This is a genomic window from Methanofollis liminatans DSM 4140 (genome assembly GCF_000275865.1).
Classification (GTDB): Archaea; Halobacteriota; Methanomicrobia; order Methanomicrobiales; family Methanofollaceae; genus Methanofollis; species Methanofollis liminatans.
In genome coordinates, this window is record NZ_CM001555.1 from 618,827 (window position 1) to 725,770 (window position 106,944).

A 106,944-nucleotide genomic window follows, 5' to 3' on the forward strand; every position below is an offset into this window, starting at 1 on the left:
TCATCTCGATTTTCAGGAACCCTCACGCTCTCAGCGCGAAGATTTGGAACTCGTTCTGTGAGTGGAGCGGACACTGCCTGGGGGTTGCACCCCGGACCCCTGCATGCGATTGCCCTGGATATGCAGGGAACGGGCAGGGCGGTGTGGTTCTCGATGAAAATTCTTGATGGACGTGCCGGAGTGTTTTGTGGGTTCCTACCCCAATCGCAGTTTCGAGGGGCAGCAGGCCCTCGGCAGAGGCACACAGGCCCCCATCTGCTTTCGGAAACTGCTGGGCGAATGGCCTCGCCCAGACCATCCCGGAGCCTGGTTCCACGATAAAGGGAAGATCTATCATACCCTCACCAGGGCACCTTCAAGCGATCTCGATCGTTGTTGGAGAGGAGCTTTTTAACAAAGCCGGATAATCCTATTTTTTGACGCGTCGATCTTCTTCTGACCCCGCTCAGGTGAATTGGCTCCTTCTCTATTGATTGCGGAGAGATGTGTGCAGCCCTATCTCGATCCCGCCTCCGCCTTCCCGTTCCAATCGGCACCGTGGGGTGAACCCCTATTGTCCGAATGGTTGCTGTGTTCGATCAAGGGCCGGGTTGCCCCTCTTTTTTTCACCTGAGAGCGGGCTTACGGGAAAAAAAGGTAGTTATCGCCGCCGCAGCAGCAGGACCGCTGCAGCAATGGCCGCCGCCCCGAGGGCTGCAAAGGGCGTGGCCGCGGCCTCTGTCGGTGTCGTCTCTGTCGGTGCTGTCGGGTTCAGCGTGGCGTTCACCGTCACCGTCGCCCCGGCAGAGACCGAAACGTTGCCCGTCCATGGCTCAAAACCCTGGCGTTGCAGGAAAACGGCATAGTTCCCTGGCACAAGATCCTGGAGGGTGAGCGGGGTGATCCCCATATACCTGTTGTCCAGGTAGATCTCCGCCCCTGAAGGTGAGGAGGCGATGGAAAGGGCCCCGGTCTCGATCCCTGTTGTCGTCGGCACCGTCGTGGACACCGTCGTGGTCTGGACTGGCGACTCGACGGTGAAGGTCCGCACCAGATTGTCGTCCCCGCCGAAGGCGAGATGCTTCCCGTCTGCAGAGATCGCCGCACCTCTGACTGAAGTCCCGATCGCCTGGTTCCATATAACCAGTCCGTTCCGGTCGAAGAGATAGGCGTTCTGGTCGAGCGAACCGGCAGCAATCCATTCGCCACCCTCGCTCACCGAAACCGCACTCACCGATCCCCGCGTCGGGGTGCTCCAGAGGAGGGTGCCGTCCCGGTCATAGAGGTAGACCTTTGTGTCGGCCGATCCTGCGGCGACATACTTTCCGTCAGGAGAGAGGGCGACGGCGAGGACGTTGGCGAATAAGACACGAGACCAGAGGAGTTTTCCTGTCTGATCGAAGAGATAGACCCGGTCGTCGTTGGACCCGGCGGCGATCAGACCGGCGTCGGGTGTGATGGCGGCGGCGAGGACGTCGTCCCCGGTCATATAGGACCACGCAGATGCCCCGGTGCCATCGAAGAGATGGACCCGGTCGTCCGAACCTCCGACGGCGACATAGGCCCCACCGTCCGCAACCCCCACGCCGTATATCCGGGTGGGCAGGACCGTGCTCCAGCGCAGATCTCCATTGACGTCATAGAGATAGACCCTGTTGTCGCTCCCTCCCGCACCCACGGCGCTCCCGTCAGGTGCGATGGAGACGGCGCCTAATGCTGCCGCTGCTCCTTTCTGCCACTGGACCGCACCTCCGGCGCCTATCAGGGTCGTCTTTGCATCGTCGCCGCCCGCGACGACCAGCCCCCCGTCTCCGGAGATAGAGACCGACCGCACGGTTGCCTGGCTCGTATAGGTCCAGTCAGGGGAGACCGTGACCGCCATTGCCGTGCAGCACAGAATGCCGAGCGCGGCAGCGATCAGGAGGGCCCTGACGATAGTTTGCTGTGTCATGGAAGGGAGTATCTGGATCCTTCTATTTATCTTGCGGGGGTTGAAAGCGGTGGGGGGGAAGTCCTTCGAAAGAAGTGCAGGGCAGTTCACATGCGGCGCACCAGAAACGCCCCGACGCCGATGCCGAAGACGGCGACAACCAGGCTGCAGGGCATCTGCGCCGGTGCGGTCTCAGGCGTCGTCGCCGTGGCTGTTGTTTCCGCAGTCGTCACGGGTGTCGTGATCTCGCTCACCGTCTCTTCGGTGATGGTGAACCCTCCGCTCGTCTCTGTCCCGCTCTCCATGTGGGTGACCGTCACCAGATAGGTATCAGGCGGGAGGGGGGTTTTGACGGTGAATGTCCATACGTTATACGGGCTCCCCTCCTCCACGATCACGGTGCCCGATGCCCCGGAAAACTTTTCTGGCTCGCTCTTATCTGTCGGGGTGAAGGAGGCGGAGACGACCTCCACCAGCAAAATATTCTCCGCTGCCAGGTTCGTCGTTCCACCGACGATCACTGTACCGTTCTCCCCGCCGGCAACCGTCGAGATCTCCACCCATCCAGCCGCCGCCACCGATACGGGCAGGCAGGCGAGGATGAGGATCATGAGTGCCATCGTGCGCATGGGGGGTGATGGCGCTTCATGGGTATTAATGATCTGGTCATTCCTGCCAGCGAGCCCAATGAAGATCGCTGTGGATGAGATCGCAGAAAAAAGAACGGAGTATTTCCTTCACCGGTGGGTGAAGTAGCAGAGCACGCCTGCCTCGTCGGCGCGATCGACCCTGACAAATCCGAACCGCTCGAACTGGACGGTCCTGCCCTCATACCCGGCGACCTGGGGCTCGCACACCCCGCTCACCTCGCCCTCGGGCGTCAGCACCCGGCAGGGGATGCCGTAGCCTTCGGGGAGCCACTGTATGATCGGGGCCTTTGCCGCTCTCGCCGCCGCGAGATCGTCGCCGGCGTATTCGGCCTGACCGACGCCGGTCATCCTGATGTTGAAGAGATCTTTCATCCGGACGAGGGCCGCGCCCTCGGTCTCGGCCTGCGGCAGCACCGCTGCGCCCGCAAAGGCGATCTCTCTGACACCCCGTGCGGCATCCCCGGGATAGAGCGGGATCTGTGCGACCTGCTCCGGGGCCCCCTCGATCCTGACCGAGACCGGATCAGGGACGAAGAAGAAGCGGTCAGAGACATGATCGATGACCGCCTTGTTCTTGGCGTAGAGGTTCTCCCAGGAGAAGGAGATATCGGTCTCCCCGATTCCGATCTCCACGACCGCCTCCCGCACCGCCTCGGGCTTGATGCCGCGGCGTGCGATCGCCCGCAGGGTGCCGAGGTGAATGTCGTCCCACCCGGTATAGGTTCCGGCGTTGATCCCCTCGCGCATCGACGATGTGGAGAGCACGACCCCCTCGATACCCATGCGCCCGTAATGGCGGTACACCGGTGGCCTCCAGCCGAAATAATCGTAGATATACCGCTGGCGCCGGGTGTTGGCGATATGGTCCTTCCCCCGGATCACATGGGTGATCCCGAGGAGGTGATCGTCTATAACGACCGAGAAGTTCATCAACGGATAGACCCTCGCCTCGATCCGCGGGTGGTGGGGCGTGTCCACGATCCTGAAGATGGAGAAGTCCCGCATCGCCGGGTCAGGATGGGCCAGATCGGTCTTCACCCGCACTGTCACCTGCCCCTCGGCGAAATCGCCGCCGAGCATCCGGTCCCAGAGGGCGAGGTTCTCCTCGATCGAATGAGAGCGGCATGGACAGGCCTTCTGTTTGATCTTCAGGTCGCGGAAATATTCGGCGTCGCAGGTGCAGACATACGCGCCGCCGATCTCGATGAGTTTCCTGCCCAGATCGTAGTAGACCTCCATCCGGTCGCTCTGATAGACAATATCGGTGATGCCGAGCCCCATCCACTCGATGTCCTCCTGCACCATCTGGTAGGCATCAGGGTCGACCCGCCTGGGGTCGGTGTCCTCGATCCGCAGCACGTAGCGGCCGCCATAGCGTTTCACATAGGCGTCGTTCAGGAAGGCGGCCCTCGCATGGCCGAGGTGAAGAGGCCCTGACGGGTTGGGGGCAAAGCGCATCACCACGCCGCCCTCGGCCTCCTCAAGGGGGGGGAGCTCCTTTGACCGGTCCTTCTTCCCGCTGTTCGTTTCGCCGGCGAGTTCAGGAGCGAGTTCCTCCAGCCGCGCCTTCCATGCCTCGGGCGGCATCCCTGCCACCTCGTCGAGCACCTCTGTGAGCACGCCCGGGATCTCTTTTGCATGCGGGCGGAGCTCAGGGTGGGCGCCGAGCACCTTGCCCATGACCGCCTTTGGATTCGGCACATTGCCGTACTTCACGGCATTCTGGAGCGCGTAGACATACAGGACCCTTCTGACCCCTGCATCCATCCTAAAAACTCCGTGTCACGAAAAACTCTACGAGTTCGTCAAGGTACCTGCGCTGTTTCGAGTCGGGCAGCACTTTCAGAGACTGTCGGGCGTTCGCCACCTTCTCCGCGGCAATCTTGCGCACCTCTGCGATCACGCCGGCCTCCTCCAGCTCGGCGATGGCGGCGTCGACTTCGGCGGGCGAGAGCGGGCGGCGGTACTTCGCAAGGTCGAGCCCCTGCTCGCGGGCGATGATGGCGACGAGCGTCTGCTTCCCCTCGCGGAGATCCGAGCCCCGGTCCTTCCCGCTCTTCTCCGGAGGCGCCAGCAGATCGATGAGGTCGTCCTGGATCTGGAAGGCGATCCCGGCATTCATGCCGTACTGGTAGAGGGCGCTCACCTGCATGGCGTTTCCGCCGGCAAGAATCGCACCGATACCTGCCGAGGCAGCGTAGAGTGCCCCGGTCTTCTTTGCCGCCATCTCGATGTAATCTGCGGCCTCCACAGCATCTCCGGCCTTCTCGAAGGTCATGTCCAGGTGCTGCCCCTCGCAGATCTCCGCGCAGGTCCGTGCAAGCATGGCGACCGCCTTCACCCTTGCCCGGTCCTCGGCAAGAGCATGGGTGAGGTACTCAAAGGCCTTTGCGTAGAGGACGTCGCCTGCCAGGATCGCCGTCGGCATGTCCCATTTTGTATGGACCGTCGGCACGCCGCGGCGGGTGGCATCCCCGTCCATGATATCGTCGTGGACAAGGGTGAAGGTGTGCGTCATCTCAAGGGCGAGGGCGGCGCTCATCAGGTCGTCCGAGCTCCCCGGTCTCACCGTCTCGGCCGCGAGGAGCAGCACCGCAGGACGCAGGCGTTTCCCGCCTGCAAGGAGCAGGTGAGCTCCGGCCTTATAAAGTTCGCCAAACACGTCTCCAAAATACCGGTCAAGGGCCATATCGACCGTGCCGGCGGTCGCCTCAAGATAGGTCTCCAGATCGTTCATGTCAATCCTCCATTATTTGAGCAGAAGCCGCTGCCCGTTCCTCAGCAGGTGGATATCGTTGTTCAGGGTATATCCGCACCCCTCGGCGAACTTCAGGTAGCCGCCGGTCATATCGATGTCCCCATGGGACGGGATGATGTGCTGGGGGTTTAAGAGATGGATCAATTCGTAGTGGTCCTCCCGGTAGGCATGGCCGCTCACGTGGAGCTCGTCGTGGATGCGTGCGCCCTTCATCCGCAGGAGCGTCTCGACGAGGTGGCGCTGGCCATAGTTCATCGGGTTTGGGATCACCTTTGCCGAGAAGAGGATCTTGTCGCCCTTCTCGACCTTGTATGGCGTGTCTCCCTGTGCAATCCTGGTCAGGATCGCCCCGGGCTCGCCCTGGTGGCCGGTGACGATCGGGACGAACTTGTCCTTGCCGGTCTTTAAGATGTGACGAAGCGTCCGGTCCACCGTCCGCCTGTTCCCGAAGACCGAGAGCGTCGGCGGGAAAGAGACGAGTTTTAACTGCTCGGCGGTCGTGGAGTAGCGCTCCATCGAGCGGCCGAGGAGTACGGGCTTTCTCCCCATCTCATGGGCGCACTCGGCGATCGTCTTGATCCGCGAGATATGGGACGAGAAGGTCGAAACGATCATGGCGCCTTTGTCGTCCTCATAACTGGTCATCGTATCGCGCACCAGATCGCGGGCGATCCGCTCGCTCGGGCATCTCCCTTTCTTATCGATGTTCGTCGACTCGACGACGAGGGCGATCACGCCCTCCTTGCCGATCTGGCGGAGGCGGGCGAGGTCGGGCGGGTCGCCGAGCACCGGCGTCCGGTCGAGTTTGAAATCGTTTGCATAGACGATCGCCCCGTCCTTTGTGTGGAGGACAGCCATCACCGTATCGATGATCGAGTGCTGCATCTTGACAAATTCCAGGGTGATGTTCTGGGAGATGCGGAAGCGCTGGCCGGGCCGCAGGACCTGCACCTTGTTGTTCACCCCGAACTTCTGCTCGCCCTGGATCTGCTGTTTGATCAGCTCGACCGTGTAGGGCGTCCCGATGATCGGAGCGTTGTACCGGTGCGCGAGCTTCGGGATCGCCCCGATATGGTCGAGGTGGCCGTGCGTGCAGACGATCGCCTTCACGCTCCCCTCGACGGTGTTCATCATCGTGTCGTCGGGGATCGCCTTCATCTCGATCAGGTCGAGGGAGTGCATGTTCTCGAGTTCGGCATCCTCGTGGATCATGATCTGGTCGAGCCTGATGCCCATATCGAAGATGACGATCTCCTTTCCGCAGCGGACGGCGGTCATGTTTCGACCGACTTCGTTGTAGCCGCCCACTGCAACAATTTCAATATCCATTTTTTATCTCCTATTTATCTAAATTTCAAGCATCTGGCGTGTTTTTCCCGTAATATAGGTCCGTGCCTTTGCAAGATCCGTAATGCTGCCGGATCCTGTCAGGAACATCGCCGCGCGCACCTCTCGCAGGATTGTGCCGACCGCGGCTTCGAGAGCCTCATCGCTCTGCATCGCAGGGCGCAGGAAAGGAAGCGCCATCCCGCCAAGGCTGGCACCGAGTGCAATCGCCTTCGCGACATCGATCCCGCTCCGCACGCCGCCGGTGGCGATCACCGGGCCGGTGCCGCCCACCTCGCCGAGGCTGACCACTGTCGGGATGCCCCAGTCGAGGAAGCGCTCACCGAGTGACCGCAGGCCTTCGTCTTCGGTCCGCTCCACCTCGACTGCCGCCCATGAGGTGCCGCCTGCGCCGCCGAGATCGATCGCTGCGGCGCCCGCACCCCAGATGAGACGCGCAGTCTCCCTGGATATGCCTGCCCCGGTTTCTTTGACGATCACCGGCGTTTTAAAGTCTTCGCAGAGCTCGGCGATGGCCGCAAGGCAGCCGCGTGCATCGTGATCGCCTTCAGGCTGGATCGCCTCCTGCAGGAAATTGAGGTGGATACAGAGGGCATCGGCATCGATCATCTCGACCGCCAGCTCAGCCCATCCGGCACCATGATCGCGCACCTGCACCGCGCCGAGATTGGCGCAGAGAAAGGCGTTGGGCGCTTCGTCCCGGACGACCGAGAAACTCTCGGCCACGTCAGGGTGTTCGAGCGCTGCGCGCTGGGATCCTACACCCAGGCCGAGACCGAACATTCCGGCGACCCGTGCGAGTCTCCGGTTTACTTCGGTCGTTGCGGGGTGACCGCCGGTCATTGCGGCGATAAAAATAGGCGCGCCGAGAGAGGCGCCGAGGAATTCTGTCTCCAGTCTGATGTCTTCGAGATCCTGCTCCGGCAGGGCCTCATGCACCAGCCTGACGTCCTCGAAGCCTGCGCTGCCCGCCTCAACCTCGTGCTCGCAGCAGATCCGGAGGTGGTCCAGCTTCCGCGAGGACGTCTGCGTATTCTTTCTGATAGAGATTCCTCCGTTGTTGTTTGCTGGTGTGCCTGGTCGTCATGCTGTTATCTTCTGACGATCGTTCCGCTGTGGTCTTTCCCATCAAGGAAATCAGCGGTGCGGGAGATGTGAAATATATGCGACTCGATCCCCTCGTCCGCAAGTGCAAGGAGTTCGTTGATCTTTCCCTTCATCCCGCCGGTGACGTCGGTGTTCTCTGAACACCCGATAGACAGATGTCTGACTGTATCCCTTGTGATCGCCGGTACCACCGCGCCGCCGTCGAGGACGCCCGCGACATCGGTTGCAAGCCCGACCCGCCCTGCCCTCAGGGCAACGGCAAGGTACCGGATGATCTGATCGCCTGAAATGATGCAGGCACCGCGGCTCATGTCCGTCACCACGTCCCCGTGAAGGACCGGGGTGATGCCGAGCCGTACCAGTTGAGTAATAGATATGCACTCACAGGATATGAGCTGTCCGTTGTCTGCATGACACCCCGCGAGGGGGTGGATACCCACGGCATCGACGCCGTTCGCTCTCAGCGCCGCAACAACGGCCCGGTTCAGGGCGGCGACCGCCTCATGGGTGACGGCGACGCCTGCTCGGTTCTCCGGGCCGACCCCATCCTGGATACGGTAGTGTTTTGCCTCGGGGTGGCCGCAGGAGCCAGCCCCATGGACGATGATGAGGCGCTGCTCGGGGCGCTGTGCGATCACGCCGGCAATCTCTGCGAGGCGCGCATGGTCGATCGCTCCGCTGCCTCCCTTGTCGGTGACGACGCTTCCCCCGAGCTTCAGCAGTGTAATCTCTCTATTCATTTTTCTCTCTGCGTATTCCTTCGGTGTCGATGGTGGTGATGATCGAGCGTGCCCCGGTGGCGTCCATTGCGCCTGCCACCCTGCTCTTTGCGTGTTTGGGGCAGAGTGCAACCATGCACCCGCCGCCGCCGGCGCCGGTTATCTTTGCTCCGAACGCCCCTGTAGCCCTGGCGGTGAGCACGAGCTTTGAAAGGGCCGGGTGTCCAACGCCGATGGCGTCGAGCAGGGCGTGGTTAACGTCCATGCACTGGCCGAGCTGCTGGGGTTTGTTCATGCTTTTTATTGCCTTCATGGTCACCGCGCCGATGGCGTCGAGGATCGGGTTGATGATCTCAGGATTGCGCTGCCGCTCCTGCGCCACATGCTCAACCATCTTTGAGGTGGAGTGGGAGACCAGGCTGTTGCCGATGATCAGATGAAAGTTCTGGGGGGGAAGGCGCCGTTTCGAATCGCCGGTGATCAGCACGATCCCCCCGAAGGTCGTTACATAGGTGTCGGTGGGGCTTGCCCGTCCCTTCTGGACCTTCTTCTCGATCGCGTAGGCGCGCTCGGCGATCTCTTCTCTGGTGAACCCGAGATTGAACTCCTCTGATATCGCTGCAAGGGTGGCCGCCGTCACCGCCGCCGATGAACCGAGGCCAGAAGAACTCGGGAGCTGGGACCTGATATAAACGCTTCCCTGCACGCCGGTCGAACGGAAACACTCTTCGATATAGGGCGAGCGCGCATGCGGGGGGTTCCGGCTTTTTCTGACCGTCACGGCGACCCTGGGTTTGATCGCCATGGCAACGCCTGGTTTACCATATACAACGGCGTGTTCGCCGAAAAGAAAAACTTTGCCGGGAGCGCTCCAGGTAGCCACGCTACACCACCATGATGGCGGCGTAGCCGACTACCTCGGGATCCCCGGTCACGTCGCCACTTGTGGCATAGGTGAGCAGGCGGCCCTCGGTCGCCCCGAGTGCTTTGCATACGGCGATCATTGCAGCAATCGGGCCGTATCCGCATGCTGAAATATCGTACTCCACGATGCTCCGGTAGAGCCCGTCGACATCGAGGCGTTCGATCGCCTCGATTGCCATGGCGTCACGTTTGCGTGCCTGACTTTCAGGAATATAATGCGAAAAATCGCTGGATGCAACGATCCTGACCTCGCGCCCGGTTGCCCTTATGGCGCGGACGATCTTACCGGCAACCAGTTCGGCACTTGCCGGGCTCTGGTCGCCCATCATAATCGGCGCTATCTGTGCGCGCGGGAAAAAATGTTTGATAAAGGGGGTCTGGACCTCCAGGGAGTGTTCGTCCTCCATGGAAACCTCGTCCACCCTGATATCAAGCGCTCTCACGAAATCGACGTCTACATCGACGATCCCGAGGGGCGTCTCCCAGGGTATTGCCGAGGTGCAGGTCAGAAATCCCCGGTGGCTCGGGCCGATCACCACGAATGTCCCGTCAAAATCCGGCCTGATCGCGGAGAACGCCCGGGCTCCGACCGCACCTGAGTACGGGTAGCCTGCATGGGGGGAGACAATACCGAGTGCATCTGGAGCAGGTCTCTCGACGGGGGTGACCGTTTCGAGGAACTGCTCGAGATGGCCCGGTTCGCCGGGATAGAACATGCCTGCGAAGGTGCATGGCCTGGTCTCCATCCTCTCCTGCCTCCTGGTTGTCCGATTACAGCTCGGTCTCGAAGTCCTCGGGAGTGAGCGAGGTCGAAACACCGCGCAGACGGAACATCTCCCTGGTCAGCAGGTAGTAGATGAGCGAAAGAGCCTTTCTACCCTTGTTGTTTGTCGGAATGACAAGATCGAGATAACTTGTCATGTTGTTGGTGTCACAGAGGCCGATGACGGGGATACCGTTCTGAACCGCTTCACGGACGGCCTGAGCGTCTCCCATCGGGTCGGTGACGATGACGACTTCGGGTTCGATATAGTGCTCGAAGTTCGGGTTGGTCATGAGGCCCGGGATGTATCTCCCGATCGCCGAGGTGCCGCCGATGGCGTCGGCAAACTTCTTTGCCGGGTACTGGGCGTACTGTCTGGAGGCCACCACCAGGATCTTCGGGGCGTCGTATCCGGAGAGGAACTTTGCCACCATCTTGATCCGCTCGTCGGTTGCCTTGATGTCAAGGATATACAGTCCGTCCCCGCGCACGCGGTAGATGAACTTTTTCATGTCCTGGCTCTTCTGCTGGGTACCAATGTGGACGCCTGCTGCGAGGTATTCTTCCACAGGAACGAGCGGCTCGTTCAACACAATTTCCATCTCACTCTCTTCTGCCATTGTTAGATCATCTCCTCAATGCGTATGAGTTCATTCAGTTTTGCGATTCTTTCGCCGCCCACGACTCCGGTCTTCAGGAGTCTGCACTCGAATGCGGTGGCAAGGTGGGCGATGGTCTCGTCGGTCGTCTCACCTGAGCGGTGGCTCATCACCGTGTCCATCCCCTGGGACTTGGCAAGGTGCACCGACTCGAAGGTGTCGGTCAGCGTTCCGATCTGGTTGGGTTTGATGAGCACGCAGTTCGATGCTCCAGCCTCGATGCCCTGCGTGATCCGCTCGACGTTTGTCACATAGAGGTCGTCGCCGCAGATCATGCAGCGGTCTCCGACCTGCGCGGTGATCTCGGCGAAGCCTTCGAAGTCCTCCTCCTGGAGGGGGTCTTCGACATAGACGAGGCCGTAACGGTCGACCAGTTCGGCAATATATGCGATCTGATCCTCGGTCGATCTCTTGATGCCGGTGTACGTGTAGGCACTCCCGTCCCACATCTCTGTGGCGGCCACGTCGATCCCCATGCTGATGGAGATCTTCAACTCGTCGGAGACGGCGTCGACCGCTCGGGAGAGCAGGTCGAATGCTTCGGCGTCAGCGATTCTGGGGGCCCATGCCCCTTCGTCGCCCTTTCCGCAGCCTTTGCCCTCCGCGATCAGGAGTTCCTTTACTTTTTTGTGTACGGCCGCGTTTGCAAAGACCGCTTCCTCAGCACAGGAGGCGCCGGTCGGAATGACCAGGAACTCCTGGATGTCTGTGGCGTTTGTTGCATGAGCCCCGCCCCCGATGACATTTCCAAGGGGCAGGGGGGTCCGCTGCGTGAATGCGCCGCCAAGATATCTGAAGAGTTCTGTTCCTGTTGCGTTCGCGGCCGCCTTTGCACAGGCGAGGGAGAGTGCCACCGCCACGTTCGCTCCGATGGCGGAGAAATCGGCGGTGCCGTCCGCATCGTGGAGTGCATAGTCGAAACCCACCTGATCGGCGGCGTCAAGCCCGACGAGCTCGGGGACAAGGTTCTCGCGTGCAGCGGCGATCGCCTCCCGCGGCGGTCGAACCTTTGCCTCCCAGGTGCCGGTAGAGGCGCCGCTCGGCGCTGCAGCCCGGCCGAAACCGCAACAGGTGTACACCTCGGCCTCAACGGTCGGGTTGCCCCTGCTGTCCAGGATCGTTCTCAGTACGATTCTCTCAATCTCAGTCATCTGATCACGCCCTCTTTTTTACGGTGATGGGGATCTGATCCAGTCCGAATTCCTCAAGTGCAATGTTAAGAGGATCAACATTGCCTGTAGGAATGAGAACCGGAGCACCCATGGAGATCTGAAGTGCGCGTGCTCCGACAATCCGTGCCTTTTCATAGCGAGTATATGGGTCCGTCATATATCATCAAAACACATAATAGTAGATAATGGGGTCGCTGAGATTCGAACTCAGGTCAGAGCATCCCGAACGCCCTAGGATACCAGGCTACCCCACGACCCCTTACTGGTACGGATTGACGTCGTCTACAGTCTCCCTGTGTGTGAGTAGCATCCGCCTGCAACAGTAGCGTTTTAAACCGAGATCGTCGAGGATCTCTTTTGGATCCTCGCCGGCTTCCCGACGCCGTTTGAACGCCTCCCATGCAGGGGAGATCACTTTGCCGCATGTAACGCATCGAACCGGGATCATATCTCGATTTACCTCTCTTTAATCTCTCGGTCTTAACGGTACGATTTCTGGAACTTCTTGCGTGCACCGCGGCCGTGCGGCTTTTTCGCTTCCTTCTGACGTGAATCGTTCACCAGGAGGGTGCGGTCATAGGTGATGAAGACATCCTTGACCTTTGGATCGTTGTGCCACTTCAGGATGCCGCGGGCGAGTGCGGTCCTGACGGCCTCGGCCTGTCCCATATAACCGCCGCCATTCACCTCGATTGCAATGTCCACGCCGTCAACTGAACCCGGGACAAGGAGCAGGGGCTCGGAGACCTTCATGCGGGCGAGTTCGGTGCCGTAGACCTCAAGGGGGACGGAGTTGATGCGGATCCGTCCTTTCCCTTCCTTCAGGGTCGCCCGTGCGATTGCGGTCTTTCTTTTTCCACTAGTATTTACGACCTTTACCATCTCTCTTCACCTCTAGAACCTGGATCCGAGTTTTGTGCTGATCTCACCGAGGGTTACGAACCTGGGGTTGTTCAGCCTATCGATCCCTGCCTTCTCGATGGTCTCGAACTCTTTGCCCTGGAACTCAAAGGGCACGCCGACGTAGACCTTCACATTTCTGAACGCATCCGCGCCGCGCTGGCGTTTGTACGGGAGCATGCCGCGAATGGTCCGCTTCAGAATGTGGTCGGGTCTTCTCGGGAAGAAGGGGCCGCCCTCAACAGAGCCGCGTGCCCGCTTCGTCTGGTAGTGCTCGATCACCATGGCCCGGCGCCCTGAGACGATTGCCTTCTCGGCGTTTAAGATTGCGAACTCTTCGCCCTGAAGTGAGCGCTTTGCGACGTTGCTTGCAAGCCGACCGAGCAGCAATCCCTCAGCATCAATTATCGTCACCATGATCTCACCTCAGTATCCTCACACCCGAGCCCTTCGGGTTTGCTGCCACCAGTTCTTCAATGGTCATGCAGTTGCCCTCAAGACCGGTGATCTTGATGATCGCAGACTCCGAGAAGTTCAGTGCGGCGACCGATACTTTCTGGTCGAGCACGCCACTTCCGAGCACCTTGCCGGGCACGAGGACGGTCTCTCCATCCTGTGCGTAGCGGTTGATCTTTCCGATGTTCACCTCAGCATAATTGGTGCTGGGTGCTTCCAGACTTTGTGCGATGACCCGCCATATCTTTGCATCGTTCTCGCGAGCGGTATCTTTCAGCATCGCGATGAGGTTGGAGAGACGGGGGTTCGTCTTCTGGTTTGTCCTCTTTGCCATCTAATTCACTCCGGCTATCTCGCTCAACGTATCAGCCAGATCCGTTGATTGATTCCTGATGTATTCCAGTCCTTTCTCTATGATCGTCGGAACAGGCAGCGAACCGTCGCTTTCCACGACAAATATGAACCGTGAGGTGTCGGAGCCGATCGATATTGCGGGCTCCAGGCCTATGCCGGTGGTCAGGCATGCCTTCTCACAGAGCTTGCAGAGCGAGCACTCCTCAAGTTTCCCGTCGACTACCCGGGCTTTGCGGCCTTTGAGTTCGAGCACGCCGCGCGGGCACTCGTCGATACACATGCCGCAGGCGTCGCAGTTCTCTGTGATGGTGATGACCGGGTAGGTCTTGTAACCGCAGGCAGTGACGGCCTGCCACTTTGCGTGTTCTGTGCCTGTGTTCAGGACGGCGCGCGCTTCGAGAACGACTTTCTGACCCTCGAAGAGTTTGACGATAGGAATGTCGTCGTGGACCGGTCTGGTTTCGGGGTCGTCTGATATGAGGTCGCCTGAATAGACGATCCCCGGCCCCTCGACGCTCATGGTGAATGTCACCGAGCAGAGGGGGCAGCCCGCGCCTTCGCACGAGCATCTGTCCTGTTTTACGAAACGGGTCAGGTCGGTCTTTATTGGGATGAGTCCGAGCCTGTGTGCCAGAATCTCATCGAAGAGTACGCTGGAGTTGTCATAGATCCTCAGGTCTTCGATGGCAAGCGTCGGCACCTCGCCGATCATGGCGCGGCGCAGGGTGTTGGCGAACGCTGGCGTGGCTCCGGAAAGCACGAAACGTGCGGAGTCGCTGTCAATTCTGGCGAATTCGATCTGCATCAGACTCTCCTTCCACGTCTCCCGCCCTTCTGGCGAATTGAGTCATGGGGGACCGGGGTGACATCCTCGATCTTACCGATGCGCATGCCTGCGCGGGAAAGGGCGCGGATTGCTGCCTGGGCGCCGGGGCCGGGGCTGCGCTGTTTGCCCTGTCCGGGAGCGCGGACCTTGACATGGAGCCCTGAGATCCCCTTTTCTCTGGCCGCGTTGGCGACGTTGATCGCCATCTGCATGGCTGCATAGGGTGAGCTCTCGTTGCGGTCCTGCTTGACGACCATACCGCCGCTGCTCTTGGTGATTGTCTCAGCCCCGGAGAGGTCGGTGACGGTGATGATGGTGTTGTTGAACGAGGCAAAGATGTGTGCCACGCCCCATTTCTCCTTCTCTGCTGCCATGATTATCTCCCGGTGATCCTGGTGCGCTCAGCGTGCGATACGGTGGCGAGCGGCGAGTGGCCGTAGTAGCCGATGCTGCCCTCTTCGCTCTTTGGAACGAGATAGCCGGGGATGTTGACGCGGCGGCCGTTCAGGGCGATGTGCCCGTGGGTAATGAGCTGACGGGCCTGCTTTGGCGAGCGGGCGAGGCCCTTGCGGTAGACAAGGGTCTGAAGCCGGCGCTCGAGTTCCTGCTGGACCTTCAGGGCGAGGATGTCGTCGATATCGACATCGCCGCTTTCTGAAACGAGGCCGTAGCGGGCGAGGTGGTTGATCAACTGCTCCCTCTTTGCTTCGGCACGCTTCGGGTCGGTGCCCGCGGACTCAAGGGCGAGGATCTCACGGGTGGCCTTGCGGTACTTGCGGAGCACACTCTCGGCTTTCCAGAGCTCGCGCTTGTTCCGGAGACCGTACTCGATAACGATCTTTACCTCGTCCTCCATGCGCGTTTTTTCGAACCGGCGCTTGGGGGTTGAGTATTGCTTATGGTTTTTTCCTGGATATCCCATGGTCTCACCGCTGCAATCAGTTCTTCTTCCTCTTCACGCCGACGGTCGTTCCCGTTCTGCCGGTGGACTTGGTGCGCTGACCGCGAACCTTCTGGCCGGTCTCATGACGAATGCCGCTGTAGGAGCGGACCTTACGCATGATGTTGATATCCTCGTCGAGGGTCATCGGGACCTCACTTGCAAGGAGGTGCCTGGACTTGCCCGAGTAGATGTCAATTGGCCGGTTCAGCATCCAGGTGGGGACGCTTTCAGCATAGTTTTCGACCGCTGCGCGGATCCGCTCGATCTCCTCGTCTGACATTTTGCCGAGGATTGCGTGGGAATTTACGCTGGCCTGCTCTGCGATTATCTTCGCAGCGTGCCGTCCTACTCCCGTGATGCCGGTGAGGGCGATCTGCACCTGCTTGGTGCCGTCCAGATCGGTTTCTCTAACCCGGACGAAATACTTGATCTCTTCTTCCTGATCCATCCAATCTCCTCATCAGATGTGGTCAAAGCGCTGAGGGAGGGATTTGAACCCTCGAGTCCCAGGGGGACACAGGTTTAGCAAACCTGCGCCATACCAGGCTTGGCTACCTCAACCGTTAATGTTCGCATCCATTGACACTCGCAACGCACAGCGCTGCTCCATGAATGATGTTCTACTATATACGTGGGAATCTCTAATAAGGGTTGTGGTCAGCCCTTGAAGGGCCTCGCCCGTTCCAGTCCGCTCCCGATCAGCGCCGACGTGACGATGGGCAGGGCGATGGTGGCGTCGCAGAAACACTGTACCTGTCTTGTCCGGGGTGATTCTTTGCCCCATGAGATCGCCTCTTCAAAGGTGCACCCGGAGAGTCCGCCCCAGTGTGGGGCGTCGGTGGTGTACTGAACGGCATAGGCGTGCCCGCCGAGTTCGAGGTCGTGCATCGAGGCGATCACCTGGGTCTGCTGGATGAAGTTTTTCGGCACTCCTCCGCCGACATAGATGACGCCGGTCTTTTTCGAGTTCTCAACGATCTGCGTCAACTCGTCGGCGTCGGCGATCTGGTCGATGCCGATATCGACGCCCCTGCGACGGGCCACAGTCAGGGCGATGCCGATGGATGAGTCGCAGAGGGCGGGAACGAAGATCGGCACGCCCATGGCGGCGGCTGTGGCGGTGATGGATCGTCCTTCCGGGGCTTTCTCTGTGATAAAGCCTGCGAGCCTGTGTATAAATTCGGCCGAAGAGGCGTGGAAGGGTGCGATCGTCCCGGCAAAATCTGCGACCCGCCAGTCCACGCTCCTGAATTCTTCTTCGTACGCAAAAACATCGTAAATGCGGTCTATCCCTTTTGTATACAGGGCAGCGTCATCGACGACATGGTGGCCGGCATAATGGCGGATGCCCAGGTGTTCGACGATGTCGTGAAAGATGTTTGCGCCGGTGGAGACGATCGCATCCACGTAGCGCCGGCGTACGATCTCGATGATGCACTCCTGCATGCCGGCCGGGATCATGGCGCCTGAGAGGCCGAGCAGGATGGTGCACTCAGGGTCCCGGACCATCTCAGACCATATTTTTACGGATTCCCCGAGTTTTCTTCCCTGAAATCCGCTCTCGCTCATTTCGCCAAGGAGGGACGATACGTCGTTTGTCGGCATGACCGATCGGCGTGGGTTCATATGCATGGCTCTCCTCCCGATAGTTATCTGGGGTGAGATGTGATTAATTGACTGGTCTGATGTATTGTGGGGGTGGGCATGTTTTTTCGGCCATGGCGGGGCCGCGTCTGGTCTGTTCTTTCGGTTTTGCCGGACATTCCCTGCAGGGTAATACTGGAATGAGAATAGCCATCGGAGCACTTTGCATTACGTTAAAAAAAAGTGAAATTAGTCTGTTTTTTCACATCGCTTTGATCAGCGACGACCTGGTGATGATGCCGGCGATCTGTCCGTTGCCGCCGGCGACCGGGAGGGAGCTGATCTTCTTTGCGATCATCAGGTCGATGATCTCGGCGAGCGGTCTCTCTGCATCGACCGAGATCAGCGGGGTCGACATGATGTCGCGGACGATGAGGTTTCTGATCCGGTGGTCCTGGTGCTTCCCTTCGACCACCTCGCGGAAGGCCCGCATGGACCTGGCAACATCGGTCTCGGTGACGATCCCGATCGCACCGTTATCGGCAGCGACGATGAAGCGGGCGATCCCCTCGTCGACCATCCTGCGGCGGAGGTGAACCACTCTCTCCTCGGCGTTGATGGTGTATGCCGGCTCCATAACATCTTTTACCGCCGCTGACGGCTGCATGATCTTGAGAAGATCCCCGTAGGTGACCTGGCCGATCAAATTGTGCTCCTGATCGAAGACAACAACGATCTTTGCGTGCTGGAGGAGGTCGGGAAGGATCTCGACGCCCTGATCCGGGTAGGCCGCCGTAAAGTCTTCTGAGACCGTGTTTGAAACATGGATCTGTGTCGGCGGCATGTCGGCGTTCCTCTTCTTGCCGAGCGTCTCCGCTATCGCCTGTCTGGAGATGGTGCCGACGACCGCTCCGTTGTCGGTGACGATCAGGGGGTCGATGTTCTCGGAGAGCATTTTGTCGAGGGCATCGGTGATTGGTGCAGACTTTGAGATGGTGAGGGGTTTTGCCATCACGTCTCTGATATAGATGTACATCTCTTCGCTCATTTTGCCACTTCCTGTAAGATGTTGTCTCTCTTTACGATCCCGAGGATCTCAGATCCTCGCGCGATGACCACGCTGTTGATGTGGTGGTCGACCATCATCTTCACCGCTGCTGCGGCGGTGGTCTCCGGGTCGGCCGTCACGACAGGATGGGTCATTACGTCTTCGGCGACTGCCGAGGCTTCCTGAACATATCTGAATGACTTCCTACCGCCAGATGTTTCTTTTCTCAGCATTTTAATATCTTTTTCGGGTATCCCGCCAGCTTCGTTTGCATACTCGTAAAATGCGAGGTTCGTTTCGGTGATGATTCCGGCGAGCGTTCCGTCGTTGTTGACGACGATCAGTTTTCCTCCGCTCTCGGAGAAGAGATCGACGACGTGGTCAAGTGAATGATACCGACTGACCGTGACCGCCTCCTCCATGAGGGTGGTGACGGGAACGTCGAGTTTCTGAACCGATGCTGACCTCAGAATGTCGGATTTTGTGACGATGCCGACCACTTCGCCACTGTTGACGACGGGGATGCCGCTGATCATCCGGTCAAGCATGAGGGCGGCGAGATCCCTGATGCTCGTCTCGGGGTCCACGACAAGGGGGGCCGGCGTCATCAGTAAGGAAACAGGGATGCGGTCGATTGGTCGTCTCCGCCAGATTGGATCGGTGTTTCTGAGGCGGTAGGCAAGATCCTTCTTGGTAATGATGCCGGCAAGGCGGTCTCCCTCCATCACCAGAACGCGCGAGATCTTGTGCTTGATCATCTGGTTTCTCGCGTGCGCGACGGTGTCTTCAGGCGCTACCACTCTGACCGGTGATGACATCACATCCTCTGCTTTCATCTGTATCACTTCCCGGAAAATGCTTTCACAAGGTCAAATTCGGTTACCAGGCCGATCAGTCTCCCGTCTTCGATGACCGGAAGCGCACCGACCTTCCTCTGCAGCATCTTCAGTGCTGCATCGTTGATATTTGCGTCAGGGACGGTGGTGATGAGTTCTCCTGACGTGAGGCTCCTCACCGGGAGGGCCATTATCTCGGCAACGTCGCCGGTCGAGAGGCGCTTGAACACTTCGCCGGTGCCGAGATATTTCATGATATCCGATGCCGAGACGATCCCGTAGAGTACGTCGTCCATGACCAGAGGGAGACGCCTGAACCCGTGTGCGATCATCTCCCGCGTCACTGTTCCGATCGGTGTCTCCGGGCCGGTGACCCGCAGCCCCGTGCTCATGATCTCTTCGACCATGATATCGGTCTCCTCGGTTGCAAGCGCCTTCATCACGTCCCGCTCGGTGACGATGCCGGTGAGGACCTCCTCCTCATCGACGATGGGCAGGCCGCCAATCTTTTTTGTGACGATGATCTCGGTGACGTCGGCGATCGATGCGGTGTGCGGGATGGTCGTCACCTGCTGGGTCATGATCTCTCTGACACTTTCGTTGATGGCTGCAAGCAGGTTGCCGTTGTGCTTGACCCTGACCAGATTGAAATGATCGCCGCCGCCCAGGAAGTCGATGCTGTCCCGTGCCGTGACGATGCCGCGGAGCCGTTTCGTCCCTGCGTCGGTGATCGGAAGTCGGCGGAAGCCGTACTCGGTCATCGTCTCGATGGCGCTGATGATGCTCATCGTCGGCGGTACCGATATGACCTCACGCGTGGCGATCGCCATTACCCCGCCTTCGGACTCGACGATTCTGGACTTGAACTCGATCGGGCCGCGGTCAAGTTTACCGGGCATTTTCAGGAGTTTGTCTCCCTGTTTCATATTCTGGTTGTTCCTGTGCATACCATCATTCCTTTGCATGAAGCCCGTTCAGCACGCCATGTCTGTCGATCATCCCGACAAGGAGATCGCCGTCGACTACAGGCAGCTGGGAAAGGTCGTGGCCGACCATCAGCTCCGCAGCGGCGCTGATGCTCTCGTCTTTTTCGATGGTGATGACCGGTGTCGTCATGACGCTTTCGACCGGCACTTTCCCCCCGCTCTCAAGGCTCTTTCTTACCCTTCCGTTATTTAAGATATCCCTCCGGGACAGCATTCCGATCAGGCTCTTTTCTTTTATGACTGCAAAGGCCGAAATGCCGCTTTCTATCATTTTCGAATATACCTTGCCCAGATTATCCTCTGCATGGCATACCGGCGGCCGGTTCTCCATGCAGTCCCTGACCGTTCCCCGCAGGTCCTCACGCGTGCAGAGGATCGGGAAGATCTCGGAGAGCAGGACGCCGCCGAGCACATGGTTTTCATCGTCTACGACGACAGCGATGTCGGTATTTTTCTCCCTGATCACCTGCGATACGGCGATCAGCGATGCGCCGGGCGGCACGGTTGCGCCGTCTCTGACAAAGCCTTTGATGAGGATGTCGGACTTCGTGTCCGTGACCCGCAGGGCATCGGTTATGTCGATGTAGCCGACATACCGCCCTTTTGGATCGGTGACCGCGATTTCGCGAAATATGTCGTCCCGGAGCACCTGGCGTGCCCGGGTCATGGGTTCGTCTGTGGTGAGGACGGGGATCCTCACCATTACATCTTCGGCCCTTTTCATCTCAAACGCTCCTCCTCCCTGCATTCTTTACACAGCATGACCGCGTCCATAGGAGTAAGGTCATCGCTCATCTTTCCACACCGGTCGCAGATGCCCATGGCATAGTTTTCCTCCCGGTTGATGACGATGAGATCCGACATGATTTCGTTGAGTTCGTTTGCAACGCCGAGAAGATCTCTGACCGTGACCATGCCCAGGACTTTCCCGCTCTCAACCACCGGAAGTCTGCGCACCCGGTGTTTGATCATCATCTGTGCCGCCTCCCCCACGGTTTTGTCCAACTCGATGGTGATGAGGGGAGTGCTCATGATGTCTCTGACATAGACCGAACTCGGCTTGAGATCCCGTGCAACGACCTTGCAGTTCATATCCTGTTCGGAAACGATTCCAATGGGTACGTTCCCCGAAAGGACGATGCAGCTCCCGACCTCATCTCGGCACATGTGAGCCGCGGCTTTTGCGACCGTTGCTTCAGCCTCGATGGTGGTAGGGTTGACCCTCATCACTTCCTTCAGCGGAACCCTGGTTTCTACGTACATTGTTTCTCGTGTGCCGGACATGAGTTCACCCCAGAGGGTCGCTTTACTCCGGATTTAATCCAGATACCTCTACCTATGAGATTCCCCTATAAAAGAATACTGTAGGAAATTCATGAATCCATGCCCGTATGCGCCGGGGTTATATCCGGGACAATATGGGGGAGTATTTATACCGGGTGGGGCAATCTTCTACTGAGTAGCTGTATACTCTGGAATAGGGGATGAACGATGAATTTTCTGGTTCGGGCAAGACAACGGGTATCTAAATTTCTCAATGCGTTTTTTAGAAGAAAGCGGTCAAGAATTGGTATTTATGGTCCTCCCAATGCTGGTAAGACCACACTTGCCAATAGGATCGTGAGGGACTGGACCGGCGACGCCGTCGGCCCGGTCTCCGAGATTCCGCATGAGACGCGGCGGGCCCGAAGGAAGGAAGACATCACGATCACGGGCACGAACGGCAATTCGGTGATCATCGATATCGTCGATACCCCCGGCGTGACGACGAAGATCGATTACAACGAGTTCCTCGAGTACGGCCTTGAGAAGGAGGAGGCGATCAAGCGGGCCAGGGAGGCGACTGAGGGTGTCGCCGAGGCGATGCACTGGCTCCGCGATGATATCGACGGCGTCATCTACATGCTCGACTCCACCCAGGACCCCTTCATGCAGGTCAATATTATGATGATCGGGATCATCGAGAGCCGGAAACTCCCGGTGATCATTGTTGCCAACAAGATTGACCTCCCTGACGCCACCCCCCAGCGCATCAGGAGCGCCTTCCCGCAGCACCCCGTGATCCCCATATCAGGGATGGAGGGGAGCAATGTTGAGCAGCTCTACGAGAAGATGACCGAGATGTTTGGGTGAGCAGGATGATCCAGGGAGTTCAGATCGATTTCCTCTCGGCAGAACGGCTTGATCGGCTGACCATGATGGAGAAGATCAGGCTGATCCTCGACGATGTGCGTTCAGGCACCATTGTCGTGCTTGAGAAGGGGCTGTTGCCCGAGGAGCAGAGCAAACTCATCGAGCTGACGATGATGGAGATCAAGCCTGACGGCTTTTCCGGGATCGAGCTGGAGACCTATCCTGCAAAGGGCGGAAAAGAAGGGTTTGGCGGCTTACTTTCACGTCTGATCGGGAAAAAGTCCGAGTCGCGGCTGACGGTGATCGGGCCTGCAAACCAGCTCAAGACCCTCAAGAAGGACCAGGACCTGATCAGTGCCTGGGTTTCGTCACGGTGAGAGGCAATGCCGCACAAGTGCACCAGATGTGGAAGAGAGTTCGAGGACGGTTCGACCGGGATCCTGAAGGGCTGCCCGAGCTGCGGGGGGAAGAAGTTCCTCTACATCAGGGAATCGACGCGGCACGAGGATGTGCTCGAGGAGAAGACGATCGAGGAGATCGCCGAGGAAACCGGTGAGGAGGAACTCGAGGTCAGGGAGGAGGAGGCCCCGAAGCGTGTCGAGTGCTATGACCGCGTCGAGTCGATCCGTATCGTCGGGCCGGGCTCGTATGAACTGAACATCGAGAAGCTCGCACAGAGCGAGGAGATGGTCGTCAGCCTGGGCAGAGAGGGGAAATATATGGTGGATATCCTCTCGATGCATAAAAAGGACCGCAAAAAGTCTTCGAAGAAGCAGTGATCCCCTTTTTCCTGCAGTCCTAATTTTTTTATGTTGTTACCGCTATAGTGTAACCTGTTACCCTCTGGCAGTGCCCTTCCCCGTACTGGGGCGCTGTTGGCATGCCCGGTCATATGTCTTACCCCCCTTCTGGAATTTGAGAGACCCGGGTTTAAGAGGAGGTGAAATTAGGATGAAACTGCGATACCTGACAGGCGTCGACCAGATCGATGCATTGAGCCCTGAAGAGAAGATCCTGCTGCAGAAGGTGGAGGAGAAATTCGCTTTCCGCTCGAACGATTATTATCTTTCCCTCATCGACTGGGACGATCCGGCCGACCCGATCAGGCGGATCGCCGTCCCTGACCCGATGGAGCTGGAGGAGTCTGGTGTCCTCGATCCCTCCAGGGAGTCGAACTATACGGTTGCTCCGGGTCTCCAGCACAAGTACCGCGAGACGGCCCTGCTGCTGGTCTCGGACATGTGCGGGACGTTCTGCCGCTTCTGCTTCAGGAAGCGCCTCTTCATGGACCGGGGCGCCGAGGTGACGAGGGACGTCACCGAAGAGATCGAGTATATCAGGCATCACCCCGAGATCACGAACGTCCTCCTGACCGGCGGGGATCCCCTGATCATGGCGACCTCGAAGCTCGAACCGATCGTGGCGGCGATCAGGGGGATCGAGCATGTGGGGATCATCAGGATCGGGTCGAAGATGCCGGCCTTCAGCCCGTACCGGATCCTGGACGATCCGGCCCTGCCCGAGATGATCAGGAAATACTCGACGCCCGAGAAGCGGATCTACATCATGGCGCAGTTCAACCACCCGCGGGAACTCACGCCGCAGGCGGTGGAGGCGCTCGGCATCCTCCTCTCGGCCGGTGCGATCGTGGTGAACCAGACGCCCATCCTGCGCGGGGTGAACGACGATCCGGCGGTGCTCGCCGATCTCTTCAGGAAACTCTCGTTCATCGGGGTGCCGCCGTATTATGTCTTCCAGTGCCGCCCGACCCTGGGGAACCGGATGTTTCAGGTGCCGGTGGAGGAGAGCTATGCGATCATCGAGGCGGCGAAGGCGCAGGTCTCGGGCCTCGCAAAGAGGGCGCGGTTTGTGATCTCCCATGCGACCGGGAAGATCGAGGTCGCCGGCCTCACCGACGAGTATGTCTTCTTCAAGTACCATCAGGCGGCCGACCCGGAGAAGATCGGGGCGGTGATGGTCTTCAGGCGGAACCCTGAGGCGCTGTGGTTCGATGATTATGCCGAGCCGGCGGTCGATGTGCCGGTGCCGGTGGAGATCGGGGAGGCGTCGGGGTAAATAATGCGTATTCTCACTTTTTTTTGCGAAAAATCAGATGAATGAATATTCTTTAACTCCTCCATCGTAATGGATTTCTGATGATGATGGTTTATCACTGATATCGAGGTTTAAGGTCCCGTCACTGCCGGGAACAAGGCCCGTTAGGACGATGCCTCTTTTATCTTTTCCATAGAGGATTTGATCACCATCGATTTCGAAGCGAGTCCATGCGTTTTTTTGAGGCACTATAAGAGTAAGTGTTGAAACCATCCCTGAAGAAGTATTGATCCAGATATCCCCGTCTCCTATGCTCCCGGAACCTTTGGTAAGACCATTGATGGACACGGTTATATCATCGAGTATGAAAGCGTTGATATCCTGTTCTGCAATGTGGATCTTCCCTGCCTGATCTTTGTTGAGAAGGATGTGAACGATATCTCCCTGATTCAGCTCATAGGATGTCTCTCCTACCTTGATTCTGGACCAGAGGCCGCTCACGGTGAACTCCATGTACCCTCCATTTCTGAGATATCCTCCTTTTGGATGCTCGGTGATCAGCAGGATGTCATATCCTGATGAAGGTGATGTAACCGTAATATAACCCGTTTTTGTCTCAGTTCCTGGCCCGAAAAGGTTCGAGGCCGTGAGGCTGACCGTGTAGGTGCCGGGGTCTGCGTAGATATGGAACGGGTTCTGCACCCTTGAGGACGTGCCGTCCCCGAAGTCCCAGAGCCATGCGGTCGGGTGGCGGGTCGAGAGGTCGGTGAACTGGACGGTCAGGGGTGCGGTCCCGCTCACTACGTCGGCGCTGAATGCCGCATCTGCAGGGCACCCTGCAGGGGTGAAGGCGGCATAGTGTGCGCCGATCTCCTGCGGGCTGAGGGCGGTGCTGTAGATCGCGGCGTTTGCGATCGAGCCGTTGAACAATTTCTGTGTGTTCGCGTCAGAACCGATGTACACCGGGCTTGTGCTCGTCTTCAGGGTGCCGGTGAGCGGTGTTGACGCCTTCTCCTCGCCGTCCACGTACAGGCGCAGGGTGCTGCCGTCATAGGTGAGGGCGAGGAGGTACCAGCGGTTCAGGGTCGGGCGCCCCTCTCCCCATTCGATGGTGGTCTTGCTCGACGATGTTGTTGTGACGCCCCCCTGCCACCCATTCCATTTGTCGAGGTCGAGGCCGTGACCGTCCCAGTCTCGCTTCTGGATCACCTTATCCGTGTCATACTCGGTAGGGTAGGCCCATGCCTCGTAGGTGACGGCATTTGTGGGGTTGAGTCCGGCGCTGTTTGGTATGGAAACGCTGTCGCTGCTCCCGTCGAAGACCAGGTAGCCGCGGTCCGCGCAGGAGATCCAGCCGGCGCCGGTGATCGTCCCGTTGTACCCGTTCCCGCTCTTGTCATAGACGATAGAGCCGGATCCCTCGTCCATCGGCCAGAAACCCTCGGTGATGGTCGGTGTTTCTGCAGTGATCAGGTCGGTGCGTGTGGCCGTATCGCTGAAGGCGGCATTCGCAGCGGTGAGGCTGACCGTGTAGGTGCCCGGGGCAGTGTAGATGTGGACCGGGTGCTGTTCGGTGGAGGTGGTGCCGTCGCCGAAGTCCCAGAGCCATGCGGTCGGTGCGCCGGTAGAGAGATCGGTGAACTGCACCTGGAGGGGGGCGGTGCCGCTTTGCGGTGCTGCGGTGAAGGACGCGGCCACCGCTATGGGATCATGACAGAAGTCTTCCACCGGTGTTCTCGCAAATGCGGGAGATGACCATTCGAGGTGGAAGACTGCCTTTCCAAGGTTCTCAAACATCTTCGCCCTGATCTGATGGGAACCGGCGGTGAGGTGGATATTCGCTGTTTTTGTCGTGCTGCTGTGGTACCCGCCGTTATCGATGAGTACGGTATCCATGTCGTCGATCCAGAGCCATGAGCCATCGTCAGAGGTGAGATAGAAGGTATAGGTGGCGTCTTCTGGCACGATCAGGTAGCCCTCATAGATGACGCTGAACTGGTCATCTTTTCCGAGGGTGGCGATGGGCCAGTTGTACTCATCGGTTCCAGATTTTTGCCACGACGTGTTTGCCTCATTGTCGGCGAACCAGATCCTGGGATCGATCCTGGTCACCCCTTCCCCTATCCACTCCCGGTTCGGGTAGTAGGTGCCGGCAAGCCCCAATCCTGCGCAGGCTGAGACCCTGATGGTTGAGGTGGCCGTGTCGGTTCCTGCGGCGTTTGAGACGGTGAGGATCACCGTATAGGTGCCTGCGGTAGTGTAGGTGTGGGAGGGGTTCTGTGCGGTGGCGTTGGTGCCGTCGCCAAAGTCCCATGACCACGATGCCGGTGTGCCGGTGGAGTGGTCGGTGAACTGCACCTCCAGTGGAATGATTCCTGAGGTCGTGCTTGCCGAGAAGTTGGCGGTCGGCGGGCCGACCACAGTGATCGTCCGTGTGGTGGTGTCAGAATCGTCTGTGGTTGATGCCGTGAGCCGTACCGTATAGAATCCAGGGGTTGTGAAGGTGTGCGTCGGATTCTGTACGCCTGATGTGGTGTTGTCCCCGAAGTTCCAGTACCACTCGTTCGGGTTCCCGGTTGAGGTGTCGGTGAACTGCACTATGAGCGGGGCCGATCCCGCAGTAGAGTTTGCCGAGAACGCGGCCACTACCGTTCCAGGTGTTGGTGATGGCGTCGGCACTACCGTTACGATCGCGCCTTCCCCGACGAGATGGAGCATCCACGCGGTTCCGCTGCCAGCGATTCCGTCGCTGGTGATCAGCACGCCGTCAGGTTCGGGGTCGCTGCCCAACCCGAGGGTGAGGGTCTGTCCGTTCTCCCAGTCTGTCCAGTCCGTCGATTCACTCTCTCCTGAAAATTCGTCGGTCCGTTCTTCGCCGTTGACAAAGATCTGAAATTCCCCCTTCCTGAGGGGATCTCCTCCCTCATGGCGGAGAATCAGGCGGTGATCGTCTGCGGTGCTGTTGTCGTACATCACGCTCGCAAGCATCGCCGGGGCCTCGTCACCCTGGGGGTTCGAGAGCATGACGACGCCGACGATCCCCGCCGCCACTGCAAACACGGCGATGAGGATCACGACGGCGATCACTTCGCTGGCGGCGGCGTCATTGTCCTTCATTGTAACCCCTATTTTAGATTCAGCGTGCCTAGCACAGATTCGTGGGCGATCACCGTGTCATTTATACCATATACGATTGCTGTCACAGAGATCCGATCTCCATCACTCCCGAGTTTGTTGGTGGTCTTTAAGGTATGATTGTAATAGAAGGCCTCCACCTCGCTCTGGGTCAGGTTCATAGCGACAATCTGGTTTGGGATTTCGTTATTGTTGCTGTCGAGGAGAACGTTGTAATTGTAGATGACCATATGGACGTATTTTGCGGCGATTGTCGAGACATTCACGGAGAAAGTGAAGTCCTTTTTCATATCTATGACATACTCCTGCTCCACATCAGGTCCGACGATCATAATCGGCGATGTCTCATTCCCGCCTCCCGGCACCGGCGTCACCGTCACCACCGGCAGCGTCCCCGATCCCCCGGCATCCGCATATGCCCCTGCCGTCGCCGCCCCGAACCCAGAGGGTTCGGCGATCACCGTCTCGCCGCCGCCCGAATCGACGACCGAGACGACGACCCGTTCGGGGGTGCCTCCGCCTGTGTAAGTGAGGTTCTCGCCGATCGACCAGATATCGTCGCCTGCGAGGGCGAACTCATCGGTCCGGTCCACAAGCCCGCTCCCATTGTCCACGTAGATCCGGTAGTTCCCCGCGGCGAGGGTGTCGCCGCCCTCGTGGAGGAGGACAAACGTGGTGTTGTCTACTGTCGTTCCCGCCACCACGCTCACGTGCGGGACCTCTGAGGGCGGGGGCTGGGAGAAGAGCGCCACCGCCACGATCGCCACGCCGAGCACTGCCAGCGATACAAGAAGTATCGCTCCGATCACCTCGGAAACACCCTGTTCGTCTGTCACTATCATCGTCTTCACCTCACTCGATCAATGATGCTGCCGTTGCGATGCTCACCCGATAGTCTGCCTGCACGGTCCTGAGGGTGACGTCCTCCCTGGCGCCTGTATCCGGGCCTGTGATATTGATATATGCCGTTTCCGCCCCTCTCCCGACCGCATACCATGCAGGCTTGATCCTCTCGCGGAGTGCCGCCTCCTTAAACACCCGCTCCCATGCCCGCGCCATGCCCTCGTCGCCCGCCTCGATCGAGATCTTCACCCAGGGGAAGGTGCCGGTGAGGTTTGCATAGGGCGGCATGTCACGCAGCCTTGTTTCGATCCGCACCGGCCCTGACCCGGCGAGGAGGGCCGATCCGGTGATGTTCACCGGCGCGATGCACACTGAGGCGTTGCCGCTGACATTGTAGAACGAGAAGGAGGGGGAGACCCGCACCGTCGTCCCACCGCTCTGGGTGAGGAAGACCCCGCCCATCTGGTAGGTCCAGGTCTGGTCCACCCAGTAGTTGTTCCCGGAAACATACTGGAGACTGCCGAGCGGGATCGCCGTTGTGTTGGTCGGCGTCGTGATCGTCAGGGCCGCCCCGCCCGACCTGACGCTCACCGCCCCGGACGACCCGGCCGGGCTGAGGATCGGGAGGGAGAGTCCTCCTCCCTGCGTCGCCGCCGACCCGGTGCCGAGGTCGAAGGCCGTCGAGAGGGTGACGCCGGTCACGTTATTTTTGTTCACCCAGAGCGAATCGAGGGCGATCTTGTAGTCGGTGAAACGGTCCTTCACCATGTTCATATGCTCGATCTCGTTCGCCCGCCCCTCTGCCGGCACGGCATAGATCTGGTAGACGGAGAGCGCCATGACGAGCACTCCCAGAAGGAGCACGAATCCGACGACCTCGGAGAGACCTTCTTCGTTCAGGGCGGCAGGCATTGTACCGGTGTTTTTTTCCCGGGCTCTATATATTCCTTTCAGAATGTACGCTCCTGCAGACGTGCATAATGTTAAGAAATCGCCGGTTCATAATTATAAGAAGATAAAATAGCGGGGAATTCCGACGTGTCCGAAATCACAGGCAGCACATCCCGTCTGGCGCGGGGCTGCGTCCTCTGTTACGAGGGCGCCAAGATGGTCCTTTTTGTGACCGGCAGGTGCGGGCGGGACTGCTGGTACTGCCCCATCTCTGAGAAGCGGCGGAACGGCGATCTGGTCTATGCCAACGATCGCGTGGTGACGTCGCCGGACGACATCATCGAGGAGGCCGAGATGATGAGCGCTCTCGGGAGCAGCATCACCGGGGGCGAACCCTTCCTGGTGCTCGACGTGGTCGTCAACGCCTGCCGTCTCCTCAAGGAGCACTTCGGGCCCGACCACCACATCCACCTCTACACCGGGATCGCACCGACAGAAAAGCAACTGCTCCCGCTCCGCGGGCTCGTCGACGAGATCCGTCTCCACCCGCCGCAGGAGGTCTGGGGTCGCATCCTCGACTCGCCCTATGCCCGCTCGGTCGAGACCGCCCGCCGCCTCGGGTTCTCGATCGGGATCGAGGTGCCATCCCTGCCCGGGATCGAGGCCCTTCGGGCGATCCTTCCAGACCTCGACTTCCTCAACATCAACGAACTCGAGTGGAGCGAGACGAACGCCGAAGCGATGCGTCTGCGTGGCCTTGACCTGGAGGACGGCCTTCACAACGCCGTCGGCGGCGCCGCAGCGCTCGCAGAACCCCTTCTTGACGATCCGAAAGTGCACTTCTGTTCGTCCGGCTTCAAGGACTCGGTCCAGCTGCGCGAGCGTCTTCGGCGCATCGCCGGGAACACCGCCCGCCCCTTCGACGAGATCACCGAGGACGGCACCATCGTCTACGGCCTCCTCGAACTGGAAGACGACGTCCTGCCGCCGGTCCTCCGCGAACATATTTATGATATCGAGGTCTCTGGTGATAAGGTTGAGATGGCCTGGTGGGTGCTTGCCGAATTGAAAGATGAACTCCCCGGTAAAAAGTCCGTGATCGAGCGCTACCCCAATGGGGGGATCATCCTGGAGGTGACGCCGCTCTGAGGATCAGAGACCGGATCGATCCGCTCTACGAGCGCTACCTGCAGTGGCAGTGCAAACATATCCCCGGCCACATCGCCATCATACAGGACGGCAACCGCAGGTATGCCCGCCTCCTCGGGGTCGGAACGATCGAGGGCCATCGTGCAGGCGCCGAGACGACCCAGCAGGTGCTTGAATGGGCAAAGGAGATCGGGATCAGGACGATCACGCTCTACTCCTTCTCCACCGAGAACTTCAACCGTGACGAGGGTGAGGTCAACTACCTCTTCGATATCTTCAAGGAGAAGTTCATCGGCGTTCTCAGCGACGAGCGGGTCCATGCAAATCAGATCAGGGTCCAGATGATCGGCGACCGATCGATGCTCCCTCCAGACCTTCTTGAGACGATCGAAGCCGCCGAAGAAGCCACCCGCCACTACAGCCGCTTCTTCCTCAACATCGCCCTTGCCTACGGGGGCAGGAACGAGCTGGTCCATGCCGCCCGGCGGGTGGTCGCCGGCGTCCGCGAGGGCTCAATCGCCTCTGACGAGATCACGCCGCGTACGGTCGAGAACTACCTGTACGAGGGCCTCCACCTCCCCCCGGTCGACCTGATCATCAGGACCGGAAACGAGCGGCGCACCTCGAACTTTCTGCCATGGATGGCAAACGGAAACGAGTGTGCCGTCTATTTCTGTGCGCCGTACTGGCCGCTCTTCAGGAAGATCGATCTCCTGCGGGCGATACGCCTCTATGACCAGCGGATCCGTGCCAGAGAATAGGGGGCCTCAGGCCCCAAAACGTCTTTTTCTTGCTCCGAAGTCCCTTAGTGCCCTGAGAAAATCGATCTTTCTGAACAACGTCCAGTTCACATCCAGGAAGAAAAACTCCGAGTATACCGACTGCCAGATGAGAAAATCGGTGAGATAATTGCCGCCGGTCTTGATCACCAGGTCAGGGGCGCACCTGAAGGTGAGGTGCCGTTCGATCACCGCTTCGTCGATCTCTTCGGCACACGTCTCTTCTGCGGCGATATTTTTGATGCATGCGGCAATCTCTTCCCTTCCGCTCTTGCCGACGGCGACGATGACGTTCATCCCCTCTCCTGTCGTCTCGATCCGGTCACCGATATGGAGGTTGAGCCTGCCGATAGCGGCGATCTTTCTGATCTCAGGCAGGCAGGGTGCGATCCGGCCGGGGTCGTCGGTGGAGATGTGAAAGGTGGCGGCCTCAAGCCCGGCGTCCCTGCACCACCCGGCCACCTCGACGATCTTCTGCGGGGCCTCGATCATATCCTCCTCGGTGATCATGAAACAGATCTCTCGGGGAAGGACGGTGAGGCTGCGCTGCAGCCTCCGTTCATAAAACCAGCGGATCATCTCCGCATCTCCAGAAGGGCCTCGGCAGTGCGGGTGTTGAGGACGTCATGGGGCCCGCACCATCCCCGGCGGGCCAGGGCGACGCCATATCTCATATGGGCAAATTCAGGCTTTCGGTGCGTGTCGGTCCCGATCGCAAGTATCACGCCCCTTTCTTTTGCCTGCCTGATATAAATATCATCCAGATCCATCCGCGCCGGCGATGCGTTGATCTCAAGGGCCGTCCCGGTCGCGGCAGCCGCCTCGATGACCCTTCCGATGTCGAGCGCTGTCCCGGGGCGGTGGCCGATGAGGCGGGCGGTCGGGTGCCCAAGGATATCTACGTGCTCGTTTTCGAGGGCGGCGATCACCCTCCGCGTCATCGTATCCCCGTCCTGCCTGAAGGCCGAGTGCACCGAGGCGACCACCAGGTCGCAGGCTTCAAGTGTTGCATCAGGGAGAGAGAGCCTCCCGTCCGGGAGGATGTCGGCCTCGACCCCGGCGAGAAGGGTGCAGGACGAGGTTCTGTTCTCCGCCCTGATCGCCTGCCGCTGTTTTTCCAGCCGCCTGGCATCGAGGCCGTGGGTGATCCCGATGCCGGCCGAGTGATCGGTGATCAGGATGTACTCGTAGCCCATCCGCTCTCCCTCTGCGGCGATCTCTTCCAGGGAGAGCACGCCGTCGCTCCAGTCCGAGTGGACGTGGAGGTCGCCCCTGATCCCGGCCTCGTCCAGGAGAGGGGGGAGCGCCCCGCTCAGGGCGGCCTCCACCTCCCCGCGGTCCTCCCTGAGTTCAGGCGGGACCTGGCTCATGCCGAGGGCGGAAAATACGCCCTCCTCTGTCGGGAAGATCTGGAGGTTTCCCGATCCCCGGTCGGTCAGGCCGTACTCGTTCAGGCGCATCTCCTTTCTCCCGGCGATCTCCCTGAGCCTGATGTTGAAGGCCTTCGATCCGGTGAGGTAGATCAGCATGGCGCCGATCGATCCCGGGTCGGCAAACCTGATGTCGGCCCGTCGCCCGCCGACCGTCACCGAGATCTTTCGCTCCCCCTCGTCGATGACGGCGTCTGCAATCCGCCTGAGGGCCAGACTCGTCTCCCGTGGCGGTGCCGTCGTGACGATGTCGATGTCCCCGATGGTGGAGCGGCCGCGCCTCAGGCTCCCGGCCACCCATGAATCCCCCGGAATTGCGGCGGTAAGCGCCGCGGCCAGTCGTTCGGCCTCGGCCCGGTTCATCCGTCCTGCCCCTTCTCTCGCCTCTGCGATCGCCTTCAAGATATCGTCTTCCTTCTTTGCCCCGAACCCTTTCAGGGCCCTGATCCGTCGGCTTCGTGCTGCAGCCTCAAGGGCTTCGATCCCATCCACCCCGAGGCCGGTCCAGAGTTTCCTGACCGTCTTCGGGCCGACCCCGTTGAGATCGAGGAGGCGGATGAGGCCCGGGGGGGTGGCGGCACGAAGCCTCTCCAGCTCGGCACAGGTGCCGGCATTCAGGATATCCTGTATTTTTCCGGCGATCGCCTCTCCTACGCCGGGTATCGCCTCGAGATCTTCTGTGCTCAGAGAGGAGATCGGCTCTGCGAGATGATCGATCTGTTCGGCCGCCCTCGTATATGCCCTGATTTTGAAGGGGTTCTCTCCCTGGATCTCCAGCAGCGCTCCGATCTCACCGAGGAGCCGTGCCACCTCCCGGTTGCTCGTCGCCATGCATGAAGGTGGGTTTGTTCCTATATAGCGCTTGAGTGACCGCCCTCTCTTCTGTCTCCCTTTCTGCAGGGAAGCAAATCCATATGAGCAAAAAGCTCAAATGGAATGTATGAATTCCTCCGTCCGTGAAGACTGCCTTGAGGCAATTCTCACCCTGACGCAGGCGAACGGTGGCTCTGTGGCCGCAGAGGGGATCCTGGCGGCGGTGGACGCGGACAGGGCCGAGGTTGAGGCATGTCTCGCAGGACTTGTTGCCGATGGAGCGGTCCGGAAGGACGATAGGGGATATCTCCTCTCCACCGAGGGAAAGCGCATTGCCGAAGCGGTCCTCAGAAAACATCGCGTCCTTGAGTGTTTCCTCTGCGAAATGCTTGGTATGGACACCGGGGCCGCTTCAAAAGAGGCCTGTGTCCTCGAGCACGAGATCTCTGACGAGGCCATCGACCGCCTTTCCAGATATATCGAGCGGCCCGGCCACGGCCCGAGGCGGCACTGTGCCGGGCGCTGCCGCGAACACAGCCTGCTGGAGTTTGCCGAGGGCGATCTCCTCGAGATCACCATGATCCGCTGCCTCAGCCGGAACCGCCGTCTGATCGACCTCGGCCTCATCCCGGGCGAGCAGATCACGATCAGGCGCAAACTCTATAACGACGCCATTGTGGTCAGGGTGAAGGGTGCGGATATCGCACTCTCCCCTGAGATCGCATCGACCATCTTTGCGGAGCCGGTCAGATGAGGTGCGCGCTCATCGGCAATCCGAGCGTCGGCAAATCCCTGATCTTCAACCAGCTCACCGGCCTTGGCGTCGAGGTGAGCAACTACCCGGGGACGACGGTCGAACTGATGCAGGGAAAACTCTGTCACCAGGGTTCGACCCTGCAGGTCGTCGATCTTCCCGGGATCTATTCGATGGACGGCGACTCGGCCGAGGAAGAACTCGTCCGGACCTACCTTCTTGCAGAAACTCCCGATGCGGTGATCGCTGTCCTTGACGCCACCAGGATGGAGCGGAACCTCTACCTCCTCCTCCAGCTCGCCGAATACGGGATCCCGATGGTCGTCGTCATCAACATGATCGACGAGGCGGCGCAGCAGGGGATCATCATCGACAGCAGGCGCCTCTCCTCGGTCCTGGGGGCGCCGGTGATCGAGACCGCTGCATCCCTGGGAAAAAACATCGGCGAGATCGTGCCGGCGGTCCTCTCCTCGGCACGGCCGGCCGCGATCGCCGTCCCCTATACCCCGCAGATCGAGGCCGCCATCAGGAGCCTTGGCAAACTCTACGGTGCCACCCGCCTCCAGGCACTCCATGCCCTTCAGGGTATCGGCACCTCCAGTGATCTCATCGAAGGGGCGCGAACGATCGCCGGGGAGATCGAGTCCCTCAACCACATGTCGGCCCACCAGATCATCGGCGCAAACCGGCACCTCTGTGCCCACCGGATCGCTGCCGATGTCGTCGGGGCGCAGGAACCTGACCGACGCTTCTCGGCCGACCGTCTGCTCACAAAGGCGTTCCCCGGCATCCCGATCCTTGCCGTGGTCCTCCTCTCGATGCTGCTCACCGTCTTTATCGCCGGCTCGTTCCTGGAAGAGCTGATCGTCGATATTTTTACCGTCCTTGCGATCGAGCCCTTTCAGACCCTTTCCCTCCCCCCCCTTGCCACCGCCCTCGGGATGGCGGCCCTCCTTGCCATCGTTGCCGGCCTCGGCATCGCCTTTCCATTCGTCCTCATCTTCTACCTCCTCCTCTCTATCGTTGAGGATACCGGCTACCTGACGCGGGCGGCGTTCCTTGCCGACCGGTTGATGCACGGCCTCGGCCTCCACGGCGGCGCCATCATCCCGATGGTGATGGCCTTCGGCTGCAATGTGCCGGCGGTGATGGCGGCAAGCCAGCTCCGGACGGTGCGTGAACGGACGATCGCCGCCTTTCTGGTCACGATGGTCCCCTGCTCGGCCAGGACGGTGATCATCACCGGCATCGTGGCGGCGTTTGTCGGGTTGTGGGCGGCCCTTTCCATTTATCTGATCGTCCTCGTCCTGATCGTACTCACCGGCGTGTTTCTGGCACGGAATATCCCGGGCGGGCAATATGGTATGATCCTGGAGATGGCGCCGCTCCGAATGCCCGATCCCGTGCTGGTCATGAAAAAATCGTGGGGGCGGATCCAGGAGTTTCTCTTTATCGCCATGCCCCTGCTGCTCGCGGGCAGCGTCGTCCTCGGCGCCCTCGATTACTACGGTGTGGTGGATGCATTCTCCCTCATCGTCGCTCCGGTCTCCGAGGGGTTCCTCGGACTCCCTGCCTATGTCACGACCGCCCTCCTCTTCGGGATCCTGCGCAAGGAGATGGCGTTTGAAACCCTGGCCGTGCTCTCGGGCACTGCCGATCTCGGTTCGGTGCTGACCGGCGTCCAGCTCTATACGTTTGCGGTGATCAGCGTGCTGTTTGTCCCCTGTATCTCGACAATCGCCGTGATACTCCGTCAGATGGGGATGAGGGTGACGCTGGCCGTCTCGGCCTACACGATTACGCTTGGCTTTTTAATAGGGGGACTCATACACTTTATCGCAGGATAAAGATGGACCCGTTCAGGACCGGCATCAGGAAGATCGATGAGAAGACGGGCGGTATTCTGCCCGGATCTAATCTCCTCCTTCTTGCACCTCCGTTTGCCGATGCCGAACGGCTTGCCATGTACCTGGGGCAACCCGGCGACTCCGATTATACGGTCGTCATTTCCACCGATCAGGACGCGCAGGAGCTTGTGATGGCCTTTGGCCTTCCCGAGTCTGAGCGCCATCGCCTCTGGATCATCGACTGCATCACAAAGACCCTGGTCCCGGTCATCGCTGACGAAGATCAGGTGAAATATGTCGGGAGCCCGGTCGACCTGACCGGGATGGGGATCAAGTTCACGAAGATCCTCGACGGCATCCAGAGGGCGGAAGCGGCACGAAACGACCTCTCAGGCACGCCGAGAGTGCGCGTATGCATCATTTCTCTCTCAAGTTTTCTGATCTATACTAAACTTGAGGTGATCTACCGCTTTTTCCATATCCTCTCTGCCAGGATCAGGCGGATGAACGGGATCGGCATTTATCTTCTCAATCCTGAGGGCGTCGACGAGAAGACGATCTCGACCCTGAAACAACTGATGAACGGCATGATCGAGGTGAAGGAGGATGCGACCGATCCGACGGTGCGGATCCTCCGCTGCCAGATGATGAGCGGGGAGTGCGTGCCTTCTGTCCGGTACCGCTTCTCAGGCAGCGACCTTGTGGAGGAGCCATGATCTATACCGGCATCACTGCTCTGGACGAGATGATCGGCGGGGGCGTACCGCGAGGAAAGCGGGTGCTCTTCTCCCTTGCACCGGGTGTCGAGGGGCAGCAGTTCATGTTCAGCGCCCTGAAATGCGCGCACCGCATGGGGAAGCGCTGTCTTGTGATCGTCCCGCACACCTCGGCTGAGGCCTTCCTCGCCGACCTCTCGGCAACACCTTATGGCATGGAGGCCGATGAGCGGTTGATCTTCCTGGACTCGTTGGCGTTCGAGGAGATCGAAGCGAATTCCCGTACGCCCGAGGCCGAGTGTGCGGCCTGGAAAGAACAGATCGATACGATCTGCAGGAGCGGCCCCATCAATGCGATCTTTCTCTACTGCAATCGCCTCTGTGATGAAATCGGGACAGAACATGCCCTCGCCCTCTTCTTCGGACGGTCTTTGAAGGAGGGGGCGACGCTCTTTGTGGAATACCTCAATCTCTATGACGAGGGGCATCTGGATGATCTGACGGCGTCCTGTCTCTTCGATCTTGTCCTCTCCATCGGCGAGGGCTATGGAAACATCCTTTTTTTCAATCATTTTATGGTCAGGCATGTGACCTGGACATCCCTCCCGCCCCGCCAGATCCCCTATATGATCCGCGAAGACAGTTCTGTCGCGCCGCAGATCCCCAAGATCGTCGTCACCGGTCCGACTGATGCCGGGAAGACCACGTTTATCCAGACAGTCTCGGAAAACTGGGTATCTTCGGACAGGATAGGAATATCCGGGTCTGCGACAACGGTGGCGATGGATTTCGGTCATCCTCTTGTTTCCTGCCGGGGTTTTGATATCACGCTCGTCGGAACCCCGGGGCAGGAGCACTTCGGTCCGATCATCACCCATCTGCTCACCAATGCGACCGGCGTGATCTTCGTCGTCGACGGCACGCGTACCGAATCCCTGAGCCGGGGCCTGGACATTCTGGGAACAGTCAGGCGTATGGGGATCCCCTTTGTCGTTGCGGTGAACAAGAGAGAGATGCCTGGCCAGATCTCAGATGCGACGCTGCGCACCCTGCTGCGCCTTTCGGAGCGCACCCCTCTCTACCATCTCTCCGCCCTCAACAGGGAGGAGGCGATGGGCGTGATCGACGCTCTCATCATGCTTATTACACGTGAAACCTTTCTGGAGTAGGAGACGATGCTGACATTTATCGGGCTTGGCCTCTATGACGAGACAGATATTTCGATCAAGGGGCTCGACCGCATCAGGCGGTCTGACTATGTGTTTCTCGAATGCTACACCTCGGTGCTGACCGGGACGACGCCTGAACAGATGACCGAACTCTTCGGGAAGGAGGTCGGCATGCTCTACCGGGAGGATGTCGAAGGGCACCCTGAGACCTTTCTTGAACTGGCAAAGGAGTCCGACGTGGCGTTTCTCACGGCGGGCGACCCGATGGTATCGACCACGCATATCGACCTTCGTATCAGGGCCGCCGCGATGGGGATCAGGACAGAGATCATCCATGGCGCCTCGATCGTGAGCGCGGTCTGCGGGTTGACCGGGCTGCAGAACTACCGGTTCGGCAAGTCCTGCTCCCTTCCGTTTCCCTATGGCAAATGGGCCCCCACGACACCGATCGAGGTGATCGAGCAGAATATCGCCGACAAACTCCACACCCTCGTCTATCTCGACATCCAGCCTGACCGCTATATGCGCATCCCCGAAGCGGTCAGGATGCTCGAAGAGATGGCCGCGGCGCGGGGGATCTCGATCCCGGTCTATGTCGGCGTGGCCAGAGCCGGTTCGGGCTCGCCCGTGGTGGCGGCCGGCACCGCCGCCGCTCTTGCCGGGGTGGACTTCGGCGGCCCCCTGCATATCCTGGTCGTGCCCGGCGACCTCCATCTGATGGAGCGCGAGTACCTCGAAACCTTCGCCGGGCTATGACGCCGCTTCTCGCCGCCCTTGCCGCCGCTCTCGACTCGATCGAGCCGCTCCCGCCTGAAGAGACTCCTCTCGGGGCGGTCTCGGCCGTAATTATGCGGATGGCCCGTTCTTATCTCTCTGATGGGATGGTTTTTTGTGAGCGGGGCGACGATGTCAACGCCCACGCGAGTGCCGCCTATGCATTCGGCTGGCTGGACGCCGGGTCGTATATCGGCTTTTTTGCAGGTCTGAATCCTGAAGAAAATCGCTCCTTTGACGGTGCGATCCCTGAGGCGCAGCAGCATCGGCTCCTGGAGAAGACCGGCCGGTATGAACGCCTGCTCTGCGAGGCGACCTGTTCACTCTCGCCGGCGCCTGATCCCGATACCCCGATGTATGCGGCGGCCGGGCATCTCCTCTTTGAGGGGCAGGGAGCCCTTGAACGCGGGAGAAGGCTCTCTGATGAGGGCAGGACCACTGCTGCCCTCGGGTGGTATTCCTATGGTTTTGGCTGGCTCGATGCAGGCGTGCAGGCCGGTCTTTTCTCTGTTGTCGGATCGCGGGAGATCTTTACGGTCTGATTGCCCGGCAACGCCCCTTTTTCCCGCTCTCAATCCTCAAAGGGTTTATAGTATGCTCTATAACCTTATGGAACAGAAAGTGCGTGCCGTCTGGATCAGGCATGCTCGAGGACTGCATGAAGAGGTCTCAATGGAAATGGCTCGGGGTCTCCCTCGGGTTCAGCAGTATTGTGCTCGCACTCGTCCTGTACTTTACCTTCGACGAGTCGACCATTGAGTACATCCTGAGGCTCAACCCCTGGTACCTCGCCCTTGCCCTTGCCGGGCATGTTGTCGCCCTCGGCTTCTGGGCGCTGCGCCTGAAGACGATGTCCCGCTCCCTCGGGTATACCGTCGGCTTCTTCCACTGTCTCAATGCGGTCTTTGCAAACCTGCTCATCGCCGCCATCACCCCCTCGCAGGCCGGGGGGGAACCGATCCGGATCCATGAACTCTACCGTGCCGGCGTCAGACTCGGCGACGCCACCGGGGTGGTGATCATGGAGCGGATCCTGGACGGCGCCGTGCTCGTCGGGATCAGCATGATCACCATGCTCCTCCTCGGCCAGCAGTGGCAGAGCATCGCCCCTGGCATGGCGGCGTTCATATACATCTCCTGGGGTCTGATCGCCGTTCTGGTCCTGTTCTTCATATACTCGGTGAAGAAACCCGAGGTGCTCAAGGGTCTCCTTCACCGGATCTCGCTCTGGCTCGACCGCAGAAAACGCCGCCGCAACGTCGAGAAACTGAACGCCCTTCTCGACCGCATCGACGCCGAGGTGGACAATTTTCATGGGAGCCTCGCCCGTTTTGTGAGCCACGGCATTGCCGGACTGATCTGGGGGACGCTCTGCACCGTGATGTTCTGGTGCATCGAGTTTGCGATCGCCTCGGTGATCCTGATGGGTCTGGGTTCGCAGCCGTTCTTTGTCGAGTCGTTCATCGCCCAGATCATCATCGCCCTTTTGATGATGGTCCCCCTGACCCCGGGCGGTTCGGGGATCGCCGAGGTCCTGGCCACCTCGCTCTACGGCATTTTTGTGACCTCCTCGGTTCTCGGTGTGTTTGTGCTGCTGTGGCGGATGGTCTTCTATTATTTCAATATCGTTCTCGGGCTTGCGGCGAGCGTCGGTATCCTCAGGCGCGAGGTGGTGAGGACCGACCGTCGCCGCAACCCTTAACTCCCATGAGGATATCTCCTACCTATGGCTGCCGTGGATGCGGTTGTTCGGGGAGTCTTTTTCACCGCTGCGTCGGGAGGAGCAGTCCCTGCTGTTCTGCTTGATCTTTCCAACGGCAGGTCGCTTCCGATTTATATCGGCCTATGGGAAGCGATCTCAATAAACAACGCATTGAACCACGATCTTCTCCCGAGGCCGGGTACGCATGACCTTTTTGTGGCCATGCTCGATTCCTTCGGGATCAGGGTGACCGCCCTCCAGATCGACGACCTGAGGGACGGCGTTTTTTACGGCCGACTCATCTCGGTCAGAAGCGATACCGAGGAAAGCCTGGACTGCCGGCCGAGCGACGGGATAGCCATCGCTCTTCGCTCAGGCGCCCCGATCAGCGTGGACCTTGAGGTGGCCGAACAGGCAGGGGTGGATGAGGGCTCCCTCCCTGACTGCGTCGATCTCGCCACCTATCTCTCCTGAAGAAAAGGCGTTATTTTCGCCGCGCTGCCAGCTCGGTGAGGATCTCCTCGAACTCGATGCCGGCCGCCCTGAGGGCGATCATGAAGTGAAAGAGGACGTCCGCCCCCTCTTCGATGGTGCGCTGGTCCACGCCGTTCTTGACGGCAAGGATAAACTCGGTCGCCTCCTCTCCGAATTTTTCGAGGGACTTATCGATCCCTTTCCGGTGGGTGAGCACCGAACTCACGTAGGAATCGGGAGAGGGGTGATCGGCCCGATCATTGATGGTCGTCCAGAGTTCTTCGATCATTTCGATGTCTTTCATGTTTCGCTTGCCTCCTCGTGTGCAAGTACGACGTCGCCGATTTCATGGCCGAAGAATCGTTTTACCAGTAACCTGGCCTTCTCTATGGTGCTCCCCCCTTTGCCGATCGCGATCCCGAGGTCAGTTCTTTTTCCGACGACGACGTTGATCTTTCCTCCGGGTTCCGCCTCCAGCGACGTCAGCACCTCGGCAGGCCTGAAGATGTTTGCAATGAATGTTTTCTCGTCCTCGGCGTACTCGACCATCTCGATCCTTCTTCCCAGGACTTTCTGCATCTTTCTGATATTTTCGCCCTTTTTGCCGATGGCAAGGCCCATGTCCCCGGGCTTAATCACATAGATCACGCGGTCGAACCGCTCGTCGATGAGGCAGTCCACGGCTACCGATTTGGTGAGGATCCTCAACTCCTCGATATATCTCCTCTCTTTAAAGCCTATATTTCTGTACATTTCAATATCCCTTTTTATTACGTTTAAGACGCCTTTTTTTCAGGTTTCATGTATGCGCTCGAAACGCTGTTTCATGAGCGATGTGAATATCTATGCGTTAATCTGTGGTTACTCTGTCAGGTATTCTATATAGTATGTGCAGGTTCGGAAAAAAAGGTTGGCAGGATTCCTCTGCCGGTATCTCTGCACTGGCAGGACATTATGCATGAGGGTTGAATGGATTCGAAATGGCATGGAGTCGGTGATATCCCGACGAAGGGTGAGGTTCGGCCGCCCGCCGGATACCACAGGGCCGACATATATTTTTATATTATATATGTCTGTCGGTATTTTTCAGGGGAGGATATGGTGTATGCCTGCGCCTCCACGGTGGATCCTCCCGCTGTTCTCCTTCACGATGACCTCCAGGTCCTCGGTGCAGTGAGAGGGGGCAAGATAGGCGAGAGTTTTCAGCGCTGCACGGTCGGCCTCCGATATGGCGTGGAACCCTCCTATCGCCCCGAAGACCGGTCCGTGCCCTTTGACTGCCTCGATGATCCTGCTGATGTGGGGGTGTGCGCAGCCCGCGACGATCAGGAGGCCCTCAGGTGTCCTGATGGCGAGGGACTGTTCGGGTATGGCGCCGCCGCACGGACCTGTCGATGCGATGCCGTCTTCTATCTCCCGCCACTCTCCAATGACCGTTGCTCTGGCCTGTTCCCTGATGGCGGCCAGTTTCTCCTCTGAAAACCCGGCCGGGACGAAGACCTCGAGGTCGGGATTCTTTCCGAGGACGGCGGAGATTCCGCCGACGTGGTCCCAGTGGTCATGGGAGAGGACGAGCGTTCTGATCTCTGCCGGATCGATGCCGAGTGCCCTGAGGTTTGCGGCGAGCACCCCAGCGTCCCCGCCGGTGTCGAAGAGCAGCGAAGCTCCGGGGATATAGCAGGAAAACCCTTTTGCAGGGGTTAGGGCCGGATCGAAGGGGATGTTGTTGTAGGTCTCGATGATCGTATACATCGAGAAAAGAGGTTTCTGGCCTTGAATAATGGTATCGTTTGAGGAAAAAAAAGGGTTCACCGGCAGAGGTAGGTGATGCTCACCGATGCCGTGACTTTCACCTCGCCGGACTCGATCGGGGTACGCGCCGCCCCGCCCATCTCCATGGCGTCGGCCTTGAGGTAACTGGTGTACATCGGGACATAGGTGCTCCCGATGGAAATGTCTTTGACGCCGGTGATGGTCACGCCTGCTGCTGCGGCGACGACGTCGGCATCGGTGCGCGCCTGTCCGACGGCTCTGGTGAGGGCTTCACTCCTGAACTGCTGCTCTTTTTCCGGGCTGAGCGTGAAATAGAGGCTGTTTACCCTGTTTGCACCGTTTGAAACGGCAATGTCGATAATTTCACCGGCCCTGGTGACGTCGACGAGGGTCACCTGCAGGGTGTTGGTGACATGGTAGATCGTCTTCTGGCCGCCGAAGGGTCTGTCGCCCTCTGACGTCTCTGCCCAGATGTTGTATCCGGTGGTCTTCATGTCTTCGGCAGCGATGCCGGCCGCCTTGAGGGCGCTGTTCACGGTATCCATGATCTGTGCGTTTACTGCCTGGGCGACCTTCGGATCGGCGTCCTGTGTCTCGACGGCGAAGGAGATTACGGCGCGGTCAGGGGTGGTGGTGATCTCGCCGGTCCCTGATGCGTGGATCAACCGCTCGTCGGTGGTGTCTGTGGCGGCGCTGGCGCTCCAGACGCCTGCGGCCAGCAGCACCATCAGAGCGGCGCAGAGAATGAGTGTTCTGGTTCTCATGGTTATCATGCTGTATTCTGCTTGCCCTCTAGAAATATCTTCTCTTGACTTCAAAATAATTCGCAGTTATAATCGCTTTGATTTCGTATCTGGGCGATTATTTCAGTTTTTATCTCCCGTATCCTCCTGGTGGGAAGCAAGGGCTCCGATCAGTCTGGCGATGAAGACTGCCATGAAGAGCGTGCCTGATACCGCCTCGAGGTAGGCAAGTGAACGGGCCGCTGCGGTGAGGGGCGTGATGTCGCCGTAGCCCACGGTGGTGAGGGTGATGAAGCTGAAATACAGGAAATCCGAGAATGCAGGCAGATTTTCGGGTCCGTTGCCGTGATTTATGACGAATGCAGAGATCTCTGATCCTTCTATGGCCATATATGCCGTCGCCCAGGTGATGCCCATCAGAAGATAGACCGAAATGGCGCCGAAGATCATATCGTCGGTCAGACGTCCCCTGATGATGGATCTGATAATCATAACTGTGGTGAACGCATAGAGGAGCATGGAAGAGACGCTCTGTGCGAGCACAAACCCGGCGCTCGTATAGACAAGGATGGCCCAGCCTGTTCCGATCGCCGGTACGGCGAGGATCAGGGCGATGCAGAGGGGGCGTCGCCGGTCGCTTACTGCATAGACGGCGGTGATGAGTGTCGCCGTGGAGAGGAGTTTTAAAAATATCGTGCCGGCAAAACTGCCCTCAAAAAGGGGGTACAGGATGAGGAGGAGGACAAGAGGGAGGGTAAGGATCAGGTATTTTCTTTTCTGGATACGGCTGTGAAGCCGTTCTCCCTTCCTCAACAGTTCGCTCCCTGACATCTTCTTTTTCACCCTGGCCTGGCGCTTTCCTTTGTATCGGAGATCCCCCTTATGTTATGAGGCTTTTTCTGTTTTTCTCCGCGTGAAACTCCTGCATTTGTATCGGCGCCAGAGGATCTGATGGGATTTCTCTCTGATTTCATGGGCTTTTACGGAATATTCCTGTACCCATACAAAAACCTTAATGATGCGGAAAATTCGAGATGTACAGGGGAAATATGGCGAGAAAATCACGCTCGATGGCCGGTGCCGGTGTCTCCTCCTGCGGAACGACGGCCGGGGATGACGGCCGCATTCGGGGAGGGGAGTCTGTCCGGCGTGAGGTGTGCGAGCTCTGCGGTGACCTTTATGCAGTGACCGCCGGGGATGAGGAGATCGGCGGACTCTGTCCGGCATGCCGCCGGAAGGCAGTTCGGATCTGCCCGTACTGCGAACGGCCCTATCGGACCGATGCATGGCCGCACGACCTCTGCCCTGAGTGCTATGAGGAGCAGGAGTGGCGGCAGGGCGCTGAGGGCGACGAATTCGAAGATAATTTCGACCGTCTGGACGACTACTGATCGGGCGCCTTCTTTTTTTCCTGAGGCGTGAAGACCACCCTCAGGTTTGGAAGGATGATATAAACGGTGAATGCGCCGCCCAGGCGGTGACGTTCGGGCTGGTACATACTCAGCCGCATGAACTGCCGTTTGAGTTCGTCCAGCTCCTCACATACGTCCGCTCCTTCCTTTGCCGTTCTCTTTTCAAGGGCTTGTGCGGCCGGGAGAATCTGGTTTTTGAGGATGTTCTGGCGCTCCCTGATGACGCCGGTCAGAAGGATCTGCGAATATTTCCCCTGCAGGTAGCGCACGGTGAAGATCTGAGCCAGCAGAAGCGGGACCACCGGCAGGAAGATCTGGAGCAGGCTGATCCCTTCGAGGTCCATGAGTCGGTTGAAGGTCATCCCGGGCAGGAGCATGGCGGCGATGACCAGGGTACCGGCGATGGCGGTGCCGACACCGATGACGAGGAGGATCGTCACCGCCGATCTGATCCCGCCCCTGATCCCGGCGCTCACGTCATGGCGCAGGTCGATGACGCTCCTGAAAAAACCCGGTGAGTAGGGTTTCATCCGCCAGATTGCCGCATAAAATGCGATGATCGCAATGGACTGGACCGCCACCAGCAGGGCGACCCTGAGCCCGAACAGGCCGGTCGCCGCGCCTGCAAGGGCGATGACGATGTCGACCGAGTAGATCAGCCAGAACGCCGGGGCGAGGGGCTGGCTGTTGATGAAGAAGAGGTTCCAGAATACTTCGGCGATACCGCTGGTGTTGGAGGTGACGGTCCCCTTTAGAGCTCCGATCTCCTTCAACTTCCGGGTGTAGGCCAGAATCTCCTCCCTATTCGGGAGCGGCGATCCGCCTCCACCGGACGGGATGAACATCACGAACGGGTTGACCATGTAGAGGAGGAAACTCGCGACGATCCAGAAGAGGAAAAAATCCGGGAGGATGAGGGCGGGGATGACGATCGCCATAGCCGCACCTGTGAGGACGACGCGCTCGACCATCCCTGTTTTCAGGCTTTCTCTGAGTGTATTTTCATATGTTTCAGTCTGCCCGAGCGCCTCTGTGATCATGGTGCAGAACGATCGCACCTCGCCGGTGCAGCCTGCTTGCATGCCTGAAAAGAGGCGCATGTTTCCGGATAAGTGTTTCTATCCGCCTTTTCACTCATCTGGAGAGAAAGAGAGTGCCGCCGAGTTCATGCAGTAGCGCATCCCGGTCGGCGGGGGGCCGTCGTTGAAGACATGGCCGAGATGGGCATCGCACCGGGCGCAGAGCACCTCGGTTCTGATCATGCCAGATCCCCTGTCGGTCCGCGTCCTGATATTGAGGCCTGAGACCGGCGACGTGAAACTGGGCCAGCCGGTGCCTGAGTCGAATTTGTCCCGCGATGAGAAGAGGTCGGTCCCGCAGCAGACGCAGCGGTAGATCCCTGCCTCGTGACAATCGTGGTATTTTCCGGTGAACGGCGGCTCGGTCCCGGCCTGCCGTGCCACCCTGAATGCTTCGGGCGAGAGGCGCTTTCTCCACTCTTCGTCGCTTTTGCGGCAGGGCTCGACCTCGATCGTCTCGCCGGTGCCGGCGACGAAGATCCTGATCTGCTCACCATGGTTCATGCGTCCCCCTCCGCGTTTTCGGGTATAAGCGTTTGCTTCACTCCCCGCCGTCCCTGCATATATCCACGAGGGTGATCGCAAAGGTCAGGTCTTTTCCTGCGAGGGGGTGGTTTGCGTCCACGGTGACCGTCTTCCTATCGGCCTTCAGCACGGTGACAAGGGTGGACGTCCCGCCCTTCAGGCTGATGCGTGCGGTCCCGCCGGGCACCGGCTCTTCCGGGAGTTTGAGATCCTTGCGCTTCAGCCTGAAGACGAGGTTCTTCCTGTGGGGGCCGTAGGCCTTCTCCGCGGGGAGGAAGACCGTCTTTGTCTCGCCCGGGGCCATGCCGACAAGCGCCTCTTCGAAGGCCGGGTTGATCTCCCCGGCTCCGAGGGTGATCTGCCGCGGCTCTTCTGGCCGGTCGAATATGGTGCCGTCCTCGAGGGTGCCGGTGTAGATGACCGCAACGGTGTCGCCTGTTCCTGCCCGATCCATGCAGACAGGATGCGGCGGGGAGGAACATAAAAGGTTGGGAGAATGGGGTTTCAGGTGGAGAGCGCGGCCTTTTCTGCTGTCGGTGCCGCATCCCTCTCTTTTCCGGTGAGGGCCAGGATCGCCGGCATGATGACGATCGCGCCCGCTCCCTCGGGATGAGCACGCCCCAGGCGATCACCAGCATCGTCCTGCCGCAGGCGATGCGGATCGCCCTGCCCGGATGGTCGAACGAGTACCCGATCCTGCTGACCGACTCGGCCGTCTGTTATGCGATCGGGGTGATGGAGATCCTGACGCGCGCCGACCAGATCGTGGCGCTCACTGCCGAACCGATGACGATCTATCTTGTGGCGGCGGCGATCTTCATCCTCCTCAACTACGGCGGCGTGTGGATCTTTGCATGGATTGAAAAAAAGGTGAATATTCCGGGATTCGGAAAAGGAGCTCTGTAGGTATATGGAATCAGATGAATACATAGTGCGGGTCGAAGATATCCACAAGGCGTATGGCGACCGCGAGGTGCTCCGCGGCGTCTCTTTTTCTGTGCGCAAGGGCGAGACGAAGGTGTTCATCGGCCCCTCCGGAACCGGGAAGAGCACCCTCCTGCGGTGCATCAACCAGTTGACGGTCCCCGACCGGGGCCGCGTCTTCCTGCACGGTGAGGAGGTGACGAACTCCGGTTCCCGGATCAATTATTTCCGGCAGCGCATGGGTATGGTCTTCCAGAACTTCTATCTCTTCGACCACCTGACGGCGGTGCGGAACGTTGAGGTCGCCCTGCTGAAGGTGAAGCGGATGGAGCCGAAGGCCGCCCGTGAAAAGGCGCTCTACGAGCTGCGGCAGGTCGGGATGGAGGACTGGGCCGACCATTACCCGGCCGAACTCTCCGGCGGTCAGGCGCAGCGGGTCTCGATAGCCCGTGCGCTTGCGATGGACCCTGACGTGATCCTCTTCGACGAACCGACCTCTGCACTCGACCCCGAACTGACGCGCGAGGTGCTCGAGGTGATGAAGAAACTCTCGAACGAGGGGATGACAATGCTGGTGGTGACGCACGAGATGGGGTTCGCCCTTTCGGCGGCGAGCGAGGTCCTGTTCATGGAGCACGGGCTGATCGTGGAGAGGGGGCCCCCCTCGGAGATCCCGACGAGCCCGACCTTCGAGAGGACACGGAAATTCGTGGGAAGATTCACCGAATATAGCGGAGATTCCGGAACAAAGAATGATTGAGGCATCTTTTTTTACCGAAGTCCTCTTCCCGCCCCTGATCAAAGGCGGGGTCATCTCCCTGGAACTGATCGCTCTTGCCGCACCCTTTGGTCTGCTCATGGGTATTGCCATCGCCGTCGGGCGCACCTACGGCGGCAGACTGGTCTCCCAGGCCTGCAGGCTCTATGTCATATTCATAAAGGGCTGTCCGCTGCTTCTCCTCCTCTTTATCATCTACTTCGGTCTCCCCTCGCTTGGCATCGTCTTCACCCCTTTTGTCGCCGCCCTTATCGGTTTCATCCTCTGCAACGGGGCGTATAACTCCGAATATATCCGGGGGGCCCTCCTCTCGATCAAGGAGGGGCAGATGATCGCCGCCTCGGCACTCGGCATGACCCGTGCCCAGGCGATCCGGCACATTATCCTCCCGCAAGCGCTCCGCCGGGCGATTCCCGGCATTTCAAACGAGTTCATCTACCTGATCAAGTACTCCTCCCTCGCCTACATGATCACGGTGATCGAGATCACCGGGGCGGGCAAGCTCGTTGCCGCGAAGTACTTCGCCTTCTTTGAGACCTTCACGGTCATCGGCCTCTTCTACCTTGGCCTGGTTAGCATCGCCACCATCGCCCTCGGCTTCCTGGAGCGCAAACTCGCCATACCCGGACTCGTCTCGAAGTGAGTCGCCCTGCACCCGCGGCGGCGGTGCCCCTCCTGCCGCAGGGCCGTATGCCCCTCGTTTCCGTAACCTGAATGGGGGCTCTGCTCGCCTCGGACACCATTTATCCGGGGCGGTTGAAGGTTTCATGCATGCCTGCACATGATCGTGAATAGACAATTTTTCCGATATCTGTGCCTTATTTTTGATGAAACCAGGCATTCTCTCTCAATTTCATCGAATCTCATATTGAAACACGAGTATGATGAAGTAAGATAATTTGAAAAAAATATATCCTTATGTCGCTCTACGCTGGCATCAGCGCCCTCATGGTTTCAAGTCATAAAAATTAAATTAACCTGATGCTTACTTACAGACGAATGAATGCGAAAAGTGTTGGTGTTCTCCTTGGATGCATGATCGTGCTGGCCGTCGGCATCGCCGGCTGTACAGGCAACGATCAGGCCGATGTGACCGGAACGAAGGTCTACATCGTTGGTGTCGACGGCAACTACGCGCCCTATTCCTATATTGAGACCGATGGAAGCGTCACCGGTTTCGATGTCGAGTCGGTGAAATGGATCGCGGAGAAGATGGGTTTTGAGGTGAAGATCCAGCCGATGGACTGGGACGCGATGATCCCGTCGCTCAACGCGAACAAGATCGATATGGTCTACTCGGGCATGACCATCACCCCTGAGCGGGCCGAGCAGGTCACCTTCTCGATTCCGTACCTGCGGATCAACCAGAGCGTGGCCGTCCACAATGACTCTGCGATCACGATGGCAGACATCATGGCCGGAACCGTCGTCATCGGCGCCCAGAGAGGGACGACCGGCCAGATCTGGGTCGAAGAGAACCTGATCGCGAACGGGACCATGCCGAAGGACAACTTAAAACTCTACGACAACTTCCCGCTGGTCATCACCGACCTCCAGAACAAGCGGATCGAGGCCTCCATCTATGACCGCCCGTCGCACCTTGCAGCGATCGAAGGAAAGCCCATCCACATCATCGGCGAGATCAATACCGGTGAGGAGTACGGTGTTGCGATGCGCAAGGACGATGCCGAACTGCAGGAGAAGATAAACACCGGTCTTGACGAACTCATGAAGGACCCGTACTGGCAGGAGCTTCTCGAAAAGTACAACCTTGCATGAGCGCCCTGCCGTTCTGCCGGGCAAAAACCCAAACTATTTTTAAAATGTGTGAGCATTAAGATTATTTGCACCATCCCTGTCAGAGGGGAGGGCTGCATGGGCGTATTTGCATAGGATCTGAAACATGGAGATTACATCAATCCTGGTCGAATGGTTCCCTTACCTCTTCTCAGGTATCGTCGCCACCCTCGGTCTTGTCGCCGCCTCTCTCGGCCTTGGGCTTCTCTTCGGCCTTCCGATGGCCCTGGGTCAGATATACGGTTCAAAACCGGTCAGAAGTCTGATCGGTGTGTATGTCTGGTTTTTCCGCGGCCTTCCCGTGCTTGTCCTCCTGTTTCTCTTCTTCTTCGGCATCTTCCCCCAGCTCGGCATGGGCGACCTCCCTCCCTTTTTCGTCGCTGTCGTCGTGCTCGGCCTGAGGGGCGCCGCCTACCAGTCGCAGATCTTCAGGGGGGCGATCCTCTCGATCAGCGAGGGGCAGATGACGGCGGCGCGCTCCCTGGGCATGACCCGGTTTCAGGCGATCAGGCATATCATCCTGCCCCAGGCGGTCAGGATCGCCCTGCCCGGCTGGTCGAACGAGTACCCGACGGTGCTGACCGACACGGCGATCTGCTATGCGATCGGGGTGGCCGAGATCCTGACCAGGACGACCCAGATCGTGGCGCAGACCTATGTGACCATGCCGCTCTATCTGGCTGCAGCCTGTCTCTATATCGTCCTCAATTACGCAGGGATGAGGGCCCTGCACTATCTCGAACAGCGGATCAGCATCCCCGGGTTCGGGCAGGGAGGGCTGTAATACGATGGAAATCCTGCGGGTCGAAGATATCCACAAGGCGTATGGCGACCGTGAGGTGCTCCGCGGCGTCTCTTTTTCTGTGCGCAAAGGTGAGACGAAGGTGTTCATCGGCCCCTCTGGGACCGGGAAGAGCACGCTTCTGCGGTGCATCAACCAGCTGACGGTGCCCGACCAGGGCCGCGTCTTCCTGCACGGTGAGGAGGTGACGAACTCCGGTTCCCGGATCAATTATTTCCGGCAGCGCATGGGTATGGTCTTCCAGAACTTCTATCTCTTCGACCACCTGACGGCGGTGCGGAACATTGAGGTCGCCCTGCTGAAGGTGAAGCGGATGGAGCCGAAGGCCGCCCGTGAAAAGGCGCTGTATGAACTGCGTCAGGTCGGGATGGAGGACTGGGCCGATCATTACCCTGCCGAACTCTCCGGCGGTCAGGCGCAGCGGGTCTCGATCGCCCGTGCGCTTGCGATGGACCCTGACGTGATCCTCTTCGACGAACCGACGTCTGCGCTCGACCCCGAACTGACGCGCGAGGTGCTCGAGGTGATGAAGAAACTCTCGAACGAGGGGATGACGATGCTGGTGGTGACGCACGAGATGGGGTTCGCCCTCTCGGCGGCGAGCGAGGTGCTGTTCATGGAGCACGGCCTGATCGTGGAGAGAGGACCCCCCTCGGAGATCCCGACGAGCCCGGCCTTCGAGCGGACGAGGAAATTCGTGGGGAAATTCAGGGATATATAACCGGTGATGGTGGACAATGGATCAGGTCGCATTTATCATACAGGTTCTTCTTCCGGCCCTTGCCGATGGGCTCGTGCTGACGCTGGCCCTGATCGCGGTCTCGGCCCCGTTCGGTTTTCTTCTCGGGGCTGGACTGGCGGTGGGGCGCACCTACGGCAGCCGCCCGCTCTCCTTTACGGCCCGGGCATTTGTCACCTTTGTCAAAGGCTGCCCCCTGCTTCTCCTGCTTTTCATCCTCTACTTCGGTCTTCCAGCCGTCGGGGTCAGGTTCTCTCCCTTTGAGGCGGCGGCGATCGGTTTTATCTTCTGCAACGGGGCGTATAACTCCGAATATATCCGGGGCGCCCTCCTCTCTATCAAGGAGGGGCAGATGACCGCCGCCTTTGCCCTCGGCATGACCCGCAACCAGGGTATCAGGTACATCCTCCTGCCGCAGGCCCTCCGCCGTGCGATCCCCGGGATGACAAACGAGTTCATCTACCTGATCAAGTACTCCTCCCTCGCCTACATGATCACGGTCGTGGAGCTCACCGGGGCCGGAAAACTCGTAGCCACCAAATACTTCACCTTCACCGAGACCTTCATGGTGGTCGGTGCGGTCTATCTGGTGCTCGTCACCTTCACCACCGTCGCCGCAAACTACCTGGAGAAGCGCTACGCCGTCCCGGTCTGAACGCCGTCAGGTTTATCCCCGCGGCCCCCGCAGGTGAGGGCGTGAGAACGAGCCAGGCACTCCTTCTGCGCTACCGCCACGACCCGTCCTTCGAGTTCTCCCGGGTGCTGGTCACCTACGTGGACCGCGGCGCGCCGGGCGATCTCTCCTCGGTCGGCGGCGGGGAGATCGTGCGGCTCGGACCGGGCTTTTTTGACGTCCTCAGGGAGGAGCGGGCGGTGACGGTGCCGTACCACCGGATAAGAAGGATCTCCTATGATGGTGTGGTGGTCTGGGAGAAGGAGTGAGATTCCTCCCTTCTCTGTCCCTCGCGTCGAAGGGTTGATCGATGCACCGTTGCCGGGGGTTACCTCTGTGAAAGGGCGAAGGATCTTCTGATGCCCCTGAACGGGGGACCGTCGATCTCGTTGCCAGGACATAGCGCAACGATTATTCCGAAAAACTGACGATCAATTCTTCATGAAACCGACGTCGCTTATTGCTCTCCTGGTTCTCGTGGCATGCTGCATCCTCGGTGCCGGGTGTGTGCAGTCTCCTGCCTCCGACAACGCCCACGTCGAGATGCTCTTACTCCTCAACACCATGCAGGGTGAGATCAACGGCGCCCTGACGGCGATCGATCGGTCTGCCGAAATGACCGCCGCAAACCTGAGTCTGACCGGTCTTGCCGGCCCTGATGTCGATGCCCTCCTCTCAGAGGCCCTCGAAGCCGACCCTTCGGTGATCACCGCCACGGTGATCGCCAGGAACGGGACGGTCACCGCGGTGCAGCCTTATATCGATGAACTCGCCGGCGCAGACCTCAGCGGCCAGGCGGTGGTGCAGGAGGTCTTCACCCGGGAGGCCCCGGTGATGTCGGATCTTTTCGCCCTCAGGCAGGGCGGGCATGCGGCGACGATCGAGCACCCGGTCTTCTCCTCAGACGGCGAGGTCATAGGGGCGGTGAGCCTTGCTTTCCAGCCAGATGTGCTCGTCAGGAGATATGCGGAGCCCGCGGTTGCCGGGACGCCGTACACGGTGATGGCCCTTCAGCCCGGCGGTCTGGTGCTGTATGACGCAGACCCCGGGGAGATCGGGAAAGAGACGCTCAACGATACCCTGTATGCCGACTTCCCTGAGGTGCTCGATGCCGCCCGCCAGTATGCAGAGAACCGTTCGGGCCATACGACGTACTCGTTCTATGCCGCAGGTTCCGGGACGGTCGTGCGAAAAGAGGCGTACTGGACGACCGTCGGATTGCACCGCACAGAATGGCGTTTGTCCGTCATCAGGGAGATCGGCGCCTGATCGACCGGCACCCTGATGAACCAGAGCGTTCAACCGATCGTGCGATGCAGCAACCAGCCTGTTACAGCATTGTCGACCTCATGGAAATGATGGCCGAGCGGATCGGTGAGGCCGCCCGCTCCCTGAACGGAGACGACGCCGCGGCATTCGTCGACGAACTCCTTGCAGCGCGGCGGGTCTATGTCGCCGGGGCCGGGAGGTCGGGGCTTGTTGCACGGGCGTTTGCCATGCGCCTGCGGCATCTCGGGGTGGAGGCGTTTGTGGTCGGCGAGACGATCACCCCGGCGCTGCAAAAGGGCGATACTCTGGTCGCCTTCTCAGGCTCGGGCGAGACGAACTCGATCGTCGATTACTGCGAGATGGTGCGGGAGATCGGCGGGCGGATCTGCCTCATCACCGCCACGCCCACCTCGAGGATCGGGCAGATCGCGGATTGCACCGTGAACCTCGGTGATCACGCCCCACGGATCGGCGGGATGCCGGGCAGGTATGAGGTCCGTCAGCTCACCGGGCAGTACCGCTCTGTCTCCCCGGCCTTCGCCCCCTTCGGCACTCTCTTTGAGATGACCGCCCTCGTCTTCTCCGATGCCGTGCTCTCGGCCATGATGGAGTTGAAGCACTGCAGCCTGGAGGATATCAAGGGGAGGCTTCCTAATATCCAGTGACGGTTTCCCCTTCCCTGGAGCCAGGCCCTCTCTCGATCCACGCCATCTCCGGCAACAAAAGGATATTTATCCTCCCGGGGTGGAAAATCTCTGATTGCTATGACCGAAGAGAAGGGACATTTCGAGAAAGGGCGCTGGGTACTTGAGCCAGAGCCGGTGGAAGAGGAGAGCGCACCCGGGGCAGAGGACCAGGCGCCTGAAGAGGAGCAGAGTGCGCCCCAGGTCGAGGACCTCGCCAGAGAAGCCTCGAAGTCCGTGAAAAAGGCGATCGACGACGTGGTCGTGCTCGGCAGGAACCTGTTCGGGACAAAGGAGGGCCGGGAGCATATCGAGAAGAAGGCTCGCGCCGCAGGTGCTGAACTGGAGCGGGCGATCAACGAGGTCGCCGAGGCAGCAAAAAAGACGATCAAAAACCGATAACTCTTTTTTTCGGCCGTTTGACCGGTTGCCCGGGCAGCGGCTGAGGCGATCCCGGGACTGCCGGGGGGAGATATGAGGGGACAGGCACACCGCTCCAGCACGCCCCCCCATCATGTTCCATTCAACAGATGCTCCGCCCACCCCGTCCCTGCACATCCAGGGGCAATTCGCTCCCATGGGGTGCAACTCCCGTAGCGGTGTTATCTCCACCCCGAGAAAGTATCACATCTTCGCATCGAGAGCGTGAGGGTTCTGGAAAATCGAGCAGCCCCTACCGGGGGGCTGCCGCCCCCCGGTCCCCCTGCACATACGATAGGGACAGGGACGGGAAAGTCACGCCAATCGGACCATCAGGATTTTTTCCGGCAGATTCGCCGCTCGCCCCGCCCCCGTATATCCAGGGGAAATCGCACGCGGGGGTCCGGGGGTAAGAGCCCCCGGGCAGAGGCGCGTGTTGTGTGAGCGTACGGGAAATCTGGCTCTGCCTCTCCCGGGGGGCTGCCGCCCCCGGTCCCCCCGCGAATGCGATAGGGGCAGGGACAGGCAAACCACGCCAGCCTGACCATCAGGATCTTTTCCGGCAGATTCGCCGCTCGCCCCTCCCCTCACATCCAGGGCAATCCTCGCGCGGGGGGTCCGGGGGTAAGAGCCCCCGGGCAGAGGCAAACGTCGACATTCGTTCTATCGTCTCTTCGCACCTGGAGGGTGAGGATTCCAGAAGATCGAGCTACCTCCCGACCCTCCCGGCCAAAAAAATCCAGAGGGAGCCTGGAGCCTCACTCCTCCGCCATTGACGCCTCGAGCATCTCGCGGGCGGCGTCGATCATCGCCCGTGCCGCCCTGAGTTTCGTCCGTACGGCGGTATATTTCCCCTCGTCACAGGCGTCTTCGGCCTCGTGATAGAGCTTGTCAGCCCGTTCGGCGCGGTTCTTTGCCCGGCTCACATCCTGCCCCTCGCTCTCCAGGAGGTCGATCTCCTCCTGTACGGCGAGCAGGTCGCCGAGGACGTCTTCGAGTTCGCCGCGGACCTCCTCCTCTTTCTCGTCGTCTTCGGCTTTTTTCTGCCGTCCCCGCTCCCTCAGCGCCTCTCTCGCCTCCTCCTGCGCACGCATGATCTCCTGGAGTTCGTCCTCGACGTCTTTGACGCAGGAAGCAAGAAGGGCTGCAAACGCCGTCCGGTCCTCCCTCGACTCTTCCCATCCGCCGTATGCGCCGTAGGCCCCTCCGGCCGCCGCACCGCCGAGGGCGTCTCCGATCCGATCCCCGATCTCGCCGCCGTCCCGTCTCAGGATCCCGCCGAGGATGCTCCCGACGCCTGCCCCGGCAACAGCGCCCATCACGCCCCTGCCAACCTCTTTTTTCTCCCGGGCGACGGCATAGGCGACCTTTACGTTCTTCCCCGACACCGTCACTTCCAATTTTCCCTGCTCTCCGGTGTGGCGCACGTCCATCGTCGCCTTCCCGTCCACGTTCTCCTCCCCGGTGATCTCGGTCCCTTCCAGTGCGAGGCGCGACATCAGGCGCTCAAGGAAATCGTCATAATAATCGGCCACGCCCTGGCCATAATATACAAACGGCATCAGTATCGTATGAGGCTCTCAGGAGGAAAATATAATTCTGCCGGTCCTCATTTCAGGTACCCCAGGAGCAGATTCACCGACCCAAAACCTCACCTTTAGATATTAGTCGTTCCAAGCGATCTGGACAATGACGTCCTCCTCAGAACACCCCTTTGCAAACCCCGGCCCGGCCGGCCTCATGGTGCTCGCCTTTTATCTCGGCTGTCTCTGGCCGATCGCCACCGGCAGCGCACCCCATAGTCTCTCTGTCGTGCTCGTCCCCCTCGGCCTTGCCGGCGGGATCATCCAGCTCGTCGCCGGGATCATCGAGCTTCGGAACGGCGCAACGATGACCGGCAACATCCTGCTCGCCTTCTCCACCTTCATGTTCCTCGGCATGGGGGAGAACCTGCTCAAGGCCCTGGACCTCATGCCGGCCGGCACGGCGGCAGTGGACGGATGGATCTTCCTGATCATGGGGATCTTGATGTGCGGGTTTACGATCGGGCACCTTCCCGGCCCCCTCATGCCCCTGATCTTCATGGTTGCTACCGATCTCTTCTTCGTACCGGCCGGGCTCTATTTCCTCACCGGGATCGAGTTCTTCTGGTTCGTGGCCGGGTGGGACCTGCCCTTCGTCGTCGTCTCGATCATCTGGGTGGTCCTCGCGACGGTGCTCAACCCGATCTTCGGGCGACCGATCCTCCCCCTCGGCCCTCCCCTGATCCGGTTAAAGGACGGGAAGAACTGACGCCGGCGGTGCTGGTGCAGGGACTCCCTGCTTCCTTTTTCGCCAGGGCCCTTCATAATAGGGGGACTGTACCTGGGCTGTTTTTTCTCTCCCTCTGATCGCTCACAGCGCTACGCCGAGGAGGTGGAGGAGCACCACAATGGCAATGCCGAAGATTCCGCCTATTGCGCTGATGAGCACGGTGATCAGGTTGATCGGGATCTCGGGCCTGCCGAAGAGGGCCATGATGTTGAGGAGATTGATCAGGAAGAGGATGACGATGCCGACGATGGCGTTGATGACCAGGTAGATCGCTTTTTTCAGGAGATGGTAGATCAGCACCGCGATAATAACCGCTATGACGATGCCGAGGAGTGATTCGAGCATGTCTTCAGTCTTGCCCTCATCCTATATATGCCGTCGCCAGGGCCAGATCACCTCCTGGCGTCCAGGGGGTCACCCCGCCGTGCGGGGCCGGCAGAACTCGAAAATGGGGGGTGCTGCTGCTCTCCTATGCAGGAAGGACCGTCGAGAGGACGATCAGCCCGCCGAGCAGGAAATACTGGCCGTCGGCAACGAGGTCGTAGACGACCTTCTCGCGATCGCTCCTGTCGAAGAGCAGGATATAGCCCTGGACATATGCGATGATGCAGGCGATGGCGGCGACGGCGGCCAGGGGGAGGTGGCCTGCACAGATGAGGAGCACCGCTCCGCCACCGCCGAGGTTCGCCACCGAAAGAAAGAGCCTGGTCCGCCCGACACCAAGGATCGCCGGCAGGGTCTTCACACCCGAGGCGATGTCGCCGTCCACATCGCGCATGTCGCAGACGATCGTGTTGATCACGGTGAGGAGGAAGAAAAAGAACCAGACGACCGCGGTCATCATCCCGATGGGTGCTCCGATACAGAGCGGGGAGAGGAGTGCGATCGGCGTCGCCCAGGCAACTCCCACCAGGAGATTTTTCACGCAGGGTATGTCCTTGAGCCGCCTGTATCCAAAGCCGGGAGGGAGGACGGCCACGCTGTAAAAGATGCCGCTGACCAGCGGGATCGAGGCGACGGCCACGGTGGAGAGCCCTGAAAATCCTGCGATCACGAACGAGAAGAGGTAGGCGACGACTGCAGCGGCCATCAGGTGGTTCGCATACTTCTGGGTGAATGCGAAGCGCTCGGCATGGTTGATCGCATCCTCGCTCTCATCGGTTTTCCGGTTCATGTTGTACACCGAGAACGTGGTCAGGAACATGATCAGGCATGCCGCAGCAGAGACCGGGAGATCCTGCATCGCCGAGGAGACGTAGGCCATAAATACGGCGGCAAAAGAAAGGTACAACGAGCTGTACATGACGACATTCAACACCGCCCGACCATTCAGGCCGGTGTTGCCGGGGGTATGCTCACATACGAACATACCCTACGGTGGATGGATATTGGTGACATTAGTACGCTCGGCGAATATTCAGCGGACTGGTGAATAAAAAGGGTTTCTGACGAATGTGTCGGGTTTCAGGGCGGATCGAGAGAAAATTCCTCTGAAATATCTTTGTAATACGAAAACAGCCGCTCACCCCAGGCCAGGGCCTTTCTGTCGGTGCTGAAAAGGTCGCTTGAGATATCGTATTTCAGGCTCCCTCTCAGGCACATCCCGAAGGAGAGGAAAGAATCGGTCACCGTCAGCCCGATGAGGAGGGGGGCCGGGGCCACATATATTCTGAAGTGCCGGTGCTCCAGAAGCGCCTCTATTTTTTTCCTGAACGGATCGTTCCTGAGTTCTTCTGCAATTTTGGCGGTGACCACCATCTCCACGGGCACGCCCGCCTGTATCTTTGTCCCGAGGGCATCGGCATGGGGATGGCTCATAAACGAGGAGATGATATGGATCCACGATGCGTCTTTCATCATCTCAAAAAAATACTGGATGACCGAGAAGATGTCTGCATCCGAACTCTCCACGATCTCTGAATCGGCGAGGTCGCCGATGTCGCGGAGAAACGGTTCTGGAATGGCTTCAAGATAATGCGAAGACCAGAATTTTGGGTTTTTGTCAAAAAGAATCGTTGATCTCAGGTAATCCTGGATCTGGGACGACAGCACCTTTCCCTGAGGAGTCAGGGCGTAGCCGTCGTTGCGGCTCTCGATATAGTGTCTTTCCTCCAGGAACCGGATCCTGGGGAGAATCGACTGCGACGTGCTTCCGGTAACGCTTCGGAGATCTGCAAGGGTTTTGTTCCCTTTCCCCAGTGAGAGCAGAATCTGCAAAAGAAGCCGGGATCTGAAGATCTTCTGGACGGTGTCGTGGTGGCGGGCGAATATCTCCAGGGTGTCCATCGTATCGTTCGCGGATCATCTGTTTTTGAGATTTAATCATTTTTGGATTTTGTTTTCTGACCGAATCCCTTCGTACCCGGGGCAGTATCTCCCCCTCTCACGCCCATGTCCCGATCCCTTCCTGTCGCAGGACGGTCTCAGAACGCCTGCCCGGTCCACCCTTTTTGAATTTGCTCCCGCAGCTCTGGCGTCTTTCGCCGGGCCGATCCCTTCCCCCTCTCGAAACCTATATCATGCCGGTGCGTGAGTATCACCTGTTTTCGGGGGGAAACACAGATGGCTAAAGTCACGCGAAAGATGGTCGAGGATGCAGGGGTCGATGTCGATCACCTCATCGAACTGCTGGTGAAGAACGCCGCGGCCGAGCTGACCACCTATTATTATTACACGATCCTCCGGGCGAACCTGATCGGGCTCGACGGCGAGACGGTCAAGGAGATCGCAGAGACCGCACGGATCGAGGACCGGAACCACTTCGAGGCGCTCGTGCCCAGGATCTATGAACTCGGCGGCAAGCTTCCGGAGAATATGGTGGATTTCCACAATGTCTCGGGCTGCCCGCCGGCGAGCCTGCCGCCCGACCCGACCGACACGATGGCGATGCTGAAGGTGCTGGTCGAGGCCGAGCGGTGTGCGGTCAGGCAGTACACGCATATCTGCAACCTTACGGCCGGCAAGGACCACCGGACCTATGACCTCGCCCTTTCCATTCTCAACGAGGAGATCGAGCACGAGTCCTGGTTCTCTGAGTTCATGGGCGAGGGGCCGTCAGGGCATTTCCTGCGGAGAGGAGAGACTTCGCCCTTCGTCTCGAAGTTTCTGCGGTGAACGGGGGGGTCGTGAGGGTGCACCCCACCCTGTCCCCTGCACCTTTTAATCGATCAGAGGGTGACCGGGCGGTCGCCCGCCGGGGACATCATCCATGATAGAATCGTTTCAGGCCCTCAACCCTGCATTGCAGGCGCTTCTCGCCGGCATCTTCACCTGGGGGATGACGGCGCTCGGAGCGGCGGCCGTCTTTCTCAGGCAGGAGATCGACCGGAAGGTGCTCGACTGGATGCTCGGTTTTGCCGGCGGGGTGATGATCGCCGCTTCGTTCTGGTCCCTTCTCCTCCCGTCGATCGAGATGTCCTCGGGGAGCGGGCTCCCCGAGTGGATCCCGGCCGCGGCCGGCTTTCTCGCCGGCGGCCTGTTTCTCAGGGGGATCGGCATGACCCTGCCCCATCTCCATCCTGGTCGGCCCTCAGGGGAGACCGAAGGGCCGACGACATCCTGGCACCGGCTCACCCTTCTGATCCTTGCCGTCACGATCCACAACATCCCTGAAGGGCTTGCGGTCGGGGTCGCCTTCGGGGCGCTGGCGGCCGGTCACGAGACGGCAAGCCTTGCCGCCGCCTTCGCCCTCGCCCTCGGGATCGGGATCCAGAACTTCCCTGAAGGGATGGCGGTCTCCATCCCGCTGCGGCGGGAAGGGTTCACACAGATGAAGAGCTTCTGGTACGGGCAATTATCCGGTGTTGTCGAACCTGTCGCCGCCCTGATCGGGGCGGTCGCCGTCATCTTCGCCGCCCCGATCCTCCCGTACGCCCTCGCCTTCGCGGCAGGAGCGATGATCTTTGTCGTCGTCGAAGACGTCGTGCCCGAGTCCCAGATGCACGGGAACGCCGATCTTGCCACCATGGGCGCCCTGGTGGGGTTTGTGGTGATGATGGTGCTGGACGTCGGGCTGGGGTGAGAGGAAAAAAGGTTATGGGGTGTGCGGACTTTTCGCGGTGGCGATGAGCCTGGCGATATAGAGCCGCGCCCAGAGGTAGCCGACGATCCCGCCGAGGATATCGCCTGCGACGATCCCCCACCAGACCCCGGCCTCTCCCATGCCCATCGGGATCGCGAGCACCCATGTGAAGAGGGCGATGAAGAGCAGGTTTCGCAGGACGCTGATCGCAAGCGAGGTCGTCCCCTTTCCGGTCCCCTGGAAGATCGAGCCCGACATGATCCCCGGCGGCACGAAGGGATAGAAGAAACACATGATCTGAAGAAATACGACGATCCCCGGGGCGAGGTGGGCGCTTTCCGGTGAGTAGGTGAAGATGAGGGCGATCTGCGGGGCGACGAGCCACGTTATGGCGCTCATTGCGATGGCGATCACCACGCCGAGCCCGACCGAGAAGGTATGGGCAGTCTTGAGATGTTCGTATTTTCTGGCGCCGTACGCCGCCCCGCCGACCGAGACCACCGCGGTGCTGATGCCGACGAAGGGGATGATCGCGAACATCACGACCCGCCACCCGGTCGTATAGATGGCGACGGCGTCGGTCCCTGATATCCCGACGAGGAGGCTGTTGATGATGATGGCAAGGGCCGACATCAGGAAGAACTCGAGGCTTGCCGGCAGGCCCACTTTCAGGATGTCAATGATGGTGCTCGGGTCGGGAGAGAACACCCGCCGTGAGAGGGAGACATAGGTGTCCTTCCTCACAAAGAACCAGAAGAGGATCACCACCGAGACGAGGGCGATCGAGATGACCGTCGCAAGGGCTGCACCGGCGATCCCCATCCCGGCCCCGTAGATGAGGATCGGGTCCAGGACGATGTTGATGATCGATGAGGCGCCCATGGCGTACATCGTCCGCTTCATGTCCCCCTCGGCCCTGAGGATGGCGTAGGCGATGTTGGTGAAGAGGACGAAGACGGTGCCGGTGAAGAGGGTCTGCCCGTACACCGTTGCAAGCCCGGTCGTATCGCCGGCGCCGAGGAGGACGGCGACCGGGCCTGCGAGGAGGATGAGGGGGAGAGTGAGGGCGGCGGAGAGCGTGAGGGAGAGGAGGATGGCGTGGACTGCGGTGTTGTCGGCCCCTTCTCTGTTCCCGGCCCCGATCCGGCGGGCGATCGCGGAGGTGACACCGGCCCCGAGGCCGACGGAAAGCCCCATGAGGATCATGAAGACCGGGGTCATGAAGCCGACGGCGGCCAGAGCGTCGGATCCGAGGCCCGCGACCCAGATCGCATCGACGAGGTTGTAGGTCGACATCAGGAGCATGGCGGCGATCATCGGGATCGAGAGTTTGAGGATCGCCCGCTTGGGGTCGCCGGTGAGGAGGGCGACGCCCGCAGTTGTTCCTGTCCGCTCAGAGGGTTCTTGTCCAGTGTTCTGCATAGTCGCTGTCTCCTGTTGCCCTGGTCATGGCGAGGCTGTTGCGTGCGATTTTCCTGAGGAGGGTCTGCATTGTGAGGCGTTCATCTCCGGTGAGTCCGGCGCAGATCTCTTCCTCCCACTGCCGGTCGATCCTGACGATCTCGGGTACGATCCGCTCTCCTGCATCGGTGAGAGCGACGAGGACTGCGCGACGGTTCCCCGGGTCGACGGTGCGGCTGACATATCCGGCGTCCTCGAGTTTCCTGACGGCCCTGGCAATGGTCGCCTTGTCGACGTGGAAGCGGCGGGCCAGGGTGTCCTGGGTGATCCCCTGTTCGTGCGCGAGGTGGAGGAGAGTGAAGAGTTGCCCTGAGGAGAGGCCGAACTGCCTCATCCGCTCGTCAACGATGATGTGGTGGGTCCGGTGGATGATGGAGACAAGGGCCCCGAGGGGGACCGTCTCGCGCGGCTGGTACATGGGGATCAGGTTTGGCGCCCAGGAGGGATAACAGTTGTGTGCGCAACTGTTGTGTGCGCAACCTTGCCTGCCCTGATCACCAGATATATCTTCCGGCCGCGACCATCTGCCGTCCGGGGTGAATCTGCGATTGACCGATGGCCAGAGAGGACCGCCCGGGCGGGGGCTCGGGCGGCGGGGAGTGCCGCCTGAAGCATGTATCTGCCCCTCGTGCGGCGAGGAAGTGCAAAAGACCCGGGGCGTGCCCTGCCGGGAGATGAAGTGCCCGAAATGCGGGGCGGTGATGGTTGGAAAGTGAAAGGGGGCCTGTACCGGTCCGGGGCTGTGAGCGAAGGGTCAAATAAACACTCTTTTTAATCGGTGGATTCCTCATGTTTGTATGGATCCATTGCCAGTCAGATCGCGATTTCGTCTTGTGACCCTTTTTTTCACACTGATGCTTTTTCTTTCATCTGCATCGGTATCGGCGTGCACGATCTTTGCGGTGACGCCCGGCGCCTCAGAGGACGGCACCATGTATCTCGGCCACACCAACGACGGCGTCGGCACCGACTGGCGGAACATCGACGACATCAGCGTGACCTATATCCCCGCGGCCGACCATCCGGCCGGGGCGAAGAGAGCGGTCCTCTTCGATCCAGACAGCGGATCGGACGCCGCCGGCAACAAAGGCGGAGACGCTTCTGAGTGGGTTCTCGGCTCCATCGATCAGGTGCCGCACACCTATGGCTACTACACCGCGTCCTACGGGATGATGAACGAGCACCAGCTCCTGAGCGCCGAGTGCACCGACTATGCCAGGATCCAGCTCGATGCAGAGGAGGGCAGGAGGATCTTCTACTCCTCGGAGCTCTCCAATGTGGCGCTTGAACGCTGCAGAACAGCACGGGAAGCCATCGAACTTACCGGCGCCCTCATCGAAACCTATGGCTATTACGGGACCGGCGAGACGCTCATCTTCGCTGACCCAGAGGAGGCATGGGTCATCGAGATCTGCTGCAGCCCAACGGGCACGGGCGGTCTCTGGGTCGCAGAGAGGATACCTGACGGCGAGGTCTTTGTCGCCGGCAACGAGTTTCGGATCCGCACGGTCCGGGAGGGCGACCCTGAGATGCTGTACGCCCGCAATCTCTTCGCCGTCACCGAAGAGTATGGCCTCTGGTCACCCTCAGACGGGGCGTTCGACTGGCTGGAGGTGACGAGCTACGGTGAGTACTCTCACCCCTACTATTCGTTGATGCGGGTATGGAGCATCCAGAACAGGCTTGCCCCCTCGCTGAACCTGAGCCCGTATGTGGAGGGCTCGTATACGGACGCGCTGCCGTTCACGATCGCACCCGACAGGCTGGTGAACCTCACCACCGCCCTCTCCCTCTTCAGGGACCACTACGAAGGAACCGACTTTGACCTGACCGGAGGGATCGCCGCAGGGCCGTTCGGGAACCCGTACCGCTCCCTCGGCCCCGCCGATGCGCACACCGATTTCCAGAACGGATCATTCATCGAGGTGCGTGCCGGTGCGAATCCAAGGCCGGTCTCGGCGATCTTCTGCAGTTACAGCTATGTTGCAGAGGCGCGCTCAGACCTCCCTGACCCGGTCGGCGGCGTGCTCTGGTTCGGTCCTGCAGTCGCATATGAGACGGTGTACGCACCGATCTACGCGGGATCTGAAAGTCTCTCGCGCTCATACACGACCGGGGCGAGGACGGTATACGATCCCGATGCCGCCTACTGGACATTTGCTTCTGTCACGAACTGGGCGATGCTCAGGTACGATGCGATGATCGAGGATATCAGATCAAAGCAGACCGAACTGGAAGCGGGATCGATCGAGCGGGTGCGCCAGACCGACGCTGAAGCGGCAGATCTCATCGCAAAGGGGGATGAGGCCGCTGCACGCCGTCTTCTCACAAACGTCACCGTTGCACGGGGAGACGAGATCATCGAGGAATGGCAGAACCTCTCAGGGACGCTGATCGTGAAGTATGCAAACGGGCTGATCACCGATCCTCTGACCGGGGCGGTGGATGAGCCCGGGTATCCGGCATGGTGGTATCAGGCAGCCGGTTACCAGTACGGCCCGCGGGTCTATGACCTCGAGGACCTCCGCGCCACCGAAGGCCTGAACTATACGGGAAGAAGCGTGTGGGTCCAGAAGAACGCCTCGTTTGAGGAGATCCTGGAACTGATCTGACGGGACCCTCTTTTTTGTGTGGCGGCCGGCGTGTTGTCTTTTTTCGCCGGATCATGAGAGCGATGGGTGGTCGGCACGCCTGCAGCCGTGTGGCCTCCTGCTCCTTTTTTTCGTGGGAAAAAAGGTGGGGCATTCCCTGATGCTCAGGGGCTGACCGGGTCCACGACCCGCCCCATGAAGAGAATTGTTCCGGTGTCGTTGTCCAGGATCGCGAATATGAATGGGTGATCGGCCCTGAAGGTCGGCGTCTCGTCTCCTTCAAGGGAGGTCTTCAGGTTTATGATCACCCCGGTGGCGGCGGCTGCCTCAGTGCCCTCTTCGTTCACGTCCACAAACGCCTTGTGGACGACCCTGCTGACAAAGAGGTTCTGTGTGCCGTCCATTCCCGAGAGGTCGGCGGCGTCGGTGAAGGCGGTCGGCATCCCCATCGCCGCAAGCGTCCCGGCCAGCGGGTATGTCGTCTCAAGCGAGAATTTCGGGAAATAGACGTTCACGCGCCGCTCGGTCAGGGATTGCCGCAGATCGTCAATCTTCTGCGCGTCGAGCGACTCCTCGGCTGCCTCTATTTCGTCGGGGAGGATGACGAGCATGGAGAGGCCCGTCCCGCTCTCGTGGGTATAGGGCATCTCGAGCACCTGGAGGGTGTTGGTCTCCGCGTAGCCATACACGGCTTCCTCGTCGGTCCGCTGCATCATCGGGACGAGCACGCTCTCGCCCGGTCCTTTCCTGAACTCCGCCTCGACCGTCTTGTTCTCATCGAACTGCTTCACCCACGTCCCCTTGAAGTAGATGGCGTTGGTGATCACCAGTCTGGTCAGTGGACTGATGGATCCTTCGGGCAGCAAATCCTTGATCAGGTCGTTCGTCCTCTCCTCCACCCACCGGTTGATCGTGATGCGCGAAGCCTCGGGCTGGGTGGTGAAGTCGAGGTTGGTGACGTTTGCAGAGTAATAACGTCCGGCCGTTTCGATGTAGTCCTGGAGGAAGGGGTAGGTCTCCTCAGCCCACAGGGCGTTTGCCGTCCGCAGGGTGTAGCCGGAATCTTCGCTGTTGATGCCCGCATCGATCGCCAGAAACCCTTCCCGTCTGGCGGTGTCGTCTACCGGGAGATGGAAGACCGCCCTGATCTCATCGGCGGTTCTGCCGCGGGCGCCCTCGTAGGTGATCGCGAGGGCAGATGAGATGCTGTAGGGCGAGAAGAAGAGGTTTTCTTCCGCGTACGCCGGATCGTTTCTCAACTCCTGATACAGGTCGAAGGCGAACCGGTTGTTTCCGGCGGCCACGCTGTCATTTCCCCCGGCCTCCGGGATATCCTCCCCGGCCGGAGGCGTGGGCTCCGGAGATGCCGCATCCTGAACCCCGGTGCATCCGGCAAGGACTGTGGCGATGACAACCACCGATGCCAGGAGCACGAGGCCGGCACGATTGTGTTTCATGCCCGCTCTTTTGGCGTGCTGATAGATATCTCTGGCGTTCACTACGAATTTTTTCGAAGGTATCACTTTTGATGCGTCCGTATATCTGGGCGGTTCTGCTGGAAAAAAGATGGGGCCCCGGGATTATGACGATACGTGCCGCTTCAGGATCTCCTCGTAGGTGCTCGTACCGGATTGATTGTCGCCGGCTATCACCGAATCGAGCCCCTGCTGGAAGAGCGCCACCACCGAATCGGGTGTGTTTCGGTTGAATGCATAATACAGGTCATAGCAGTCGAGGGTATAGACCGGTTCCATGAATGAGGCGGATCCGGTGGCTTTTCTGGCGGCGATCATTCCTGCCTCCTGTCCATAGCACCAGAGATCGATCCGGCCGTCCTGAAGACTTTTGATGATCACTGCAGGATCCTGATCGGCCAGCATGTTCTTCTGCGGGACGCCGAGGGCTTTCAACTGTCCGATCGCTGCATCGTTTGTTACGACGCCGATAGTGTAATTCTTCAGGTCTTCAGGTCCGTTTATGGTGATGCTGGATGATTTTGGGGCGAAGAGCACCATTTTTTGTGTGGTAAACGGGCCTGCCCATTTGAAATCCGCTTCGCGCCCTGGCAGTCGGGTGATGGAGAAAATAACGGTATTCGGTGTTGATAGTGCGGTGTTGTAGGCCTCGTCCCATTTCATCATCCGGATCTTCCCGGCAGGGATCGGCGTTCCGGCATCCGCGGCGATCTCCTTGAGGATGTCCACGGCAATGCCGGTGACGCTGCCGTTATCCATGTAGTTATAGGGGGGATAGTCTTCGGTCACATAGGTCAGCGAGGAGAGATCTGCTCCGCCGCCTGTCCCGGTACATCCGGCGGAGAGGAAAAAGGCCAGACAGAGGGCGCCGGCCAGCAGCAACAATCCCGATTTCATCGTGGGATCTTATCTGGTTGGATATTAATGATTTGTCATTTTTATTCGTGATAGATTTGTGTACGGCGGCCTCCCCCAACTCGACTGAGTGCTATCGTCTTTGTGGGGGCCGATCTCCGGGAGGAGATTGGCGGGCATCAGCACGGGGAACCTTTCCGGTGAAATGACGAGGGAAAACACGTTCGTGCGGAAGAAACTGAAGCAAGAGAACAGGATGCTGCTATGGGGTATTCAAACAGGACGTTTGTGTTCCAAATAATTATTTACCCTTGTACAACCACTGATCAATCATGGCGCGAGGGGTACGATCAGGGAGTGCGTTTCACCGGACCGATGCGACGTACACCCGACAGGGCACCGAGATGATTGAGAAGGCCGTGGTCGAGGGGCGGATCACCCGCGATGATGCGGACCTGATCACCTTGTTTCTTGCCGAACTATCGGCAGCGGGCCGGGGAATATGCGCGAGCCGGCGGTATAAAATAACGGTCCACGCGTGCGCACTCCGCCGATGGCTCCCGCCGTTCCGCGAGGCGACCTATGCCGATCTTCTGCGGGCGGTGGAGTCCGTCAAGACGGCGACGAAGGCAAACGGCGAACCATACGCGAAAAACACGATTGCCGATATTGTCCGAATCCTCCGCCGTCTGTTCATGTGGATGGGTGAAGAGGGGTTCACGGAGATCCCGGCGGAGAAGATCCGGCGAAAGATCCGGCCGCCGCCCTATCAGCGTGTGACGAAGGGAGTAGATGACGTTTTGACCGAGGATGAGATCCGGCGGTCGATCGAGGCGTGCCGGACCACAAAGGACCGGGCTTTGATCAGCGTTCTTTATGAAAGCGGAATGCGGATCGGGGAACTCGCAGCCCTCCGGTGGCGCGATATTGAGTTTAACGATTGGAACGCCGCCCTATCGACAGACGGCAAAACCGGAATCCTTCGGTATATCCCGCTGATCCTCGCACGGGGCGATCTTGCAATGTGGCGCGGCCAGTACCCGGGCGACCCTCGCGGCGACGCCCTGGTGTTTCTCACCGAGCACACACACCAGCCGCTGCAGTACGCGGGTGTCGTGAAGCAGATCAAGGCGATCACAGTGCGGGCCAGGATTGAGAAAAAAATCACGCCGCACTTGTTCAGGCACTCGCGGATCACGCACCTGGTGCAGCAAGGCGTGTCGGAATCGGTGATCAAGTTGATGATGTGGGGCAATTTGCGCACCGATATGCTTGAAACATATCTTCACCTGCGAAAAGACGATATTTCAAAGGCAATGGCGACATTGAACGGTGTTGAGACGCCGGACACATCAGACGCGGTTTCGCCCCTCGAACCGAAACAATGCCCGCGGTGCAAGCGGATATGGCCCCCGGATGCCGGGTGGTGCATGGCCTGCGGGCTTGAACTGACCGAGGCCGCGGCGGACGAAAAGGCGCGGTTGAAGGCCGAGGCCATAGAGTTTGTAGAACTTGCAACCGAGCACCCCGATCTGATGCGGGAGGTTCTCGACGAGATGCGATCACGTCGCGCCACATCGGTTGTGAAGTGACCGCATCGAGGGAGATCACAGGGCGGTGGGAGATGGTGGGCGGAGATCATTGATTTTCTTTTTTGGCCCGCTGTGCTGCCTTTCGACACTTTTCATTCGAACAATATTCCGCATCCGAACGGACTGAAACAAATTCCTGCCCGCACCATTTGCAAATTTTATGATGCCTGCCGGCTTCTCTGACTACTTGCCGTGCTTGGCGAGCCCACTTTTTTTTTAGGGTTCGTAGTTCGGATCGATAGTATGTCTCACATTGTGAAGTAGTGATCACGGTGGGGTGGGAGAGAAGTTTTAGGGCTTTTACAGAACGGTATCTATCTCCTAATGTGCTGTGGTTTTCTCCCACGTTATAACCCGGATCTTGCCGAATCCACTTTCCATCTGAAAGAAACGCGTGGTTTTCTACAAATATCTTGTAAATAGCCGCCTGATGTTCTACAAGCAACTCACTTTTGAGATCTTGATATTCGGGGCGGTCAAAATTGTTTTCATAGTTTTTTTTGAGAAGTTCCCGGTAACGTCCGTTACACGCGCGTATCTGCTCGAAGATAAACGAGGAGGGTTGATCGTCTATATTATTCAATGTCCCAGATAATAAATCTCATCTCTCATATAAAGATGTTTCTATTAATCACATCGAAACGCCACTAAATTGTATGGCAATTACAGAGTTGCTGTACAACGCTGTCGACGCCGGCGCGATCCTGTGTGCCTCACCGCAAACTGTGGGGCGTTGGATTCGTTCTGGTGAACTCAGGGCAGTGAAAATCGGTCGCCGCTGGAAAATCAGGGAGTCTGATCTGGAGGCATTTATTGAAAAAATGGACCACGACACCGGGAGGGGTAAGCAAGCGCCAACTTCCGCCCCCTTCCCCGGCCACCGACACGCCCCGCAGATGGGGGTGACGGATGACTGATCAATCTGCTCAGCGCGGCAAAGAAACCATCGCCATCGGCCGCCGAATGAAGATGAACGGATGCGGCAGGGTGCCGGTCTACAGCCGGGCGGCGTATGAGGCGATCTGCAAGGAAAGCCCGTTGGAGGGTGCAGCCATCGCGGTAATGGAGCGCCGCGGGATGATCATCATTCGCGAGCGAGAGGCGCAAAAATGCGAGTAGAGCAGTGCCAGCCACCCGCCCCAGGACAGCAAGCACCGGACAACGCCCACATGGGGATTGCCTTAAATATGACAAGGGCGCGCAAATATAAAAACCCTTCTGCGATGTGGTGCGCACCGGGCGGGCTCCCGCTCATCTTCGACGAACTTCTTCGACGCCTCCAGGGGCACATCGACGACCTGACCGATGACGAGTTCGAGGTCCTCGAATTCCTGTCCCGGCGGGGACTCGGGATGACGCCGCCGCCATTGTCGAGGCGGGCCGCCGCTCTCCTTGATGCAGATGTGCGAGCCATGCGGTGGATCCTCTACCGCGGCGGGGAGGGGTGCGAATGACCCCCAAGCCGCGATCCTCTCTGGGGCCGATCCCGCTCATCGACGGGATCAGCCTAACGATCGCCGCCGAGCGCGATCGGTGGATATCGACCTTCACCAGGGGCGAGGAAGTGATCGCCGAGGAGCGCAGCAAGACGCCGCCGTGGGCCGGGCGATACGCTGCCGGGCGGCTTACCAACGTGGTTTGTACCGCTGTACCGCTGGACAAAAAGACGGTAAGGGCGGCAATCATCAAGATCTTCGAGGCGATTGAGGGGTCCGACGACGCCCAGGCACTGGTCTCCGAACCAGCTGCACGGGTGATCGGTGAGACGGTGGCGGTCCGGGTTGAAGTCTGCGACCCCCCGGTCTATCTGATTGACTTAGAGCAGGGGAAGAGCATGGCCTTCACAGCGCGGGATGTCGCAGCCCACGCCCCGATCGCCCTGAACACGCGATGGCTCTCCGTACACCCCCGGGAACCCCTGGGCGCATCGGGTCGAGACTTCGAGACGGTGATCGACTTTTGGCTCTCGATCGCCGAGGAGGTTGAGCCCGCCGGGAGCGTCTCGCCGTGGGAGTCAGTCGTTGAACGTCTCCAGATCAGGATCGCCCCCCTTGAAGCCCCTCAAACTCCTGATGGCCTTATAAAGGGCGGGATCTACCAGGAGCCAGGCGGCCCCTTGTGGATAAGCGGGCGGCTGGTCGGGGACGTGCTCAAGGACTCGGGCCGGAATGAAAACGACGCGGGGTTCTCGAAATACCTCCAGGCCGCCGGGCTCCTGGTATGCCCGTCACAGCCCAAACGACTCGGGAGGATGTTGATCCGCGCCTGGGGATTCACGCCAGACTTCCGGCCGGATGATCCGAAGGTGTCCGACTTCAGTGATCTGACCGCTGAGGAGGTGGCGCCATGACCTGTTACGCGTTACACGTTACGCGCCCGCGAGCGATCATGCATGTGCGAAATCGCACATTGTGCATTTCCACCCGTAACACCCGTAACGGTGTAACAAATTTAAGGGGATCGCGAGATTCCTCTTTGTGCCGAACGGCTCTTCGTTCCTCTCTCACGTGCGATGGATGGGGGCCGATCCGATGACTGCCGACCTGATCCGGTGGAGGGGTGGCCCCGGGGCCGGCAAGAGCACGACCCTGATCGAGTTCTGCCGAGCCGAAGTATCAGCGGGCGCAGCGATCGGCGACATCAGCGTGATGACCTTCTCCCGCGCCCAGGCGTCCGACCTGGCCCGACGCCTTCACGAATTGGTCTTCCTGGACGCCGATCCAAAGACGATCTCGCGGATGTGCGGCACGATCCACGCCTGCGCCCTGCGTCAGTGCATGGCCGCCGGTCTGATTGAGGACCCGCGGGAGCAGGTGATAACCGTCACCTCCCGGCGGAAGGCCCCGATCTATGAAGAATTTATGGCAGGGCACGGTCTCGCCTTCGACCCGACGATCGGCGCCGAGGACGACGCCCCCAGCCGTGCTGATCTCCCGGTCGGCAACCAGGTGATCGCCCTCGCCGCGTACCTGACGGCGACCATGCGCCAGCCCGACGAGTGGCGGGTGGCCGCCACCGCCCTGGGTCTTGCGGCCCAGCCGCAGATCTGGCCGTTTTCTTACTACATAACCGCATGGCGGGATTACAAGGCCAAAAACGGGCTCTTCGAGCACGAGGACTATATACGCCTGGCCCTCGTTCACAGACTCCCGCCCCCCGCCTCGATCCTCGTCGTGGACGAGTACCAAGACGTTTCACCCGCACAGGATGCCCTGATCCGATCGTGGATCGAACACCCTGAGACCAAGCGCGTGTACGTTGCGGGAGACCCCGATCAGTCGATTTATGGATTCCGGGGATGCAACCCGCGCCTCTTCCTCGCCATCAACGCCGAGGACCGGGGGGCAACCGGCCCATCCTCCCGCCCCGTCTCGCACCGCTGCCCGGTATCGGTCATGGCCGCCGCCGAGTCGATCCTCAACCGCCCGGCGAACGTCTCCCCGTGCATCCGTCGCGGGCAGGTCCATCACGTCCAGCCACCGGATGCCGACGCCCTCGCCCGGCAGGTGGAGGAGGCGATCCGGTACGCCCGGACCCTCCCGGGAGAGCGGCAGCCGGTCTTTGTCCTCTCGCGCTACCAAAAGACCGGCCAGGCCCTCGCCCGCGCTCTCTCGGCCGCCGGCGTCCCGTGCAGCAGTATCAAGCCCGGCCGGGTGCGGTTCTGGAGCCGAGTGAGGATCGGCCGGGACCGGGCACACCTCGAAACGACAACGGTCAGCCCATGGACCCTGAAACAGGCGATCACCCGGTATCTCGCGGGGTCTTCTGCCATCGACCCGGCCCCGGTCCCGACGATCGAGGCCGAAACCATGATCCTGGCCACCCTCACCGACGCGAAGCGGACCGACGCCCTCGCCGCCCTGCGGCGCTTGAAGTCAAAGCGTGAGCCGGTCCGCCTGGGCGACGTGTACGCATGGACGGGGGGCCACCTGCGGGACGGGATATTCGACGCCCTGAACCTCCGCCCCTGGATCGTCCGGGAGATCCGTGCATGTCTCACCCTCGAGCAGCGCCGAGGATACGAGATCCCCCCCGATATGGTGAAGATCGACACGATCCACGCCGCGAAAGGTCTTGAGGCGGCGGTGGTGCTCCTTCACACCGGATTCCAGAAAAAACGCCTCGATGACCTCACCGACCCGGACCGCCTCGCCGAGGAGCGGCGGGTCTTTTATGTCGGTGCGACCCGAGCCTCTCACGCCCTCCTCCTCCTGGACTACGGCGAAACGCCGGTCTGTCCGTTCCTTCGAGGGGTGGGGGCATGACCGAATGGAACGCCCTCATGGAAGACGTCTGTCGTTTCTATGAGCAGCACCTGACCGACGAGCACCGGGCCTTTCTCCTCACCCGGTACGGATTCCAGCCGTGGTTTGTGGAGCGTTCCCGCCTCGGTTACGCCCCGGCAGACAGTAGTACGGCCCTCCTCCTGCACCTGATGGACCGGGGGTATAGCGGCGAGGAGATCATCGCTTCCGGCACGGTGGGCCGGTGGACGAAGGGCGGCAAAACCGGCGTTGGCGACCTCTTTCGGGGCCGGCGCGTGTTCCCTTACCTGGATGGTGACGGGACGCCAGAATACTTCACCGGCAGGCAGACCGACGAGACCCCAGCGTATGGCGACCGGGAGCCGGCGAAGTACGTGAAGCAGATCGTCACGGAGACCGGCCCGAAAGAACCGATCTTCGGCCGATGGTCGGTCATCGACGGCGAACCGCTGATTATCACGGAGGGGATCAGCGACGCCCTCGCGGTGCTGCAGGACTGCCGGCCGTGCATCTCGCCGGTGACAACCTCCTTCAAGCGTGTGCGGATCGACGAGGCCGCCGCGTACTGCCGCCGGGCCGGTGCGGTCTATGTGATCATGGACAGCGAGGAGAGCGGGGCCGGGCCGAAGGGTGCGACAAAGACCGCCCACGCCCTCCTTGCGCATGGGATCGAGCGGGTGTATATCGGGACGCTGCCGCGGCCCGATGGGATCGAGAAGGTGGATCTCAACGACTATCTCAGGGGCGGGGGCGACCTTGCCCCGATCCTCGCCGAAGCAATCCCAGCCGGCGAGCACCCGGGGGTGCAGGAGGAAAGGCGGCAGGAGATCCTTGCCGGGTGTGCCTCCCTCCGGTCCGCCGTCTCTCAGGAACGGTGGAAGAGGAGCGGGAAAAAGAAAGGCAATACGGACGACATCGACGACCTGAAACGCCGCATGCCCTCCCTCTCCGCCTATACCGGCATCGCCCCAGGGAAACGGGGGCCTCACCCGGTCTATGGATCGACGCACGGCGACAACTTCGCCGTATCGAGAGACGGCGAGACCTGGACCTCTTTCCACGGCGGGAACGAGACCGGGAAATCAGGGAACCTGTTCAAACTGATCGCCCTGGAACAGCGGTTCCTCTCCGATGAGGGGCAGCCCCTCAGGGGCGAGGCGTTCAAACAGACGATCGCATACTGCCGGGAGAGATGGACGTGATCCTTAATATTATGTCCTAACAAATATATTAAGAATCGACGATGATCATCGATTGGGCGCAAAAAAGGGGGTTATTCCGAGCCCCGGATCCTCATGATCGAGAAGATCACCAGGGAGAGGATCGAGACCATGACGGCGAGAATCAGAAGCGCCGAGTTCTGCGTCCAGATTTCGACGCCGGTCGTCATATCGGCGTTTGTGGTCGAGTTCCACTGAGAGCCCGCCGGGATCGTGACGGACGAGTCAATGTTCGACCCGATAACCGGGGCGATGGAGAAAACCGCGACGAGCACGATGAGCCCGATCGCCATGCCGATAACGGCGTCGATCATGCCGACCGCGTCGTCGTTCAAGAGGATCGCGTTCTGTTTTTCGATCGCCCGCGCCTTGATGGCGACGAGGGCAGTTAATACCGTTTTTGCAGTTTCCACTTTGTCGGTGATGCCTCCGATATATTCCTATATAGACATTGTAGTAGATATTTGTTTCTGTGGCATTGTTATATAACACTTGGGAGAAATATACATTTGTATGGAGAAATTACCAAACATCGACATTGAAACCCGGGCAGTCGGGGACGTTATCGCCCACCTCCGCCGTGCCGGTATGACGACCCCGACGATCGAAAAAGTCCTTCAGAGCGTGGCGTGGGTTTGCGACGTCCGGGCTTTCAAATTTCACGATATTGTGGTGGGCGAGTACGCCAAGGTCATGGAAGGCACCATCCCCGCCGATGTTGCATTCGATCGGATCCTGCTCACGTTTCGACTCCCCGACCGCGACGTCCACGTGAGTGCTGAGGAGGCCGAACTAATGCGGGGCTTCCGGGCGGCCGGTTACTCTGTTCGGAAAATTTGTGCCGTGTTCGATCGATCTACCGAGACGGTGCACCGTCTGACTGCCGATGTGGAGACTCCTGCCAAACAAACACCTGAAACACTCTCGGCCTCATCAGAAGCGATCTATGGTTAGAAGTCGAAATTTTTTTCCAGCCCGGCCTGAGAGCGATCGCAAACCTGAAAAGGAAGCGATGGGGTCCCACATGAAAACACATGCACAACAAACAAAGGCCGGCCGGCGCAACTATGGCCAGAACTATCAGCGCGGCCGCGGGGCCGAGGGGAGAGCAGCTGCGATCCTTCGCCGTGATGGGTGGAGCGTGAACATCTCCCCGGGAAGCCGGGGATCCGCCGACCTGATCGCCCGGAAGGGTACGCGGGTCCGGCGCATCCAGGTAAAAGCGATCGGCAGCCGCGACATCCGCACTGTAGAGGCCGCCCGGCGGCGGGTGCAGGGCAAACCCTTCAACGTCTCCCGCGGCCGGGAGGTGTGGCTCTATAGCGCCGGGACATGGTACCGGTTCACTACATAATCTCTAATGTGCGGACAATACCAATACCTATTTTTGGGTTTTATCTATGGGTATGATGAATCCCATATGGTGTTATGGTGAAGGCCAATAGGGGCAATCTATACTCTTCAAAAATCGCTTATTTCTGATCGGGGTGATCGCGCCGACAGGGTGATAAAGTCGCGGGTGCGATCGCAGGGTGACGATGATCAGATCCCGGGATCGCCCTGGAATGATCCACACACCGGGCACCACCAACCCACACCCACCCAGGCGCGCTTACCTTCGACCTGCCGGCGCACACTGGCCCGGTACATCCGGCCCGCGCACCGCGTGCAATGGGTTTCGTCCTCTCGCATGGTATACCATTATTTCAGAACGGTATTTAAAAACATCACCCTTATTTTCATGGTGACAGAGGGCCGGAAGGACCCCGTTTCAAAATTGGAACACAAACAACCCGTTTAGATGCTGCTATGGGGATTCGAACCCCAGTCGCAGGAGTGAGAGTCCTGCATGATTGGCCGGTCTACACTATAGCAGCAATGCGCACCTGAGTGCTCTACAATATTGGATATGGACGTATTTAACCATTCCTCTCTGCGCAGCCCGATCAGGCGCCGCCCGCCCCATCGAGATCGGCGACGCGCAGAACCAGAATGCGGTTCCCTATCCACGATCCTTATGTAGTCAGGCTTACAGATCTATGAGGAATGAGTGGTCTTGAAGATGAGATCAAGGAGATCGAAGACGAGCTCCAGCGCACCGTGTACAACAAGGCCACATCCAAGCACATCGGACGCCTGAAAGCCAAGCTCGCCAAGATCAGAGACGAAGCCGTACAGCGGGCGATGAAGTCCGCCGGCTCCGGGGAAGGGTATTCGGTCAAGAAGTCGGGCGATGGGACGGTGGTCCTCGTCGGCTTTCCGTCGGTCGGCAAGTCCACGCTCCTCAACCAGCTCACCGGGCAGGAGAGCGAGGTGGCGGCCTATGCCTTCACCACCCTCACCGTCGTGCCCGGGATCCTGGAGCACAAGGGCGCGAAGATCCAGATCCTGGATATCCCCGGGCTCATCGCCGGCGCCGCCATGGGCAAGGGGCGCGGCAAGGAGGTCATCGCCGTGGTGCGGAGCGCCGATCTCATCCTCATCCTCGGCGACGTCTACAACGGGCGGCATGTCGATGTCCTGATGAGGGAACTCTATGACGCCGGGATCAGGATCAACAAGCCAAAACCCGACATCACCATCAAAAAGAGCGGCAACGGCGGTATCAGGCTCAACTATGTCGGCGACGAGGCCCTCGACATCGAGGAGGTCAGGTCGATCCTCGCCGAGAACAAGATCATGAACGCCGACGTCCTGATCAGGGGCAATGTCTCGCAGGACGATTTCATCGACGCCATGATCGGAAACCGCGTCTATATCCCGGCCTTCATCGCCATCAACAAGGTCGATCTCGTCGATGCGAAGACCCGGGCCGAGATCGAGGGCGAGCTCACCGAGCGTTTCGGCGAGAAGCCCTATATGATCTCGGCACACTCGGGCTACAATGTCGATACGCTCAAGGACGGGATCTACGAGCACCTCGGCTTCATGCGCGTCTACATGAAGCCGCTCGGCGGCCCGGCCGACATGGAGGAGCCGCTGATCGTCCGCTCAGACTCGACGATCGAGGACGTCTGCCGCCGTCTCCACCGTGACTTCGTGGACAAGTTCAGGTATGCAAAGATCTGGGGTAAATCCGTGAAGCACGACGCCCAGCGCGTCGGGCTGCAGCACAAACTCAAAGATCGGGATATCGTGACGATAGTCACGCGGTTCTGAACTCCTCTCGTTGATATTTTTCATGTACCGGGGGATGTTCCCCCTCTCTTTCCATCGTTTCAGGCGATGGGGCTTCTCTGCCGTCGGCGCCGGAAGGCTCAGGTCTTCTCTCGCGTTTTTGTGCATGCCTCCGAGGGTATTAAGCCAGAGCAGAGATACCTGAGCATGTCCGCCGGGAAAGGGTATGATCGATCCTGACACTGTCGCCGTCGCCTTCGTGCTGACGCTCATCGCCGGGCTTTCGACCGGTATCGGCAGCCTGATGGTCTTCTTCACGAAAAAAACAAGTACGCGCCTTCTCGCTTTTTCTCTCGGCTTTTCTGCCGGGGTGATGATCTATGTCTCCTTCACCGAACTCCTGCCGGCGGCGCATGCGTCGGTCGGGGCGTCATGGGGCGGTGTGCCCGGTCCATGGGCGGTCACACTTGCTTTTTTCGGGGGGATTGCATTCATCGGCCTCATCGATCATCTTGTTCCCTATCCCCAGAACCCCCACGAGGCGCGGCGGGTAGAGGAGGTGGCGGATGGGGAGAACACCGGCCTCTATCGCACCGGCATATTCACTGCACTTGCCATCGCCATCCACAACGTCCCTGAGGGGATGGCGACCTTCTACGCTGCCACGGTGGATCTGCGGATCGGCCTCTCGATCGCTGCGGCCATCGCCATCCACAATATCCCCGAGGGCATCGCCGTATCCGTGCCAGTCTACTGCGCCACCGGCAGCAGAGCCAGGGCTTTTCTCTATGCTCTCCTCTCGGGTCTTGCCGAACCCGCCGGCGCCCTGATCGCCTTTTTCATCCTCCTTCCCTTCTTCTCGGCGGGCCTCCTCGGCCTGCTGTTTGCCGCTGTTTCCGGGATCATGGTCTTTGTCGCCCTGGACGAACTCCTCCCCGCGGCACGGGAGTACGGGGAGACGCACTGTGCGGTCTACGGTCTGATCGCAGGGATGGCGCTGATGGCCGTTGTGCTGCTGGTGACCGTGTAGATGACGAATACGGCTCCGGATCGCTGGAAATGTCTGGCAGGAGGGTGATCTGATCCAGGATACGCCCCGCTCTTTCCATGGCACATGACACGTACTCCACAATTTCCAGCGATCTCGAATGATCTTCGGACGGGCCGGCGTTCGATTCCACACATCCGCCGGTTCATCCCATCCTGTTTTTCAGGAGCTGTTGAAACGCTCCACTACAACAACGTTCGAGATCGCCTGAAGGGGCCCTGGTGAGGGTATGATAGATCTTCCCTTTATCGTGGAACCAGGATATGGGATGGTCTGGACAAAGCCATTAGCCCGGCAGTTTCCGAGAGCAGATGCGGGATCAGTGCCCCGCAAAACTGCGATTGGGGCAGGGATGGACAACCACGCCGGCACGCCCATCCATCAATTTTTCATCGACCAGTGCGCCGCCCGGGCCTTCCTCGCATAGCCCGGGCAATCGCATGCGGGGGTCCGGGGGTGCAACCCCCGGTGCGGGGATGGTGGTGTGAGCGTACAGGATATCAGGGTACGCCGGTGCCGGGGGGCCTGCCGCCCCCCGGTCCCCCCGCCGATTGCGATTGGGGCAGGGATGGACAACCACGCCGGCACGCCCATCCATCATTGTTCATCGACCGATGCTCCGCCCGGCCCCTCCTCGCATGTCCAGGGCAATCGCATGCAGGGGTCCGGGGGTAAGAACCCCCGGCACAAAGATGGGGAAAGCGAGTGCATCACGCGCGCACCGTTCGGAAAGTATAATATTTCCGAATTCTTTTCGGACCTTCCGAGACTCCCTCACACCTTTCGGCTCCGCTTTATCCGGGCCGAAGCGGCCACTATTCTCTGACAAGAGCATGCAACTGACAGAATGTGGCATCGGTGAAACGGCACGGGTCGTTGCCGTCATGGGCTGCGAGAGGTTCAGGCACCGGCTCGCCCTGCGGGGGATCGCCCCGGGGCAGATCTGCACGGTCGTATCGGCCGCCTGTGGTCCGATCGTCCTCGCCGTCGACGGCGGCACCGTTGCCCTCGGCCGCGGCATGGCCGCACACATCACTGTTGAGAGGAATCCTGATGAAAAAAGCAATTACTGATCTTGAATACGGTGAAACCGGAACGATCGTTGAAATTCGTGGTTTTTGCCAGGCGCTGAACTCCCTTGGCATCAGAACCGGTAAAAACGTGAAAATGATCACGCGCCAGCCGATCAAAGGCCCGGTCGTCGTGATCGCAGGCGACGTCGAGGTGGCGATGGGCTGCGACCTTGCCGCAGGCGTCGTCGTCGAGATCCGGGGGATGAGCGATGAGTCTGCGTGACCGTCTCTTCTCCTCCTCCGGCAGTGCGGTGCCGGACGCCGGGTCCGGCCACGAAGGGGTGCTTCTTCTCATCGGCAACCCGAACGTGGGAAAAAGCGCCCTCTTCAACCGGCTTACCGGGGGCAGCGCCACCGTCTCGAACTACCCCGGCACCACCGTCGACGTCACGCGCGGCAGCCTCATTGCGGACCACCAGGCCCGGGAAGTGATCGACGTTCCCGGCGCCTATTCCCTGGAGCCGCGCGACGCCGCCGAGGAGGTGGCGGCCCGCATCGTCGGGGAATATTCCGGTGCCGTTGCACTCGTCGTCCTCGACGCCACCCGGATCGAGCGGGGCCTCTACCTCCTCCTCCAGGTGCTCGAACGTCGCATGAAAACTGCCGTGGCGATCAACATGATCGACGCCGCCCGCGCGAAAGGTGTCCTGGTCGACACCGGGGCGCTCCAGCACCTGCTCGGCCTCCCGGTCGTCACCACCGCGGCGACGACCGGCGAGGGGATCAAGGACCTCGTCGGCATCCTTCATAAGGCGCAGGTCGCCGATCTCGATGCTGTCAGGGACCGCATTGCCGGTAAAACACCCCCACCCCGGGCAAACCTCCCGGGCTGCGCCGGGTGCGGGAGGTGCGGATGACCGCACTTTCCATGGACGAGCGCTGGAGCCTTGCCGACGCCATCGCCGCCCGGACCGTCAGGACCGGCGTGTTCAGAAGGACGCTCTCCGACGTCCTCGGCGACCTCACGATCAGCCCGCTGACCGGGATCCCGGTCGCTTTTGCGGTGCTTTATGCGTTCTGGAGCGTATTTTCATCCTTCGCCGGCGACCTGGTCACCGACGGTTTCATGGTCAAACTCTTCGATGCCCACTGGCTCCCCTGGCTCCAGAGCGTCTGGCCAGACCCGCAAAGCATCCTCTACTTCCTCTTCGTCGGGGATCCGGCGGCCGAGAACTGTTTCGAGGTGTTCGGCGTCCTGACCTCCGGGCTTTTCGTCTCCATCGGCGTCGTCCTCCCGGCGGTCTTCATCTTCTATCTCACGATGACCGTGCTGGAGGACTCGGGCTACCTTCCCCGCCTTGCCGTCCTGGCCGACACCCTCCTCCACCGGATCGGCCTCCACGGCTATGCGGTCGTCCCGATGATCCTGGGGCTCGGGTGCAATGTCCCGGCGATCACGGCGACGCGGATCCTGGAGACGGACAAACAGCGGTTCATGATGATGACGCTGATTGCGATCTTCATCCCCTGCGGGGCGCAGCTCGGGATCATGCTCGCCGTGATCCCGGAATTCGTCGGACTGGTGATCCTCACCCTGCTCGTCGGTTTCGCCCTTTTCGGGTTCGCCTTCAACCGGCTCCTCCCGGGCGAAAACCCCGAGATCCTCATCGATGTCCCGCCGTACCGCCGGCCGATGCTGGAGAACGTATCCCGCAAAATGAAGATCAGGACGATGGGCTTCCTGCGCGAGGCCATTCCCTTCGTGCTGCTCGGCGTCCTGCTGGTCAATGTCCTCTACCTTCTCGGCGTGATCGGCTGGCTGAGCAGCGCCCTTGCACCGCTCTTTGTCCTGTGGTTCGGGGTGCCGCCGGAGACCGTCGGTCCTCTGGTCGCCGCCTTCCTGAGAAAGGACCTTGCCGTCGCCCAGCTCTCGACGATCCCGATGACGGCGTACCAGATGTTCGCCTCGGTGATCCTGGTCTCGATCTACTTCCCGTGCGTGGCGACCTTCGTGATGCTGCTCAAAGAGGGCTGGAAGTTCCTCGGCGGGGCGATGCTTGCCCTGATGATCGTGGTCTTCCTCTACGGGGGGCTGATCCATCTCGCCGGCATGCTCCTGGGGGTGGCCTGAGATGAGCGGAAGCGTGGTGCTCCGCGCCGTTTCGGTCGTCGCCGGGATCGCCGCCCTCCTCTTCGGACTTGCCGACATCCTGGTCTGGATCGGGGGGAGCGGCCCCTTCGAGATCGGCTTCATCCAGATCGCCGGCGACGACTTCTTCCGCTGGGCATGGGGTGGGGCGGTCGTCGCCTGCGGCGGCCTCCTCCTGATCGCCGGCGGTCTCCGGGGCGCGGGCCTCGAGGGCAGGGCGCGCGTCCTCCTTGGTGCGGTCCTGGTCTCCCTCATCGCCGGCTGCGACATCTTCGGGATGATCTGCACCTCCATCCCTGCCGGGGAGGAATCGGAGGCCTTCTTCAACTCGATTTCCGGGTTTATCGGTGGGTTTGCCCCGCCGTACACGCCGGCCGTCCTCCTCCTCCCCTTCATGGCGGCGATCGCCTTCTTCCTCCTTAAGGAGGAGGCGACATGAGGGACCGTCCAGACCCCGATCTTTTATGCGGCGGGCGGTGCAACAGTGATGCGATCGGCGGGCCGTTGGGGCACCGCCGCGGGAGAGCGATGGCGCCGGGAAGATGCTGCGGCCGCGGGCCGCTGAGCAGGAAAGTGGAGGACTACCTGGAGGCGATCCTCTGCGTGGCGCGGGAGAAGGGGTATGCCCGGACCTCTGACGTCGCAAAGGAGCTCTCTGTATCCCCGTCCAGCGTCGTCGAGATGTTCCAGAAACTCGGCCATATGGGGCTGGTGACCTACCGGCGCTACGAGGGCGTGACCCTCACCCCCGAGGGCCGGTCGATCGCCGAGGTGATCGCCTTCAGGCACGAGACCCTGAAAGGTTTTCTCTCCCTGATCGGCGTCTCGGAACGGGTTTCAGAGGAGGACGCCTGTTTCATGGAGCACGAGCTCCACAACGAGACGATCGAGCAGGTCAGGGGGCTGGTCGAGTACCTGGAGCGCTCCCCCTCGTTCAAGGCCGAGTTCGAGGCTTTTTTAAAGACCAGGGAGTTCAAGCAGGGCCGCTGATCGCCGCCTCGATCGTCGCGAGCGGGGCGTCGGTCCTGATCCCGGTGCCCTCGTAATGCGTCCGCGTCGCCAGGTAGCCATCGGCGCGGAGGCGCTCCAGCACGATATCGATCGCCGGCGGCGAGGCCCTGAGCGCCTTTGCGATCCGGTGGTAGTCATAGAAGGTCGAGGTGGGGAGTTCGTCCCTGAGGACGGGCAGCAGCCGCCCCAGGTACGACGCCGTGCCGAGCGCCATCTCCGGGAGCAGCGCCTCCATCGCCAGAAGGGTCTCGGGGTCGTTCACCGCCCCGAGCCAGAGGGGGCCGATCGGTCGCAGGGCCGTGCCGCAGCAGGGGCAGACGCCGGATTCAGAAAGGAGCCCGGCCCTCTCCTCCCGGTAGAAGCAGCCGGTGCACTGCATCACGTAGCCGATCCGGTCGAGTGCCTGGTCGGCGTTCTTCACCCGCGGGCGCGTCCTGAGGTGGAGGCGGACGAAGTGCTCGTGGGCAAAGCAGAAGAGCGGTTCGATGCCGCGGTCGTACTTGATCATCTCCCGCGCCACGAAACCGAGGAGGATGCGCAGCCCGACCTCGCCGTGGTACTCCGTGTTCATCGGGCGGGCGAAGTAGCGGCGCATCCCGGCCTTTAAGTGGGCGCCGCAGAGCGGGGCGGTGTCGGTCGCCGTGACAAAGAGAAACCGCTTCGCGCTCCGGCACGAGGCGTCCACGAAGGGCGCGGGCGTCCCGAAGGGGTCGAGGTCCACGGCGTCGAAACGCCTGGTGCTCATCAGGGCGTTGGCGTCAGAGCAGGTCACCTCGATCGCCCCTTCGATCTGCCCGGCGTTCGCCCGGATCTCGGCCGCCGCCGCCGGGTCGATGTCGTTGATCGTCACGGCGATCCCGGTCTCGTGAGCGACCCGCAGCCCCCGCACCCCGGTCGCCCCCATCGCGTCGAGGTAGTCTGAAGGGCGCACGGCGGCGAGGAAGAGCACCGTCCCGTCCCGGTTCGCCTCCATCTTCCGGTTGTAGAAGATCGGGGCCGATCCCGGTGGAAATGCCGCTCCCTCATCCTGAACAGGTGCAAAAAATGTTGTCTTCCCCTCGGTGACCGGCAGGCGCTCCATCGTGCCAGAAAGGTGGCCTCTCACAAACCTTAATACCATCTCAACGACCACATTACTAGAGTCCCGGGGCTTGTGGCCTAGCCAGGACATGGCGTCAGCCTCCTAAGCTGAACGCCGGGGGTTCAAATCCCCCCAAGCCCGTCCTTTTTGTTACGAAAATCTTCGCAGTCATCCGCATCTTTATCCGCAGTCATGCCCATGGGGGGATATGGAGTGGACAGTGCTGGTCCTGGGTGTTGCCGCCGTGGTCCTGCTGACGGCCGGGTGTACCGGCGGCGGCGAAGAACCGCCTGAGAACGATTCCCCCCTCACGGCAGGCGGCAGCGCGGTGAGCGCGTATTACCGATCCCTTCCCCTCAACCTCACCCCGGCCTCGCCGTCCTATCGCCTCCCCCTCGACCCGGAGAGCGTCTGGAACTGGGGGGCGGTGGCCGCCGGCCTCTCCCTGGACCGGAATGCAACTGCTCTCCTCGAACAGAACGGGTTTGTGGCGATCGAGAACCCCTTCAACCCGCGGGAGACCGACATGGTCAGGCCGTACACCGTCCTGAAAGAGCGCGGCATCCCGGTCTTCGTCACCGCCGATTCGGTCCTTCACCTCTACCACATCCAGTTCGACGAGACGATGCGGACGATCGAGGAGGAGCAGTTCTACGACGATCTCTGGACCCTCGACGCCGCCCTCTTCAACGCCTCGGTCGAGACCATGGCCGCTGCCGATGGGCAGGCACTGGAGGCGGCCCGGCGAAACGCCGCCTACTTCGCCGTGGCCCTCGCCCTTCTGGCGCCGTCCGCGGACGGGGAGAATACGGGCTTTACCCCTGACGATGCGGCGCGCTATCTGCCTCCATCCTCCCTCCCGTCCGCCGCCGTCGACGAACTCGCCCTGATCCGGGGACGCGCCGGTGTGGCGGAGAGCCCGATCTTCACGTATGCCGAGGACTATTCGCAGTACCTCCCGCGAGGCCACTATACGCGATCAATGCGGCTGAAAAATTATTTCCTGGCGATGATGTGGCACGGGCGGATGACCTTCCTTCTCACCGGCGGTGACGAGGGCTCGATCGTCAGCGCAGAGGAGGCAGCGGTCCAGACGGCGGCCGCCGCCCAGATCGCCGCGGCGCTCGATGCCGACCCGTCACTGATGGCGCGCTGGAACCGGATCTACGAGGTCACTGCCTTCTATGCCGGTTACTCCGACGACCTCGGCCCGCGCCACTACATCGAGGCGATGAAAAAGGCGCCCGGCGGGGTGAACCGCACCCTCACCGCGGACGAAACCGCCCTCCTCCAGGCCGAACTCCGCACCCGCCCGCCCCCGGCGATCTACAGCGGCACCGGCTACCGTGCAGTCGGCAACGAGAAAGAGGGGCAAAAGGCCCTCGACGCCACCATAGGCTTCCGGTTCATGGGCCAGCGGTTCGTTCCCGACTCGTACGTCTTTTCTGGGCTGGTCTCGCCCTACACCGGCGCCTTCACCGGGACCGGTGCGCCGTTCACCCTTGTACAGGGCGAGCGGGCGATCCCGACCGGCCTCGACCTCATGTCCCTCCTCGGATCAGAGCGGGCCGCCGCCCTCCTGGACGCGGGCGGGGACAGCCGGTACCTCCACTATGACGAGGTCTATGGGAGGCTGGAGGGGGAGTTTGCCGCCGTGAACGAGAGCGGGTGGAACAGGAACCTCTACTGGGGCTGGCTCTATACCCTCCGCCCGCTCCTCGCCACCTTCGGGGACGGCTACCCGGCCTTCATGCAGACCCCTGCATGGCAGGAGAAGGAACTGACCACCGCCCTTGCCTCGTGGACCGAGCTGCGCCACGACACGATCCTCTATGCGAAGCAGAGTTACACCTTCGGCCGGGCGATCTCGGTCAAACCTGAGGAGCAGGCGGTCCCGGGGTATGTGGAGCCGGTGCCTGAGTTCTACACCCGTCTCCACGCCCTCACCGCGATGACGCGGGAAGGGCTTGCCTCCCTCGAAGCCCTCGATCCGGTCTCGGAGCGGCGCCTGCAGACGCTCGATGTGGCCCTCGATCGCCTCGCCGCCATCTCGGTGCAGGAGCTGGAGGGCAGCCCCCTCACCGCCGCCGATCACGCCTTCATCAGGGGTGTCGGCAGTCTCCTCGACGGCACCCTGACCGGCGTCGACGACCGGGCAAAGACGACGGCGATCGTGGCCGACGTCCACACCGATCCGTACCACGACCTCGTCCTGGAGGAGGGGGTGGGCTATACCGGCCTCGTCGTCGCCGCCTGTCCGGCGCCCGACGGGTCGGTCACCCTCGCCGCCGGCCCGGTCTTCTCGTACTACGAGTTCACCGTCCCCCTCTCGGGCCGCCTCACCGACGAGGTCTGGCAGGGGCGCCTCCGCCAGGACCCGCCGGCCCGCCCGTGGTGGACTGCCAGCCAATCTTGAAATACCCCGCCGTCGCATTTTTTTCCAGATGTACGGCTATCTCACCATCACCCGGCCGGTCAACAGCATCATCGCCGGGCTTGCCGGCGTGCTCGGCTCCCTCATCGCCACCGGCACCCTCGTCCCGGAGGCCGCCGTACTCGTCGGGATCGTCGCCTTTGTCACGGCGGCCGGCAACGTCGTCAACGACTACTGCGACGCCGGGATAGACGCCGTCAACCGGCCCGAGAGGCCGATCCCGGCGGGCACGGTCTCCATGCGTGGGGCGCTCATCTACGCGGCGCTGCTCTTTGCCGCCGGCAACCTCCTCGCCCTCCTCACAAACCCGCTCTGCCTTGCGATCGCCCTCTTCAACTCGGCGCTTCTTGTCCTCTACGCCGTCCGGCTGAAGGCGACGCCGTTTCTCGGCAACCTCGCCGTCGCCTACCTCTCGGCCTCGATCTTCCTCTTCGGCGGGGCCTTCGCCGGGATGGACGGCCTTCTTGCCACCCTGCCGGTGGCCGGCGTCACCTTCCTTGCGATGACGGCACGGGAGGTCCTCAAGGACGCCGAGGATATCGAAGGGGACCGCGCCGGCGGGGCGCGGACCCTGCCGATGATCGTCGGCGTGGACCGGAGCGTCGGCATCGCCTTCGCCTTCGCCCTCGCCGCCGCCCTTCTCTCCATGCTCCCGGTCTTCCGGTGGTGGGGCCTGCCCTATCTGGCGGCGATCGGCCTGCTCAATGCCGGGGTGCTCTACCGCTCCCTCGCGGTGCGGGGGTGCACGACGCCCGCCTGCATCCGCCGCTCCGGCGTCACCGCCACCCTGAAGAAGGGGATGTTCCTCTCCCTCCTGATCTTCACAGCCGCGGCGCTCCTTTCCTAAATTTTTTAATGGTGGGGGTGCATGATCCTAGTGGTATTATATGAAGGTCTATCAGAGCGGAGACACCTATATCGCCCCAAAAGGTTCTTTTTTTGACGGGAATGTCCACATACCCGGGGACTTTATCGTCCCGCCTGAGACCCACATCTGGGGATCGCTCGATGTCGACGGCCGGCTCGAACTGGGCGCCCTCTCCACGGTCGGCAAGGATGTGCGGTGCAAGTCCGGCGTCATCGGGCGGAGCGTCAGGATCAAAGGGGCCCTTTCGGTCGGGGAAAACGTCACCATCTCGGACAACGTCATCGTAAAATCGGTCGCTGCCGGGGGCGACATCATTCTGCGCCCGGGGATCAAGGTCGGCGAGGTGAAGAGCGACGCCACGATCTATGTCTACGGCAGGATCCTGAGCACCCGGCTCATCGGCAGAAATGTGAAGGTCATCGGGAATCAGGCAAACCAATAACCGCGATATCCCGCAGTTCGTGCCAGTCGAGGAGGGTCTCGACGCACCCGTCCTTCAGGGTGACGACCCCCATCCCGACAACACCGGCGCGGTCGCAGAGTTCGAGCCCCTCTTTTATCTCCATCAGGCATCCGACGCCGACGATCGCCTCGGGCCGGTATTTTTTCATCATTCTCTTGATCAGGGTGGAGCCAGGAGCGATGAAGACGCGGTATCCCATCGCCTCATAACTATCGATCTCCCGGCCGATATCGCACCGGCCGCAGCGGCGGCAGACGAGCCCCTCGGGGGTGAGGTGCGCCGGGCACGCGGCCGACCGCAGGCACTGGGGCAGGTATATCGCCCGCTTTTCGACCGGGATCTCCTCGAACTGCTTCAAGTTCATCGTGTTGTGCAGCCGGATCGAGAACTTGATGAGGTCCTGGTCTTCAAACCCGAAGAACTTGCAGATCCCCCTGACCATCCCTTCGAGGAAGACCATCCCGCTCTTGATGAGCCGCGGAAAATAGACTTTCCCCCGCTGGATGGAGAGCGTCATGATGAAGATGAGGGCGAGGGATGCGACGAACATGCCGAGGATCAAAAAGACCGTCACCTCGCCGATGAGGAACATCGCCTGCGTCCAGAGCGGGGAGTCGAGGAACATTGCTACACTATTCGGTGGGCCCGTTTATATATGCCGGGGTCGGGGCATGGAGTCGTATGGCGGCAGGAGGACCCCGGTTTCCGTAATGATCCCTGATACGAGGTCGAGCGGGGTGGCGTCGAAGGCATAGTTCGTGCACCCGACGCCGTCCGGGACGGTCTGCTTCCCGTTGAAGGCGGCGACCTCCTCCCGGCCCCGCTCCTCGATCGTCACGTCGGTCTCGGATCGCCCCGGGTCGAAGGTCGAGAGTGGGGCGGCCACGTAGAAGGGGATGCCGTGGTGCCGGGCGCAGACGGCGTGCATGTAGGTGCCGATCTTGTTGAAGACGGCGTCGTCGGTGATCCGGTCGGCGCCGACGACGACGCAGTCGATCTCGCCGCGCCGCATCAGGAAGGCCGCCGTCGCGTCGGTGATCACCCGCACGGGAATACCGTCGGCGGCGAGTTCCCAGGCGGTGAGGCGTGCGCCCTGCAGCAGGGGCCTGGTCTCGCAGGCGGTGACCGAGACCGTCTTTCCGGCCGCGACCGCCGACCTGATCACCCCGAGGGCCGTCCCCCAGGTGGCGCAGGCGAGGGCGCCGGCGTTGCAGTGGGTGAGCACCCGGGCGTTCTCGGGGAGGAGGGCGGCGCCGTGCGCCCCGATCCGGCGGCAGGTCTCCTCGTCCTCCTCTGCGACGGCGTCAGCGACGGCGACCGCCGCCTCCCTCCCGGCCTCGATAGAGCCGGCTCCTCTGACCGCCGCGAGCACCCGGTCGATCCCCCAGCCCAGGTTCACCGCCGTCGGGCGCGTGCCCCGCAGGTAGTCCGCGGCCGCCGAGACCTCTGCCAGAAAGGCGTCGAGATCCTGTTCTTCGCTCTGGATCGCCGCAAGGGCGACGCCGTACGCCCCGGCGATCCCGAGGGCCGGAGCGCCCCTGACTTCCAGGCGGCGGATCGCCCCTGCCAGCCGCTCGATATCGGTGCACTCCACGATCTCAAGGCGTTCGGGCAGGAGGGTCTGGTCGATGAAGCGGATCGCCCCATCCACCCGCTCGATCGTCCGCGGGATCATGGACCGGCCCGCAGGGCGTCGGTGTACGCCCGCATCGCCGCCGCCCCGCCCATCGCCACGGAGTCAGGGATATCCTTTGGCGCCACCGCGGTGCCGGCCACGTAGATCCCCGGCCTGATCGTCGCCACGGTGTTCATCTTCTCGTCCTGCGTCTGGACGAACCCGGTCTTCTCAAGCGTTATCCCGAGGCGTTCGGCGAGTTCCTCCATCCCTGCCGGCGGCTCCATCCCGACCGAGAGGACGACGAGGCCCGGGTGGAGGGTCTCCACCTCGCCGGTCTCCGAGTTCTCCACCTGCAACTCGATGCCGCCGTTCTTCTGCGCGATCTCGCCGGGCAGCCCGCGCAGGAAGCGGACGCCCATCTCCTCGGCGCGGTTGAAGTATTCCTCGTAGCCCTTGCCATAGGCCCTGAGGTCGATGTACAGCACCGTCACGGCGATCTCGGGGTGGTGCTCCCTGATCAGGATCGCGTTTTTCACCGCCGCCATGCAGCAGACGCAGGAGCAGTACGGCCGGTCGACCTGCATGTCCCGCGAGCCGACGCACTGGAGGAAGACGACGCTTTCCGGGAGGGTGCCGTCGGAGAGGCGCCTCATCTCCCCGGCCGTCGGGCCGCTCGCGTTGATCATCCGCTCGAACTCCAGGCTGGTGATCACGTCGGGAATGCTGAGGTACCTGAGGTTTCCCTTCTTTCGCGGGTCGAAGGTGCCGTAGCCGGTGGTGATCACGAGGCTCGCCGCTTTCACGCTGAATTCCTCTTCACGGTCCTCATCGTCGTGGAGGACGGCCTCGCGGCCGCAGGCCTCGTAGCAGAGCCCGCAGTCGATGCAGTGCTCTGCATCCCTGATCGTGATATTCGGGACCGACTGGGGCATCGGGCGGTAGATCGCCTTTCTCACCCCGATCCCGGCGTCGAAACGGTTGTAGACCTCGACCGGGCAGACCTCGGTGCAGTCGCCGCAGCCGTTGCACCGCTCCTCGTCCACGTACCTGGGGTAGCGGCGCATCCTGACCGTGAAGTCGCCGACCTCGCCCTCGACCCCGGTCACCTCGGTGCAGGTGTGGACGGTGATCAGGGGGTGGCGCTCCACCTCGACCATCTTCGGGGAGAGGATGCACATCGAGCAGTCGTTTGTCGGGAAGGTCTTGTCGAGCATCGCCATGTGCCCGCCGATCGTCGGTTCTTTCTCGACGAGATGGACCCGGACACCGTGCTGCGCGATGTCGAGCGCCGCCTGGATGCCGGCGATCCCGCCGCCGACGACGACCACCTCAGCCACGCCTGTACCTCCCGGCCATCTCGATATAGACCCGGGCGTTCTCCCTGATCCCTTCGCGCCCGGCCTCGTCGACCTGCCTGACGATCTTGCCCGGGACGCCGAGCACCACCGAACCCGGCGGGACGACCTTCCCCTCGGTGACCACCGCACCTGCGCCGATGATCGAGCCCTCGCCGACGACCGCCCCGTTCATCACGATCGCTCCCATGCCGACGAGCACCTCGTCGGAGATGGTGCAGCCGTGGATGATCGCCCCGTGCCCGACCGAGACCATATCCCCGACGATCGTCGGGTGGCCGGCAGAGCCGTGGACGGTGGCGTTGTCCTGGATGTTGGAGCCGGCGCCGATGACGATCCGGTCGCGGTCGCCCCGCACCACGGCGCCGAACCAGACGCCGGATCTGTCGCCGATGGTGACGTCCCCGACGAGCGTGGCGTTTTCCGCAATGAAGACCTCATCGCCGATGCGCAGATTGTGGTTCATACTAATAGTACTGGTACCCCATGACTATGGATGAAGATTATGGTGGGGGGCACCTTCTCCCCCCTTCATGCCGGCCATAAGAAACTGATATCGCGCTCGTTCGAACTTGCGGGGCCGGAAGGAAAGGTGGTGATCGGCCTCTCCTCAGACGCCTTCGCGGGCAGGAAGAGCCACCCGGTGATGCAGTACGAGCAGAGGCGGGCGGCGCTGGAGCGGTATGTGAGGAGCCTCCCCCCCGGCGCCGCCTGGGAGATCGAGGAGCTGAACGACCGCTACGGCTCGGCGCTCGAAGCAAACTTCGATATCCTGGTCGTCTCTGAAGAGACCCTGCCGGTCGCCCTGGAGATCAACAGACTCCGCCGGGCGAAGGGAAAAAAGATGGTGGAGATCTACCAGATCGCCTGCGTGCTCGCCGAGGACGGACGGTGGATCTCCTCGACGCGGATCATCAGGGGCGAGATCGACGAGGCCGGGCACCTGATCGGGTGAGAGAGGTGCTCGCCTGCGCCTTCATGCGCGGAGTGTGTGAGGAGCAGGAACCGGCAAAATCACACCGGCACGACCACCCGGAATTTTTCATTGAGGACCACGCCGCTCCGCCCGTCCCCCGCATTTCCAGGGCAATCGCACGCGGGGGTCTGGAGGTGCAACCCCCGGGCGGTGTCCGCTCCACCCTCGGGGATACTTCCGCATCCAGGCGCTGAGAGCATGAGGGTTCCTGAATGCCTGAGCAGACACCAGCCGGGGGGCTGGCTGCCCCCCGACACACCCCCCGCCGGTGCGATTGAGGGCAGGAACCCATAAAAGCGCCCCGGCACGACCATCCAGAATTTTTCATTGAGGACTACACCGCTCGGCCCGTCATCTCACTTCCAGGGCCAATCACACGCGGCGGCCCAAGGGGTAAGAGCCCCCGGCCTCACACCCCCCTTAACTCTCCCATGATCCGCTCCATCCACTCGGGGACAGAAACACCGTCCCGCGGGTAGGACTCACCCACATAGGGTTTGAGGTCCAGGACCGGGCTTCTGTCGATGGCGTCCAGGCCGGAGACGGTCAATGTGGTGCCGTCCTTCTCCCACAACCTGACCACCGTCATCAGCACCGGGTTGGGGCGGGCCGGGCTGCAGGTGGAGAAGATGCCTTTCAATGGATAATCGGTGCGGCCGACCGGGTGAACGCGTCTTAAGGACCGGGCCTCGTCGGTGATCCCGTGACCCCAGTAGAGCACCACGATGTGGGAGTAGTCTTCGATGCCGTCGAGGAGATCGGAGAGGTCTTCCCTGATGACGATCTTCGAACGCGCATCAGACGCCTGGTTGAACTTCTTCAACGCGGCCTTCGGCACCTCGTTCACCTTCAGGCCGTCGCCGTCCGCGACGAGCAGCGGTGCTGCAAGGTCGTTCCTGACGATCCCGATGGGTGTGAGCGTGATCGCCTTTGAGGAGGGTGAGTGTTCCATGTTTTTTTTATCTCCTGGTGCTCGATGCGGCTTTTTTGCCCGCTGGATGGGGAAAGCAATCACTCAATTGCTCCGGTCGTGTGATAGGTGTTGCGGAGTGTGCAATCCCGGTGCGGCAACGCAATGCCGCCTGCATGTGAGATCGGCGCTGGAGAGGTAGGCGGGGAGTGTTTCAGGACGCTTGCATCGATGAAAGGGTGGTTGATCTGCGTGCCGGGGTTCAGGTGTGTGGGGGATGGGAAATCTGGTTACGCCCCTGCCGGGGGGCTGGCTGCCCCGTAAAACTGCGATAGGGGAAGGGACGGGCAAACCACTCCGGCTCATCCACCCATCATTTTTCATCGAGAGATGCTCCGCCCCCCCCGTCCCCGCGTATCCACGGCAATCGCGCGTGGGGGTCCGTGGGTGCAACCCCCGGCAGATGAGAACTTTGCTATTCGTTCTATCATCTCTTCACGTTGAGGACGTGCGGGTTCTGGAAAATCGAGCAGCCCCTGCCGGGGGGCCTGCTGCCCCCCGGTCCCCCTGCCGATTGCGATTGGGGCAAGGACGGGAAAACCACGCTGGCACACGCATCCATCATTGTTCATCGACAGATGCTCCGCCCGGTCCCTCAGGATTTTTTCATCGACAGATGCACCGCTCCTCCCGTTTCCTCATATCAGGGGCAATCCTCGCGCGGGGGTCCGGGGGTGAAACCCCCGGCGCGGTGTCCTCTCCACCCCGAGTAATTATCGCATCTTCGCACCTGGAGGGCGAGAGTTCTAGAAAATCGAGTAGCCCCCTGCTGGGGGGCCTGCCGTCCTCCTGTGCCACGCCAACCTGTGATCAGGGCGTGCCTGGTGCAGCTCCCGGGGCCCTCGTCTGTCTGATCCAGGCCCTATCGCGAGGAGGCCACCCAGGTAAACAAAACGAAGCACCAGATTTTACCGGACCGGAAAAAAAGAGGAATCTTTCAGATAATATGCCCGGCGATGTCCTCGGTGAGGTACCAGTCGCAGTAGAGGCAGTGGAGCCCCTTCTCTGTCACCTCGAACCGGCTCTGGATTGGCTCTCTCGTATTGGTGATGCAGCCCGGGTTCGGGCACCTGACGACGCCGTGGAGGATCTCCGGGATATCGACGCCCTTCTTCTCAAAGACCTGGTAGTTCCTGATGATGTTGATCGTGGCGTTCGGGGCGATCAGGGCGATCCGGTCCACCTCCTCCTTCCGCAGTTCCCGGTTCTCGATCTTGACGATGTCTTTTCTCTCAGACTTGCGGCTCACCACATTCGTGGCGACGGAGAGACGCTCCTCGGTCGTCCCGGTGATCCCGAGGATCCGCAGGACGTTGAAGGCCTCGCCGGCCGTGATATGGTCGATCACCGTCCCGTTCTTGATCGGGCTGATCTGCAGGCATTTCGGCTCGCTGCTCATCCCATCACCCCCAGCAGGAGGGCCATCCTGATCGGGATCCCGTTTCTCGCCTGCTCGAAGTAGCGGGCGTGCGGGAGGGCGTCGACGCCCGGATCGATCTCGTCCACCCTTGGGAGGGGGTGGAGGACGATCATCTGTTCCCGCGCCCGCTCCAGCAGTTCGGGGGTCACGCGGTAGCTGGAGGCGACCGCATAGTACGAGGCGGTGTCAGGGAAGCGCTCGCGCTGGATCCGGGTGACGTACATCACGTCCAGGCTGGCGGTGAACTCCTCGATGTCTTCGTGCCTGACCACCTCGACGCCGCGGTCTTTGAGCCCCTCCATCACGTTCGGGGGCATCTCCAGGCTCTGCGGGGCCAGGGTGTGGAGGGTGACGTTGAACTCGGTGAGGGCGTAGGCGAGGGAGTGGGCGGTCCGTCCGTAGCGGAGGTCGCCGAGCAGCCCGACGTCGATCCCGTCGAGGGGCATCGCCTGCCTGATCGTGTAGAGGTCGATGAGGGTCTGGGACGGGTGCTGCCCGGCGCCGTCGCCGGCGTTGAGCACCGGGACCGAGGAGAACTCGGCAGCAAGCCTGGCCGCCCCTTCTTTGGGGTGACGGAGCACGATGGCGTCGGCGTAGCCGCTCACCACTCTGATCGTGTCTGCAAGGGTCTCGCCTTTCACGACCGAACTCGCCTCGACCCCGCCCATGTCGATGGAGGTCCCGCCGAGACGGGCCATCGCCGCCTCAAAGGACATCCTGGTCCGCGTGGACGGTTCGAAGAAGAGCACGCCCAGGATCCGGTCGTCCAGGGCGTGCCGGTCGTAGGTGCCGGCGTCGATCGCTTCGGCACGGTCGAGGAGGGCCTCGATATCCCTCTTCTCGAAATCCTTGATTGAGATGATATGACGCATCTTACCGCCTTGCGATGGTGATATAGCCCGAATGCCCGACCCGGGTCGAGGGGCGGGTGCCGCGGCTCCCCCGCGTCATCTCCCGCTCCATGCATTCGTAGGTGTGCACCTCGGAAAAGAGGTTTGCGGCCGCGTCGTAGGCGGCCGACATCTGCTCGATGAAGGGCGTGTAGCAGGCGAGGTAGCCGCCCGGCCTGACAAGCCGGTAGGCGTGGGCGATATGCTCCTCCCGCACCCCGAGGTCGAGGTGGACGACATCGTACTCCCCGTCGGCCTCGAGGACGTCGCAGGCCCGCACCTCGACGTTCTCGAGCCCGGCGTCCCTGATGTTCTTCTCGGCCTTCTTCGCAAACTCCGGGCGGACCTCGCAGGTGACCACCTGGCGGGCGATGCCGCCGAAGTAGATCGCCGCAATCCCGCTGCCGGTGCCGGCGTCGAGGACATCGTCGTTCCGGTTCATGCCGGTGTAGGCGATGACCATGCCGATGTCCTTCGGGAGCATGGGGGCGCCGGTCCTGGAGGCATGCGCAAAAAAGTCGGTCGCACGGGGGCGGCGGACCACGAACTCCTTCCCCAGGTGGGTGGCGATGATACCGCCGTAGTCCATGCCGATGAGGCTGGCGAGGTCGAGCATGCCGAGGTCGGTGGAGAGGGTGCCCTCCCCGGCGCGGACATAATATTCTCTCGTCCCGAGGACGAGGACCAGGCGCTCTCCCTCCTCGATCATGCAGCGGTCAGACGCAGGATCGCCTCGGCAATGTCGCCGCCGGTGGCCTTCAGCGCCCCCCGTGCGGCGTCTGCCGATGCGCCGGTCTGCTCCATCACGAGCCTGACGTCGTCTTCAGGGATCTCGATGGCGGCGGGCTCGAACCGCGCCTCGCCGGTGATCTGGTAGGTGGTGACCCCCTGCATGATGGTGGCGACGACCTCGGCCCCGTCGAAGACGTAATTGCCTGAGCCGGTCTCGATGACGATCCGGCGGACGTCCTCGATCGTCTCCATCTCCATGCCGAGCTGCTTCATCATCTGCTTCATCTTTTTCGGGTTGATTTTACCGCCTGGAAACACGCTTACTTTCCTCCTTTTCTAACATTTACCGCTACTCCGTAATTAAATGCCAGCATTTCCGCACCCGAGAGCACGGCCTCGCCGGTGGCGATCACCTCGTCGCCGTCCCTGACCAGGATCACCTCGTCGCCCGGCCTGATCTCGGGGTCGGCGGCGGCGATATGCTTTGCAAAGGCGTTCTTGCCCTGGGCGATATACTCTGCGACTTCCTCAGCGATCCTGACCCGGTAGGCCGGGGCCGGCATCGCAGCCGCAAGGCGGCGGGCGCCCTCGATCCCGAGGGTGAAGCGCCCGTCCTGGGCCCGCAGGGTGACGATCCGCTCCTCGCCGATCATCACCTGACGGACGCGGCGGGTTTTGGAGCGCACGTACCTGCAGCCCGGCGGGAAGAGGGCTGCGCCCGCTCCCCTGCCGAACTGGAAGTCAGCGATTGCCCTGACCTGCCGCTCCGCGCTGTCTTTTGATGCTCCTGTCAACACGCTGAACAAACTCCTCTTCTGCTGTTTTTGGAATATATGCTCCGGCTGCGACGGCATGGCCGCCTGCCGCGCCGCCGAAGGAGCCTGAGGCCTCGATGAGCGCCTCCTGGAGATCGATGCCGCTGCCGACCATCCGTTCGGTCGCCCGCATCGAGACCTTGGTAAGGTCGGGATCGTCGGGGAGCGTGCACATCACCAGGATCGGTTTTTCCCGGTTGAGCCTTGACAGGGCCATCCCGGCCCCGATGCCGACGATCGTGTCGGGGAACCTATCGCCGACATGGATGTACTGGACGGCGTCGAGCTCGGTCACCCCGGTCTCCAGGATATGGTTCAGGAGTTCCCTGATCACCGCCCGGTGGTGGGTGAGCATGTGCCCGGCCTCGCGCACAGCCTCGCCCCGGTCGCCGGCGCAGATGGCGCTCCCGACCTCGGGGCGCGCCCAGCGCCCGCAGGCGTTGAGCAGGGTCGAATACTCGGCGGCGTTGCGCAGCGCCGTCTTCTCGGTCTCGTCCGGGAAGAGATAGACCTCGGCGCAGAGCCGGTCGGCCCGGCCGCCGTGGGCGACCACCTGCTCGGCAAGGGCCGAGGCGATCGCCTGCCGCTCCTCCCCTGAAAGGTCTTCCCAGACCCGCCACTGCCCTTTGCGCGTCCGTTCGGGGATGCCGAGGCGGGCGAGCAGCCGGCGGGTGCCGGGCAGGCTGTTCGTGATCCCCTCGATAAAGGGGTCGTCGCTGTAGGCGAGGCAGTTTGCAAGAGGCCGCGTCGAGATGCCGTAGCAGTTGAGGTCCTTTCTCGCCTCGACGTTCCCGTACTCGAGCCCGTCGTCGACGATCTGCCGCGCCGGCCCGACGAGCCCGCAGTCCTCCCGCGCCATCATGTCGCCGACGTTCCCGATCACGGCGAGCTTTGCAAGGTCCCGGTTGTCGGCGTCGATCGCCTGCGCCACCAGGTATGCGGCGCCGGCGGCGGAGAACTTCGCGTGGCCGTACGGCAGGGCGTTGACCTGCAGGTACGGGGTCTCCACGTCCTGCGTGACATGGTGGTCGACGATCACCACGCGGTCATCTTTCAGCCCGTGCGCCTCCAGGAGGTTCTGCTGCCCGGCGCCGAGATCGGCGAAGACCTTGAGGGTGTCGTCCTGCGGGACGCGGTGCATCATCAGGGGCTCGAGCTGCCGCACGAAGACCGGCACCGCCTCGATCCCGGCGCGCGTGATCGCCTGCATCAGGATGGAGAGGCTGGTGATCCCGTCGGCGTCGATATGCGAGATGACCGTCACCCGTTCGGCCTCGCAGATGCGCCCGGCCGCCGCCCTGACGTCGCCCTCAAGACTCATTCCCTTTCAGGTCGGCACCTGATCTGATATAACCGACCCATCGGTCAAAAACTATCTATCGCTCTGATGCATAGGTGCGGATATGCAGGATCTTCTCTCCCCGGACCTGGTGGAACTCGCCGCCTTCTGCGAGGCCGGCGTCATCTCCCCTGAGCGGATGCGCGCCGTGGACCAAAACGCCATCGCCCTCGGCATCCCGGGCATCCGGCTGATGGAGGCGGCCGGTCTCGCCCTTGCCTGTGCGGTGCGGGAGTCCGCCCCCGAACGGGTGCTCGTCCTCTGCGGCCGCGGGAACAACGGCGGGGACGGCCTGGTCGCCGCCCGCCATCTCCAGGACCTGACGGTCGACGTCGTCGTCCCGGCGTGCGGCTCTGCCACCCCTGAGTTCCTCGCCCAGATGGCGGCCCTGCACCACTGCGCCGTCGCCGTCCACGAGGTGGCGGTGCCGGCCGGGGTGGAGGCGCTCGCCCCCCTCTTCGAGCGGGCCGACGCCATCGTCGACGCCATGCTCGGCACCGGGGTCCATGGCGCGCCCAGGGACCCCCTCGCCGCGATGATCGGGCTCGCGAACAGGAGCGCCGCCCGGATCGTCGCCGCCGACGTCCCGACGCCCGGGACCAGATCCGACCTCGTCCTTGCCTTCCACCGTCCCAAGGCGCCCGGGGTGCGGGCGGCCGGGATCGGGATCCCCCTCGCCGCCGAGGTCTTTGCCGGGCCGGGCGACCTCCTCTGCCTGCGGCCGAAATCGCCCGGAGCGCACAAGGGGGCGGGCGGCGAGGTGCTCGTCGTCGGCGGCGGGCCGTACCAGGGTGCGCCGTTCCTTGCCGGGATGGCGGCGCTGCGGGCCGGGGCCGACCTCGTCAGGGTCGCCTCGCCGGCGTACGTCCCCTGCCCCGACCTGATCCACGTCCCGCTCGCCGGGGCCGTCGTGGGCGAGGAGCACCTGGAGGTCCTCATTCCCATGGCCGAACGGGCCGACGTCGTCCTCTGCGGCAACGGTCTCGGGACCCGGAGCCATGCGGTGGTGGAGGCGCTCGCCCGGGTGGCGCCCCGCCTCGTCCTCGATGCCGACGCCCTCCGCATCCCCCTCCCAGCCGGGGCGGCGACGATCTACACCCCTCATGCCGCCGAGTTTGTCCGGATGACCGGCCGCTCCCTCGCCGGCGGTCTTGCTGAACGCGCCCGCACCGTGCGCGACGCTGTCCCCGCGGGGGCGGCCGTCCTCCTCAAGGGCGCGACCGACATCGTCTCGGACGGGGAGCGGGTCAGGTTCAACCGCACCGGCTGCCCCGCGATGACCGTCGGCGGCACCGGCGACGTCCTCGCCGGGGTGGCCGCCGCCCTCTTCTGCAGGCTTTCCGCCTTCGATGCGGCGTGTGCCGCGGCGTACGCGAACGGCCGCGCCGGCGAGGCGGCGGCGGCAGGAAGGGACGCCGGGATGACCGCAACAGAGATGCTCCCCCATATCCCAGAAGTACTCTATGGTTGAGTTCACCCATATCGCCGACGACCGCGCTCGCATGGTCGACGTCTCGGCAAAGCCCGATGTCGTCAGGGAAGCGGTCGCCGCCGGCAGGATTTATCTGCGGCCCGAGACCCTGGAGGCGATCCGGTCCGGGACGACGATCAAGGGGAACGTCCTGGCCACCGCCCGCGTCGCCGCCACCCTCGCGGTGAAGGACACTCCTAGGATCATCCCGATGTGCCATCCCCTCGCCCTGGGCGGGGTGGAGGTGGAGTTCGACGAGGCCGAGGGCGCCATCGAGGCCGTGGTCCGCGTCCGCTCGTACGGCAAGACCGGGGTCGAGATGGAGGCCCTGACCGGCGTCTCTGCGGCGCTCCTCACCGTCTGGGACATGGTGAAGTCGGCTGAGAAGGATGCGGACGGTCAGTACCCGCACACCCGCATCGAGGGCATCCGCGTGATCGAGAAACGGAAGGGCGCGCTCTGACCGAGCGATTAATATCTCTCTGGAACATACCAATACAGACCTGCGGGATCAGTCCCGTGAAGGAATGTGGCGCGAAACCAGCGCTGAACCTGAAGGTGATTATCAATGGCAAAGTCAATGTATGCCTACGTTCGCGAGGCATGGAGAAACCCGGCTGAAACCGGGGTCAAGTCCCTCCTCTGGGAGCGGATGCAGGTATGGCGGCGCGAAGGCTCGGTTGTCCGCCTCGACCGCCCGACCCGTATCGACCGTGCGCACACCCTCGGCTACAAGGCGAAGCAGGGCGTCATCGTCGTGCGGGCCAGCGTCCGCCGCGGCGGTCGCAGGAAGTCCAGATACGTGCGCGGTCGCAGGACCGCACGGATGGGCATGCGCCGGATCACCGCCGGCAAGAGCATCCAGCGGATCGCCGAGGAGCGCGCCTCGAAGAAGTACCCGAACATGGAAGTGCTCAACTCCTACTGGGTCGGTCAGGACGGCCGTCACAAGTGGTACGAGGTCATCCTGGTCGACGGCAGCCACCCTTCGGTGATGAGCGACCCCCAGCTCTCCTGGATCGGCAACGCCAACCAGCGCGGCCGGGCCGAGCGCGGCAAGACGATGGCCGGTCGCAAGGGTCGCGGTCAGCGGCACAAGGGCATCGGCACCGAGAAGACCCGCCCGAGCATCCGCTCGAACGCGAACCGCGGAAAGTAACCATCTCCCCATTTTTTCCGGAGTGCACCGATGGCGTATGCTGATGCCTGTGTGCATCCCTATCCTGCCGGCGATACCTCGCTTCCACGCATGGCCCTGGAGGCGCGGGAACTCGGGTTTGCGACGATCGTCTCGACCGGAGGGGCTGGAGAGTTTTTCGGCGTCCGTGCTGTGCAGGGTGTCGTGATCGGCGCCCGGACGTTCAAGGACGTGGTGAAGGCGGTGCGGCGGGCGCCTGAGGCCGCCCTGGTGGCGGTGTGCGCGGGCGACGAGAGTTTCACCCGTTCGGCCGTCTCCCTGGGGGGGGTGCACATCTTGAAGGGGGTCCATCAGGGGCCGAAGAACGCCTTCGACCATGTGGCGGCCAGGACGGCCGGCGAGCGCGGCGTTGCCGTGGAAATCGATCTCGCCCCTATCGTCGCCCTGCGGGGCCGCGACCGGCAGCGGGTGCTCGCCTGTTATGCCGACGTCCTCTTTCTCCACCGCCGCTACGGCTTTCCCCTCTGCATCGCGAGCAATGCCCGCTCGGTCCTCGACCAGCGGAGCGTCCGCGAGGCCATCGGGCTCTGCTCGCTCTTTGGTATGGATGGGGACGAGGCCGGGGCCGCCCTCTCCTCGGTGGAGGGGCTGCTCAACAGGCCCGAGACGGTCAGGGTGGTCGAGTGAGGCCCAGACCCAAGGCCCTGCGGCAGAAGAGGCGTTACCTTCTCGTCAGGGTGCTGCCCCCATGGCAGGAGATCGAGCAGAAGGCCCTGTACCTCGCGGTCTCCGGGGCGGTGACCTCTCTCTTCGGCGATGCCCACGCGGCCGAGATCCAGCCCGCCGTCGTCTTTTCTGATCGGGGGTGCGCGATCCTCCGGTGCCGGCGGGGGTGCGAGGGCGACCTTTCTGTGGCCTGCGCCACCGTCACCGCCGCGGGCGATCTCCGGGTCGCATTGCGGACCGTCGCCGTTTCAGGGACGATCGCCGCGCTCAAAGGGCGGATGGACGGGTGGATCCATGCCCTGCCGCCCGAGCAGGCGCTGTACGGTGAAAAGGAGGTTCGCTCCTTTCGGTACGGGCGGCATAAGGTTGATGTACTACAAGAAGGTATTAAAAAACAGAGCATAGTCTTTTTGACAGATTGTGAACGTGAGGAGATCTAATGCAACCACAATATCAGATGGGATATGACCGGGCGATCACGGTCTTCAGCCCGGACGGGCGCCTGTACCAGGTCGAGTACGCACGGGAAGCGGTGAAGAGGGGGACGACCGCCGTCGGGATCAAGTGCAGCGAAGGGGTGATCCTCCTCGTCGACAAGCGCGTATCGTCGCGCCTCCTTGAACCTGCTTCTATCGAGAAGATCTACCAGATCGACGAGCATATCGGCGTCGCCTCATCGGGGCTCGTCGGTGACGCCCGCCTCCTTGTGGACCGTGCACGGGTCGAGGCCCAGATCAACCGGGTCTCGTACGACGAGCCGATCGAGGTGGAGAGCCTTGCCAAGAAGATCTGCGACCATATGCAGGTCTACACGCAGTTTGGCGGGGCCCGGCCGTACGGCACCGCCCTCCTGATCGCAGGCATCTATGAGGGCGAGGCCCGCCTCTTCGAGACCGATCCGTCGGGCACGCTCCTCGAGTACAAGGCGACCGGGATCGGCATCGGCCGGCCGGCCGTGATGAAGATCTTCGAGGAGGAGTACCGCTACGAGATGACGATCCCCGAGGCGATCCATCTCGGCCTGCGTGCCCTGCACGCGGCGACCGAAGGGAAATTCGATGTCCAGACCGTCGAGATCGGCGTCATCGAGATGAAAAACCCGATCTTCCGCAAGATGGAGGCCGACGAAGTGAAGTCTTTCGTCGACAAGGTCGAATTCGAGACGCCTGAAGGCGAAAAGGAGTGATGGGTTTGATCCCGCTGGACCGGGCGGTGATGGCCCGTCTTGAGAGCCACGGCGAGCGCTTTGAGATCGCGGTCGACCCCGAGCTTGCGATGAAAGTGCGGCAGGGCGAGGAGATCGCGATCGAGGATGTCGTTGCGGCTGACTCGGTCTTCGAGAACTTCGCCCACGGGGAGCGGGCGTCTGAGGAGGCCCTCATGAAGGTCTTCGGGACGACCGATTTCGAGCCGGCCGCACGCCGGATCCTCGCGAAAGGCGAGATCCACCTGACGGCCGACCAGCGGCGACGGATGATCGAGGATAAGCGCCGGAAGGTGATCACCTTCATCTCCAGGCACGCGATCAACCCGCAGACCAAACTCCCGCACCCGCCGCAGCGGATCGAGCTGGCGATGGAGGAGGCGCGGGTGAACATCGACCCCTTCAAGCACGTCGACGAACTGGTGAAGGAGACGGTGAAGGCGCTCAGGCCGATCCTGCCGATCAGGTTCGAGGAGCTTCGGCTTGCCGTGAAGATCCCGGCCGATCACGCCCCCCGCGCCTATGGCGAGATGCAGGGTGCGGCGACGATCGAGCGGGAGGAGTGGCTGGGCGACGGTTCGTGGGTCTGCGTCTGCCGGATTCCTGCAGGTATTCAGAGCGATTTCTACGCCCTGGTCAACCGTCTCTCGAAGGGCGACGGGCAGGTAAAGATCCTTGATCAAGTATATTAAGCGGGACGTTCAACCTAGATAAGCATAATTAGGGGTATTATATTATGGCGAGGCGTAAACAGCAGAAGGCAAAAGGCAAAGTCACCGGGAGTGCGGGAAGGTTCGGGCCGAGGTACGGCAGGTTCATCCGCAAGAGAGTGCTCGAGGTGGAGAAGATCGAGAAGGCCGCCCACACCTGCCCCCGCTGTGACCACGTGGCCGTTCGCCGCGTCGGCACCGGCATCTGGCAGTGCCGGAAGTGCGACTTCAAGTTTGCAGGCGGCGCCTATGCGCCCCAGACTCCCTCCCTCCGTGTCGCACTCAGGACCATTGAGCGTGCGATTGAGTCTCAGGAGTAAGCGGCGTGGCAAGTACGTACAAGTGTGCACGGTGCAAGCAGAAGGTGGAGATCGACAAGAATGTCAGGTGCCCCTACTGCGGACACCGCATCCTCTTTAAGGAAAGGGGCGCTGCGATCAAAGAGCTGAAGGCTCGATGACCGTCGTCACCACCTCCAGAAAAGCAGCGGACGATTTGCGGGCGCTTGCGCGGCACCTCGCCTTTGCCACCGGCGCCCGCTATCTGGCCCGCGGAAAGACCGGATTTGCGGCTCTTTCCGACGAGGCCGTCATACTTTTTACGCGTGAGCACGGGACGATCCGTCTTGTGGTGGTGGACGAGGGCGGAGAGGTTGCCCTCGATCGTCCGGTCCGGTTGGTGCAGATCGCCGTTCGGGAGGGTCCCATCGACCGCACCCTGCGGATCGCCGACCAATCGGTTTATGAGGTCCTGAAAAGATATTGTGATGCAGAACCGGCAGAAGCCGGGGCTCCGTCCATCGTCTTTGACGGGCAGCAGAAGAAACAGATCGTGCTGGAGCTGGCGCAGTGATGCATGAGGCGGTCTTTCGCTTTGCGACGCCGCACGCCGCCGTCCTCTACCGCGCCCTCGCCCCTGAGGCCGGTGAGGTCGAGGGCTCCCGTTCACGCGAGGAGGTCGCCCTCTTGGGCCCTGAGACACTGGTGCTCAGGGTGCAGGCGGCCGACGTCCATGCCCTGCGGGCGGCGCTGAACATGTGGCTCCGGCTGGTCAATGTGGCAGATGAACTCCAGGAGATGATCAGGCATGAGTAGTGTTTCACCCAGAGTGCAGCAGCAGCTTGCGATGCTGCAGCAGATCCAGCAGCAGCTCCAGACCGTGATGGGGCAGAAGGCCCAGTACGAGATGGCAGTGAAGGAGACGAACCGCGCCGTCGAGGAACTGAAAGAGGTCGCCGACGACGCACCCGTCTATGTGAATGTCGGCACCGTGATGATGCAGAAGGATAAGGAGAAGGTGCTCGCCGAGCTCGGCGAGAAGGCCGAGACCCTGGACCTGCGCATCAAGTCACTCGACAAGCAGGCGAAGGCCCTGCAGGCGAAGTTCGAGCAGTTGCAGGCCCAGATCAAGCAGGCGGTCGGCGGCGGCGCTCCGCAGGCTTCATAAATCTTTTTTTCCGAATGGTCCTTTGTGTTCTCCGGGGCCTTTGGGCCGCCGGTAAGGATGCGTTCTCCCTGGCGTGAGGCATTTATATAGAGACAATCTCTTTGCCGATACGGCGAGCAATGCGGGGCTTGAGTGCACTTTTTTCGACCAGATCTACCTTTCGTCCCTGGATTTCGGTCAGGTGGCCTTCGAGCCTGAGAAAATCGAAGAATCCCGGCACCTCGGAGAACTCGACCAGGATATCCGCGTCGCTCCCTTCGTGCTCCTCGCCCCACTGGCACGATCCGAAGAGGCCGATGGACCTGATATGGTAGGTTTTTTCGAGATGTTCCCTGTTCGCCCGGAGGATGCCGACGATCCGTGCGCATTCCCCGCCGCACTGCACTGTCGCCGAGTCCATACTTGATCGGACTATTATATCCCTCTCTTTTGTATAGATATCTCCGAAGGCTGACGCAAGATCGTGGGTGGCGTGTCACCTTACTTTCATGGCAGCGAGAGGTTCCCCCACAGGGGTCTTCGATCAACCGCCTTCCCTGCATCCCCGCGTCGGGGGTTGCACCCCCGGACCCCCGCGCATGATTGCCGTGGATATGCGGGAACAGGGCGCACGGAGCAGTTGTCGATGAAAAAATCCTGATGGTCCGGTTGGCATGGCTTTCCCGTCCCTGTCCCTATCGTATGTGCGGGGGGATCGGGGGGCGGCCAGCCCCCCGGGAGGAGGCTGCTCGACTTTCTGGAACTCGCACCCTCCATGTGCGAAGAGACGACAGAACGAATGGCGAAGTCCGCCTCTGCCCGGTGGTTGCACCCCCGGACCCCCGCATGCGATTGTCCCTGGATCTGCGGGGATGGGCCGGGGGGAGCAGTTGTCGATGAACAATGATGGATGAGCGTGCCGGAGTGGTTTTCCCGTCCCTGCCCCAATCGCATGTGCGGGGGGACCGGGGGGCAGCAGGCCCCCCGGCAGAGGCAGCTCGATTACCCGTACACGCACACATCACCATCCCCTCGCCCCGGTGGTTGCACCCCCGGACCCCCGCGCGAGGATTGCCCCTGACATGAGGGAACGGGAGGAGCGGAGCATCTGGCGATGAAAAAATCCTGATGGTCAAGGCTGGCGTGCTTGCCCGTCCCCGCCCCGATCTCATGTGCGGGGACGGGCCGGGGGGCAGCAGGCCCCCCGAGGGGAGGCGTACCGGATTTCCCGTCCCCCCTCCTCCAGGTGCGAAGGGCACGAAGCCCCTCCCCTCACCGGGAAATGCACGCCTGCAGGGCCCATGCCGGGAGATGATGGCGGGATCACCCGCGTGAAAGGGGGAAGACCCGGAAAAAAGGTTTTGACCGGGAAGAAGCGTTACTCCTTCTTCTCGCTCCCCTGCACCCGCTGGAGCAGGTTGATGGCGTTCACCATCGCCTCGACCGAGGCGATGATGATGTCGTCGGAGGAGGCCGAGGCGTCGAAGATGCGGCCCGAGGCGTCCTCCACGGCGATCGTGACGTGGCCGATGGCGTCGGTCCCGCCGGAGATCGACTCCACCGAGAACTCCTTTAAGTGGACCGGCCTGGGCAGGCAGCCCAGGATCGCCTTCATGGCGGCGTCCACCGGGCCGTTGCCGGTGCTGCACGCAACTTTCTCGATGCCGTCCACGGTCAGGTTCACCGAGGCGGTGGGCATCACGTGGTTGCCGGTGAGGATGGCGATGTCCCGCAGCTCGACTGCATGGACGACGCCGGCCATTCCCATCGCCTCTTCGGCGATCGCGTACAGGTCGGCGTCGGTGATCCGCCGGCCGCGGCCCGCGATCGCCTTCATCTTCTCCATGATCTCGTCGAGCTGGGCCTCGTCCGGGTTCATGTGGGCGTCGGCGAGCGTCTGCCTGACGGCATGGCGGCCGGCGTGTTTGCCGAGTTTCAGCCGCCGCCGGTGGCCGACCATCTCCGGGGTCATGATCCCGGGCTCGAAGGTATCGGAGCGCTCCAGGACGCCGTGGGAGTGGATCCCGCTCTCGTGCGAGAAGGCGTTCTCGCCGACGATCGGCTGGTAGGGCAGGATGCTGATGCCGGCATGGCGCGAGACGAGCCGCGAGGTCTCGACCAGGCGGGGGGTGTCGATCCCGGTCTCGATCCCGTAGATCGCTTCCAGCGCCATCACCGTCTGGGCGAGGTCGGCGTTGCCGGCCCGTTCGCCCATGCCGTTCACGGTCACCTGGACCTGGGCGGCGCCGGCCTCGACGGCGGCCAGGGTGTTGGCGACCGCGAGCCCGAAGTCGTTGTGGCAGTGGACGTCGATGGGGGCGTTTACCTCCCTGACGACGCGGGCGATCAGCTCCTTCATCGCCGAGGGCGTCATCACGCCCACGGTGTCAGGGATGTTCACCGTCGTCGCCCCGGCGGCGACGGCCGCCCGGCAGACCTGGATTAAATAGTCCGTGTCGGTCCTGGTGGCGTCCATTGCCGAGAAGAGGCAGCGGTCGAAGTGCTCGCGGGCATAGGCGACGATCGCCCCGGTGGCCTCGATCACCTCCTGGCGCGTCTTTTTGATCGTGTGCTCCCGCTGGATGTCCGAGGTCGGGATGAAGACGTGGATCATGTCGGCGCCGCTCTCGATGCAGGCGTCGACGTCGTCCTTTCTCATCCGCGAGAGCCCGCAGATCCGGGCCCCGGTCTCTGCGGCGGCGATCGCCTTCACCGCCGCCAGCTCGTCGGTTGAAGAGGCGGGGAATCCGGCTTCGATGGTGCCGACCCGTATCGCAGCGATCTGGCGGGCGATCTCTACCTTCTGATCGATGGTGAAGGAGACGCCCGGCGTTTGTTCGCCGTCGCGCAGGGTGGTGTCGAAAAGAGCTATGTTCTTACGTGCATTTCCGGGGACAAAGAAAACGATTCCCCCTCGTTCCGGTTGTGTCTGCGTTGGTGTGAGACATACTCAAAA

At 61.2% G+C, this 106,944-nt stretch carries 126 protein-coding genes and 4 tRNA genes; 64 read left to right on the top strand and 66 right to left on the bottom strand.

All coding sequences use genetic code 11. From position 1 onward, the window contains the following. Window positions 1-640: 640 nt before the first annotated feature. The 28 genes from METLI_RS03010 to METLI_RS03140 form a co-directional block, all read right to left on the bottom strand. Entirely contained in the window at window positions 641-1,930 is a 1,290-nt protein-coding gene (locus tag METLI_RS03010) for a PEGA domain-containing protein (RefSeq protein WP_004037882.1), read from the bottom strand. 86 nt (window positions 1,931-2,016) lie between these two features. Then, window positions 2,017-2,529: a hypothetical protein gene (locus tag METLI_RS03015; RefSeq protein ID WP_157203195.1), complete on the bottom strand. Its 513-nt coding sequence runs from the start codon at window positions 2,527-2,529 to the stop codon at window positions 2,017-2,019. A gap of 117 nt (window positions 2,530-2,646) precedes the next feature. Further along, a complete protein-coding gene (locus tag METLI_RS03020) occupies window positions 2,647-4,326 on the bottom strand; it encodes a glutamate--tRNA ligase (protein WP_004037884.1) in 1,680 nt (559 codons plus the stop codon). A 1-nt stretch (window position 4,327) separates the two neighbouring features. Then, window positions 4,328-5,296, bottom strand: coding sequence for a polyprenyl synthetase family protein (locus METLI_RS03025; protein WP_004037885.1), 969 nt, complete (start codon window positions 5,294-5,296; stop codon window positions 4,328-4,330). Between the two features lie 12 nt (window positions 5,297-5,308). Beyond that, window positions 5,309-6,646: an RNase J family beta-CASP ribonuclease gene (locus METLI_RS03030; protein WP_004037888.1), complete on the bottom strand. Its 1,338-nt coding sequence runs from the start codon at window positions 6,644-6,646 to the stop codon at window positions 5,309-5,311. A gap of 18 nt (window positions 6,647-6,664) precedes the next feature. Beyond that, window positions 6,665-7,708, bottom strand: a complete 1,044-nt coding sequence (fni, locus tag METLI_RS03035; protein WP_004037889.1) for a type 2 isopentenyl-diphosphate Delta-isomerase — start codon at window positions 7,706-7,708, stop codon at window positions 6,665-6,667. 47 nt (window positions 7,709-7,755) lie between these two features. After that, a complete protein-coding gene (locus METLI_RS03040; protein ID WP_004037890.1) occupies window positions 7,756-8,511 on the bottom strand; it encodes an isopentenyl phosphate kinase in 756 nt (251 codons plus the stop codon). Further along, complete coding sequence (gene mvk / locus METLI_RS03045; RefSeq protein WP_004037892.1) at window positions 8,504-9,373, bottom strand: mevalonate kinase; 870 nt, start codon at window positions 9,371-9,373, stop codon at window positions 8,504-8,506. Before mvk ends, METLI_RS03040 begins: the two co-directional genes overlap by 8 nt. A gap of 1 nt (window position 9,374) precedes the next feature. Then, entirely contained in the window at window positions 9,375-10,160 is a 786-nt protein-coding gene (gene amrB, locus METLI_RS03050; RefSeq protein WP_004037894.1) for an AmmeMemoRadiSam system protein B, read from the bottom strand. A 25-nt stretch (window positions 10,161-10,185) separates the two neighbouring features. Next, the gene (rpsB, locus tag METLI_RS03055) at window positions 10,186-10,797 is read right to left on the bottom strand and encodes a 30S ribosomal protein S2 (protein ID WP_004037896.1); all 612 of its coding nucleotides are present in this window, start codon (window positions 10,795-10,797) and stop codon (window positions 10,186-10,188) included. A 2-nt stretch (window positions 10,798-10,799) separates the two neighbouring features. Continuing rightward, window positions 10,800-11,987 (bottom strand): phosphopyruvate hydratase, encoded by a 1,188-nt coding sequence (eno, locus tag METLI_RS03060; protein ID WP_004037898.1) that lies wholly within the window; start codon window positions 11,985-11,987, stop codon window positions 10,800-10,802. Between the two features lie 4 nt (window positions 11,988-11,991). Next, on the bottom strand, window positions 11,992-12,165 hold the full coding sequence (locus METLI_RS03065; protein ID WP_004037899.1) for a DNA-directed RNA polymerase subunit K: 174 nt from the start codon (window positions 12,163-12,165) through the stop codon (window positions 11,992-11,994). Window positions 12,166-12,194: 29 nt separating this feature from the next. Further along, a tRNA-Pro gene (locus tag METLI_RS03070) sits at window positions 12,195-12,267 on the bottom strand. After that, window positions 12,268-12,456, bottom strand: coding sequence for a DNA-directed RNA polymerase subunit N (locus METLI_RS12660; RefSeq protein WP_004037901.1), 189 nt, complete (start codon window positions 12,454-12,456; stop codon window positions 12,268-12,270). A 32-nt stretch (window positions 12,457-12,488) separates the two neighbouring features. Further along, window positions 12,489-12,890 (bottom strand): 30S ribosomal protein S9, encoded by a 402-nt coding sequence (locus METLI_RS03075; protein ID WP_004037912.1) that lies wholly within the window; start codon window positions 12,888-12,890, stop codon window positions 12,489-12,491. A 12-nt stretch (window positions 12,891-12,902) separates the two neighbouring features. Then, window positions 12,903-13,325 carry a 50S ribosomal protein L13 gene (locus METLI_RS03080; RefSeq protein WP_004037913.1) on the bottom strand — a complete coding sequence of 141 codons (423 nt, stop codon included), beginning with the start codon at window positions 13,323-13,325 and terminating at the stop codon, window positions 12,903-12,905. Window positions 13,326-13,329: 4 nt separating this feature from the next. Then, window positions 13,330-13,698: a 50S ribosomal protein L18e gene (locus METLI_RS03085; RefSeq protein ID WP_004037914.1), complete on the bottom strand. Its 369-nt coding sequence runs from the start codon at window positions 13,696-13,698 to the stop codon at window positions 13,330-13,332. Beyond that, a complete protein-coding gene (locus METLI_RS03090) occupies window positions 13,699-14,523 on the bottom strand; it encodes a DNA-directed RNA polymerase subunit D (RefSeq protein ID WP_004037915.1) in 825 nt (274 codons plus the stop codon). Next, window positions 14,523-14,918, bottom strand: a complete 396-nt coding sequence (locus METLI_RS03095; RefSeq protein ID WP_004037916.1) for a 30S ribosomal protein S11 — start codon at window positions 14,916-14,918, stop codon at window positions 14,523-14,525. Before METLI_RS03095 ends, METLI_RS03090 begins: the two co-directional genes overlap by 1 nt. 2 nt (window positions 14,919-14,920) lie before the next feature. Next, window positions 14,921-15,466, bottom strand: coding sequence for a 30S ribosomal protein S4 (locus tag METLI_RS03100; RefSeq protein WP_004037917.1), 546 nt, complete (start codon window positions 15,464-15,466; stop codon window positions 14,921-14,923). A gap of 16 nt (window positions 15,467-15,482) precedes the next feature. Further along, window positions 15,483-15,935, bottom strand: a complete 453-nt coding sequence (locus METLI_RS03105; RefSeq protein ID WP_004037923.1) for a 30S ribosomal protein S13 — start codon at window positions 15,933-15,935, stop codon at window positions 15,483-15,485. A gap of 28 nt (window positions 15,936-15,963) precedes the next feature. Next, a tRNA-Ser gene (locus METLI_RS03110) sits at window positions 15,964-16,048 on the bottom strand. A gap of 96 nt (window positions 16,049-16,144) precedes the next feature. Beyond that, the gene (locus tag METLI_RS03115; RefSeq protein ID WP_004037925.1) at window positions 16,145-17,119 is read right to left on the bottom strand and encodes a deoxyhypusine synthase; all 975 of its coding nucleotides are present in this window, start codon (window positions 17,117-17,119) and stop codon (window positions 16,145-16,147) included. A gap of 214 nt (window positions 17,120-17,333) precedes the next feature. Further along, window positions 17,334-18,119 (bottom strand): CBS domain-containing protein, encoded by a 786-nt coding sequence (locus tag METLI_RS03120; protein ID WP_004037929.1) that lies wholly within the window; start codon window positions 18,117-18,119, stop codon window positions 17,334-17,336. Continuing rightward, a complete protein-coding gene (locus METLI_RS03125) occupies window positions 18,116-18,955 on the bottom strand; it encodes a CBS domain-containing protein (RefSeq protein ID WP_004037931.1) in 840 nt (279 codons plus the stop codon). The genes METLI_RS03120 and METLI_RS03125 overlap by 4 nt, the downstream gene beginning before the upstream one ends. A 5-nt stretch (window positions 18,956-18,960) precedes the next feature. Next, the gene (locus tag METLI_RS03130) at window positions 18,961-19,902 is read right to left on the bottom strand and encodes a CBS domain-containing protein (protein ID WP_004037933.1); all 942 of its coding nucleotides are present in this window, start codon (window positions 19,900-19,902) and stop codon (window positions 18,961-18,963) included. A gap of 4 nt (window positions 19,903-19,906) precedes the next feature. Then, window positions 19,907-20,665: a CBS domain-containing protein gene (locus tag METLI_RS03135; RefSeq protein ID WP_004037936.1), complete on the bottom strand. Its 759-nt coding sequence runs from the start codon at window positions 20,663-20,665 to the stop codon at window positions 19,907-19,909. Next, window positions 20,662-21,204 carry a CBS domain-containing protein gene (locus METLI_RS03140; protein WP_004037938.1) on the bottom strand — a complete coding sequence of 181 codons (543 nt, stop codon included), beginning with the start codon at window positions 21,202-21,204 and terminating at the stop codon, window positions 20,662-20,664. The genes METLI_RS03135 and METLI_RS03140 overlap by 4 nt, the downstream gene beginning before the upstream one ends. A gap of 228 nt (window positions 21,205-21,432) precedes the next feature. On the opposite strand from METLI_RS03140, the gene METLI_RS03145 reads away from it, so the two are divergent. From METLI_RS03145 to METLI_RS03160, 4 genes are all read left to right on the top strand, one after another. After that, window positions 21,433-22,074, top strand: coding sequence for an Era-like GTP-binding protein (locus tag METLI_RS03145; protein ID WP_004037939.1), 642 nt, complete (start codon window positions 21,433-21,435; stop codon window positions 22,072-22,074). Window positions 22,075-22,079: 5 nt separating this feature from the next. Continuing rightward, window positions 22,080-22,451: a DUF2073 domain-containing protein gene (locus METLI_RS03150; protein WP_004037941.1), complete on the top strand. Its 372-nt coding sequence runs from the start codon at window positions 22,080-22,082 to the stop codon at window positions 22,449-22,451. A 6-nt stretch (window positions 22,452-22,457) separates the two neighbouring features. Then, complete coding sequence (locus METLI_RS03155; protein WP_004037943.1) at window positions 22,458-22,853, top strand: Zn-ribbon domain-containing protein; 396 nt, start codon at window positions 22,458-22,460, stop codon at window positions 22,851-22,853. A gap of 172 nt (window positions 22,854-23,025) precedes the next feature. Further along, a complete protein-coding gene (locus tag METLI_RS03160) occupies window positions 23,026-24,150 on the top strand; it encodes a KamA family radical SAM protein (protein WP_004037945.1) in 1,125 nt (374 codons plus the stop codon). Between the two features lie 33 nt (window positions 24,151-24,183). Here the strand turns inward: METLI_RS03160 and METLI_RS13510 are convergent, their stop codons facing one another. From METLI_RS13510 to METLI_RS03175, 3 genes are read right to left on the bottom strand one after another with little or no spacing between them, the layout of a single operon-like run. Continuing rightward, window positions 24,184-27,246, bottom strand: coding sequence for a PKD domain-containing protein (locus tag METLI_RS13510; RefSeq protein WP_004037947.1), 3,063 nt, complete (start codon window positions 27,244-27,246; stop codon window positions 24,184-24,186). Between the two features lie 8 nt (window positions 27,247-27,254). After that, entirely contained in the window at window positions 27,255-28,106 is an 852-nt protein-coding gene (locus METLI_RS03170) for a type IV pilin N-terminal domain-containing protein (RefSeq protein ID WP_004037949.1), read from the bottom strand. A 10-nt stretch (window positions 28,107-28,116) separates the two neighbouring features. Further along, window positions 28,117-29,019 carry a hypothetical protein gene (locus tag METLI_RS03175; protein WP_004037951.1) on the bottom strand — a complete coding sequence of 301 codons (903 nt, stop codon included), beginning with the start codon at window positions 29,017-29,019 and terminating at the stop codon, window positions 28,117-28,119. Between the two features lie 126 nt (window positions 29,020-29,145). Here METLI_RS03175 and METLI_RS03180 point away from each other — a divergent pair, with 126 nt between their 5' ends. Beyond that, on the top strand, window positions 29,146-30,147 hold the full coding sequence (locus METLI_RS03180) for a radical SAM protein (RefSeq protein ID WP_004037954.1): 1,002 nt from the start codon (window positions 29,146-29,148) through the stop codon (window positions 30,145-30,147). Further along, window positions 30,144-30,908 (top strand): polyprenyl diphosphate synthase, encoded by a 765-nt coding sequence (uppS, locus tag METLI_RS03185; protein ID WP_004037955.1) that lies wholly within the window; start codon window positions 30,144-30,146, stop codon window positions 30,906-30,908. Before METLI_RS03180 ends, uppS begins: the two co-directional genes overlap by 4 nt. 6 nt (window positions 30,909-30,914) lie before the next feature. Here the strand turns inward: uppS and METLI_RS03190 are convergent, their stop codons facing one another. Together METLI_RS03190 and polX are read right to left on the bottom strand one after the other, a co-directional pair. Continuing rightward, window positions 30,915-31,505 carry an undecaprenyl diphosphate synthase family protein gene (locus tag METLI_RS03190; protein WP_004037956.1) on the bottom strand — a complete coding sequence of 197 codons (591 nt, stop codon included), beginning with the start codon at window positions 31,503-31,505 and terminating at the stop codon, window positions 30,915-30,917. Beyond that, complete coding sequence (gene polX / locus METLI_RS03195) at window positions 31,502-33,187, bottom strand: DNA polymerase/3'-5' exonuclease PolX (RefSeq protein ID WP_004037957.1); 1,686 nt, start codon at window positions 33,185-33,187, stop codon at window positions 31,502-31,504. Before polX ends, METLI_RS03190 begins: the two co-directional genes overlap by 4 nt. 109 nt (window positions 33,188-33,296) lie before the next feature. Here polX and METLI_RS03200 point away from each other — a divergent pair, with 109 nt between their 5' ends. The 8 genes from METLI_RS03200 (at window position 33,297) to METLI_RS03235 (ending at window position 40,605) form a co-directional block, all read left to right on the top strand. After that, entirely contained in the window at window positions 33,297-33,923 is a 627-nt protein-coding gene (locus METLI_RS03200; RefSeq protein WP_048103603.1) for a metal-dependent transcriptional regulator, read from the top strand. Next, complete coding sequence (feoB, locus tag METLI_RS03205; RefSeq protein WP_004037959.1) at window positions 33,920-35,770, top strand: ferrous iron transport protein B; 1,851 nt, start codon at window positions 33,920-33,922, stop codon at window positions 35,768-35,770. The genes METLI_RS03200 and feoB overlap by 4 nt, the downstream gene beginning before the upstream one ends. Before the next feature lie 2 nt (window positions 35,771-35,772). Then, complete coding sequence (locus METLI_RS03210) at window positions 35,773-36,486, top strand: DUF7504 family protein (RefSeq protein ID WP_004037960.1); 714 nt, start codon at window positions 35,773-35,775, stop codon at window positions 36,484-36,486. After that, window positions 36,483-37,655 carry a GTP-binding protein gene (locus METLI_RS03215; RefSeq protein WP_004037961.1) on the top strand — a complete coding sequence of 391 codons (1,173 nt, stop codon included), beginning with the start codon at window positions 36,483-36,485 and terminating at the stop codon, window positions 37,653-37,655. The genes METLI_RS03210 and METLI_RS03215 overlap by 4 nt, the downstream gene beginning before the upstream one ends. A 6-nt stretch (window positions 37,656-37,661) precedes the next feature. Then, window positions 37,662-38,411, top strand: a complete 750-nt coding sequence (gene dph5, locus METLI_RS03220) for a diphthine synthase (RefSeq protein ID WP_004037962.1) — start codon at window positions 37,662-37,664, stop codon at window positions 38,409-38,411. Beyond that, window positions 38,408-38,971: a DUF357 domain-containing protein gene (locus METLI_RS13310; RefSeq protein WP_004037963.1), complete on the top strand. Its 564-nt coding sequence runs from the start codon at window positions 38,408-38,410 to the stop codon at window positions 38,969-38,971. The genes dph5 and METLI_RS13310 overlap by 4 nt, the downstream gene beginning before the upstream one ends. Before the next feature lie 116 nt (window positions 38,972-39,087). After that, window positions 39,088-40,131: a lysylphosphatidylglycerol synthase transmembrane domain-containing protein gene (locus tag METLI_RS03230; RefSeq protein ID WP_004037964.1), complete on the top strand. Its 1,044-nt coding sequence runs from the start codon at window positions 39,088-39,090 to the stop codon at window positions 40,129-40,131. A gap of 24 nt (window positions 40,132-40,155) precedes the next feature. Continuing rightward, window positions 40,156-40,605: a bifunctional nuclease family protein gene (locus tag METLI_RS03235; protein WP_004037965.1), complete on the top strand. Its 450-nt coding sequence runs from the start codon at window positions 40,156-40,158 to the stop codon at window positions 40,603-40,605. A 10-nt stretch (window positions 40,606-40,615) separates the two neighbouring features. Here the strand turns inward: METLI_RS03235 and hisE are convergent, their stop codons facing one another. The 5 genes from hisE to METLI_RS03260 form a co-directional block, all read right to left on the bottom strand. Further along, window positions 40,616-40,909, bottom strand: coding sequence for a phosphoribosyl-ATP diphosphatase (gene hisE, locus METLI_RS03240; RefSeq protein WP_004037966.1), 294 nt, complete (start codon window positions 40,907-40,909; stop codon window positions 40,616-40,618). Continuing rightward, on the bottom strand, window positions 40,906-41,358 hold the full coding sequence (locus METLI_RS03245; RefSeq protein ID WP_004037967.1) for a NusA-like transcription termination signal-binding factor: 453 nt from the start codon (window positions 41,356-41,358) through the stop codon (window positions 40,906-40,908). The genes hisE and METLI_RS03245 overlap by 4 nt, the downstream gene beginning before the upstream one ends. 333 nt (window positions 41,359-41,691) lie before the next feature. Continuing rightward, entirely contained in the window at window positions 41,692-42,357 is a 666-nt protein-coding gene (locus tag METLI_RS03250; RefSeq protein ID WP_004037969.1) for an MBL fold metallo-hydrolase, read from the bottom strand. Between the two features lie 56 nt (window positions 42,358-42,413). After that, window positions 42,414-43,142, bottom strand: coding sequence for an SIMPL domain-containing protein (locus METLI_RS03255; RefSeq protein WP_048103604.1), 729 nt, complete (start codon window positions 43,140-43,142; stop codon window positions 42,414-42,416). A 102-nt stretch (window positions 43,143-43,244) separates the two neighbouring features. Next, window positions 43,245-43,952, bottom strand: a complete 708-nt coding sequence (locus METLI_RS03260) for a potassium channel family protein (protein WP_004037974.1) — start codon at window positions 43,950-43,952, stop codon at window positions 43,245-43,247. 218 nt (window positions 43,953-44,170) lie between these two features. On the opposite strand from METLI_RS03260, the gene METLI_RS03265 reads away from it, so the two are divergent. Next, window positions 44,171-44,512 carry a hypothetical protein gene (locus tag METLI_RS03265; RefSeq protein ID WP_157203196.1) on the top strand — a complete coding sequence of 114 codons (342 nt, stop codon included), beginning with the start codon at window positions 44,171-44,173 and terminating at the stop codon, window positions 44,510-44,512. Here METLI_RS03265 and METLI_RS03270 read toward each other — a convergent pair. The 3 genes from METLI_RS03270 to METLI_RS03280 are packed head-to-tail and all read right to left on the bottom strand — an operon-like array spanning window position 44,506 to window position 46,591. Then, a complete protein-coding gene (locus METLI_RS03270; protein ID WP_157203197.1) occupies window positions 44,506-45,615 on the bottom strand; it encodes a hypothetical protein in 1,110 nt (369 codons plus the stop codon). The genes METLI_RS03265 and METLI_RS03270 overlap by 7 nt on opposite strands. Window positions 45,616-45,663: 48 nt before the next feature. Then, a complete protein-coding gene (gene msrB, locus METLI_RS03275) occupies window positions 45,664-46,116 on the bottom strand; it encodes a peptide-methionine (R)-S-oxide reductase MsrB (RefSeq protein WP_004037981.1) in 453 nt (150 codons plus the stop codon). A gap of 37 nt (window positions 46,117-46,153) precedes the next feature. Then, window positions 46,154-46,591: an FKBP-type peptidyl-prolyl cis-trans isomerase gene (locus METLI_RS03280; RefSeq protein WP_004037984.1), complete on the bottom strand. Its 438-nt coding sequence runs from the start codon at window positions 46,589-46,591 to the stop codon at window positions 46,154-46,156. Between the two features lie 89 nt (window positions 46,592-46,680). On the opposite strand from METLI_RS03280, the gene METLI_RS03285 reads away from it, so the two are divergent. The 11 genes from METLI_RS03285 to METLI_RS03335 all read left to right on the top strand — a co-directional run bounded on the left by METLI_RS03285 (window position 46,681) and on the right by METLI_RS03335 (window position 54,204). Then, entirely contained in the window at window positions 46,681-47,043 is a 363-nt protein-coding gene (locus tag METLI_RS03285; protein ID WP_342632914.1) for an ABC transporter permease subunit, read from the top strand. A 4-nt stretch (window positions 47,044-47,047) separates the two neighbouring features. Next, window positions 47,048-47,821 carry an amino acid ABC transporter ATP-binding protein gene (locus METLI_RS03290; RefSeq protein WP_004037986.1) on the top strand — a complete coding sequence of 258 codons (774 nt, stop codon included), beginning with the start codon at window positions 47,048-47,050 and terminating at the stop codon, window positions 47,819-47,821. Continuing rightward, window positions 47,814-48,482 carry an amino acid ABC transporter permease gene (locus tag METLI_RS03295; protein ID WP_004037988.1) on the top strand — a complete coding sequence of 223 codons (669 nt, stop codon included), beginning with the start codon at window positions 47,814-47,816 and terminating at the stop codon, window positions 48,480-48,482. The genes METLI_RS03290 and METLI_RS03295 overlap by 8 nt, the downstream gene beginning before the upstream one ends. Window positions 48,483-48,838: 356 nt before the next feature. Next, window positions 48,839-49,618, top strand: a complete 780-nt coding sequence (locus METLI_RS03300; protein ID WP_004037990.1) for an ABC transporter substrate-binding protein — start codon at window positions 48,839-48,841, stop codon at window positions 49,616-49,618. A gap of 124 nt (window positions 49,619-49,742) precedes the next feature. Beyond that, window positions 49,743-50,420, top strand: a complete 678-nt coding sequence (locus METLI_RS03305) for an amino acid ABC transporter permease (protein WP_004037992.1) — start codon at window positions 49,743-49,745, stop codon at window positions 50,418-50,420. A gap of 4 nt (window positions 50,421-50,424) precedes the next feature. After that, window positions 50,425-51,159, top strand: coding sequence for an amino acid ABC transporter ATP-binding protein (locus METLI_RS03310; RefSeq protein ID WP_004037994.1), 735 nt, complete (start codon window positions 50,425-50,427; stop codon window positions 51,157-51,159). 16 nt (window positions 51,160-51,175) lie between these two features. Next, a complete protein-coding gene (locus METLI_RS03315; protein ID WP_004037996.1) occupies window positions 51,176-51,832 on the top strand; it encodes an amino acid ABC transporter permease in 657 nt (218 codons plus the stop codon). A gap of 41 nt (window positions 51,833-51,873) precedes the next feature. After that, window positions 51,874-52,119 (top strand): DUF504 domain-containing protein, encoded by a 246-nt coding sequence (locus tag METLI_RS03320; protein WP_004037998.1) that lies wholly within the window; start codon window positions 51,874-51,876, stop codon window positions 52,117-52,119. Window positions 52,120-52,291: 172 nt separating this feature from the next. Then, the gene (locus tag METLI_RS03325) at window positions 52,292-53,119 is read left to right on the top strand and encodes a cache domain-containing protein (protein ID WP_004038000.1); all 828 of its coding nucleotides are present in this window, start codon (window positions 52,292-52,294) and stop codon (window positions 53,117-53,119) included. A gap of 44 nt (window positions 53,120-53,163) precedes the next feature. Next, window positions 53,164-53,784, top strand: coding sequence for an SIS domain-containing protein (locus METLI_RS03330; protein WP_004038002.1), 621 nt, complete (start codon window positions 53,164-53,166; stop codon window positions 53,782-53,784). A 99-nt stretch (window positions 53,785-53,883) separates the two neighbouring features. Further along, the gene (locus METLI_RS03335) at window positions 53,884-54,204 is read left to right on the top strand and encodes a hypothetical protein (protein WP_004038004.1); all 321 of its coding nucleotides are present in this window, start codon (window positions 53,884-53,886) and stop codon (window positions 54,202-54,204) included. Between the two features lie 776 nt (window positions 54,205-54,980). Here the strand turns inward: METLI_RS03335 and METLI_RS03340 are convergent. Further along, entirely contained in the window at window positions 54,981-55,784 is an 804-nt protein-coding gene (locus METLI_RS03340) for a hypothetical protein (protein WP_004038006.1), read from the bottom strand. 127 nt (window positions 55,785-55,911) lie between these two features. Between METLI_RS03340 and METLI_RS03345 the strand changes: the two genes are divergently transcribed. After that, entirely contained in the window at window positions 55,912-56,514 is a 603-nt protein-coding gene (locus tag METLI_RS03345) for an acetate uptake transporter family protein (protein ID WP_004038008.1), read from the top strand. A 102-nt stretch (window positions 56,515-56,616) separates the two neighbouring features. Here the strand turns inward: METLI_RS03345 and METLI_RS03350 are convergent, their stop codons facing one another. From METLI_RS03350 to METLI_RS03360, 3 genes are all read right to left on the bottom strand, one after another. After that, a complete protein-coding gene (locus METLI_RS03350; RefSeq protein WP_004038010.1) occupies window positions 56,617-56,880 on the bottom strand; it encodes a pro-sigmaK processing inhibitor BofA family protein in 264 nt (87 codons plus the stop codon). A gap of 124 nt (window positions 56,881-57,004) precedes the next feature. Then, window positions 57,005-57,904 (bottom strand): UbiA family prenyltransferase, encoded by a 900-nt coding sequence (locus METLI_RS03355; RefSeq protein ID WP_004038012.1) that lies wholly within the window; start codon window positions 57,902-57,904, stop codon window positions 57,005-57,007. A gap of 95 nt (window positions 57,905-57,999) precedes the next feature. Next, window positions 58,000-58,821 (bottom strand): helix-turn-helix transcriptional regulator, encoded by an 822-nt coding sequence (locus METLI_RS03360; RefSeq protein WP_004038014.1) that lies wholly within the window; start codon window positions 58,819-58,821, stop codon window positions 58,000-58,002. A gap of 276 nt (window positions 58,822-59,097) precedes the next feature. Between METLI_RS03360 and dps the strand changes: the two genes are divergently transcribed. Continuing rightward, window positions 59,098-59,649, top strand: a complete 552-nt coding sequence (gene dps / locus METLI_RS03365; protein ID WP_004038016.1) for a DNA protection during starvation protein — start codon at window positions 59,098-59,100, stop codon at window positions 59,647-59,649. Between the two features lie 94 nt (window positions 59,650-59,743). Beyond that, on the top strand, window positions 59,744-60,556 hold the full coding sequence (locus METLI_RS03370) for a ZIP family metal transporter (RefSeq protein ID WP_004038018.1): 813 nt from the start codon (window positions 59,744-59,746) through the stop codon (window positions 60,554-60,556). Between the two features lie 12 nt (window positions 60,557-60,568). On the opposite strand, the gene METLI_RS03375 is transcribed toward METLI_RS03370, so the two are convergent. Both METLI_RS03375 and METLI_RS03380 read right to left on the bottom strand, forming a co-directional pair. After that, complete coding sequence (locus METLI_RS03375; RefSeq protein WP_004038020.1) at window positions 60,569-61,978, bottom strand: MATE family efflux transporter; 1,410 nt, start codon at window positions 61,976-61,978, stop codon at window positions 60,569-60,571. Beyond that, entirely contained in the window at window positions 61,950-62,435 is a 486-nt protein-coding gene (locus tag METLI_RS03380; RefSeq protein ID WP_004038022.1) for a MarR family winged helix-turn-helix transcriptional regulator, read from the bottom strand. The genes METLI_RS03375 and METLI_RS03380 overlap by 29 nt, the downstream gene beginning before the upstream one ends. 436 nt (window positions 62,436-62,871) lie before the next feature. Here METLI_RS03380 and METLI_RS03385 point away from each other — a divergent pair, with 436 nt between their 5' ends. Next, window positions 62,872-64,629 (top strand): dipeptidase, encoded by a 1,758-nt coding sequence (locus METLI_RS03385; RefSeq protein WP_245529395.1) that lies wholly within the window; start codon window positions 62,872-62,874, stop codon window positions 64,627-64,629. 143 nt (window positions 64,630-64,772) lie between these two features. On the opposite strand, the gene METLI_RS03390 is transcribed toward METLI_RS03385, so the two are convergent. Together METLI_RS03390 and METLI_RS03395 are read right to left on the bottom strand one after the other, a co-directional pair. Continuing rightward, complete coding sequence (locus tag METLI_RS03390; RefSeq protein ID WP_004038026.1) at window positions 64,773-66,065, bottom strand: serpin family protein; 1,293 nt, start codon at window positions 66,063-66,065, stop codon at window positions 64,773-64,775. A gap of 123 nt (window positions 66,066-66,188) precedes the next feature. Continuing rightward, a complete protein-coding gene (locus METLI_RS03395; protein WP_004038034.1) occupies window positions 66,189-66,980 on the bottom strand; it encodes a substrate-binding periplasmic protein in 792 nt (263 codons plus the stop codon). Window positions 66,981-67,270: 290 nt separating this feature from the next. On the opposite strand from METLI_RS03395, the gene METLI_RS03400 reads away from it, so the two are divergent. Then, on the top strand, window positions 67,271-68,530 hold the full coding sequence (locus METLI_RS03400; RefSeq protein ID WP_004038036.1) for a tyrosine-type recombinase/integrase: 1,260 nt from the start codon (window positions 67,271-67,273) through the stop codon (window positions 68,528-68,530). Window positions 68,531-68,576: 46 nt separating this feature from the next. Here METLI_RS03400 and METLI_RS13070 read toward each other — a convergent pair whose 3' ends face one another. After that, window positions 68,577-69,113 (bottom strand): hypothetical protein, encoded by a 537-nt coding sequence (locus METLI_RS13070; protein WP_157203198.1) that lies wholly within the window; start codon window positions 69,111-69,113, stop codon window positions 68,577-68,579. 73 nt (window positions 69,114-69,186) lie between these two features. Between METLI_RS13070 and METLI_RS03405 the strand changes: the two genes are divergently transcribed. The 6 genes from METLI_RS03405 (at window position 69,187) to METLI_RS03430 (ending at window position 73,997) form a co-directional block, all read left to right on the top strand. Next, window positions 69,187-69,447, top strand: a complete 261-nt coding sequence (locus tag METLI_RS03405; RefSeq protein WP_004038038.1) for a helix-turn-helix domain-containing protein — start codon at window positions 69,187-69,189, stop codon at window positions 69,445-69,447. Then, entirely contained in the window at window positions 69,440-69,649 is a 210-nt protein-coding gene (locus tag METLI_RS03410) for a hypothetical protein (RefSeq protein ID WP_048103606.1), read from the top strand. Before METLI_RS03405 ends, METLI_RS03410 begins: the two co-directional genes overlap by 8 nt. Window positions 69,650-69,753: 104 nt before the next feature. Then, entirely contained in the window at window positions 69,754-69,984 is a 231-nt protein-coding gene (locus METLI_RS03415) for a hypothetical protein (protein ID WP_157203199.1), read from the top strand. Then, window positions 69,981-70,880 (top strand): hypothetical protein, encoded by a 900-nt coding sequence (locus METLI_RS03420; protein WP_004038045.1) that lies wholly within the window; start codon window positions 69,981-69,983, stop codon window positions 70,878-70,880. The genes METLI_RS03415 and METLI_RS03420 overlap by 4 nt, the downstream gene beginning before the upstream one ends. Before the next feature lie 181 nt (window positions 70,881-71,061). Beyond that, window positions 71,062-72,795 (top strand): UvrD-helicase domain-containing protein, encoded by a 1,734-nt coding sequence (locus tag METLI_RS03425; RefSeq protein ID WP_004038049.1) that lies wholly within the window; start codon window positions 71,062-71,064, stop codon window positions 72,793-72,795. Beyond that, entirely contained in the window at window positions 72,792-73,997 is a 1,206-nt protein-coding gene (locus tag METLI_RS03430; protein ID WP_004038051.1) for a toprim domain-containing protein, read from the top strand. The genes METLI_RS03425 and METLI_RS03430 overlap by 4 nt, the downstream gene beginning before the upstream one ends. Window positions 73,998-74,068: 71 nt before the next feature. Here METLI_RS03430 and METLI_RS03435 read toward each other — a convergent pair whose 3' ends face one another. Then, the gene (locus METLI_RS03435; RefSeq protein WP_004038052.1) at window positions 74,069-74,428 is read right to left on the bottom strand and encodes a hypothetical protein; all 360 of its coding nucleotides are present in this window, start codon (window positions 74,426-74,428) and stop codon (window positions 74,069-74,071) included. A 100-nt stretch (window positions 74,429-74,528) separates the two neighbouring features. On the opposite strand from METLI_RS03435, the gene METLI_RS03440 reads away from it, so the two are divergent. Together METLI_RS03440 and METLI_RS03445 are read left to right on the top strand one after the other, a co-directional pair. Further along, window positions 74,529-74,969, top strand: a complete 441-nt coding sequence (locus tag METLI_RS03440; protein ID WP_004038055.1) for a hypothetical protein — start codon at window positions 74,529-74,531, stop codon at window positions 74,967-74,969. A gap of 70 nt (window positions 74,970-75,039) precedes the next feature. Beyond that, entirely contained in the window at window positions 75,040-75,369 is a 330-nt protein-coding gene (locus tag METLI_RS03445) for a PDDEXK-like family protein (protein WP_157203200.1), read from the top strand. A 448-nt stretch (window positions 75,370-75,817) separates the two neighbouring features. Here the strand turns inward: METLI_RS03445 and METLI_RS03450 are convergent. Further along, a tRNA-Glu gene (locus METLI_RS03450) sits at window positions 75,818-75,892 on the bottom strand. 169 nt (window positions 75,893-76,061) lie between these two features. On the opposite strand from METLI_RS03450, the gene METLI_RS03455 reads away from it, so the two are divergent. The 8 genes from METLI_RS03455 to METLI_RS03490 all read left to right on the top strand — a co-directional run bounded on the left by METLI_RS03455 (window position 76,062) and on the right by METLI_RS03490 (window position 82,332). After that, window positions 76,062-77,174 (top strand): OBG GTPase family GTP-binding protein, encoded by a 1,113-nt coding sequence (locus METLI_RS03455; protein WP_004038059.1) that lies wholly within the window; start codon window positions 76,062-76,064, stop codon window positions 77,172-77,174. Window positions 77,175-77,358: 184 nt separating this feature from the next. Continuing rightward, entirely contained in the window at window positions 77,359-78,162 is an 804-nt protein-coding gene (gene zupT / locus METLI_RS03460; protein ID WP_004038061.1) for a zinc transporter ZupT, read from the top strand. A gap of 851 nt (window positions 78,163-79,013) precedes the next feature. After that, complete coding sequence (locus METLI_RS13315) at window positions 79,014-79,253, top strand: FeoA family protein (RefSeq protein ID WP_004038063.1); 240 nt, start codon at window positions 79,014-79,016, stop codon at window positions 79,251-79,253. Continuing rightward, the gene (locus METLI_RS03475) at window positions 79,234-79,476 is read left to right on the top strand and encodes a FeoA family protein (RefSeq protein ID WP_004038064.1); all 243 of its coding nucleotides are present in this window, start codon (window positions 79,234-79,236) and stop codon (window positions 79,474-79,476) included. The genes METLI_RS13315 and METLI_RS03475 overlap by 20 nt, the downstream gene beginning before the upstream one ends. Then, window positions 79,463-80,110, top strand: coding sequence for a FeoB small GTPase domain-containing protein (locus METLI_RS12345; protein ID WP_052311152.1), 648 nt, complete (start codon window positions 79,463-79,465; stop codon window positions 80,108-80,110). Before METLI_RS03475 ends, METLI_RS12345 begins: the two co-directional genes overlap by 14 nt. Next, window positions 80,107-81,324, top strand: coding sequence for a nucleoside recognition domain-containing protein (locus METLI_RS03480; protein ID WP_157203201.1), 1,218 nt, complete (start codon window positions 80,107-80,109; stop codon window positions 81,322-81,324). Before METLI_RS12345 ends, METLI_RS03480 begins: the two co-directional genes overlap by 4 nt. 1 nt (window position 81,325) lies before the next feature. Then, window positions 81,326-81,781, top strand: a complete 456-nt coding sequence (locus METLI_RS03485; protein WP_004038066.1) for a hypothetical protein — start codon at window positions 81,326-81,328, stop codon at window positions 81,779-81,781. Next, window positions 81,778-82,332, top strand: a complete 555-nt coding sequence (locus METLI_RS03490; RefSeq protein WP_004038067.1) for a metal-dependent transcriptional regulator — start codon at window positions 81,778-81,780, stop codon at window positions 82,330-82,332. The genes METLI_RS03485 and METLI_RS03490 overlap by 4 nt, the downstream gene beginning before the upstream one ends. On the opposite strand, the gene METLI_RS03495 is transcribed toward METLI_RS03490, so the two are convergent. Next, entirely contained in the window at window positions 82,316-83,434 is a 1,119-nt protein-coding gene (locus METLI_RS03495) for a tRNA (guanine(10)-N(2))-dimethyltransferase (protein ID WP_004038068.1), read from the bottom strand. The genes METLI_RS03490 and METLI_RS03495 overlap by 17 nt on opposite strands. 66 nt (window positions 83,435-83,500) lie before the next feature. Here METLI_RS03495 and METLI_RS03500 point away from each other — a divergent pair. The 4 genes from METLI_RS03500 to METLI_RS03515 all read left to right on the top strand — a co-directional run bounded on the left by METLI_RS03500 (window position 83,501) and on the right by METLI_RS03515 (window position 87,178). Further along, window positions 83,501-83,575: transfer RNA gene (locus METLI_RS03500), tRNA-Arg, on the top strand. Window positions 83,576-83,642: 67 nt separating this feature from the next. Further along, window positions 83,643-85,850 carry a DUF3160 domain-containing protein gene (locus METLI_RS03505; protein ID WP_004038069.1) on the top strand — a complete coding sequence of 736 codons (2,208 nt, stop codon included), beginning with the start codon at window positions 83,643-83,645 and terminating at the stop codon, window positions 85,848-85,850. A gap of 28 nt (window positions 85,851-85,878) precedes the next feature. Then, window positions 85,879-86,715 (top strand): geranylgeranylglycerol-phosphate geranylgeranyltransferase, encoded by an 837-nt coding sequence (locus tag METLI_RS03510; protein WP_004038070.1) that lies wholly within the window; start codon window positions 85,879-85,881, stop codon window positions 86,713-86,715. A gap of 40 nt (window positions 86,716-86,755) precedes the next feature. Next, window positions 86,756-87,178 (top strand): hypothetical protein, encoded by a 423-nt coding sequence (locus METLI_RS03515; protein WP_004038071.1) that lies wholly within the window; start codon window positions 86,756-86,758, stop codon window positions 87,176-87,178. Here METLI_RS03515 and METLI_RS03520 read toward each other — a convergent pair. The 4 genes from METLI_RS03520 to METLI_RS03535 are packed head-to-tail and all read right to left on the bottom strand — an operon-like array spanning window position 87,153 to window position 90,638. Next, window positions 87,153-87,824 (bottom strand): DUF116 domain-containing protein, encoded by a 672-nt coding sequence (locus METLI_RS03520; RefSeq protein WP_004038075.1) that lies wholly within the window; start codon window positions 87,822-87,824, stop codon window positions 87,153-87,155. The two genes, METLI_RS03515 and METLI_RS03520, sit on opposite strands and share 26 nt — an antisense overlap. 24 nt (window positions 87,825-87,848) lie before the next feature. Next, the gene (gene mtnA / locus METLI_RS03525; protein WP_004038077.1) at window positions 87,849-88,874 is read right to left on the bottom strand and encodes an S-methyl-5-thioribose-1-phosphate isomerase; all 1,026 of its coding nucleotides are present in this window, start codon (window positions 88,872-88,874) and stop codon (window positions 87,849-87,851) included. Then, a complete protein-coding gene (locus METLI_RS03530) occupies window positions 88,871-90,154 on the bottom strand; it encodes a CoB--CoM heterodisulfide reductase iron-sulfur subunit A family protein (RefSeq protein WP_004038080.1) in 1,284 nt (427 codons plus the stop codon). Before METLI_RS03530 ends, mtnA begins: the two co-directional genes overlap by 4 nt. After that, entirely contained in the window at window positions 90,147-90,638 is a 492-nt protein-coding gene (locus tag METLI_RS03535) for a gamma carbonic anhydrase family protein (RefSeq protein ID WP_004038082.1), read from the bottom strand. The genes METLI_RS03530 and METLI_RS03535 overlap by 8 nt, the downstream gene beginning before the upstream one ends. A gap of 30 nt (window positions 90,639-90,668) precedes the next feature. Between METLI_RS03535 and METLI_RS03540 the strand changes: the two genes are divergently transcribed. Next, a complete protein-coding gene (locus METLI_RS03540; RefSeq protein ID WP_048103610.1) occupies window positions 90,669-91,127 on the top strand; it encodes a phosphopantetheine adenylyltransferase in 459 nt (152 codons plus the stop codon). A 430-nt stretch (window positions 91,128-91,557) separates the two neighbouring features. Here METLI_RS03540 and METLI_RS03545 read toward each other — a convergent pair whose 3' ends face one another. The 7 genes from METLI_RS03545 to METLI_RS03575 form a co-directional block, all read right to left on the bottom strand. After that, window positions 91,558-92,100, bottom strand: coding sequence for an SAM-dependent methyltransferase (locus METLI_RS03545; RefSeq protein WP_004038087.1), 543 nt, complete (start codon window positions 92,098-92,100; stop codon window positions 91,558-91,560). A gap of 955 nt (window positions 92,101-93,055) precedes the next feature. Beyond that, entirely contained in the window at window positions 93,056-93,517 is a 462-nt protein-coding gene (gene pyrI / locus METLI_RS03550) for an aspartate carbamoyltransferase regulatory subunit (protein ID WP_004038089.1), read from the bottom strand. Then, on the bottom strand, window positions 93,514-94,410 hold the full coding sequence (gene pyrB, locus METLI_RS03555; RefSeq protein WP_004038091.1) for an aspartate carbamoyltransferase: 897 nt from the start codon (window positions 94,408-94,410) through the stop codon (window positions 93,514-93,516). Before pyrB ends, pyrI begins: the two co-directional genes overlap by 4 nt. A 1-nt stretch (window position 94,411) precedes the next feature. Continuing rightward, on the bottom strand, window positions 94,412-95,137 hold the full coding sequence (locus METLI_RS03560; RefSeq protein WP_004038093.1) for a methyltransferase domain-containing protein: 726 nt from the start codon (window positions 95,135-95,137) through the stop codon (window positions 94,412-94,414). After that, window positions 95,134-95,445 carry a nascent polypeptide-associated complex protein gene (locus METLI_RS03565; RefSeq protein WP_394295872.1) on the bottom strand — a complete coding sequence of 104 codons (312 nt, stop codon included), beginning with the start codon at window positions 95,443-95,445 and terminating at the stop codon, window positions 95,134-95,136. Before METLI_RS03565 ends, METLI_RS03560 begins: the two co-directional genes overlap by 4 nt. Before the next feature lie 35 nt (window positions 95,446-95,480). Beyond that, a complete protein-coding gene (locus tag METLI_RS03570) occupies window positions 95,481-95,957 on the bottom strand; it encodes a PUA domain-containing protein (protein ID WP_004038097.1) in 477 nt (158 codons plus the stop codon). Further along, window positions 95,902-97,296 carry a single-stranded-DNA-specific exonuclease RecJ gene (locus tag METLI_RS03575; RefSeq protein ID WP_004038099.1) on the bottom strand — a complete coding sequence of 465 codons (1,395 nt, stop codon included), beginning with the start codon at window positions 97,294-97,296 and terminating at the stop codon, window positions 95,902-95,904. Before METLI_RS03575 ends, METLI_RS03570 begins: the two co-directional genes overlap by 56 nt. 82 nt (window positions 97,297-97,378) lie before the next feature. Between METLI_RS03575 and METLI_RS03580 the strand changes: the two genes are divergently transcribed. From METLI_RS03580 to METLI_RS03630, 12 genes are all read left to right on the top strand, one after another. After that, window positions 97,379-98,785 carry a bifunctional ADP-dependent NAD(P)H-hydrate dehydratase/NAD(P)H-hydrate epimerase gene (locus tag METLI_RS03580; protein WP_004038105.1) on the top strand — a complete coding sequence of 469 codons (1,407 nt, stop codon included), beginning with the start codon at window positions 97,379-97,381 and terminating at the stop codon, window positions 98,783-98,785. Then, on the top strand, window positions 98,778-99,248 hold the full coding sequence (moaC, locus tag METLI_RS03585) for a cyclic pyranopterin monophosphate synthase MoaC (RefSeq protein ID WP_004038106.1): 471 nt from the start codon (window positions 98,778-98,780) through the stop codon (window positions 99,246-99,248). The genes METLI_RS03580 and moaC overlap by 8 nt, the downstream gene beginning before the upstream one ends. A gap of 105 nt (window positions 99,249-99,353) precedes the next feature. Continuing rightward, on the top strand, window positions 99,354-99,944 hold the full coding sequence (locus METLI_RS03590) for a 50S ribosomal protein L15e (RefSeq protein ID WP_004038107.1): 591 nt from the start codon (window positions 99,354-99,356) through the stop codon (window positions 99,942-99,944). A gap of 30 nt (window positions 99,945-99,974) precedes the next feature. Beyond that, on the top strand, window positions 99,975-100,610 hold the full coding sequence (locus METLI_RS03595; RefSeq protein ID WP_004038109.1) for an RNase P subunit p30 family protein: 636 nt from the start codon (window positions 99,975-99,977) through the stop codon (window positions 100,608-100,610). Beyond that, window positions 100,607-101,089: an Rpp14/Pop5 family protein gene (locus tag METLI_RS03600; RefSeq protein WP_004038110.1), complete on the top strand. Its 483-nt coding sequence runs from the start codon at window positions 100,607-100,609 to the stop codon at window positions 101,087-101,089. Before METLI_RS03595 ends, METLI_RS03600 begins: the two co-directional genes overlap by 4 nt. Then, complete coding sequence (psmA, locus tag METLI_RS03605) at window positions 101,089-101,835, top strand: archaeal proteasome endopeptidase complex subunit alpha (RefSeq protein ID WP_004038111.1); 747 nt, start codon at window positions 101,089-101,091, stop codon at window positions 101,833-101,835. Before METLI_RS03600 ends, psmA begins: the two co-directional genes overlap by 1 nt. Window positions 101,836-101,840: 5 nt before the next feature. Beyond that, window positions 101,841-102,545, top strand: a complete 705-nt coding sequence (locus tag METLI_RS03610; protein ID WP_048104024.1) for a ribosome assembly factor SBDS — start codon at window positions 101,841-101,843, stop codon at window positions 102,543-102,545. A 44-nt stretch (window positions 102,546-102,589) separates the two neighbouring features. Next, window positions 102,590-102,883, top strand: coding sequence for a 50S ribosomal protein L37ae (locus tag METLI_RS03615; protein WP_004038113.1), 294 nt, complete (start codon window positions 102,590-102,592; stop codon window positions 102,881-102,883). A 5-nt stretch (window positions 102,884-102,888) separates the two neighbouring features. Beyond that, a complete protein-coding gene (locus METLI_RS12680; RefSeq protein ID WP_004038114.1) occupies window positions 102,889-103,023 on the top strand; it encodes a DNA-directed RNA polymerase subunit P in 135 nt (44 codons plus the stop codon). Then, window positions 103,020-103,415, top strand: coding sequence for a Brix domain-containing protein (locus tag METLI_RS03620; protein ID WP_004038115.1), 396 nt, complete (start codon window positions 103,020-103,022; stop codon window positions 103,413-103,415). Before METLI_RS12680 ends, METLI_RS03620 begins: the two co-directional genes overlap by 4 nt. Continuing rightward, a complete protein-coding gene (locus METLI_RS03625; protein ID WP_004038116.1) occupies window positions 103,415-103,657 on the top strand; it encodes a KEOPS complex subunit Pcc1 in 243 nt (80 codons plus the stop codon). Before METLI_RS03620 ends, METLI_RS03625 begins: the two co-directional genes overlap by 1 nt. Then, window positions 103,650-104,009, top strand: coding sequence for a prefoldin subunit beta (locus METLI_RS03630; RefSeq protein ID WP_004038117.1), 360 nt, complete (start codon window positions 103,650-103,652; stop codon window positions 104,007-104,009). Before METLI_RS03625 ends, METLI_RS03630 begins: the two co-directional genes overlap by 8 nt. Window positions 104,010-104,091: 82 nt before the next feature. Here the strand turns inward: METLI_RS03630 and METLI_RS03635 are convergent, their stop codons facing one another. Together METLI_RS03635 and METLI_RS03640 are read right to left on the bottom strand one after the other, a co-directional pair. Continuing rightward, window positions 104,092-104,409, bottom strand: coding sequence for a nucleotidyltransferase family protein (locus METLI_RS03635; RefSeq protein WP_004038118.1), 318 nt, complete (start codon window positions 104,407-104,409; stop codon window positions 104,092-104,094). A 957-nt stretch (window positions 104,410-105,366) separates the two neighbouring features. Continuing rightward, a complete protein-coding gene (locus tag METLI_RS03640) occupies window positions 105,367-106,896 on the bottom strand; it encodes a 2-isopropylmalate synthase (protein WP_004038120.1) in 1,530 nt (509 codons plus the stop codon). Window positions 106,897-106,944 lie beyond the last annotated feature (48 nt).

What these genes read in the sequence shown, in the direction of transcription:
- METLI_RS03010 (WP_004037882.1), bottom strand. Translation starts at nt 1,930, where the DNA reads ATGACACAGCAAACTATCGTCAGGGCCCTCCTGATCGCTGCCGCGCTC.
- METLI_RS03015 (WP_157203195.1), bottom strand. Translation starts at nt 2,529, where the DNA reads ATGGCACTCATGATCCTCATCCTCGCCTGCCTGCCCGTATCGGTGGCG.
- METLI_RS03020 (WP_004037884.1), bottom strand. Translation starts at nt 4,326, where the DNA reads ATGGATGCAGGGGTCAGAAGGGTCCTGTATGTCTACGCGCTCCAGAAT.
- METLI_RS03025 (WP_004037885.1), bottom strand. Translation starts at nt 5,296, where the DNA reads ATGAACGATCTGGAGACCTATCTTGAGGCGACCGCCGGCACGGTCGAT.
- METLI_RS03030 (WP_004037888.1), bottom strand. Translation starts at nt 6,646, where the DNA reads ATGGATATTGAAATTGTTGCAGTGGGCGGCTACAACGAAGTCGGTCGA.
- METLI_RS03040 (WP_004037890.1), bottom strand. Translation starts at nt 8,511, where the DNA reads ATGAATAGAGAGATTACACTGCTGAAGCTCGGGGGAAGCGTCGTCACC.
- amrB (WP_004037894.1), bottom strand. Translation starts at nt 10,160, where the DNA reads ATGGAGACCAGGCCATGCACCTTCGCAGGCATGTTCTATCCCGGCGAA.
- rpsB (WP_004037896.1), bottom strand. Translation starts at nt 10,797, where the DNA reads ATGGCAGAAGAGAGTGAGATGGAAATTGTGTTGAACGAGCCGCTCGTT.
- eno (WP_004037898.1), bottom strand. Translation starts at nt 11,987, where the DNA reads ATGACTGAGATTGAGAGAATCGTACTGAGAACGATCCTGGACAGCAGG.
- METLI_RS03065 (WP_004037899.1), bottom strand. Translation starts at nt 12,165, where the DNA reads ATGACGGACCCATATACTCGCTATGAAAAGGCACGGATTGTCGGAGCA.
- METLI_RS12660 (WP_004037901.1), bottom strand. Translation starts at nt 12,456, where the DNA reads ATGATCCCGGTTCGATGCGTTACATGCGGCAAAGTGATCTCCCCTGCA.
- METLI_RS03075 (WP_004037912.1), bottom strand. Translation starts at nt 12,890, where the DNA reads ATGGTAAAGGTCGTAAATACTAGTGGAAAAAGAAAGACCGCAATCGCA.
- METLI_RS03080 (WP_004037913.1), bottom strand. Translation starts at nt 13,325, where the DNA reads ATGGTGACGATAATTGATGCTGAGGGATTGCTGCTCGGTCGGCTTGCA.
- METLI_RS03085 (WP_004037914.1), bottom strand. Translation starts at nt 13,698, where the DNA reads ATGGCAAAGAGGACAAACCAGAAGACGAACCCCCGTCTCTCCAACCTC.
- METLI_RS03090 (WP_004037915.1), bottom strand. Translation starts at nt 14,523, where the DNA reads ATGCAGATCGAATTCGCCAGAATTGACAGCGACTCCGCACGTTTCGTG.
- METLI_RS03095 (WP_004037916.1), bottom strand. Translation starts at nt 14,918, where the DNA reads ATGGCAGCAGAGAAGGAGAAATGGGGCGTGGCACACATCTTTGCCTCG.
- METLI_RS03100 (WP_004037917.1), bottom strand. Translation starts at nt 15,466, where the DNA reads ATGGGATATCCAGGAAAAAACCATAAGCAATACTCAACCCCCAAGCGC.
- METLI_RS03105 (WP_004037923.1), bottom strand. Translation starts at nt 15,935, where the DNA reads ATGGATCAGGAAGAAGAGATCAAGTATTTCGTCCGGGTTAGAGAAACC.
- METLI_RS03115 (WP_004037925.1), bottom strand. Translation starts at nt 17,119, where the DNA reads ATGCATATGAACCCACGCCGATCGGTCATGCCGACAAACGACGTATCG.
- METLI_RS03120 (WP_004037929.1), bottom strand. Translation starts at nt 18,119, where the DNA reads ATGAGCGAAGAGATGTACATCTATATCAGAGACGTGATGGCAAAACCC.
- METLI_RS03125 (WP_004037931.1), bottom strand. Translation starts at nt 18,955, where the DNA reads ATGAAAGCAGAGGATGTGATGTCATCACCGGTCAGAGTGGTAGCGCCT.
- METLI_RS03130 (WP_004037933.1), bottom strand. Translation starts at nt 19,902, where the DNA reads ATGCACAGGAACAACCAGAATATGAAACAGGGAGACAAACTCCTGAAA.
- METLI_RS03135 (WP_004037936.1), bottom strand. Translation starts at nt 20,665, where the DNA reads ATGAAAAGGGCCGAAGATGTAATGGTGAGGATCCCCGTCCTCACCACA.
- METLI_RS03140 (WP_004037938.1), bottom strand. Translation starts at nt 21,204, where the DNA reads ATGTACGTAGAAACCAGGGTTCCGCTGAAGGAAGTGATGAGGGTCAAC.
- METLI_RS03145 (WP_004037939.1), top strand. Translation starts at nt 21,433, where the DNA reads ATGAATTTTCTGGTTCGGGCAAGACAACGGGTATCTAAATTTCTCAAT.
- METLI_RS03150 (WP_004037941.1), top strand. Translation starts at nt 22,080, where the DNA reads ATGATCCAGGGAGTTCAGATCGATTTCCTCTCGGCAGAACGGCTTGAT.
- METLI_RS03155 (WP_004037943.1), top strand. Translation starts at nt 22,458, where the DNA reads ATGCCGCACAAGTGCACCAGATGTGGAAGAGAGTTCGAGGACGGTTCG.
- METLI_RS03160 (WP_004037945.1), top strand. Translation starts at nt 23,026, where the DNA reads ATGAAACTGCGATACCTGACAGGCGTCGACCAGATCGATGCATTGAGC.
- METLI_RS13510 (WP_004037947.1), bottom strand. Translation starts at nt 27,246, where the DNA reads ATGAAGGACAATGACGCCGCCGCCAGCGAAGTGATCGCCGTCGTGATC.
- METLI_RS03170 (WP_004037949.1), bottom strand. Translation starts at nt 28,106, where the DNA reads ATGATAGTGACAGACGAACAGGGTGTTTCCGAGGTGATCGGAGCGATA.
- METLI_RS03175 (WP_004037951.1), bottom strand. Translation starts at nt 29,019, where the DNA reads ATGCCTGCCGCCCTGAACGAAGAAGGTCTCTCCGAGGTCGTCGGATTC.
- METLI_RS03190 (WP_004037956.1), bottom strand. Translation starts at nt 31,505, where the DNA reads ATGATCCGCTGGTTTTATGAACGGAGGCTGCAGCGCAGCCTCACCGTC.
- polX (WP_004037957.1), bottom strand. Translation starts at nt 33,187, where the DNA reads ATGGCGACGAGCAACCGGGAGGTGGCACGGCTCCTCGGTGAGATCGGA.
- METLI_RS03200 (WP_048103603.1), top strand. Translation starts at nt 33,297, where the DNA reads ATGAATTCCTCCGTCCGTGAAGACTGCCTTGAGGCAATTCTCACCCTG.
- feoB (WP_004037959.1), top strand. Translation starts at nt 33,920, where the DNA reads ATGAGGTGCGCGCTCATCGGCAATCCGAGCGTCGGCAAATCCCTGATC.
- METLI_RS03210 (WP_004037960.1), top strand. Translation starts at nt 35,773, where the DNA reads ATGGACCCGTTCAGGACCGGCATCAGGAAGATCGATGAGAAGACGGGC.
- METLI_RS03215 (WP_004037961.1), top strand. Translation starts at nt 36,483, where the DNA reads ATGATCTATACCGGCATCACTGCTCTGGACGAGATGATCGGCGGGGGC.
- dph5 (WP_004037962.1), top strand. Translation starts at nt 37,662, where the DNA reads ATGCTGACATTTATCGGGCTTGGCCTCTATGACGAGACAGATATTTCG.
- METLI_RS13310 (WP_004037963.1), top strand. Translation starts at nt 38,408, where the DNA reads ATGACGCCGCTTCTCGCCGCCCTTGCCGCCGCTCTCGACTCGATCGAG.
- METLI_RS03230 (WP_004037964.1), top strand. Translation starts at nt 39,088, where the DNA reads ATGAAGAGGTCTCAATGGAAATGGCTCGGGGTCTCCCTCGGGTTCAGC.
- METLI_RS03235 (WP_004037965.1), top strand. Translation starts at nt 40,156, where the DNA reads ATGGCTGCCGTGGATGCGGTTGTTCGGGGAGTCTTTTTCACCGCTGCG.
- hisE (WP_004037966.1), bottom strand. Translation starts at nt 40,909, where the DNA reads ATGAAAGACATCGAAATGATCGAAGAACTCTGGACGACCATCAATGAT.
- METLI_RS03245 (WP_004037967.1), bottom strand. Translation starts at nt 41,358, where the DNA reads ATGTACAGAAATATAGGCTTTAAAGAGAGGAGATATATCGAGGAGTTG.
- METLI_RS03250 (WP_004037969.1), bottom strand. Translation starts at nt 42,357, where the DNA reads ATGTATACGATCATCGAGACCTACAACAACATCCCCTTCGATCCGGCC.
- METLI_RS03255 (WP_048103604.1), bottom strand. Translation starts at nt 43,142, where the DNA reads ATGAGAACCAGAACACTCATTCTCTGCGCCGCTCTGATGGTGCTGCTG.
- METLI_RS03260 (WP_004037974.1), bottom strand. Translation starts at nt 43,952, where the DNA reads ATGTCAGGGAGCGAACTGTTGAGGAAGGGAGAACGGCTTCACAGCCGT.
- METLI_RS03265 (WP_157203196.1), top strand. Translation starts at nt 44,171, where the DNA reads ATGGCGAGAAAATCACGCTCGATGGCCGGTGCCGGTGTCTCCTCCTGC.
- METLI_RS03270 (WP_157203197.1), bottom strand. Translation starts at nt 45,615, where the DNA reads ATGCAAGCAGGCTGCACCGGCGAGGTGCGATCGTTCTGCACCATGATC.
- msrB (WP_004037981.1), bottom strand. Translation starts at nt 46,116, where the DNA reads ATGAACCATGGTGAGCAGATCAGGATCTTCGTCGCCGGCACCGGCGAG.
- METLI_RS03280 (WP_004037984.1), bottom strand. Translation starts at nt 46,591, where the DNA reads ATGGATCGGGCAGGAACAGGCGACACCGTTGCGGTCATCTACACCGGC.
- METLI_RS03290 (WP_004037986.1), top strand. Translation starts at nt 47,048, where the DNA reads ATGGAATCAGATGAATACATAGTGCGGGTCGAAGATATCCACAAGGCG.
- METLI_RS03295 (WP_004037988.1), top strand. Translation starts at nt 47,814, where the DNA reads ATGATTGAGGCATCTTTTTTTACCGAAGTCCTCTTCCCGCCCCTGATC.
- METLI_RS03300 (WP_004037990.1), top strand. Translation starts at nt 48,839, where the DNA reads ATGAATGCGAAAAGTGTTGGTGTTCTCCTTGGATGCATGATCGTGCTG.
- METLI_RS03305 (WP_004037992.1), top strand. Translation starts at nt 49,743, where the DNA reads ATGGAGATTACATCAATCCTGGTCGAATGGTTCCCTTACCTCTTCTCA.
- METLI_RS03310 (WP_004037994.1), top strand. Translation starts at nt 50,425, where the DNA reads ATGGAAATCCTGCGGGTCGAAGATATCCACAAGGCGTATGGCGACCGT.
- METLI_RS03315 (WP_004037996.1), top strand. Translation starts at nt 51,176, where the DNA reads ATGGATCAGGTCGCATTTATCATACAGGTTCTTCTTCCGGCCCTTGCC.
- METLI_RS03325 (WP_004038000.1), top strand. Translation starts at nt 52,292, where the DNA reads ATGAAACCGACGTCGCTTATTGCTCTCCTGGTTCTCGTGGCATGCTGC.
- METLI_RS03330 (WP_004038002.1), top strand. Translation starts at nt 53,164, where the DNA reads ATGCAGCAACCAGCCTGTTACAGCATTGTCGACCTCATGGAAATGATG.
- METLI_RS03335 (WP_004038004.1), top strand. Translation starts at nt 53,884, where the DNA reads ATGACCGAAGAGAAGGGACATTTCGAGAAAGGGCGCTGGGTACTTGAG.
- METLI_RS03340 (WP_004038006.1), bottom strand. Translation starts at nt 55,784, where the DNA reads ATGCCGTTTGTATATTATGGCCAGGGCGTGGCCGATTATTATGACGAT.
- METLI_RS03345 (WP_004038008.1), top strand. Translation starts at nt 55,912, where the DNA reads ATGACGTCCTCCTCAGAACACCCCTTTGCAAACCCCGGCCCGGCCGGC.
- METLI_RS03350 (WP_004038010.1), bottom strand. Translation starts at nt 56,880, where the DNA reads ATGCTCGAATCACTCCTCGGCATCGTCATAGCGGTTATTATCGCGGTG.
- METLI_RS03355 (WP_004038012.1), bottom strand. Translation starts at nt 57,904, where the DNA reads ATGTTCGTATGTGAGCATACCCCCGGCAACACCGGCCTGAATGGTCGG.
- METLI_RS03360 (WP_004038014.1), bottom strand. Translation starts at nt 58,821, where the DNA reads ATGGACACCCTGGAGATATTCGCCCGCCACCACGACACCGTCCAGAAG.
- dps (WP_004038016.1), top strand. Translation starts at nt 59,098, where the DNA reads ATGGCTAAAGTCACGCGAAAGATGGTCGAGGATGCAGGGGTCGATGTC.
- METLI_RS03370 (WP_004038018.1), top strand. Translation starts at nt 59,744, where the DNA reads ATGATAGAATCGTTTCAGGCCCTCAACCCTGCATTGCAGGCGCTTCTC.
- METLI_RS03375 (WP_004038020.1), bottom strand. Translation starts at nt 61,978, where the DNA reads ATGCAGAACACTGGACAAGAACCCTCTGAGCGGACAGGAACAACTGCG.
- METLI_RS03380 (WP_004038022.1), bottom strand. Translation starts at nt 62,435, where the DNA reads ATGTACCAGCCGCGCGAGACGGTCCCCCTCGGGGCCCTTGTCTCCATC.
- METLI_RS03385 (WP_245529395.1), top strand. Translation starts at nt 62,872, where the DNA reads ATGCTTTTTCTTTCATCTGCATCGGTATCGGCGTGCACGATCTTTGCG.
- METLI_RS03390 (WP_004038026.1), bottom strand. Translation starts at nt 66,065, where the DNA reads ATGAAACACAATCGTGCCGGCCTCGTGCTCCTGGCATCGGTGGTTGTC.
- METLI_RS03395 (WP_004038034.1), bottom strand. Translation starts at nt 66,980, where the DNA reads ATGAAATCGGGATTGTTGCTGCTGGCCGGCGCCCTCTGTCTGGCCTTT.
- METLI_RS03400 (WP_004038036.1), top strand. Translation starts at nt 67,271, where the DNA reads ATGGCGCGAGGGGTACGATCAGGGAGTGCGTTTCACCGGACCGATGCG.
- METLI_RS03405 (WP_004038038.1), top strand. Translation starts at nt 69,187, where the DNA reads ATGGCAATTACAGAGTTGCTGTACAACGCTGTCGACGCCGGCGCGATC.
- METLI_RS03410 (WP_048103606.1), top strand. Translation starts at nt 69,440, where the DNA reads ATGACTGATCAATCTGCTCAGCGCGGCAAAGAAACCATCGCCATCGGC.
- METLI_RS03415 (WP_157203199.1), top strand. Translation starts at nt 69,754, where the DNA reads ATGTGGTGCGCACCGGGCGGGCTCCCGCTCATCTTCGACGAACTTCTT.
- METLI_RS03420 (WP_004038045.1), top strand. Translation starts at nt 69,981, where the DNA reads ATGACCCCCAAGCCGCGATCCTCTCTGGGGCCGATCCCGCTCATCGAC.
- METLI_RS03425 (WP_004038049.1), top strand. Translation starts at nt 71,062, where the DNA reads ATGACTGCCGACCTGATCCGGTGGAGGGGTGGCCCCGGGGCCGGCAAG.
- METLI_RS03430 (WP_004038051.1), top strand. Translation starts at nt 72,792, where the DNA reads ATGACCGAATGGAACGCCCTCATGGAAGACGTCTGTCGTTTCTATGAG.
- METLI_RS03440 (WP_004038055.1), top strand. Translation starts at nt 74,529, where the DNA reads ATGGAGAAATTACCAAACATCGACATTGAAACCCGGGCAGTCGGGGAC.
- METLI_RS03445 (WP_157203200.1), top strand. Translation starts at nt 75,040, where the DNA reads ATGAAAACACATGCACAACAAACAAAGGCCGGCCGGCGCAACTATGGC.
- METLI_RS03455 (WP_004038059.1), top strand. Translation starts at nt 76,062, where the DNA reads ATGAGTGGTCTTGAAGATGAGATCAAGGAGATCGAAGACGAGCTCCAG.
- zupT (WP_004038061.1), top strand. Translation starts at nt 77,359, where the DNA reads ATGATCGATCCTGACACTGTCGCCGTCGCCTTCGTGCTGACGCTCATC.
- METLI_RS13315 (WP_004038063.1), top strand. Translation starts at nt 79,014, where the DNA reads ATGCAACTGACAGAATGTGGCATCGGTGAAACGGCACGGGTCGTTGCC.
- METLI_RS03475 (WP_004038064.1), top strand. Translation starts at nt 79,234, where the DNA reads ATGAAAAAAGCAATTACTGATCTTGAATACGGTGAAACCGGAACGATC.
- METLI_RS12345 (WP_052311152.1), top strand. Translation starts at nt 79,463, where the DNA reads ATGAGTCTGCGTGACCGTCTCTTCTCCTCCTCCGGCAGTGCGGTGCCG.
- METLI_RS03480 (WP_157203201.1), top strand. Translation starts at nt 80,107, where the DNA reads ATGACCGCACTTTCCATGGACGAGCGCTGGAGCCTTGCCGACGCCATC.
- METLI_RS03485 (WP_004038066.1), top strand. Translation starts at nt 81,326, where the DNA reads ATGAGCGGAAGCGTGGTGCTCCGCGCCGTTTCGGTCGTCGCCGGGATC.
- METLI_RS03490 (WP_004038067.1), top strand. Translation starts at nt 81,778, where the DNA reads ATGAGGGACCGTCCAGACCCCGATCTTTTATGCGGCGGGCGGTGCAAC.
- METLI_RS03495 (WP_004038068.1), bottom strand. Translation starts at nt 83,434, where the DNA reads ATGGAGCGCCTGCCGGTCACCGAGGGGAAGACAACATTTTTTGCACCT.
- METLI_RS03505 (WP_004038069.1), top strand. Translation starts at nt 83,643, where the DNA reads ATGGAGTGGACAGTGCTGGTCCTGGGTGTTGCCGCCGTGGTCCTGCTG.
- METLI_RS03510 (WP_004038070.1), top strand. Translation starts at nt 85,879, where the DNA reads ATGTACGGCTATCTCACCATCACCCGGCCGGTCAACAGCATCATCGCC.
- METLI_RS03515 (WP_004038071.1), top strand. Translation starts at nt 86,756, where the DNA reads ATGAAGGTCTATCAGAGCGGAGACACCTATATCGCCCCAAAAGGTTCT.
- METLI_RS03520 (WP_004038075.1), bottom strand. Translation starts at nt 87,824, where the DNA reads ATGTTCCTCGACTCCCCGCTCTGGACGCAGGCGATGTTCCTCATCGGC.
- mtnA (WP_004038077.1), bottom strand. Translation starts at nt 88,874, where the DNA reads ATGATCCCGCGGACGATCGAGCGGGTGGATGGGGCGATCCGCTTCATC.
- METLI_RS03535 (WP_004038082.1), bottom strand. Translation starts at nt 90,638, where the DNA reads ATGAACCACAATCTGCGCATCGGCGATGAGGTCTTCATTGCGGAAAAC.
- METLI_RS03540 (WP_048103610.1), top strand. Translation starts at nt 90,669, where the DNA reads ATGAAGATTATGGTGGGGGGCACCTTCTCCCCCCTTCATGCCGGCCAT.
- METLI_RS03545 (WP_004038087.1), bottom strand. Translation starts at nt 92,100, where the DNA reads ATGGAACACTCACCCTCCTCAAAGGCGATCACGCTCACACCCATCGGG.
- pyrI (WP_004038089.1), bottom strand. Translation starts at nt 93,517, where the DNA reads ATGAGCAGCGAGCCGAAATGCCTGCAGATCAGCCCGATCAAGAACGGG.
- pyrB (WP_004038091.1), bottom strand. Translation starts at nt 94,410, where the DNA reads ATGCGTCATATCATCTCAATCAAGGATTTCGAGAAGAGGGATATCGAG.
- METLI_RS03560 (WP_004038093.1), bottom strand. Translation starts at nt 95,137, where the DNA reads ATGATCGAGGAGGGAGAGCGCCTGGTCCTCGTCCTCGGGACGAGAGAA.
- METLI_RS03565 (WP_394295872.1), bottom strand. Translation starts at nt 95,445, where the DNA reads ATGAAGCAGATGATGAAGCAGCTCGGCATGGAGATGGAGACGATCGAG.
- METLI_RS03575 (WP_004038099.1), bottom strand. Translation starts at nt 97,296, where the DNA reads ATGAGTCTTGAGGGCGACGTCAGGGCGGCGGCCGGGCGCATCTGCGAG.
- METLI_RS03580 (WP_004038105.1), top strand. Translation starts at nt 97,379, where the DNA reads ATGCAGGATCTTCTCTCCCCGGACCTGGTGGAACTCGCCGCCTTCTGC.
- moaC (WP_004038106.1), top strand. Translation starts at nt 98,778, where the DNA reads ATGGTTGAGTTCACCCATATCGCCGACGACCGCGCTCGCATGGTCGAC.
- METLI_RS03590 (WP_004038107.1), top strand. Translation starts at nt 99,354, where the DNA reads ATGGCAAAGTCAATGTATGCCTACGTTCGCGAGGCATGGAGAAACCCG.
- METLI_RS03595 (WP_004038109.1), top strand. Translation starts at nt 99,975, where the DNA reads ATGGCGTATGCTGATGCCTGTGTGCATCCCTATCCTGCCGGCGATACC.
- psmA (WP_004038111.1), top strand. Translation starts at nt 101,089, where the DNA reads ATGCAACCACAATATCAGATGGGATATGACCGGGCGATCACGGTCTTC.
- METLI_RS03615 (WP_004038113.1), top strand. Translation starts at nt 102,590, where the DNA reads ATGGCGAGGCGTAAACAGCAGAAGGCAAAAGGCAAAGTCACCGGGAGT.
- METLI_RS03620 (WP_004038115.1), top strand. Translation starts at nt 103,020, where the DNA reads ATGACCGTCGTCACCACCTCCAGAAAAGCAGCGGACGATTTGCGGGCG.
- METLI_RS03625 (WP_004038116.1), top strand. Translation starts at nt 103,415, where the DNA reads ATGCATGAGGCGGTCTTTCGCTTTGCGACGCCGCACGCCGCCGTCCTC.
- METLI_RS03630 (WP_004038117.1), top strand. Translation starts at nt 103,650, where the DNA reads ATGAGTAGTGTTTCACCCAGAGTGCAGCAGCAGCTTGCGATGCTGCAG.
- METLI_RS03635 (WP_004038118.1), bottom strand. Translation starts at nt 104,409, where the DNA reads ATGGACTCGGCGACAGTGCAGTGCGGCGGGGAATGCGCACGGATCGTC.